This window comes from Anaerobacillus sp. QJM3NY_17 (assembly GCF_056173665.1).
On sequence record NZ_CM149685.1, the window covers coordinates 3,161,960 to 3,277,302 of the forward strand.

A 115,343-nucleotide genomic window follows, 5' to 3' on the forward strand; every position below is an offset into this window, starting at 1 on the left:
CAAGTCCTCTTCCATACAGCTACTGTCTTACTCAGTGGTAAAGTCTCCTCTCCTCCACTTAGCTCTGCCTGGGTTGCCTTTTTTGGAATGATCGTTATGGGAGGCGTTTATCTTTTTAACTACCGCCTCGCTAAAAAAACGAATAGCCTCGGACTAATGGCTGCAGCTAAAGACAATTTATCAGATGCTCTCGTTAGTCTAGGTGCTTTTATTGGAATTATTGGTGCTCACTTTAACATGCATTGGCTAGATCCTCTTACAGGCTTTATTGTAGGTCTTATCATATGCAAAACGGCTTATGATATCTTTAAAGATTCATCACTCATGTTAACGGATGGATTTGATAAAGAGAAATTGAATGATATAGAGGCGACGATCCAAAACATTGAAGGGGTAGAAACATTAGTGGATATTAAAGCACGGATGGCCGGAAATGATATTATTGTCGATGCCGTTGTAGAGGTAGCACCTCATTTAAATATTAAAGAAGGGCATACGATTACGGACAAAATAGAAGCCCAGTTAGAGAAGGATCATGACGTTCGAAATGCCACCATTCATGTTGAACCTGGCAGGGAAATTACTGAAAGAGGCTCTGCCAATGAATAGTGCATTCTCCATCTGTTATTTGTTTGAAGAAAATGACTTATTGGATTTTGTATAATTACGAGCAAAAAAGTCCAGTACAATGAACTGGACTTTTTTCTCATTACAAATAATTAAGATGTTTTAGACTATAAGTAAGTACTTGATCCTTCATCATAAAGCTATAACGCTCATTTAAGTGAATATCTTTCGGAAGTGTTGTTAGCTTCACCGGTCCCTTTGTTTCCATATAATCTTCTTTGTCTACGAGACGATCAATATCAGCATAATAGACATTCTTAATAATTGTCCCGCCTTTTCCTTCAACACGATACTGACCTACATATTGAAGATGCTTAACAACTCCACCTGTTTCTTCATATACCTCACGCACCGCGGCTTCTTCGGCATTCTCTCCTACTTCCACTTTCCCACCTGGAAATTCAATGCCTCTTCGAGAGTGCTCGGTTAACAGCCACTGTTTTTCGAGGCGACAAATAACCCAAACATGTTTTGGTGCGGGAGAGTAAGGATGATCCTCGAAAGAAAATGTTACCTGATTATGATAGTAATCTGTAAACATAAATTCGCTCATTTGATAACCTCGTCCTTTAGTTTCTTACTTTATTGTAAAAGAGTAGCCTGTGCTTGTCCAATCTACCTGTACAAAAAATAAAACGCACGGACCAAAAGTTCCGTGCGTTTGAATTATTTAATCTCAAAATCATTAATGATCCAATGGTTGTTTTCATAAAGAAAATGGATGTTTATTGTGTAAGAGCCATAAAGGTCAGACTCATTCGATTGTGTCAGTTCATATTCATATTCATTAAGTTTCTCCAGTTCATATGACTCATCAGTATTCACCCACGGGAATAGCTCTGTTGGTACTAAGTAAAGATCACCTTCACGCTCTGCAAAATAAACATCCGCAATTTCAGAAGCGAGTTCTTTTGAGGTTATCTTTTGTAAGTCCTGCTCAACCTCTGCTATTGTTTGAAACTGTTTAACTTTACCCTCTTCATCTGTATCCTGAATAATATGATTGATAAGTTCGTTAGATAAATTCTCAACTTCTGGTTTTTCAACTGAATCCGTCTTTGCTTCTGCTTTATTCTCAAGAGTAGAAACCACGATTTCTGAATGATCAGCAGCAACTTTTGATAGTTCTCCGCCACAACCCGAAGTGAAAGTTAGTGCACCTACAAACATTAATAAACCTATGTATTTTTTCATGTCACTCATCCTTTAAGTATAGTAGAATTTCTTTATATTGATTTCATACCTCATCCTATTAGGTGTCAAACAAACTAGAGATATATTAAGTCTTTTTTACCATAGCAATGAAAGGATTTTTGCTATTTTCTTTTGGATACACTACTTATACGAAAAGACATAGCAGAATGTTTCGATTTTTCTTAATTTATTTCGGGAGAGGGGTGATTTATTGGGAGAATTATGGAAGATTCGATTTAATAATTATCTGCGGCATCGACTTAAGTATTTGTCTTACATCATGCAAGGCGGATTTTTGATCGCTTTATTGCTAAGCGGAGCAATAGGAATTGTTTATTATCAACGTTTAATCGATGTTATACCTGAGCCATTTCCACTCCTATTTGCGATCGCCCTCATCATGAGCGTAGTACTAAGTATTCTTGAAGGAAAGTTCTTTCTCTTTCAAGCGGATCGCGTCTTTTTAATCGCATGTGAAGATCGTATGAGGCAATACATTAAATATACTTTCTTCTATTCTTTGATTCGTTCACTGCCGATAATTTTAATCGTTAGTTTAGTAAGTGCTCCTGCCCTCATTCATTTAGAAATTCCTTTGGAATTACTAACATGGATTTATGTCATGATACTCTTGCTCTTTATATTGTCTTTTTTTACGATCATACGATCTTACTTCACGAAGAAAAAATGGCTGCGTCTTTACCTTTTCATTAGCAATTTCACTATTCTTTCCTTCACCATGAAAGGATATGTTTTTATTGGTGCCTTATTCCTTATGTTTCCCATTACATACCTTTACTTACTATTTCGTCAAAACTCGATGCTTCAGTGGGAAAGATTGATTGAACTTGAATCATCACAAACTGCTCGGTTTGAGCAATTCGCAAACCAATTCGTCGATGTGCCTTCTTTACAGAATAAAGTGAAGGCAAGAAAGTATTTGAACTGGATTATTCAATTGATACCAGTGTCTAACGCACAGACCTTTCTATTGATTAGGATTTTCTTTCGTAAAGGAAACTACACATGGGTGTATATCAGATTAATTGGACTCGGAGCATTGATTCTCTATTATCTAAGAGGAGAGTACACATCGTACATAATGGTCCCAATCCTTTTATGGGTCACTCAAAACCAGCTTTTAGCAATCAAAAAAGAACAAATGAGAGACTCGTTTCTTGTTATTCTCCGTAACGATTATCCACTGAGAAACATGATTTTATCGTTATTAGTTATACAATCCATTTTATTTAGTATTGTTCAGCTTCCTTCTTTACAGCATAGTTTTTGTGTTTTAATAGAAGGACTTTTGATTTCATTTTTTTTAGAACATAAAAAACAGAGAAATACATAAAGAAAAGAGGCTGGGACATAAATAGCCTAAATTACTGAAAAAAAGGTCCCGTTCATCGGTTTTTGATGAACGGGACCTTTTTTGGCGTGTTTGTTCCTATTCTTTTTAGCTTTGTCGGTAATCATGGCGGTGTACTTTCTCAAGTTCACCGCCATGAGCGCAAAGCCTAATTCATTTTTGACTTTTTCTTTGCCCCTAACGGACATTCGAGTAAAACCCAAATTAGCCTTCAGAAATCCAAAAACTGGTTCTACGTCAATTTTCCGTTGACCGTAGATTTTTCCCGTTTTTTCTTCTGAAAGCAGTTCTCGAATGATTTTCTTTTGCTCTTCCCATTGGGCATTATAATAGATCTTGCGATTGTTCCCTTCCTGCGCTTTGGTACACTGCGAACGAAGAGGACAATCTGAACAGTCATCACATTCATAAACCCTGAATTCCCGTGTGAAACCTCCACGATCGGTTCGATGAGAGAGGTGACGGAACATCAACTGTTGTCCGTTCGGACATATGAACGAATCCCTTTCCTCGTTGTAGGCCCAGTTGGCTGTGTTGAATTCATTCTGCTTGAAACGCTTCTTTTTCTCGGTGCGATAGGTACTGTATGTTATCAGTGGCTTGCGCTCACGATTCTTCAAAACATCCTTATAATTTTCTTCGCTTCCATAACCGGCATCGGCGACGATATAGTCAGGGAGTGTAAAAAAGTCGTTCTCGATATGGTCGAGAAAGGGACGTAATGTACGTGTATCCGTCGGGTTTGGAAAGATATCGTAAGCGAGCGTATATTGTCCTTCTGTCGCAATTTGGAGATTGTAACCAGCTTTTAATTGACCGTTTTTCATGTGATCTTCTTTCATGCGCATGAAAGTGGCATCGTGATCAGTCTTCGAATAACTGTTGCGTTCTTCGAAAATGGCCATGTCGGTCTCGTATTTCTGTTTGCGCCCTACGATATCTTTCAACTGCTTGAGGGATTGCTTCGGCCCTTTTCGCTCGGACCGAAGTTTTTTTCGCTCGTTTACCTCTTCACTGGCGTCAATCTTCTCACTCAATTCCTCCACCTTATCTTCCAGCTTTTCTTCGATTTTTAAAAGCTCTTCAATGGAGAGTTGTTCCGGATTTTCTCGCTTGATCTCAGGAATAATTTCGTTTTCAACCAACTCATCATACATTTGGTTCGATTTTTCGATCAGACTGGCACTATACCTTTCAACAGACTTGCGCCAAACAAACGTAAATTTATTGGCGTTCGCCTCAATTTTGGTTCCATCAATAAAAATCGCTTCCTGATCAATCGCCTCTTCTTTAACCAAATGACATCGAAACTGAACGAAGCACTCGCGAAGAAGCTCCATAGCTTCGGGATGGACACGGAAGCGATTGATCGTACGGTAACTCGGTTCATAACCTTGAGACAACCACATCATGCGAACGCTATCGTAAAGAAGGGCTTCAATCTTTCTTCCTGAAAAAACCGATTGCGTGTACGCACATAGAATCACTTTCATCATCATACGTGGATGATAAGAGGGACATCCTGTATCGCGTAAAAAACGTGAGAAAGCTTCATCTGGAATCTGTTCGACCAGGTCGTGAACGGCATAGGCAATATCATTTTCTTGAAGTTTCATTCCTAAATCCATAGGTAAAATCACTTGATTCATGTTATACTCTTTAAACATAAGGGCACCTCCGATGGTTATTGTGTGGTAACTTTAATTTTATCAGATGGTGTCCTTATTTTCTTATTAAAATGAGATGAAAAACATAAAAAGAGTGGCCCGCGAACAACTACGTTGTTCGCGGGCCACTCTTTTTTTAATTTACCGGGTTTTGTCCCAGCCTCTTCTCTTTATGATTTAGCAACAATAAGGATTGTAGTTTGCTCCGCCTACATAACCTGGTCCAGGACCACAACCGCCGCCCATTGCGCCAGCTCCAACAATAATTAGTAAAATAAACAGAACAACAATTAACGCAAAACCTTTACCATATCCTCCGCTCATCTTTATCCCCCTCGTTAAAATTCATTCACTACACTATTACTTTATGTAGTTGATTCCATTTAGGAAGGGCATGAGCGGAGTTCATGGAGAAAAACTAGTTGTTCATCCTCAATTTCTTGTATTGTGGTTTAGAGCTGATAATACGCCCATTTGATCAATTTGTTGCTTTGTATGAGGTGTGCCTAGTCGATGGATCATCTTATATAATTCATAAATTGATTCATCCGTCCAATCTCGATGACGGTCTACTTCACTTTCATCATAATGATTCAGTGAAAAGAAATCATTTTGTTGCACATATTTCTGAGAGCGCAACTTCTCAATTACACGTTCCATTTCCATTTTCTCTTCTTGACTTGCTCTAATTTCAAAGGCATTCATTTGAGTGCCAACATTTGTCTCATGAAGCTCACCTTTAGGTGTTACAAAATACGTCTCACGTACCATTGCTTCTCACCTCCATGAAAATTTAAACAGGACTTTCTTCTAAATGACGATACCCTTTGTATTCATGTTGAGCAGCATCAATGGTTTTCTCAACAGTATCAAGCCTAGAGCGAAATGATCCAACGTCACGTCCCTGTTTCTTTGCTTCTTCAACTCGCGCATCATAGTTGGTTGCTTCGGTCGCTTCTGACTCCACATGAAATTGTTTTTTATCATGATCCACTACAACTTGAATAAATTTTTCCATTGATTTTTCCTCCTCTTTATCCTATCCTGCTTGTCACTTTACCCTTTTCGGATAAATATTAATCTTTTCCTTAAAAACGAAAACACCTAAATTTATGTTAAAATGAAGGGATGAATCCATAAGAATAGTTCAGGTGATGATCATGAATTTTACTACAACACCGCATCAAGCAGTGACTGAATTGGACCTATCTGCTCCTTTAACACCCCACTCGTCTCTCAGACCATTGGAAGATAAAGCAGAGCAGGCTTTTTTTCATGCTTTAGAGGAAAAAGGTATACGTCTGAATGAACCTCAAACAAAAGCAGTAAAGCATACTGAAGGCCCTCTTTTGACAATTGCCGGAGCCGGAAGTGGAAAAACATCTGTTTTAACAGCACGAACAGCTTTTCTAATGACAGTAAAGGAAAAAGATCCTTCTAGTATTCTACTCATTACTTTCACTCGAAAGGCATCTGAAGAAATGCGACAGCGTATCAGTCACTTACCAGGTGTCTCTTCTCAAGACTCCGGAAGATTAACAGCAGGAACATTTCATTCTATCTTCTTGAAATTATTAAGGAGTCTCGGTTATAACCAAAAAATATTGAATAGTGATCGTCACAAACAAATTATAATGAAGAATATTCTAAAAAAAATGAAGAGTCCTGAAGCATCTTTACCAGAGATTATGCTTTCATCAATATCTGCCTGCAAAGTTAAAATGATGGGGCCTGCAGATATCCCTGACAGTAAAGAAACAGAAGAATTAAAGAAAGCCTACTCTGAATATGAAGAGTGGAAAACGGCTAATGGCTATATTGACTTTGATGACATTCTTGTCTATATGTATCGAGAATTCAATCAAAATCCCGCTCTACTTCAAAAAATGCAAAATCGATTTCAATATATTTTAGTAGATGAATTCCAGGATACGAATCCAATTCAATATGAATTAATTAAACAAATTGCAGCTCCTCAAAACAACTTATTTGTAGTGGGTGACGATGATCAAGTTATCTATTCTTTTAATGGTGCAAATAGCTCAATCATTTTAGAGTTCGATCGTGCTTATCCCGAGGCATCCGTCGTAACGCTGGATACAAACTATAGATCAGCTCCACCCATTGTTGGACTCGGAAACCATGTAATTAAGCACAATACGTATCGAAGAACGAAAACGATGAACGCTACAGACAAAGACGGAAAGCAACCATACTATCTTCGCCCTGCTACAACAGAAGACGAAGCAGGTTATGTCCTCCGTCATATTCGAGAAAAGAAGCGAGAGTGGAAAGACATTGCCATTCTTACAAGAACTTATACGAATGCTCGAGCCATTTTCGAGCAGTTGATTGAACAGGACATCCCTTTCAACGCACAGGGAATGAAACAGGTCTTTTACGAGCAATCGATTATTAAAGGAATGATGGAGCACCTTCGCCTCGCATACGAGCACCAAAATCTTGATGCGACAGCCGCCATACTCCCATCCCTTTTTATTAATCAAGAATCAGGTATGCGCCACATTGAGATGGAAAATTTTGTTGATCCAGTTGAATTTCCTTTGTTACATTTAAAATCCTGGAAAACACTACGTGATTTTCAAAAAAAATCGATAGATCGACGTGTCCGCCTTGTTCAAGAAGCTAAACGTCATCGACCCCAGAAAGCCATTCAATTGTTACGAGATGACTATATGAAACATCTGGACAGCGCAAATGACGAAGCATTAACTGTGCATAAGACTACTCTTAAAGAAATGATGGACGAGCTTGAGTTCTCGAGCTCACGATTTGAAACCATCCCAGAGTTCCTTGCCTACGTCGATCGAATCATACAACGATTCAATGAGCATAAACAAAAAGCTAGCGCCTCTAACGCGCTTTCACTACTATCCATTCATCAGGCTAAAGGGCTTGAATTCCCTGTGGTTTACGTCATTGGTGCTTCAGAAACGATTCTACCGCACGTTTCTGCGCTCAATACGATGAAAGACAAAGAAGCCTCTCATAAGCAGCTCTATATGAAAAATCCGACTGCTGACCTTGAGGAAGAACGTCGCCTTTGTTACGTTGCCATTACACGTGCAAAGGAAGAGCTCTATATTTGCTCCCCTGAGAAACACCTTGGTAAACAAACACCCGTCTCTCGTTTCTTAACGGATGCCTTCAAGAAGAAAATTCAACAAGAAGGTAAAACGGTGAAAGCATGGGTTTGCAGTAGTGAATTTTGCAAAGGATGGATGAAAATAGAGGATAAGAAACAACCTGATCAAAAGCAATGCCCCTTATGTGATAAGCCAATGATCATTTCGCAAAAGCCTGTTCAAAAAGACTGAACTATGTCACTGTGTTAAGCTTTGTTGCGCTTTGATTACAAATTATTTAAGAGAAGTTTAACTTCAATAATTCGCTCTCCAAACGTGCTATAGTAGAAAAAAACGCGCAACAGGAGGGCTCCGATGAGCAGCATTCGTTACGAAACCATCTTTCAGAAGCAGCTTGGAAACGGTACGATTATCGGTATTATGGATTACCTTGAAGGCAAGCTGATCAGACTGAACTTAAATGATGAGGAGCCGGACTTACTTAACCCGGAGCTAAAAGAATTTTTCCAGCAAGAGCGGATGAAGGTACATCCTAAACAATAGTTACCCACTCAGAAACAAATGTTTAAATAAACGAAGAAGCCTCCAAATAAAGGAAGGCTTCTTTTTATTTTTCAAGCATAAAAACCCAGATAACTGGAACGCTATTCATAAATCGCTTTGTAACTTGAAGTATTTTCTTCTGAAAGTAGTCATTTATAACTATTTATTTCAAAAAAAGGTTTGATATAAAAAATGAATAGGGTATATCAATAGTAGCAAAGGACATTGCTATATTAGAGGAGGAAGTCATTATGTTAAAACAAGTTCTCGTTATTATCGGTATTGTTGTTGTAGTAGCATTTGTTGTCAGCGCATTATTCTAGAAGGCAGCAAAAATATAGTTATGTATGAACTAAATTGACTTTATCAAGGAGGAATAGCAATGGTACGTACAATCCTTATGATCATTGGCGCGGTTGCTGTGATTGCAGCTATCATTTCATTTATTTAATATTGTAAAATTGAGCAATTGAAATTTATTAATTCATCATAAATAAAACAGTCGAGCCATTACGGTTCGACTGTTTTTTATCGTCTATTAATCATTCTTCTTCATGTTTTTTTTGGCTTCATCAACTTTGGACTTTGGAATGTATATAAAGATTGCCTTTTTGTTATTATTCATACAAATCTCCTTCAGAGTTGATTTATTGTTACCCTCATTCATTCTACTCGATAAAGGCACGTATAAGCAATCATCACTTACAAAACATTTGAAAACAATGCCTTAGTACTAAATTTTCTGTGAATAAAAAATTGATTAGGAGTATTTGCATTCAAACTGTCAAGAAATCGATAAAACTTCAACTTCTATTGTAGGACTAGTATTGATATACTATTTGTAAACTGCCTGTAACTGTTTATGTGAAGCAGATCACATCAGATAATGATGAAGGAGTGAAATACATTGTTGAAACAACCATTGAAACTATTCCGAGGCGTCGGCTACGCAGAAGGAATATCATTTTTATTATTATTAGGAATCGCGATGCCCCTTAAATATATGATGGATATCCCTATGGCCGTAACGATTGTTGGAGCGTTACATGGCGGACTGTTTGTTCTCTATCTTGCCGTAATTCTATATGTCACAATCGTTAAGCGCTGGTCTTTCATTAAAGCCGCGCTCGCAGTTGTCTCCTCCGTTATCCCATTCGGACCGTTTATATTCGATGCGCGAATCGCAAAAAATTCTGAAGTATAAAAACAAGGCAGGACCTTTAGAAGGTTCTGCCTTTTGTTATCTTTTCCCTAGCTATGTTAATAAACTTCTTTAGAAACCGTCACTCTCTCAAGTTCTTTCCAGTTTATTTCGTATCCGATCCCATTCTCTTTAGAAACAGTAATCAAACCGTTCTCCACTTCCACTTCAGGTTCAATAATGTCTTTTTCCCAGTACCGTGCTGATGCAGAGACATCTCCTGGTATTGTGAAATTAGCCAAACTAGAAAGCGCGATATTATGCGCCCTTCCTATTCCGGACTCTAACATGCCACCACACCAAACAGGTATCCCCCTTTCACTACATAAATCATGGATCCTCTTACTAACGGATAACCCTCCAACACGTCCGGGTTTAATATTAATAATCTTACAGCTATTTAAATCGAGCGCTCGACGGGCATCATCATAAGAATGTATACTTTCATCCAAACAGACCGGTGTTTCAATCTCTTTTTGTAAAATCGCATGATCTACGATATCGTCAGCTGCTAGAGGTTGTTCAATCATCAGCAAATGAAATGGATCAAGTGCTTTTAAACGATCGATGTCTTGCAGAGAATATGCTGAGTTCGCATCTGCCATTAACGATAAGTTTGGATAAGAATGACGTATTGCTTCTAGAATCGAAATATCCTGCGAAGGTTTGATCTTCACTTTAATTCGTTCATATCCCTCATCAACTCTTCTATGGATTTCTTCTAGCATAACTGAAGGATCCGAAGCGCCTACGGCAACTCCTGCCTTAATCTTCTGTGAAGAACCACCTAATGCTCTTGAGAGGCTAATTCCTTCTCTTTTAGCATATAAGTCCCAGATCGCACCCTCAATCGCAGATTTAGCCATTGGATTTCTTCGAATGCCCGCTAATATTCCTTCCACATCGGACGGATGAGCAATCAGTTGGTTTTTGAGTTTAGGAATGATGAAGTCTCTTAGCATATGCCAGGAAGTTTGAAGCGTCTCTTCTGTATACCAGGGCGACGTAAAGGCAACTCCTTCTCCAAAACCTACTTCCCCTTCAGAATCTCTTACTTCGACGATAATTAAATCTCGAGCAGTGACTGTTTCCAAACTGTTACTAAAAGGGGATTTTAGGTTCATTCGAATATGACGTAGAGTAACACTCTCCAGTTGCATCATATCGTATCACTCATATCTACTAATAAATTTCGCTGTAGCTTATTTGCCCCATTCCTAGGAAGGCTATCCACATAAGTAATCGTTCTAGGTAGCTTGTAACGCGCAAGACGTTCTGAAAGATAATCGAGCAGCTGCTGTTCCGTCAAAGAGCGATTCTTACTAACAACAAATGCTGCAGGTACTTCTCCCCATTGCTCATCTTTAACCCCAGTTACGCCTGCATCCTCCACATCTACATGCTCAAGGATCGCCGCTTCAATTTCTGCGGGATACACATTTTCACCACCAGATATAATAAGGTCTTTCCTTCGATCCAATACAAAGAGAAAGCCATCTTCATCCAGATAACCAATATCGCCTGTATGAAGCCACCCGTCTTCAAATGCAGCTCTTGTTGCATCATCCCTTCGCCAATACCCCTTTGTAATCGTAGGTCCTTTCACGAGAATCTCTCCATGCTCTAAAGCAGAAAGGGATTTATGATCAAGACTAATCATAATCTCTGATGGGAAAAGCGCCTTTCCAGCTGACCCCTGTTTATCTAGCATATATTCAGGTGAAAGCGTCACAATTTGAGAGGCAGTTTCCGTCATACCAAATGTCTGGAAGACAGGAATATGCTTCTCCTCGCAAGTAGAAAGAAGCGGGTATGGAGCTGGACCACCTCCAAGAAGCATGCAGCGAAATGTTTCGGGGTAATGATCGGTTCCAAGGTCATCGAGCATTTTTTTCAGCATAGCGCTTACTACCGATACAATTGTAATTCGTTCTTTTTGAATCGATTGATTAACGACACGCGGTTCAAACCGTTGTTGAATAACCATTGTGATTCCGTAAATAACACTTCGCAATAGAATAGAAAGTCCACTCATATGGAACATTGGAACCGCACACAGCCAGCGATCATTCATATCTAAACCAAGATTAAGACTGGAACCGATCGCACTCCACCAATGGTTACCATATGAAAGCATAACACCCTTAGGTTTTCCAGTTGTGCCAGAAGTGTACATAATCGTATGAAGCTGATGTAACTCAATAGTTGTTTGTAACTCTTCTAACTGATAAGCACCTGGGTGAACATCTTCCCAGATGATTATATTTACCGGACTTTGTATTGCATCACTAGCTTTCTTCTCAAGTGAATTGTCAGTGATCACATAGGAAATCTCAGCATCGTTCATTTGGAAAGATAGCTCTGGTCCTGTTAATCGATGATTCAATGGAACAATGACAGCCCCAATGTACATCAGAGTATGTAAACAAACGGCAGCGTCTAATCCATTCTCCATATAAAAACCAACATGCTTTCCTTTTTCGATCCCTTTTGCTTTTAGAGCATTTGCCATCTTAACTGCCTTTACTTGTAACTGTTTATAAGTTAACTGTTTGCCATTATCGATAAGCGCCACTCGCTCAGGCGTCATAGAAGCACGTTTATGTAGCCAATTTGGCATCGTATCCATCTTTAACATCCTTTCTTTCATTACCATAGACTATTTGAAAAAAACAGCTTGATGGGAATCCATCAAGCTGTTTCAAGCAATCGATTTAAGGAAAACGTGGGAACTGTTTAAAGTCCGGTTTGCGTTTTTCTTTAAATGAATCGCGTCCTTCTTTTGCTTCGTCAGTTGTGTAATAAAGAAGCGTTGCGTCTCCACCCATTTGCTGGAGTCCTGCAAGACCGTCTGTATCGGCGTTAAGAGAAGCTTTAAGGAAGCGTAGGGCTGTTGGTGACTTATCAAGCATTTCCTGTGCCCACTGTACTGTTTCAGCTTCAAGCTGATCAAGTGGAACAACCGTATTAACAAGTCCCATATCAAGTGCTTCTTGTGCATTGTATTGACGACATAGGTACCAGATTTCACGAGCTTTCTTATGACCTACGATACGAGCAAGGTATCCTGCACCGTATCCAGCATCAAAGCTACCAACTTTAGGGCCAGTCTGACCAAAAATAGCATTATCTGCAGCAATTGTCAGGTCACATACCACGTGAAGGACGTGTCCTCCTCCAATCGCATAACCTGATACCATTGCAACAACCGGCTTAGGGATAACACGAATGAGGCGTTGAAGATCCAAGACATTTAGACGAGGAATCTCATCATCACCTACATAACCACCATGACCACGAACACTTTGGTCACCGCCAGAACAGAAAGCTTTGTCTCCAGCTCCTGCTAGAACAATAACACCAATATCTGAATTGTCTCTCGCAAATGAAAAAGCGGTAATTAATTCGTTAACCGTTCTTGGCGTAAATGCATTGCGCACCTCTGGACGGTTGATTGTAATCTTAGCAATACCATCATACGTTTCGTAAAGAATATCTTCAAATTCTCGTTCAGTCTTCCATTGAATCATTTAGAAATTCTCCTTCCTTATGTAACAAAATTTACAGATTAGAATCTGCATGCTTTTTTAGAAAAGCTACTACCATTTTATCAAAGATTTCAGGTTCTTCTACATGAATTGTATGCCCTGCGCCAATAATTTGCACAAAATCAGCCTGAGGAATCTTTTTTTTCATCTGTTTCCCAATTGAAATGAACTTCTGATCGTACTCCCCAACTATTAGAAGGACTGGAAAGGTTATCTTCTCTAACACACTCCAATAGGAAGCCTGTGCCCCCGTTCCCATTCCAATTAGACTATTTGTTAGTCCTATTTCAGTATTGCTCAAACGCTGCTTTCTTATTTCACTTTGAATACTTGGTGAAAGTTTCTTCTGCGAAGAAAATAACGGAAGAGATTCCCAGAAGGTTACGAAATCTTCAATACCTTCCTTCTGAATTCGCCTGGCAAGTGCATGGTCTTTCTGCACTCGTTCTCTTCTTTGATCTTCCGTAGAAAGCCCAGGTGAACTGCTTTCCAGAATAAGCGTTTTAATGAGCGAAGGGTACTGGACAGCAAATGACAAAGCAAAACGTCCACCCATGGAATAGCCAAGCAAATGGAGTTGATCGATCCCAAGTGAATTTAATAGTTGTTTCAAGTAACTCCCCATAGATTCCATAGTATATTGAGAAGCATCATTCGGTTTCGCACTTTCGCCGTGACCGATAAGATCGATTGCAATCACTTTATATAGCCTGGACCATCTTTTCATAAAAGAAGACCAGTTCTCACTCGATCCTGTGAATCCATGCAATAATAGAAGAGGTTCTCCTTCTCCTGCGATTTCGACATGAAAAGGTTGTCCACCAACGGTATAAATCATGATTTAAAACTCTCCTGCAGGACTATTGCTGTTCCCTTCGAAACCTTCGCGAACATCTCTCGATGAAGCCTAAGATTGGCATCACGATCAGTTGGAACTTCAATTATGCTTAGCCCATGGTGATTCTGACTTTTCTCATACGCATAACTAAACTCTTCCCAATTCCATACGCGTTCAAAACTTGCCTCATATAATGCGGCAGCATGTTCATAATTTAGTCCATGTGGTGTGCCAAAGAGTTTCTCAAAGTGCTTCTCCTGCTTGCGCTGAGGTAGAAATGAGAAAATCCCTCCGCCATCATTGTTAACCACAATAACCGTCATATTGATCTCATATAGCTTAGCTAGAAGCAGACCATTCATATCATGGTAGAAAGAAAGGTCACCAATCACCAGCACGCTAGAAGAATAGGCTGTACTTGCTCCAAGAGCTGTTGAAATAATACCGTCAATACCATTCGCTCCTCGATTCCCCATTACAGTAGGTCGAGAATTCTCTGGCAAGAAAAAGTTCTCCATATCGCGAATAGGCATGCTATTCCCTACAAACAGGAGATCATTCGCACTCATCAGTTTCCCTAATTCTCTAAACACATGGCCCTCAAATAGCTCGTCAGTTCCTAAATCTTCATGAAGTAAGGTGAGAGTCGTTTGGTTAATGGCCTTCCATTTGTGTAACCACCGCTTCTCAGTAGAGTTGTTGCTTTGCACAGCAGGAAGAAGACTGTTTACAAACGATACAGAGGAAACTGTAAGCATGTCAGAACTATAAAGAGTAGGGTCTCTCCATCCTCTCTCATCCACAACTATATGAATAGGGCTTGCTACACTCTTCATAAAGAGCATATAAGCTTTTGAAACTGGCATCGCCCCAAATCTAATCACTACTTCAGGGTATAGCTCTGAATCCACCTCGCCCCTAAGAAAGGCGTCATACCCTTCTACAAGATTAGGAGAATCAATATGCCGACATTTTGAAAGTGGATCTGCTAAAACCGGATAACCTAATTCCTCAGCAAGAGCAAATAGCGGTTCAGCTAATTCGTCGTTATCCTGAGGTCCGACCACAATAATACCTTTCTTGCCAGCTAATTTGTTTGCATAATCTGTGACTGCATCTTCGTTTAAAACACGTATGTGATCTGCCGCATTTACCCACGGCTCATAATTCTCCCTACCATCTGAAAAAAGACCTGAATAGGATAGATCTGGTATCAAGGGATCTCTAAATGGGAAATTAAGATGCACAGGTCCAGCAGGGAGACCGGAAGAAACGGCTGTCGCTCTAGAAGCCGCAGTTCTGATATACCGATTTAAATCTGAAGAGGAAGAAGGCATCGCCATTTCCATAAACCACTTCACATAGTCCCCATATAGCTTGATTTGATCAATCGCCTGTGGAGCTCCATTATCACGAAGCTCATGCGGGCGATCGCCAGTCAAAACAATCAACGGTATATTGGATTGTGCAGCCTCAATAACAGCAGGATAGTAATTAGCGCCAGCCGTACCTGAAGAACATAGAAGTGCGACAGGTTCCTTATGCGATTTGGCCATGCCAAGCGCAAAAAAACCAGCAGATCGCTCATCGATGTGCACCCAGACGTTTAGTAACGGGTGTTCAGCCATGACCATTGCGAGCGGGGTAGAACGCGATCCTGGACTAATAACAGCATGTTTAACACCTGAACGTACAAGCTCATCAACAAATGACCCTACGTAACTTGCTAGTATTTCCTGGTCAGTCATATTTCTTACCTCCAAGAGCTGTTAGCATTGGTTTAAACTTCATTTTGGTTTCTTCATATTCACTATCAGGGTCAGAATCTCCAACTATACCGCACCCAGCGTATAGCGTTGCTTCTTCTCCTTTAAGTAAACCAGAGCGTATAGCTACAGCAAATTCTCCATTTCCCTGATAATCAACCCAACCAACAGGTCCTGCATACCAACCTCGATCAAGCTTCTCTATTCGCTTAATTTCATTTACGGCTTCCTTTTGAGGATAACCGCCAAGCGCAGGGGTAGGATGAAGCCGTTCAACCATACGAAAAAGGCTTGTCTCTCTACCAGCCCTTGCTACAACAGGAGTAAATAAATGTTGAATATGAGGCGTTTTAAGAATTTCCGGCCTTGACGGTACCTGAACAAATTCACACTCCTCTTCCATAGCTGATCGAATCATTTGAACGACAAGATCATGCTCAATTCGATTCTTTTGATCATGAAGAAGTGCTTGTCCAAGTTCATCATCCATTTCCTTCGATTCACCTCGTTGAATAGAGCCCGCAAGACAAGTCGAATACACTTGTTGTCCATCTCTTTTGACTAACCGTTCAGGTGAAGCTCCAAGAAAGCATTTGTCTCCATATTCAAACGCGAAAACATAGCTATCACTTTGTTGTTTTTTTAAATTTGTCAGTGTTTGGGTTGATGAAAAGTTTTGAGTCGACTGGAGCTTAATTTCTCTCGCTAAAACGACTTTATCAAGATGGCCATTTCTAATATTAGCAGCAGCACTTCTGACCGTTTCTTTCCATTCCTGAGGTCGTATTTCTTCTATTGAAATAGCATCGACATCTGCATAGGCATGAGACGTAAGCTTCTCAAAAAGACGATCATGCTTATCTAAAAGCGCTTCAGATATAACTTCCACATTATCTCCTGCGCTAACAATTGCGTTGAGTGTGAGCCAAGCATGGTTTCCAGCTGAAGTTAACATTAATTCTGGAAGAACCATCCCGCCTTTAGGAAAGGAATCCCATTCACCGCTATCTGGGGCAGTTGGATCGAATGAAAACCCACCTAACAGAACCGGTCCAACACCTGGCCTTGAAGGAGCCCCCTCTATGATCGCTTGTTCTAAAAAAGTTTGCCAATCACTTTCAATTGAACGAAAACGATCGATTTGAGCCTCAAATTGCTTCACACAACCCTGGCCCACTATTGTCGTGTCATTCTCAGGGTCCGACCAGAATGTTCGATCATTCTCGTTAGTAAACGAACCTGCAGCATAAAAGGAGAGGGGATCGACAGCAGCTACTGATAGCACCTGACTAACAAGCACGGACGTTCCCCGCTTTTCTGCCTTACTTACACCTTGATGAAGCAGGCTAAATAATTCTTGATGTTGTATTGTAGACACCGTCTTCTCCCCCCAACTTTCTGTCCATGCAAAAGCAGACCGAGTTAGCCTCGGCCACAGTTAATTAAAGGATACACCTGTCTGGCTAAGACTGTCAACGAAGCTGTTTAACCGTATGAATGGTTCTTATGTATAGATTCCCCATCTCATAGAAAAAAACCATTTTAATGTTCCGCAAGTGCCCTTAGCAAAAAAAATAGTGAGCATACACTGATAAAAGTAGACGCTGCTTTGCAGTCGTTTATAAACTAATGCATAAGGGAGGGTCTATATTGTCCAGACACTATTACCATGGGGTTTGTCGTCAACACATAGGACAATGTGTTGAAATCAAGTGTCATGACGGTCAATTGCATAGAGGTCACGTTGAAGAAGTTGATAATGAATTTGTTTATATCCGCCCTTTAAATCGCAATTGTGACGGACCACAACATCCCGAAGGACCAGGCATGTTTTTCTTCGGAGCACTTGCAGGAGGTTTTCTTGGCGGTCTTTTAGGAGTAGGACTAGGAAGTATTGCGTTCTTCAGACCATACCCATATCCTTACCCATATTATTAATCATTCAAAAACGATCCTTCGAACGAAGGATCGTTTTTGAATGGAAGAATAACTACTTTTACCCACCTCAAACTTAGAATAACCTTCATTTCTCTTTCGTTTGAAGGGAAATTCGCTACTTTCCTCTATTGACAGAGACTTCTTGATATTGACAAAAGGATTGACACCCCTTATCCATTTTTTTAAACTATAATGGTCACAAGGGGAATTTATAAGAAGTTTATTACTAAAGGGAGAGACACAATTATATGGAAGAGCGTATGAATAACAGCAACGATAAGCTGAACAAAGTCACGCCTTCAAAACCAACATGGCAGGTATGGTGGCGTTTACTCAGGCCGCATACATTAACTGCTTCCTTCGTCCCGGTTTTTCTGGGCACAATGCTTGCCCTTCAAAGTCATACATTACATTTTGGATTGTTTATGGCGATGATGATCGCATCTATTCTTATTCAATCTGCAACAAACATGTTTAATGAATACTATGATTTCAAAAGGGGTCTCGATCACGCTGGGAGTGTAGGAATTGGGGGCGCTATCGTACGAGATGGTGTTAGTGCAAGAACAGTATTAAACCTTGCTTTTATTTTCTTCGGCATTGCGATTCTTTTAGGTGTTTATATCTGTGTCCTTACAACATGGTGGATTGCGGTTATTGGAACAATCTGCATGGCAGCAGGGTACTTTTACACTGGCGGTCCGTATCCAATCGCCTACACACCATTTGGTGAAATTGCTGCTGGTGTATTTATGGGACTAATACTTGTATTACTTTCTTTCTTTATTCAAACAGGTGTGATTACGTTTGAAAGCATTCTCGTTTCGATTCCTATATCCATTCTAGTTGGCGGTATCCTCATGGCGAATAATATTCGTGACTTAGAAGGCGACAAAGAAAAAGGACGTAAAACACTTGCGATTCTTCTCGGACATGATAAGGCTGTAACATTTTTAGAAGGTATGTTTATCGTATCCTACCTCTGGGTGGTTGGACTTATTATTACAATTGATTCATCTTTATGGCTTTTGTTGATAATATTAAGCATCCCTAAAGCATTTAAAGCCATCCGCTTATTTGAAGGAAAAACAAAAGCAGCTCACATGATGCCTGCTATGCAAGCAACTGCTCAAATGCATACACAATTCGGACTGTTAATGGCCATTGGTTTATTATTAGCCTATTTCATTTAACACGATGAGAAAGTCAGAGATCCATTTGGTCTCTGACTTTTTTATATTTATGAACCACTCCCTCACCTTTGCATAAATTCGTGAAAATAATCCTCTATTCTCTGAATGAAAGTAAAAAGGAGTTTATTTAGAAATGCTACAGCCTATCGATCGCTAACTTTTCTCTTTTTCTCACGTTAGCCTCGTGTATACTGTAAATAAGTACATAAAAATGGGGGTAATACGATGGAATTTGCAAATACAATGTTAGAGGCACTCGGCATTAAAGCCATTACATTAACACCTGAAAAAGTTGTTCTCGAAATGCCAGTTGGACCAAGCACTCATCAACCACTTGGCTTTCTTCACGGTGGCGCATCAGTAGCCCTAGCAGAATCAGCAGCCAGCATAGGCGGCACACTTAATCTAGATTCAGAAAACGAAGCAACTTTTGGGATGGAGATCAACGCTAATCACCTCCGAAGCAAAAAAGACGGCGTCGTCCGAGCCATCGCCGAACCAATCCACATCGGCAAAAGAACAATGGTGTGGGAAATCAACATCGTAGACGAACAAGAAGAACTAATCTGCATATCCCGCTGCACCCTAGCCGTTAAAAGGTATTAAGAAAAGCGAAGCGGGCCTGCCTAAATCCGCAGGATGTTGGAGCCCATGAGATTGAGACGCTTTTTGTCTCATTCGATTGGGCGAAACAGCCGAAGGATTTGGCCCGCGCAGCTAGACATGAAAAGCGAAGACGAGCGTTTAGAAACGGAGATATTGGAACGCTTGAACTAGAACACTCAAAGAAAAGCCCGTCATTAATGACGGGCTTTCTGTTCTATTTTTCTTTCACCAATTTCTCTATAATCTTCATGATAGGTGTCTGATATTGCATAATGACATTCATCGCAAACCAATCTTCGTCGTTCCCACGGGAAGAGCAATTCTTTCTCACAGTAAATACATCCGTGATTCAATTGGATCACCCCCCTTTTAGATTATGCCTAATATGGGCGTCTAAGACCTAAGTGGAACGGAAAGGAGAGTAACAAATGATACGAATAAGACTGCCTTTTCTTTTTATCATCGTATTTTTATCTGCATGCGCTACACTCACATCTGATACAGAAATAAAAGAAAACACAATTCCGGCAACAGTGGATCGAGTTGTTGATGGCGATACATTGAAAGTAACTCTTGAAGATCGAGAAGAAACAATTAGACTCCTTCTCGTTGACACTCCGGAAACAAAGCATCCCAGTAAACCTGTACAACCCTATGGACCTGAAGCCTCCCAGTTTGCTAAGAATCAACTAGAAGGAAAAGAAATTGGTGTCGAGATAGATGTTTCAGAACGCGACAAATACGGTCGACTGCTTGCTTACGTATGGATTGGCGATCAGATGTTTAATGAGATGCTCCTTGAAGAAGGACTAGCAAGAGTTGCTTATATTTATCAGCCAAACGTAAAGTACGTTGATACATTCCAAGAAATTCAGCGTAAGGCTCAAGAAGAAGGCAAAGGCATTTGGAGTATTGAAGATTACGTTCGCGAAGAAGGATTTAACGAATCCTTTGAAGCATCTGACTCCACATCTACTGACAAGGGATCTCAACAAGGTTGTGACATTAAAGGGAACATTAATTCTAAAGGAGATAAAATTTACCACGTTCCTGAAGGATCATATTACGAGATTACGAAAGCAGAAGAAATGTTTTGTAACACAGATGAAGCCGAACAAGCTGGATTCCGCCCCTCTCAACGATAGATGCAACTACTTATTACTCTCTTCAGACTGAAAGACGAGTGAGATAAAGAGTTCACTAAAATAAGCCAAAGATCGAGAATCAACAGTATACCTAACATATCTAATAGAAAAAGAATGGGGTTTGCACCCTCCAACATCAAAGCCGTAGCTTAAGCTACGGCTTTGATTCATTTCATCTACTGATATCTACTAAACAGCCTGCTCAACCTTTTTCCCTTGTTGAAGCTGATACATTTGGAAGTACCTTCCCTTTTGCTTCATCAATTGATCATGATCGCCTCGTTCAACGATTTCACCTTGGTGAAGAACAAGGATTTGGTCAGCCTCTCGAATTGTTGAGAGTCTGTGAGCAATGATAAATGTGGTACGACCCTTTTTTAAAATATCCAGCGCATTTTGAATAATCATTTCTGTTTCGGTATCAACATTCGAAGTCGCCTCATCAAGAATTAAGACAGCAGGGTCAAACGCTAGTGCCCTTGCAAAAGAGATCAGCTGTCTTTGCCCCGAAGAAAGCGTGCTTCCTTTTTCGATCACTGCCTCATCATACCCGTTAGGAAGAGATCGAAGCAGCTGCTCTGCTCCCACATCTTTTAAAGCCTTTTCAACTTTTTCTCTTGAGATCGAGGAATCATTAAGACTTACATTCGAAGCAATCGTTCCAGTGAACAAGAATGGATCCTGGAGCACGATCGCCATATGCTGTCTTAACTGCTGCTTTGGAATATCTTGAATATTTTGACCGTCGATAGAGATCGTTCCTTTTTGGTTATCGTAAAATCGGAATAATAAATTCATAATTGAACTTTTCCCTGAACCAGTATGCCCCACTAGGGCAACCGTCTGACCTTTTTTCGCTTCAAATGATAGTTCCTTTAACACATATTCTTCTGCTTTGTATGCAAACGAAACATGATCGAAAGTGACATTCCCATCATAACGAGGAAATTCACCATCTGATACATCTTCCCCCTTTTCATCAAGAAGCTCAAAAACTCTGTCCGCCGCTACTAAAGCCTGTTCTAAATTAGCTAGCTGGTTCACCATATTTGTAACGGGTTGAAATAAGCGATTCAAATAATCCACAAAAGCATAAAGAACACCGAGACTCACAATAGACCCAGCCGTTAATGAAGCTCCCCCAAAGTACCAAATCAATACTACAAATGAAATATTCCGTAGAATGTTCACAAGGTTATGTGACATTAAGGAATTCAAATTCAATAGCTTATTTTGATAAGTAAAATGGCTGTCATTCAGCTCTTCAAATTCCGCTTCAGTCTTCTCTTGACGTTTGAAAGCTCTTATTATCGACATGCCCTGAATGGATTCATTGATCATTCCGTTAATATCACTAATCCTTGTTCGAATGACCTTATTGAATTTCGACGCATATTTACGATAAACGAAGATCCAAATCAGAAGGAGTGGCACAATCGTTAATGTAATCAACGCAAGCTTTACATCAAGCAAGAATAAGGCGATAAATATCCCTGTCATATAAAAGATGCTTGTGAAGAACGTTGCGAGCACCGTCACATAAAGCTCTCTTATTGCCTCCGTATCATTCGTAATTCTTGCCACAACTTTACCGGCTGGTAAATTATCAAAATAGTTGATATGCAAACGCTGAATCTGGGAGTAAACATCCGTTCTCATTTTTTGAATAATACGGTTAGCAGAGGTTTGCAATAGAAGTCCCTGCCCATATTCAAAAAAGGATGCGAACAATAGAAGCCCAAAGTAGAGCGCTATTAACCAGACCATCGGTTCTATTTGCGGTTGATAAAAGGCAAGCAGTTCTTCATTGCTTATTTCTTTAGCTTGATAGGATTGTTGTTCCCCATCCTTTTGAATCGTGATAAGGTTGTCGTCAACCGACCGTTCTCCATCGTATGCGATCGCTTCATCAACGAAATAGTAGTCGCGACCTACCTGAAGAATCCTTACTTCCTCTCCTTTAAATTCATCGCTCCCAAAATGATCACTTCGTTTATACCAGTCCCCATCATATTTAACAGCTTCTTCTCCCTGATCTGTTTCATACCAGGGATACTCAATCCCCATAATATGGACATCAATCATACGTTTCGCAATGAAAGGCCCAGAGAGCTCTGCTGTAACAGCTACCATTAATAAGAGTAAAGCAATAAGAATATTTTTCTTAAAACCCAGTGCATACTTAACTAATCGCTTTCCTACCTGTCGATTCATTTACAGCACCTCCTTCAATGAATCCTCAAGCTGCTGTCTGTCAAATTGGTCACGATACCATCCCTTTTTAGAAAGAAGCTCTTTATGAGTTCCTTCCTCAATCACCTTGCCCTCATCAAGAACGATAATCCAATCAGCATGCTGAACACCCGACAAACGATGCGTGGCTATAAACGTCGTTTTCCCAGAACGTTCATTGCGAATATTGGATATAATTTGTGCTTCAGTTTTTCCATCAACGGCAGACATTGCATCGTCTAAAATTAATATTTCAGGATTAATCATTAGAGCTCGCGCAATGGATACCCTTTGTTTCTGTCCACCTGATAAAGCGACGCCTTTTTCTCCAACAAGCGTCTCAAGCCCTTCAGGGAGCACATGTATATCTTTTTTAAAGTCGGATAGCCGCAGCACTCGATCAATGTCTTGATCTGTTCCATTATTTTTACCAAACAGAAGATTTTCTCTCACCGACCTTGAGAAAAGCATCTGATCCTGAGGAACATAACCAATCCAGTTTTGCAGAGTTTCGAGAGAAATTTCTTCGATCGGCACATCAGAAATTTTGATTTTCCCTTTACCGACTGGATATTCTCTTAAAAGTTGCTTCAGTAATGTCGTTTTCCCACTACCTGTTCTCCCTACAACGCCTAATGTTTGGCCTTTCTTCAGAGTAAATGAAACATTTTGTAAATTCGTAACAGATGAAGAGGGATACGTAAAAGTAACATCTTCAAAAACGATCGTACCTGGTGTATCCAGATATTGAGGAAAATGGTGTTCTTTCACATCCTCTTCATGAGACAGCGTCTCTAAGACACGGTTCAACGATGCATTTCCTCGCTGCATGACGTTGATCAACTCTCCAACCGCAATCATCGGCCATATGAGCATCCCCAGGTACACATTGAATGACACCAGTTCTCCGAGTGTTAGGACTTTATGAAAAACGAGATACGCTCCATACCCTAACCCAATTAAATAACTAATCCCGACAAGAACTTTAATAGTTGGCTCAAATAAAACATCTACTTTTGCTACTTCAATATTTTTCTTATATACATCTTCCGTTAAGTTCTGAAACTTCTGCTGATCTGCCCTTTCTTGTACATAAGCACGCGTTACTCGAACTCCTGCAATCGATTCTAGTACTTGATCATTCATATCTCCGAACGAATCTTGGGCAGCTGTAAAGCGCTTATGAATGATTTTTCCGTAACGATTCATGGCAAGAGCCATAAGGGGTAGAGGAAGAATAGCCGCAAGCGTTAATTTCCAGCTAATAAGAACGCCCATTGTAATCAAAATAAGAAACATAAAGATCGTTGAATCTACTAATGTTAAAATACCAAATCCTGCGGTAAGGGAGACAGCTTTTAGATCATTTGTGGCCCTTGCCATCAGGTCTCCAGTTCGGTTTTTCTCATAAAAGGATGGCGTCATTTTAAGGAGGTGCTTCATCAATTTAGATCGGAGCGCCCTCTCAACTAGAAAGGCACCACCAAATAATTGGTACATCCAAATATATGTGACGATATAGACGACGAGCAATAACCCTCCATAAAAAAATAAATAATTTCGTAAGCTTTCCCAGGTTAAGCTTCCTACGTTTATTTCATCAATGGCCATTCCGATTAATTTTGGTGGAATGACCTCGAGAATACCCCCAAAAATCAATAAAGCAATAGCAATGCTATACCGTTTCCAATGCTGTTTAAAAAACCAGCTCAATTTCCGTAAAATAGAGAACAACTTAATCCCTCCTAACTTTTTCCTACAGTTATGCTTTCTGATTGACTATTTCACCATCCTCCTTACATGGATCACTTCATTTCCCCACTGTCACTTTTCTCAGAAACCAAAAAAGACATAACCGCATGCGGTTATGTCTAATGACTTCTTAAGACATAGAAAAGGGCACACGTCTATGACGCGCGCCGATTCCTTTACTGTGACAAAGGGGTTACATCCCTGGCAAAGTGCGTCTATGAGTACATGAAGTTAGTTGTTGGATATCTTTCAAAATATGTCTCATCACACACACTCTCCTTTACCGTTATTTTTCACTCTGTCATCTTAGCACTATTGTCACAATTTTGTCAATATTATTATTTAAGTTAGTGGATTCACACTTTCTTCGCCTGTTAAATCCGCTATCATTTCCACGAGCAAATCAATTTCTTCCTGCATATCTTTTAAACTTACTGTTTCTACCGGCGCATGCATATAGCGAAGCGGAAGGGACACAAGTGATACAGGAACACCGTATCCTGTTAAACGAAGCTTATCTGCATCCGTCCCTGTCATTCTTGGTGTTAACTCATACTGAAGTTTCAAATCAAGCTTTTTAGCAGCCTTTTCAAGGAGCTGATTGATTTTTATATTGATTGGAGCGCCTTTCGCAAGAACAGGTCCACCTCCAAGATCAACCTCTGTGTGCTTTCTTGCATCAATTCCAGGATAGTCTGAAGAAAATGTAACATCACAAGCAATGGCCATTGTTGGTTGAATTCCTGCACCAGCGAAATAAGCACCACCCATGTTTGTTTCTTCATTCACTGTACTAACAGCATAAACACCTACTTTAGGGTTACGCTTGGCTACTTCACGAAGAACTTCTGCTACGATAAATGAACCAGTCCGGTTGTCTAATCCTCTTCCACTAATTCGGTCATTTAAGAGGTGCTCAACTTCTCGTTTATAGACTGCGAGGTCCCCAATTTGGACGTACTTCTCGATTTCTTCTTTTGTAGCTGCACCACAGTCAATATAGAGGTCTTCGAAATGAAACTCTTTCGCCCCTCCGTGATGTTCTGCATTGACACCAAATACACCTGTTAACTTTCCATGTGTGCCTAGAATTGTTACTTTCATGCCAATAGCAGGCTTATGACTAATTCCACCTAATTTCTCTACGCGAATAAATCCATTTTGATCAATTTGCTTCACCATAAATCCAATTTCGTCACAGTGTCCTGCAAGAAGCACTTTAAATTCTGCTTCTGGATTAAGAATTCCGATCGCATTACCTGCGTTATCCGTTTTAATGTCATCTGCAAACTCTCTTACATAGTCCATCCATTTATGCTGGATTTCCATTTCAGCTCCTGATGGAGAAGCGGTTGATAACAATTCTAATAAAAAATCACGGTTCATACGATGCACCTCCGAATAGTTTATAAGTTCCTTTTTCATTGTATCTTACAGCAAGACTTCATTCTAGTTTTGTGCAATGGCGATCTTGTACACAAAAACACCCCGCACATTAGCGGGGGTGCTTCATTATTTCGACTCTTTTAATAATATTTCTTCCACTTCTGTTTTCGTTGGAAGAGCGGTCATTGCACCCTTCGTTGCAGCTGCTAAAGCACCAGACACGCTAGCAAATTGCGTCATACGTTCAAGCTCTTCACGCGATAGATCACTAAGAGAGCCTTCATATTCATTGAAGCCGTGTAAAATGCCAGAAACAAATGCATCTCCTGCGCCTGTTGTATCAACGGCTTTAACTTTCATAGCAGGTACTCTAAGTGAGTAGTCTGGTGTGAAAACGAGACTACCTTCACCACCCATAGTAATAAAGATCACTGGAATACGATAATGAGCGAGCTTCTTAATTCCATCTTCGATCGCTTCTTCACCTGTAATGAATGTGAGCTCTTCTTCAGAAAGTTTTAGTATATCTGCCTCTGATAACATTGAAACGATCGTTTCTTTAGCTCTTTCTTCACTTTCCCATAGGCCTAGTCGTAAGTTCGGATCATAAGAAATGATTAATCCATTTTCTTTTGCTTTTTCAACCGCTACCTTAGTTGCACTTCTAGAAGGTTCACTAATCATTGAAATTGATCCAAAATGAAGGATACGGTGACGCTCGAATAAATCGTCACTTATTTCTTCTGCATGCAAAAAGCGATCGGCACTTGGGTTTATGTAAAAGTCAAAACTACGCTCTCCGTTTTCTGCATTTGTAACAAAGACAACTCCGGTTCGGGCTGACTCAGTTAGGATCATCGTTGATACATCAACACCATAATTTTTTAGCGTTTCTTGGAGAAATCGTCCGAGGACATCATCCCCAACTTTCCCTAGAAACGTGGAGTTAACACCGAGACGTGCAAGTCCAACGGATACGTTTGCAGGAGCACCACCAGGACTTTTTTGATACGTGAGATTGTCCTTGTCCAGAGGAATAAAGTCAATTAATGCTTCACCAAGACTAATAACACCTTTACTCATATCTACTTCCCCCTAAGTTAATCGAGAATAGAGCAGTGCTCAGAATCATTCGAGTACTGCTTTTCGTAATCATATCACGACACGGTAGATCACTAAAGAAAAAACCTTGTTATCCCATGATCCTTTTTATCATTTTTAGCCCGTTTTTAGCAGAGGGATAACGAAATGCAAAATCGAATTTCGTTGTTTGTTTCACAATGCTTTTCTGATGAGAAAATGCTTCAAAGCTCGCTTGACCATGATAGCTTCCAGTACCGCTTGAACCAACACCACCAAATGGTAGATAAGGTGAGACGATATGCATTAACGTGTCGTTCATACATCCGCCTCCAAAAGAAATAGAAGAAGTGATCAAATCTTGCATTTTTTCAGATTCTGAGAAAAAATAAAGAGCAAGTGGCTTTGGGCGTCTGCGTACATCATCAATCACAGTATGAATATCTGTGAATTCAAGAACAGGAAGGATCGGACCAAAGATTTCTTCTTGCATGACAGGATCTTCCCAAGACACATTATCCATAATTGTTGGGGCAATGACACGTTCCTTTTCTTTATGTTGCCCACCTATTAATACGTCACCATCATTTAGGAATTCTTTTAATCTTTGGAAATGACGATCACTTACGATGTGACCGTATTTCTGATCAGACAATGGATCTTCTCCGTAGAATTCAACCAGGACTTGAGCCATTTGTTCTAACAATGCTTTCTTTACATCACGATGAACGTATAAATAGTCTGGAGCGATACACGTTTGTCCAGCATTTGTGAATTTACCCCACATGATTCGTTTAGCAGCTAAGTTTAAATTAGCATCTTTATTTACTATGGCCGGACTCTTTCCGCCAAGTTCAAGCGTTACCGGTATAAGTTGTTTAGCCGCAGCTTCCATCACAATTTTTCCGACAGGAACACTTCCTGTGAAGAAAATATGATCAAACGATTGCTTTAATAACTCCGTACTCGTATCTACGCCACCTTCAACGACAGCAATATACTTTCGCGGAAAGACTTCTCGAATCATTTTGGCAATCACAGCAGACACTGCGGGTGTTAGTTCCGATGGCTTTAAAACGGCACAGTTCCCCGCTGCAATGGCACCAACAAGAGGGGCAATCTGCAGCTGGAATGGATAATTCCAAGGAGCAATAATTAATGTAACGCCATATGGCTCTCGATGAACATAACTTTTAGAACCAAGATGAGTGACAGGCGACTTCGCTCTCTCAGGGCTCATCCACTCCTTTAAATGCTTTAGCGTAAACTTTATTTCTTCAAGCAGAAAACCAATTTCAGTTGTATAAGCTTCCCACTCTGATTTATGAAGATCTTCCTTAAGTGCTTTTAATACTTCAGGTTCATATTCTTTAATGACTTTTCTTAATGTCTCTAGCTTTTGTTTTCTGAAAGCATACGATTTCGTTTCTCCATTATAATAATACTCTCTTTGTGTTCTTACTATTTCTTCTATCACTTCCATCGTATCATCTCCTCAGGCAAGTCTCTTTATTGTTCTTAAGTTTAAACTTTTGAACATAAGGTGTCAAATCAAGACACTCCTAATGTTTAAATATCTCATTCATAGGGGAGAAAACTGTATAAAACGATTTACTAAAATCAAAACTATAGGATGCAACCAATAAGGAGGCTATTACCATCGAAACATTAGGTCACCATATTATCGCTGAAATGTGGAACTGTAACAAAGAGAAATTAAACGATTTAGTCTATATAGAAGAAACCTTTGCTAGTGCAGCACTTGAAGCTGGAGCCGAAATTAGAGACGTAGTCTTCCACCCGTTCGAGCCCCAGGGAATTAGTGGCGCCGTTATTATTGCTGAATCCCACCTTACCATTCATAGTTTTCCTGAACACGGATATGCTTCAGTAGATGTCTATACTTGCGGGGACAAAATTGACCCTTCAGACGCAACCAATGCTATTGCAAGAGCACTTGAAGCGAAGAAGATACACACAGTAAAAATTCCTCGTGGAACTGGAGAAATCACTGTGAATGAAGTTGAAAAAAGCGGCGTCGAAGCAAAGTAGAACGATCAAGAGCGGATGCATATCGTGCATCCGCTCTTTCTTTCACTCCTGATTCAACAATTGTCTGTAATGGGCAAGGGCAAGGAGCGGCCAGATCATTTTATAACTGTGATAGTGAACGTAAAAGCCACCTGGTAATCCTGCTCCTGTTGGATAAGTGAGTTCTTTATTTTCAAAAGCGCCTTTCGTAAGATACTCTACTCCTTTATGAAGTGCATCACATTTATCTCCACAAATTGTTAAAGCATCAACTGCCCAAGCGGTTTGGGAAGGTGTACTATAGCTAAGAGAAATATACTTTTTTTGTTCATCACTTTTACATGATTCTCCCCATCCACCATCTTCCTGCTGAATCTTTTTAAGAAATTCTAAACCCTTACTGATTGCAGGAAAAGACGCACTATACCCCGCTGCCTTCAGTCCAGTTACAGCTGCCCATGTACCGTAAACATAGCAAATCCCCCACCTTCCGCACCATGAACCATCACTCTCCTGGTTGCTAACAAGCCACTTTACTCCTCTTACTACTGATGGATGATTATGTTGTAACCCAGCGAAGTTACATAGAAATTCGACAGTTCTTCCGGTAAGATCGGCTGACGAATCATCAGGAAAAGAAGATTGCGCTCCATCGATCGGTAGATCTTTCAATAGAAGAGCTTTTCGGTCTGTTTCAAATGCGGGCCATCCCCCATCCTTATTTTGCATCGCAAGTATCCAGTTCACTCCTCGCTGCCAGCTGTTTGAGGAAGAAGCATGTTTCATTGCTCTCAGGGCAGCTGTCGTATCATCTACATCTGGATGAATACTGTTTCCTTCACTAAATCCCCATCCCCCAGGTATAATATTCTGTTTTGCCATCGCCCAGTCTCCAAACTTTGTTTGTTGATTTCTTCCTAAATATTTACTTGCCTTCATAATGATAGGATCAACACTTGAAAGTCCTGCTTCTTGGAGCGTATGCGTTATTAGAGCAGTATCCCAAATCGTAGAGGGAGAGTTTTGAATATGATTCTCTGACAAACACAACATCCCCTTCAAACCATCTATAGCACGTAGAATAACCGGAGACTGTTTTTCATAACCAAGGGCGAGCATGGCATAAATCATGAAAAATGTGGCAGTAGCATAATTTAATAACGTTCCATCACTTTCAATTCGCTGTAACATATATTGTTCAGCTCTCTTTCTTGCTTTGAACAACTGATTATCTGGAAATTGAACTATGGAATCCCATAATGATTTGATAGCGTCTGAAAAAACGCGTTCTTCATTTAATAAATGAGCGAGATCAGGTGTCCAGCTCGTCTTAATCGAATAGCGTAGATCCTGACATAAGATGATTGGCGCAAAATGGAGGCGGGCATATGAGCTTAAATCAAAGAAAGAAACCGGGAAGGAACCAGGAATAAGCATAAATAACATCGGAAAATGGAAAAGCTGTGGCCATTCCAGATGACCATTTAATGCTAGAAAAACTTTAGTCATTGAATCCGTTCTCTCTATCCCTCCCCACTTTCGGATATACAACTCAGCTTTCTTCATCTGAGGATGCTCCCGCTTTATTTTCCCCGAATAAAGGAGGCTATGATACGCCTGAACTGTAGCCGAAAGATTCCCTTCATCATCTTCAAATAGCTTCCAATACCCGCCCCTTGACTGATTCATCAGCAAACGATGGACAAGCTGATCCACTAATGTTTCTTCTTTCAACCCAAGTGTTCTTATGAGCACAATCATAACTGCATCAGTTAGAAGACTATTCTCAAAACAGTAATGAAATGAGCCATTCTTCTCCTGGTGACTTACTGCTTCTTTTACTAACTCATCTATTCTCTCATTCACCCTCTTCATATCCATAACGGTACCCCCTGAATTTAGCTACCGTATTGTATTCACGAAATCTTTTGGCGATTCAAACTAAAACCTATTGTAAATTTTTTGAAACTTGTGTAAAATTCAAACGTATGTAAGGAATAAGGAGTGATTGAATGAAAAAATTTGGGCTTCCCATACTAACTGGCCTCGTTATTTTGTTATTAATTTTTCTCCATCAGCTGTCAATTCTTCAAGAAAAACCCGACGAAGAATGGAGTAGAACAATTGCTTTAGACGTAGCAGCTGAGGATAGTGAAATGTTTGTGGAACATGAAGAAGAAGTAAGTACGCTATATTTCAGCGGCGATCCTGTGCGAAAAGTCGTCGTAAACGAACAGCTTGAAACATCCTCAGAAAATCTCGAGTATGTTATTCCTGAAGGGTACTCTTTCTATGTTGATGATAAACAAGCCATTTACAAAAAAAAGGATGAAATTATCTATGCTCGAAATGGAGAAGAGCAATCCATCCTGAATAAGATTGAAGGTATAAATGCATCAAATGATGGGGTTATAGCCTGGTCACGCCACACGGTTTACGCCATTTCTCCAGAAGGAACAATTGATTCAGAAACGAAGTTACCTCAATACATAAAAGGTGGAACCCTTGCAGAAAATGGACAGTTATTTCTTTATGTTCAATCAGAAGATACAAATCAATTTCTAACATTTGACCCGGGCAAAGAACCAGTTATTATTCACGAAACCCCTCTCTCGTCAGGAGAATTATACAGCAATCTCCAGATGATCCAGGTAGATGAAACCTTGACGTTTACATATACAGTTAGTGCAACAAGACAGGGAACAAGAGTGATTAACACTTACTTCGGCGAAAGTATTAGTGGAGAAGAGGCTAAAGTTAACCTCTTGAAAATCACTAATGTTGAAACAGGAGATAGCTTCCCAAGGCCTAACTATTTCTCTTTAACTAAAGTAGATGGAAAACCTCATCTGTTGTTTAGTGCAGACGGCGAAATATCTCCGAAACGTTCTGTTATAAGTATTTATGAAGCATCTCGCCAGGATGGAGAATGGGTGGCTTCTAGAAGAAGTACAAGTGAGGAACTTTCAATACGACCTGTTTCGATTACAGATCAATCGCTAGTTTGGATGGACCAAGAAGACAATGGCCTGGTTTTACATGGGGCATCTACTGATTCAACCGTAATTGAGAGCAGTAATGAAACGTCAAAAGATGATCTGAAATTCGCTCTTTATTATACATTCACAGCAATTGTAGGTATGTTCGCAATGCTAGCTTTTTCCTTTGGTTTTCTGATTCTACCGGCAGTTGCTTTAATGTACTTATATTTTGCAAATACAACTGCAGTTGAGCAGGATAAGAGCTGGGTAGAATGGACAATTGTCCTCCTTTGCGTTGGGTCCCAGATGATTTTCTTACCTTCGATTCTTGACGGCCCCTTTCAAAACCTTGCCCCTACCTATCTTACGTTTGAAGGAGCTCCATACGTCTGGCCAGTGATTATCTTCCTTGTCTCTTTCATCATCAGTCGAATAGGACAGGACCAAGAATGGACCATTCTTCAGCGTACTTCTTATCAGCTAGGATTAAATCTTGGAATACTCATTTTCTTGTTAGGACCTTATATTTTATAATAATCAAAAAGAGGATGCCCGCTTTAATGGGCATCCTCTTTTTATTTCGCCTGTTCAGCCGCTTTGTCGTTTACAGCGAGAATCGCCTCATGCAGAAGCTGACTGAAATCTCCTTTCCTCAGAACATCTAGTCCTGCAGCAGTAGCCCCACCTGGTGTTGTCACTTGATCACGCAATTCTCCTGCGTCTCGCCCATCTTTAAGCATTGAAGCAGATCCATAGATCATATGCACAACAAGCTTCCTCGCTACATCAGCAGTTAATCCATAAGACGCAGCCGTTTTTTCAAGTGACTCTGCTAAGTGATAAACAAATGCTGGAGCACTTCCCGTAATTGCAGTAAGATCATGAATTTGCTTCTCAGACAACTCTTCAGACTCTCCGATAGCATCCAGAATGACCTGAAGTGCTTCACGATGATCCTCTGTAACGTGATTTCCACACGTGAATAATGAAATTGACTCACCGATATCAGCCGCTGTATTCGGCATGATCCAGGCTGTTGGACGTCCTGGAAGTGATGCTTCTAAAATAGAAGGACCTATGCCTGCAGCAACTGTAATGATAAATTGATTTGTTACTCGATCAGCTAGCTCTTTAAGAACAGCTGGATGTGCTGCTGGGGGCATTGCTAGTATGACAATATCATGTTCGGTAATGACATCCTGCCATACTCCTGTTTCAACATCATACGTTTTTCTCAAATCATCCAATTTCTTCTGATCAGATTGATTCGTTACCGTAATTGTCCCCATATTTCCAGACTGTTTAAGTCCTGAGAAAATAGCCTCAGCCATGCGCCCAGCACCAATAAACAAGATATTAGACTTTTTCAATTATACCCCTCCTCTTTTCCAACTTAACTATACCAAACTGATGTACAATAGAAAAACGCCGGATTATAACCGGCGCTTTGATTACCAAAATTTAAACCCAGGAGACCCGGGTGGTGCATGTTCAATCATATGAACGACCGGTACTGTATAAGCCACAAGTATGAGTATTGTCGCAATACTAAGCCATAGTCGCCAGTTTTCCAAAATAGCAGGCGTTTTCTCTGCATCTTCTGCCACTTCTCCAATCGGAAAATCTTCTTTTCCTTTTGGTGCAAAAAACGTGAGGTTCACAATAATGTAAACTAACAGCAAAATGGCAAGAAACAGGATTGATCCACCAACGGCCATCGTCACTTCATATGGAATCCACCCTAATGCATCAGGGTTATCCCGATAAGTCGTATAAGCTGTTCTCCTCGGTGCACCAAGTAAACCCACTGTATGCATGGCTCCTGACATAAAAAACATGCCAATCGCCCACAAAATTGTTTGCAAATTCGCAATGCTGTGCATTTTCCCCGTCAATACTCTTCCAGTAAGATGAGGAATTAGCCAGTAAGCAATGCCAAAGAAAGTAAGAGCCACACTTGAGGCAACGGTAAGGTGGAAATGCCCAGTTACCCAAAGCGTGTTATGCACAATCTGGTTCATTTGGTTACTTGCATTAATGATCCCACCAGCACCAGCTGGAATGAAAATCAACATTCCGACCATGGGCGCAAAGAACCGCGCATCTCTCCATGGTAATACTCTGAACCATCCAAAGAGGCCCTTTGCCCCTTTGCGACGACCAGCGATTTCAAAAGAAGCGAATAGTGAGAAGGCCGTCATGAGTGAAGGAACAATAACCATAAACGTTAACACAACCTGTAGAAATTTCCAAAAAGGAGAAATGCCAGATTCGAGTAACTGATGATGAAATCCTACCGGTATCGAAAATAGCAAGAAAAGGACGAAAGACAAACGTGCTAAAGAATCACTGAAAATTTTACCACCTATAATTTCGGGTATAATAACGTACCAACAGACGTAGGCAGGTAATAACCAAAAATAAACGAGTGGATGACCAAAATACCAGAAAAGCGTACGACTTAGAAGAATATTAATTTCATCCACCCAACCGAATGACCAGGGAATAAACTGAAAGATAACTGAAACAGCAACACCAATCGTAGCGACAAACCACAGTACCATCGTCATCACAGCCATGAAGCTAAATAATGGAGATAGCTTCTCATGAGAAACTTTTTTCCAAATGTAGTACTGATGACACATCGCACCGCCCGCTAACCATGTTCCGATAATAAACAACGTTAATCCAATATAAAACCATGGAGACGCTTTTAACGGGGCATAGAAAGTATACAGAACCGTTCCCTCATTTAATAAAACCATAACAGTTGTAAGAACTGTTCCAATCGTCATTATGATATATCCCAGCCACGCCATACGGTATGGTTGGTCATAGAACTTCCCCATTGTTCTGCTCATGCCGGCATAAAAGAACCCAATAATAAAATAAGTTGTAAAAATAAGTGCGAGTAAGATCCCGTGTGCAGTTAAAAGCTGATAATATCCTATTCCTGCTGGTAACTGAATTGTTCCACTTCTTACTAACGTTTGTAGTAATCCTGCAATACCACCTAATAGAACAGCTAGAAAGGCAATTAACAAATGAGCCATACTGAGCTTTGCATCATTTCGATCTACTATAGAATGACTCATTTCGTCACCTCCAGAGGTACACCCATTGCCTGATGTCCTACCCCGCAATATTCATTACATAAAATCAGGAATTGTCCTGCCTCATCAAACGTATGTGTAATGGTATTCACGTGCCCAGGAGTAATCATCATATTGACATTCGTCTTTGGGATTTGAAATCCATGAACAACGTCTTTACTAGTAACTTTAAAATGAACGGTAGCCCCTTCAGGTATTTTCAGCTCATCATTTGATTGGAAGGTGAAGGCTTGAGCAACTAAAACCGCTTCATATTCATTCTCACCTATTTTCTTTAAACCAGGTTGATCAAAGGGCGCAGTTACATCTACTTTTGTTGGATCAAGAATTTCGTTATCACTCGGTGGCGTATGCCCCATTGCGAAAGCGTTCACACCAATGACTAAAAGAAAAAGAATAAGTGTCCCGCTTCCAATCATAAGCCAAAGTCTTTCTAATTTGTGCATGTGCATCTCTTTTCCCCCTTTCTAAAGACGAACCATATATAGCCAGTAAACCCCAAACCAGGATAATAGAATAAAGCCACCAAGTAACATTACTGCGACCATCGTCCCTTTCAGGTTTGGTCCTCCCTTATTTATTACAACTTTTCTCGCTGTTTCTTTCTTCTCCTCAAGAGCCCCCATCACTCATCCTCCTTTATACTTCACTATAGATTTATTGTATGAGAATACACATTCCTAATCTGTGACTAAACTCACTAAACAAGAGAACATTCACGAGTTAGCTAATATATCTGAATTTAGCCAATATTTATCGATTTTGGCGAGTATCCTCTTCCACAACCTCCGCACGCCATCACGATCAAGACAAAAAAAGAGTTCAGGATTAAAACTCCTGAACTCTCACGCCTTATAACCTGCATATGTTTTTTGGACAGCCTTCGCAATGACATATGGCTTTCAATTTATCGAGATCTTCAATCAGGATTTCTCCCCCATCATAGGCTATAATCTCATCTTTCTTAAGCTGGTTGAGCATTCGATTAACCGTTTCTCGAGTTGCTCCAATCAAGTCTGCAAGCTCCGCATTTGTAAACTTCGTAGTCATACGAATACTTGATCCTTCTTCAAACCCATAAGTATTGGCGATTCTAATCAAAGTTGAAGCGAGTGCTCCATGCTTTCCGAAGAACATCAAATCGCGTAATTTTGTTTGGGTAAAACGCTGCATATAGCCCATCCATTTCATAAACTCAATGGCAAGATCCCCATTTTGCCATAAAATTGTTTCAAGATCTTTCTGCTGGATGATACCTAGACTACAATCCGTCATGGCTTCTGCACTAAAGCTATTCTGCACATGACTATCATCATGGAATTCTCCGAACAGATCTCCTGCTTGAAAATGATAGAGTACAAGATCTTTACCCTCATCAGAACTCTTCGTAAGTTTTACTGCTCCGCTTTTCAAATAATATATATGATTCGATTCATTGCCTTCCCAATAAATCGTTTCTCCACGCTTAACCTGTTGTTCATACATTAATTCTGCTAATTTAATAAAATTACCCTTTGAAAATGACTGTGTATTGTATCCGCCTTTATTCATAGTGGAGATGGGACAAGTAACTTTCATGATTTTCGCCTCCTATAATGTTTCTCTTAGCATCATTATAAGAGTTCCACTCCATTCTAAGTGTGATATACATCACACCTCAATCATTTTTCTCTTGAAAATGTGACATTGTTTACAGCCTAGTTTTCCTCAACCATATTACATTTAAGGTAACAAAAAATTGGAAGGTGATGAGCATGCTAACAGGAATCATTTTAGCCGGAGGACGTAATGATTATGTAAACGGTCACCATAGATCCCTTCTACTACATCATAATGAGCCAATCATCTTATGTCAGATCAAAAAAATGAGTCAAATTGCAGATGAGGTCATTATCGTTACAAATACTCCTAGAGAGTTACTACCACACGTCCCAACAAATATTCGCATCATTACGGACTTTTATCCAAATAGGGGACCTATAGGAGGATTGCATGCCGGACTATCTCTCGCTAGAACAGAAATAGCATGGGTTATTGAAGTAGACACACTTTCCATTTCAACATCTATAACAAGTAAACTAATTAAAAACGTATTGCGTTATCATGCAGATGGCGCAATTCCATTGGTAGATGGGACACTTAAACCTCTACAGGGCGTCTATAGGACAAGTACAAAAGCAACCTTAACGAAGTTACTTCAACAAGAAAATACCACTCTGTCTACTTTTCTAGAAAACATTCACACCGTTTCAGTGAGCTCTAATTCAAACTATAAAATCCGACCACATCATACGCCCCAATAGACATGGTGAATTCACCATGTCTATCCTTTTGATAGGAACATGCTTTTCTCATCAAAAGGTGATAATATAACGGTGATGCAAACTAATTTCATATTAATAATATACATATGGATATGGGTGAACTTAATGAAAAAAACATCCGTTATTGTTGGAATACTTTTCTTTATTGTAGCTGGTCTCATAGTTGTGCTTTCTACACAAAATGAAACTGAACCTCAGCAGCCGTCTGAGCTGCTCACGACCTATCGGAACATCTCTCAACAAACTGAGGAGAATACAGCTATTCAGAATGCTTCCTTAACGCTTTCGGCGGTGGGAGATATACTCATTCACGACCGAGTTTATGAAAAGGCAGTAGTAGGCAATGGATTTAACTTTAATCCAATGCTTGAAGATGTTCAAAACCAATTAAAGAAAGCTGATATTACGATCGCCAATCAAGAAACCGTCATCGGCGGGACATCAATCGGCCTTTCATCTTATCCTTCTTTTAATAGTCCAACAGAAGTTGGGGACGCACTTAAAAATTCCGGAGTAGATATTGTATCGATGGCGAATAACCATACTTTAGACCGAGGAGAAAAAGCCATCCAAAATGCGATTAAACATTGGAACAAAATCGGCGTTCTTTATACAGGAAGTTATGTTTCAAAAAAAGATCGCACTATCATTAGAACGATTGAACATAATGGGATAACGCTGGCTTTTCTCTCCTATACTTACGGAACTAATGGCCTCCGCCCTCCTGGAAATAAACCTTATCTTGTGAACTACATTGATAAGCAACTCATAACTCAAGATATTCAAGAAGCCAAAAAGGTAGCGGATGGGGTAGTTGTAAGCTTACACTTTGGAAATGAATATGAACGCTATCCAAACAATAACCAGCTAGAACTCAGTTCTTATGTAGCTGAAGCGGGAGCAAACCTGATTTTAGGTCATCACCCCCACGTTCTCCAGCCGTTGGAATGGATTGAAACAAACGACAAGCGCAATGTATTGGTTGCCTATTCACTAGGTAATTTTTGGTCAGGTCAAAAAGGGGATTACAAAGATATCGGAGGCATTCTTGAGGTTGAATTCGTCAAAAAGAATTTCCGAGGAAACTCTATGCTCTCAATCACTTCCCCAGCATTTACACCGACTTATGTAGATAATGAGTATAAAGTCCACCCGCTAAGTGAAGTAAAACCTGATTTATTAAATGAAATGAATCTTCATATGAAGCAGTGGATGCCTGATTTACTGGTTCCAAAACCATAGAAAAAAGCCCGTTATCAACGATAACGGGCTTTTTTCTACGATAGGGTATACCCACCATCAACAACAAGATTATGACCATTAATATAACTTGCGTCCTCACTTGATAGAAAGTAAACCACTTTTACGATTTCAAGAGGCGTTCCAAATGACCCTCTAGGATGTTGTTTATAGGCTTTCTGAAACCCATCCTCTGTGCCATATAACTTCCAAGCAAGAGGGGTATCAATTGGTCCTGGCGAAATAACGTTCACACGTATTTTCAGCTTCGCATAACGACTTGCCAATGATTTCGATAGTGAGACGATACCTGCCTCTGTTGCATTGTAAGCTGGAAGAGCTGCGTTGGAGGTTCTCAATGCGCTACTTAAAAAAGCATATTCCATGTATCTGGACCAACAATCCCATCTACTGATAATCCCTTTCTTTTCTGATAAGCTCTTACAGCCTTTTCAGTTGCGGGTCCAAAGATACCATCGGGGTTCACATTAACCGCTCGTTGAACGGCCTCTACATCTTTGCCACGATCGCCATTCATCACATATCGACCAGGATAAGGTCTTACTGGAGCATTCATAGCGAATCCACCTTTTGGAGCTCGCTTCAAAGCAGCAAGTGTTTTCGGACCAACAATCCCATCTTCCACTAGACCTGTTAATCGCTGAAATTTCTCAACTGCTTCCTGCGTCTCTCTTCCAAAAATGCCGTCCGCCCCAAATTCACGCAGGTCCATTCCTACACGAATGAGAAGGTCTTGAATTCTCTCAACTTCTTTCCCACGATCACCTGCACTAACAATAAGTGTGCTAGTAGTAGATTTCACCTTCCCAGGGCTACTTATTTCTTTAAAGTTTTTCCAAACGCCTGTTACATCTTCAATAAAAGTTGACCATGTAATTCCATAGCGATTTAATGCATTCTCAGGGTCTGTTCTACGTGTTGGATCAAGTGTTGAGTGGGCAACTATATCTGATTCAGGATCGAGTTTATATTTATCACATAAATAAGCATGGTACCAAACATAGCGGTCATATGCCTCTATAAAGGATATACCTCCTCCCCAACAAAGTTCCACACCGATCGCTTTATCGTTCGCATCTCCGTTATAAAGGAGATTGTCCTTTTCCGTTACATAACGTACATGCCATGCTTTTTCAGTTAATGGAATGATTTCAAGAATAATCGAATCATCAATAAACGTATGAGCAGACGCTGAGATAATATTTTTAGCAAAATAGGCTCGATTTACGTATGCCGTTGAACCTGGATTACCTGTATCATGAGCGACAATAAAGCTAATTCCATCATTTTTTTCTTTTGGTCTGGACTTACCTTTATCAATATAATCTCTAGTAATTGTATATTTTGAATTACTTGCCATTATTTCACTCTCCCTTTCTTTGCTTCCCCCCTCCTCTCTAATATCCATCATATGTAAACAATTCTTATCTGGCTCGCTTCTTTGTGTCTTATCAAATAAAATTAGTCAGGTGCTGAGTAGCCCTGACTAATTAATTGATTCTTCGTTATCAACTAGACAATCATTCATAAACCCTTCCCAATCACTAAATTGATAAAGAGTCGGAGTGAGCACCAATTTTTCTAATATCCCTGCATATGTTTCTTTGTTGTTATCATCTATTAACGGTGATAGAGCTGTTCGAATCATTTCTGCTTCTCTACGCGTTATGTTCATATGAAGTCCTCCTTTCGCCTTTTTACATAATTTCTCCGATAGACGTCATAATCATGTGCTTTTTTTGCCAGAATAACGATGAGGTGAACACGAAATGAACCAGGGAATGAATACAGCTTTATCAGCGATCATGCTAGCACAAGGATTAAAAATAGTAACACATAAAGCGAAATCGGGAAATTGGGATTGGCGCCCTTTCTTTCAAACGGGAGGAATGCCAAGTTCTCATTCTGCAGGTGTATCTGCTTTAGCTACTTACACAGCATTAAAAACAGGAAAAAGCTCTGTCGAAACAGCACTGGCTGTCGTATTTGGAGTGATCGTCATGTATGATGCACAGGGCATTCGACGACATACGGGCGAGATCGCTCGATTGGTCAATGACCTAGATGAAGACATCGAACTATTATCGGGGCACTATCCTGATTTATTTCACGCGAGACGAGATGTTGAACTAAATGAACTTCTAGGTCATCAGCCTGCTGAAGTGGCCGGTGGTGCTTTGCTAGGGATTGCCCTTGGCTTAATAGTTTATTTCTCGAGGAAATAATTAACAAATAAAAAGTTGACAATCCTTCTCAAGCGTGTATAATGTGTAGTTGGGGTAACAAAAACCCGATATTAACAACTAGCTCCTTTAAAATAAGGAGAACTAAAATTCATAACTGGAAAGGTATGAACAGCATGATTCTAATTGGCTTGTATCAAGTTAATGGCCATACTACAATTGCTGTTGATCCTCCTCACTCACACTGGCGCGGCTTCGGAGCCGTAAGGATGGAAGAGAGGTAGGGCTTTCGTTGTTTGAGAGATCAACAGATCTCTATGGTATGTTTACCGCGGCAATGAAGGAGTTACTGTTAATAAATAACGATCGTTATATAAAACGTAGAAAGAGCGCATCTAAGCGATGCGCTCTTTATCAATTTATAGAGAGTTGCCTTCATCTTTTCTAACAATGATGTCGGCAATCACGCCTCCAGTATAGAGGATGGATGAAATAATTCCACTAACACCAAATGCACCTAATGCGATAATCCAGCGCATTGGATAAGGTTCTTCAATAGTTGAATAATTTGGTAAGTTTTCTCCAAGGGTAATACCAATGAATATAGCGGCCACAATACCTGCTAGTAATGTGTATACTGACATCTTTCTAAGTAAATATCCGTTCACGTTCATTACCTCCTTCTCTCCTAATCATTCCCTCTAAATAAGCAACAAAACATGAAAGGAACCTGATCAATAGTGAATTAGTGGACTAGTCATTATTTATTTCCTGGTGTTTATTGTGGTAAAACCAAAGAGCTAGGTAAAGAGAGAAAGTATTGAACAACGGCTACTATGTTAAAATAAGATGAAACACTACAAAAGCGCACCAATCATGAAAGTGTTAAAGACATAAAGTACTGATACGACATTTAACAGAAGCCCCCTGTGGCCAACTGTATACGAAAATAAAGGAGCAACGATATGACAATGTTTGATCAACACCCTTTTCTTTCTGAAAACTGGCAAGCTGCCGGCTTTAGTAATTTCTCAATGGTTCAAGAACAAGCCATTCCTCGGATCTTGAACGGAGAAGACTTACTAGTTGAAGCTCCAACCGGCACTGGAAAAACACTTGCTTACCTTTTACCGATTATGCAAATGCTTGATCCAAATAAAAAAAATACACAGGCCATTATTCTTGCTCCTACGCGAGAACTCGCCATGCAGGTTTTTGAAGTTTCTCAACAATTCCTAAAGGGCAGTAACATGACAGCTGCTTCAATGATTGGGGGAGCTGCTATTAAACGACAGTTAGACAAGCTTAAGAAGCACCCCCAGCTTATCGTTGGTACACCCAATAGAATTGCCGAGCTAATTGATATGAAGAAATTGAAAATGAACGAAGTAAGAACCCTTGTAGCTGATGAAGCCGATCAAGTGTTACATCCGTCTACCTTTGAAGATGTCTCCTATATTTGTCAATCTGCGCTTAGAGATTGTCAGCTCCTTTTCTTCTCTGCCACGCTCAGTGATAAAGTGCTTTTGCAGGCAAAGAAACTATCTGATAATCCATCCGTCTTAAGCATCAAAGCTACAGCAGAAGACAAAAAAGCGATTGACCACAGTTACTATGTGACAAATCGACGAGAGAAGCCAGAATTACTGCGGAAGCTAGCTCGTAAAGACGGTGTAAAAGCGCTAGCCTTTGTTAACAACAGTAACTACCTCTCTCGATTGAAAGACATTCTTGCAACTAAGAAAATTTCATTCGATGTATTAGATAGTTCGACAAATAAAACGGAAAGAAAGAATGTATTAAATCGTTTCCGTAATGACCAAATCCAATTGCTTTTAACAACTGACCTTGCTGCAAGAGGACTAGACATCGATAATATTACTCATGTTTTCCACTATGATTTATCTGAAGATGCAAGAACATACCTGCATCGCTCAGGACGGACAGGACGCATGGGGAAAGAGGGTTCAGTTGTCACGCTATTACTCCCTGGTGAAGAAAAGTATCTTGAGAAAATCACCCAAAAGCTAGATCTTGAACTCACTAGAAAGAACGTACCAAGACCATCTACTACTAAATCTCGTAAGCGTCATTAAGTAAAATACAAAAAGCTGCCTTTCATCGATAATCATTGATGAAAGGCAGCTTTTTGGTTCTATTAATCCCCATTAAACATATCGAAAAGACCTCTTGCCATACTTCCCTCGCCCTTACTTCCACCTGGCGTTTGAGGCATAGCTGCAAATACTCTGCTTGCAAGACGACTAAACGGAAGTGACTGCACCCATACAGTTCCAGGCCCTTTAAGCGTTACAAAAAACAGCCCTTCTCCACCAAATAAAGCTGTCTTTACTCCTTTAACAAACTCGATATTGTAATCCACCTCTCCAGTCATCGCCACTAAACAACCCGTATCTAGACGAAGCGTTTCCCCAATTTGAAGCTCCTTTTTGTGGATCGTTCCTCCAGCATGGACAAAAGCCATACCATCTCCCTCTAGCTTCTGCATGATGAACCCTTCTCCTCCGAAGAAACCAGTGCCTAATTTCTTCTGAAGCTCGATACCTACTGATACGCCTTTTGCTGCAGCTAGAAAAGCATCCTTTTGACAAATAATCTTCTTATCCCATTCACTTAAATCCATAGGGATAATTTTCCCAGGATAAGGTGAAGCAAAAGATACATGCTTTTTCTCTTTTCCTTCATTTGTAAAAGCCGTCATAAACAAACTCTCGCCAGTTAAAACACGCTTACCTGCACTAAATAATTTCCCCATTATCCCGCTTTGTTGACCACTTCCATCGCCAAAAATAGTCTCCATTTCAATATGATCTTCCATCATCATAAGGCTCCCTGCTTCAGCAATAACAGTTTCCCCTGGATCTAGTTCAACTTCTACAAACTGCATATCATCCCCATATAGTTTAAAATCTATTTCGTGGTTGTTCATTCACAGCTCTCCCTTTTATCATTGTGATAGCTATACGTTCTAACATAATGAAAGGTTTCGACTTCCTTACAGTAAAAAACCTGCTCCATATGGAGACAGGCTTTTCACTCTTTACTTCGTACGGGCCATTTCTTTTTCATCCAGCGGGGATACGCGTTTTACTGTTCGGCAAACTTCTTCTATATCAAATGGTTTAGCAAAATGAGTGATTGCTCCTAGTTTCATAAATTCTTGCACGAGCTGTAATTCACCGTATGCAGTCATAAAAATAACCTGAACTTTTTCATCAAACTTCTTTAACGATTTAAATACTTCTAATCCATCCATACCGGGCATTTTCAAATCGAGGATTACGAGATCAGGACATTCCTGCTTAAAAAGCTCAATTGCCGTCAAACCGTTCGCAGCTTGAAGTGTTTGATACCCTTCTTTCTTAAATAGCTCACCTAATAACACTCGAATGCCATACTGGTCGTCCACAATTAATATCTTCTTCATCGTATGCCCACCTTTTTTGCGATATAGTCTCAGATCATGTGACTTCCTATCATTATTGTGCACCATCTAAAGCCGATTGAAAATAACTTCGTCGAAACTAGTCACGAGATTACAAATCTCGCACATTTTCGCCCTATTGAACGTTCATTATTAAGAAATGTAAGCGCATTATAGAAGACGCACGTTCTTTTTTACCATTTTACAACTTTTTACTGAATTTTCGTTTTATTTTATGAGACAGGGGAAGAGTTTACTAGAACAAATTTAGGAGGGTATATTAAACCATGACTGGTCCTACAATCCAGACGATTAAAGAAATTGAGAACAAAGCTATGAAAGATCAGCGAGAGGCTTCAGAAGCAAGAAATGTGGTAAGAGAAGCAACGAAAGTGAATTCAATCCATCCCTCATAGACCATAAGTTAACTATAAAGCCAGAAAAGCAGATAGGCGCATAGGCGCCTATCTGCTTTTCTACATCAATGAAACAACCGCCGTTTGGCGGTTGTTCATTATTTATTTTATTTACGCTTGCGATAAGTTCTCTTCAGTTCCATTTCGGCTGCTTCGTCTAACGTTTCAGGGTTGTCTGGATCTCTTTCAAGAGTTCTTTCTACATCACGTTCAATCACATCATCAAACGTTTCAGCACCTTCTGTTTCGACGATTATCTTTTCGACATCGCGATTAACAACTGTAGACATTGGAACTTCCGACTCGTCTAACTCTGCTGCTCGCTTGATTGAATAACCGCTTACTAATGCTTCTTCCTCTGCAGCAGGTGTTTCTTTCTCACCTTTGCGATTCTTCACTTTGTCCACAATGTCATTTGATTTAGTTTTGACGGATTGAGCAAAAGCGCTCGATTTATTTTTCATGTTACCTGATACTTCTACACTTTTATCTTTTGCCTTTGTCACACTATCACTAATATCATTTCTAAGCTCTTTTCCAGCCTTTGGTGCAAGCAGAACACCAGCTGCTGCTCCTACCATACTACCTGCTATGGCCGCTATTGCCGGACCTTTAAACTGACTTTCTGACTTCACTGGATCTGTTCGATCAATACGAATCACTTCTCTAGTTGAGGATGAATATCCTTCTGGTGCTGGCTCACGTTCAACCTTCACCTCATGGTTTGGTTTTGAATCTTTCATCGTTATCCTTCCTCCTTAACAGATTGAATGTTTGATTTCTTAAATCGATACTTTTCCCACATTGTCAGAGCAGTACTTCCCCAATTCGCCGCCTCCGCAGCTTTTCCCTGCTTCGACTCAACACCTTTTTCAACAGAGTGGCTTAGCTTAGAAAAAGAACGTGATAAATTTTGAAGAGAAGCTCCTGTTTCTTTAACTGACTCAAACACTGGTGAGAATTGACCAACCTTTGATTGAACCTCATCAGCAAGTACATTTGTTTTATGCAACATCATTGTGGTTTCTTTCGACAATCCATTGATCTGCCCTTGTAAAGAATCGATCATTTCTGCTGTGTTAGAAAGAGTTTTTTCAGTAGATTTTAACACTTTAATTAAAAATACACTTAATACTGCGAACACGATTGCGATAATAGCTACTGCTACATAAAGAATAATTTCCATTACGATGCCTCCTACTTCTATTTGAATATAATTACCAATACCCTAGAGTAGGAAATATAATCATAAAATTAACGAGCCATAAAATAGCTCAATACTAAAACACTTCTTCAATCGTTATTTTTAGCCTACTAAACAAAGGAAAGTGAGCCTCTTGAGGTGAGAGGCCTTCTAGTAAACTATTGTAAATCGACTCATAATACCACTTTTGCTTTTCTCGACCACGGTTAAACCTCTGCCAAATTTGTTCTCCTACTTGATCATAATCTTGTTTGATTGTCGTTAAGTTGTGAAGTTTATCAGCACAAGTAATTTGTTTTACTGAAAATGGCGCCTGCTTCATCTTTTCAATCGTATGTTCTTTTCTTTTTTCCCATTCTAAATGCTTATCAGGTTCAGAACACGCTGCTACTAAATTCGCCACAACTTGACCAAACTCTTCGTTCAACATCTCATACGTCATTGATGTATCCTCTATCACATCGTGAAGAATTCCTGCTGCAATCGTTTCTTCAGAAGCTCCTGATTCCATTAAATAGAATCCAACTGTTATTGGGTGAGAAAGGTAAGGGAGCGTTGATTCTTTCCTATATTGGCCATCATGAGCCAACGCTGCTATTTCGACTGCTTTCTCAATGATTTTCATATACAATTCCTTCTTTCTGATCACGTTTTAACGGGAATCGCCTTTGATAAGTCACCATTCTCCAAATCCATTCGATTGGTCCATACTTAAATTTAGATAGCCAGACTCTACTGAATCCGATTTGTATAAGGAAAATACAAATTAATAAAAGAACCCCGGTGCTTACTTCTGTTTCTCCATAAAAACCCAATCCATAATTGTAGTAAATAAGCGTACTAACAATAGATTGCATTAAATAATTCGTAAGAGCCATTTTCCCTACCCATTCAAGCGCTTTAAGACTTCTTCCTGAATAATAAATTAACGAGATAGCCGCCATATAAAAGAGTGAAACAAGTGGTCCACCGAGACTATCCTGAAGATGGGAAAAGGCGTAAGATTCAAAAACAAAAGGCGTTAACTTCACCAAGAATCCTAGTGAGCCGATAACTAGTAACTTTTTCACTAATGATAGCTGATTGCGATGCCCATTGAGCCATCCTTCTTTCGCAAAAGCTGCCCCTATTAGAAAATAAGGAAAAATAGAAAATAAAAGAAAAACGCCACTTACTCCTCCATTTACATAATACCAATCGCTTACTCGTTCATTTAAAATCTCAATATAGCTTCCCGAACCATACACCAGAATCGAATTTCTTATCGCTTCTGGGTCATGCGATGTTAAGTCAGCCGTACTAAACGGTAGCAACAAGAGAAAGAATATGACGGCATAAAACAACCATAATCCCAGACCTATTTGCAATAGTCGTTTCCCTTCCATTCGGATAAAGAAAAGTAGCAATAATCCACATAGACTATACGTAAATAGAATATCTCCATGCCAAATGGCAACAAAATGAAAGATTCCAATGATAAATAGGAATAGCAAGCGTCTTAGCATTATAGGAAGAAATCTAGAGCCACGTGATGTTACTCGGTTTTGTAGAATAATAAAACCATACCCAAACAAGAAAGAAAACAACGGGTAGAAACTGGCTTGTGCAAAAAAATCAATGAGGTTCATGAAAAGCTGATTCCATTGATCACCCCAGTAGTTTATTTTATCAACGTACATCCATGGAGAATGAAAATCGACCATGTTAACAAAAAAAATACCAAGCAAAGCAAAACCACGCATGGCATCAATTGATTGAATTCGATCACTTGCACTTGTAGGAATTAGGGCTGCATTCTTCATTTCATTCATCCTTTACTTGAGTCTTTTTCCTCTCAGAAATCGTTCCACATCATCACAGCGTTCTCCTTCTTTTGACTCATCTTATCAGATATTAGAAGGATGACCAGCATGAATTCCTATTCTCAAATAAGACATTTTGAATATAATTCAAGGAAAATCTACCCAGTTTACATCAAACTATTCTATAATAAACACACACACAAATTATGGAAAACTTACTATATAAAACCCTTCGCGCATGCAGATCGTCTTTTGTTTGAAGGGCCGAAGGAGGAAGGCGCAACCTTGGGGAACAAAGAATCAACAGAATATCTTGACCTTACCAATAAGGAAGCGGTCCTTGAAATGATAATGGATGAATACGGTGAAAGTGTTGTTTGGCTTGCTTTCAGTTATTTAAAAGACAAAGAAAAAGCGGAAGATGTTGCACAAGAAGTCTTTATTGCCTGCTATACAAAATTAGATACCTTTAATATGGAAGCCTCACTCAAATCCTGGGTATTAACTATAACTGCGAATAAATGTAAAGACGTACTCAAAAGCTGGTCTTATCGAAATATTGTGTTCGCCCAATCCTTATTAAATACATTTAAACATAGCAACTCTGAACCTGACATGGCCTTAATTGGGTCAGAAGAAAATAAAGAACTTACTACAAATGTCCTTAAACTTCCAGCCAAATATCGAGAAGTCATTTTTCTTCATTACTTTGAGGATTTAAAGGTTCAAGAAATCAGTGATTTGTTATCAATTAAAGAAAATTCGGTTAAAACAAGATTACGTCGTGCCAGGATGCTACTTAAAGAAATGTACTAAGGAGGGTGACAATGGACAAACGATTGAAAGACCTTCGTTCGCGAATGATCGATACAAAAGCTGTCACCTTCGATCATACTCATAAAGATCATATTCGAAGAAGAATTAAGGAAACATCCATTTCTAGATTCAATCTGATAAAACCTCTACAAAACCTTTTTCCTATTGCGCTAACCTACCTTACTCTTCTTTTCCTAGTAGTTAGTACTGGACTATTTGCAGCATCTGAAGTTGGTCTTTTACCTAAGAATAGTTCTGTTAGTGTTAGTGAACATTCTCTTACAAAAGAAATGTTATATGAAAATGTCCTAGCCTCTACAGAAATGATTGATATACAGAAGGATCAGGAAAAAGTTCGCTCTATTGCCCATTCGTACTTAGAAAATCAGCGTAACTGGAAAATCACCAATCATAGCGCTACCTATGGAACTCATTCCACTGTTCTTGTTCAAGGTAAAATCACAGAAGGACATTTTGACAAGATGACTTTTAGTATCTGGATTGAACCAGAAACCGGTCTTCCATTAAACTTTGTGATTCGCAATCAAGAAAGTAGTGTTCTTGAACAATTTAAACTACCTGACGAAACACTCGCCCATGCTGAGCGGCAAAATTAAAGGCTCCCGTTTTAGAACGGGAGCCTTTATTAACTATTTGCATGTGTCATCTAATACTCGGGAAGTATTTAATAGAAATTCCCGATCAAGATCAGGAAGTTCATCGAGATCAATACTTGTTAGTAAGTAGTGATGGAATCGCTGAACATCTGCTTTAATTTCTTTCCGTTGACCATCCGCGGTTAAAATAAGTGCATCAAGTATACCATTTAACATGGATACATCGTCTTTACCGTAGTGTCTAATCTGATAAAAGGCCTTATAAAGATATTGAAAGAAAGGCTTAGGCGTAGTTAATACACGTAAATTTCTCTTATCATCAAAAAACGCTTCCTTAGGTTCATACGTATTGCCAATTTTGGCGAGAATGGTACCAATTCGATTCGTGCAGTTCACAGCCGTGTGAGGATCATTAACAGAGGGAGAAATAGCCCTAAGAGCAATATCAACTAGTTTTTGAATTGAAAATTCTAAGTCTTGGTCATTTATTCTCTCTGTTCCAATTGCAATGATATTTAATATATCACTGGATGAAACCGAAGAAGCATCTTTGGCCCAAATCGTGGCAATCCTAGATCCGTTTTGTACATAGTTTCCTACATCTGCATCTAGTCTTAGTACACTTTCATATTTAGTAGCCAAGTTAACTAGTTTAGCGTAAGGTATTCGCTGAATGTAGCCCATTTTCTCACTGTATATCGGTATTCCAGCCTCTTCTTTTAGCTCTTCTTCTTCCCATCTATCCCACTTTTCAAAAGTTTCACCTTCATGTAATTCACTTTTACTTTCTACAAGGTATAACGATCTGCGGGTGATTTTTTCAATCAGATTGTTGACCTGAACAAAAGTAGCCGAATGATGAATAAACAATACAAAGAACAATAAACACGCAATCGCAAGGATCACTGTTAAGAGAGGCGATAAGATAATCCGACCATCCTTACCAGTTAATAGAAGCATGTTCACAAGGGCAAAGATAAATCCTGCCACAAAAACACCTAGCACGTGCTGTGTAAAGCGGTCAGAAATAAAATCTTGTAACACCCTCGGTGAGAACTGTGAAGAATAAGTTGTCAGCACAACCATAATAGACGAGAATGAAATGGTTGTCATGGTTAATATAGCCGTAATTAACGGAGCATATAGTGCCTGAGCGATTTTCTCCGTAGCTAGAAATAGCTTTGGAATTGTTCCATCCAATTGCGCAATGTACATAATGTCAATCCAAGTACTTAGAGCGACAACTACGATAGATATGGTGCCATATACGACTGGAAGAAACCAGAAGCTGTTGCGTAAATTAATCGATGTCTTAGAATAATTCATGTGTTAAATCCTCTTTCACTATTGTGTCATCTCTTTCTTGTTCCCTCATTCACTTGAGCTAATCCCAATATTTGATGATGGATTAATATCCCAAGCGATAGCCGTGCTTTGTAATATGCCTCAAGCTCTTCTGATGACCCGAATGGTCGCAAAATGAACGCAAACCATGAAGATAACTTTTAATAAATGAACGGTAGAATCCTATATCTATCTTTTCCCCATTCGTGATAAGTTTCTCCAACTGACATATAGAGCATTCTTTCCTCAATCCGGATACGGTATAAGAGAGCCGGGACAATGAGTAGAATGGATAGTAAAATGCCGCCCCACGTGCCTATGTATAATGGAAATCCTATCATGATTAGTAGTAGTCCAGTATATAGAGGATGGCGTAATAAACGATAGGGACCAGAACTAACAAGATCTACTTTGCTTTCTACTACTACATTTCTAGAAAAAAAGCGTCCTAGTTCTTGAATACCCCAATATCTCAATACAATCCCACTTCCATAAAGAAAGAGCCCTAAAACTTGATTAAATATGTTGTTTTGAAATGTGAAAAGATCAACCCCACTAAAATAGAGCGTTCCTATAATCACACCAGAGATCGCTAACAAAATAAAAACAAAGGACCGCTTTTCAGAAGAAGAGGTTTCTGTGTTTTTCTTTCCTCGTTTCATGATAAATTCACTTACCCATAAAACCGAAAGCAGAATGAATAATACATCAATTACACTCATGGCGCTCCCCCTTTATTATACCTTAATCAGCAGTATACCAGACTTCAATCCTTATTGTCTGACATCGATAGTGGCTTTGTATAAAACAGTCACTTTATACAATTCCACAAATGAAAACCCTTACATTAAGCAAAAGTTCTTCACTAGACTTATACAGCTCCGCGAATAAAATGGATATTATTGTAAATAATTCATGTTTTTCACTTCTTATATGGAGTGGTGAGCAAGCCTCTCATCTTCTAAGCGTATGTTAAACGAGTTTAGAGCAAACATCGTCCATATTCTTAGTTATTCTCCACTTATTCGGACTATTTGGGCAAGTCTTGTTGTCAGCACATAAGCGTTTGTTATACTCATAGAGTCAATTGATTAAAGCAATCACACATTTAACGGCAAGTTATATAGGAGTGAAATAATGAATCTAAACGACGAAAAGAAACGAATCGTAATTAAAATCGGAAGCAGCTCTTTAACGAGCAGACTCGGAGACATTAGCCGAAGAAAACTTGAACGACTAGTAGATGACATTGTAATGCTTAAAGATGAAGGACATGAAGTACTTCTAGTATCTTCTGGCGCAGTAGCTGCTGGATATCGCAGACTAGGATGCTTAGAACGTCCAACATCACTTTCAGAAAAACAGGCCGCTGCATCAATCGGTCAGGGACTGTTAATGGAAGCTTACTCAGAACGTTTCATATCTCACGGCTACACTGCTTCACAAATTCTGATTACGCGCAGTGACTTTTCTGATCGCAAAAGATACAACAACGCAAGAAACACTATTAATGTACTTTTAGAACGAGGAATCGTTCCAATTGTTAATGAAAATGATACCGTAACAGTTGAACGTCTAAAATTCGGAGATAATGATACCCTTTCAGCGAAAGTCGCTGCACTTGTGAGTGCCGATCAGCTTATTATTCTTTCTGATATAGATGGACTATATAGTGAAGATCCGAGAAAGAACCCGGATGCTAAACTGTTAGAGCACGTAACTGAAATTACTCCAGAAATCGAAGAATCTGCCGGAGAACCTGGTAGTTCTGTCGGCACTGGTGGCATGAGATCGAAAATTGATGCAGTCAAGATTGCTATGGCATCAGGTACACCTTCTTTCCTTGGAAACGCAACAACTAAAGGAATTATTTATAATGCTGTTCATCAAACAGCAACTGGAACTTACTTTACCCCAGAAGGTCAAACCGAGCTTGATAACAAGAAACAATGGATAGCCTTCAATTCAGGTCCTGAAGGTGAAGTCATCGTGACTGATAAAGCAAGCTCTGAGATTTCTGAACATGAACGGAGTCTTCAACCTGTAGGCGTTCATTATGTACACGGGCACTTTAAGCCAGGGGCAGTTGTGAAACTGACAGATATGGATGGTGAAGAAATAGGTCTGGGTGTTACAAACTATTCTTCCAAGCATTTGAAAATGATTAAAGGACTTCCAACTGAAGAAATTTCTGAGCTTATTGATATTTCAGTGAAAGAAGCCGTTCATATCAATGATTTTGTTTATCACGATCAGCTAGCTATTCCACTCGGTTCATAATAAAAAGAACGATGATTGTGAGGGGTTTTCCCCTTCATCAATCGTTCATTACAGCATTAGGGACAGTTAATTCTAATCTTTTCATTTAGATGAACCTATATTTTAAGATTAGCCTTTTACTGCCCTATACGTCTGAGATAAAATAGAAGAAAAAAATATAGGAGGCGTTTGATGACTACTCTAGATCCGATTAAAGTAAATGTAAAAGAACAAGCAAAGCAAGCACAGGTGGCTTCCAAAGCCCTCTCCTTGCTTACAACTGAGGAAAAAAATCAGGCACTACTGATTATTGCCGATGAGCTCGAAAAAGAAACAGATTATATCCTAAATGAAAACAAGAAAGACCTTGAGCGCGGTAAAGAAAAAGGCTTTACAGAAGCGTTTATGGATCGTTTAAGCTTATCTAAAGAACGCGTAAAAGACTTTGCTAATGGTCTTCGCGAAGTGGCAGAGCTAGAAGATCCGGTTGGAGAAGTCATTTCTGATTGGTCACTTGATAACGGCATGCAAGTCGAACAAGTCCGCGTCCCGCTCGGCGTTATTGGTATGATTTATGAAGCACGTCCAAACGTAACCGTTGATGCGACGGGTCTTGCACTTAAATCAGGAAACGCTATCGTCCTCAAAGGTGGTTCTAACGCTCTTAATTCCAACAAAGGGATTGTTCGCGTAATTCATGAAGCACTTCCAAAAACCAAAATCCCTGTAGACGCGGTTCAACTAATCGCTACAACTGATCGCGAAGCAACGAGTCAACTCTTTACGATGAAAGAACACATTGATGTTCTAATTCCTCGTGGAGGCGGCGCTCTAATTAATACAGTCGTGAACAATGCAACTGTCCCAGTACTAGAGACAGGCGTAGGTAACTGTCATATTTATTTTGATCAGTCAGCTGAAGCTGAGAAGGCAATAAACATCTTGATTAATGCCAAAACAGATCGGCCAGCTGTATGTAATGCAGTTGAAACACTAATCGTTCACAAGAAATGGCTTGAAGAAAATCTGGACGTTCTTGAAAAATCACTAGCTGATCATAACATTAAAGTTCATGGTGATGAGCATATCGTAAACACGTTTAAAGATGCTGTACTTGCTGATGAAGATGACTGGAGTAACGAATACCTTGGTCTTGAAATTGCAATCAAAACAGTCGAAAACACTGAAGAGGCAATTGATCATATTGAAAAGTATGGCACGAAGCATTCTGAAGCGATTATTACAGAAGATGCTAAATCTGCATCCCTATTCCGCAGTCTTGTAGATGCGGCTGCAGTCTATCACAATGCATCCACTCGCTTTACAGACGGCTCTGCTCTAGGCTTTGGGGCGGAAATCGGTATTTCTACCCAAAAACTACATGCTAGAGGACCTATGGGTCTCCCTGCTTTAACAACGATTAAATATTGCATGACAGGTACTGGACAAATCAGATAAACGTACTCTAAACCACCCTTTAAAGAAAAGGGTGGTTTTTCTATGAAGTAGTAGCCATTGAGGATTCTACTATACTGAGCATAACTTTCGTGTAATCTAAGGCTCCCCCCTTATAATTACTCCATACACACGATAAAAGAGAGGATGATAATCATGACATATGAAAACTTATATACTTCAGAAGTGCTAGGAAAGATTTCATTAAAAAATCGCTTTATCGTCGCTCCAATGACTAGAATAACGGCAACAGATGACGGTAGCGCAACAACAACAATGCGCAATTATTATGAGCGTTTTGCGAAAGGAGGATTTGGTGCTATCATCACTGAAGGCATCTATACGGATGAAAGATATAGCCAGGGATATTTAAACCAGCCCGGGTTAACAAATAAAAACCACGTTGAGACGTGGAGAAATATCACGTCTTCCGTTCACGAGTTCGGAACTCCAATAATTGCCCAACTGATGCATGCAGGTGGACAAAGTCAAGGGAATGCATATTCAGATGTAACTGTAGCACCTTCTAATATTCCTCCCAAAGGAGAACAGCTTGGCTTTTATGGAGGATCAGGTCACTTTGATAAACCAACACCCCTTTCGATCGACGATATTAAGGAAGTGAGACACTCCTTTATCAGTGCTGCCCGGCATGCAAAAGAAGCTGGATTTGATGGTGTTGAAATTCATGGGGCCAACGGATATCTTCTTGACCAATTCTTAACAGACTATTTAAACCATCGAAACGATGAATATGGTGGATCACTTGAAAACAGGCTGAGACTTCTAGTTGAAGTGATTGAAGATGTTCGAAATGAAGTAGGAGAGGACTTTACAGTTGGCATTCGTATATCTCAAATCAAAGTTGCTGACCCGGCTTATAAATGGCCTGAAGGCGAAAAATCTGCTAAAACCATTTTCTCCATTCTAGAAAAAGAGCTTGATTACATCCACGTCACAGATCCTGATGCAACTCAACCTGCATTTGGAGAGGGAACGAAAACGTTAGCTGCGGCAGCGAAAGCCTTCAGTTCCATTCCAGTGATCGCAAATGGACAGCTAGGTGATCCAGATAAAGCAACTAACCTTATCGGAAGCAAAGAAGGTGATTTTGTTAGCCTTGGTACTAGCGCTCTCGCAAACCCTGACTATCCAAATCGTCTTTCAACCGGAAAAGAGTTAAAACCATTCGATTTCGAAAGTTCTCTTCTTCCGCTTGCTTATATTAAAGAACATGAATTGAAAGAAGAGATCATCAGAAATTAACTCTATAGCCCTCCCTCTCCAAATTGGTGGAAAAGAATAGTATCTACGAGAAAAATGAATAGAAAAAAGCCTACCCAGAATTATTGGTAGGCTTTTTTGTTATGATTATCGTTCTTTGATCTTTTTGAATCATTGATCAGCTTAATAAGAGGATTCATTAGATGACACAGGATGTTGATAATGCAATATCGCTGTTAGTAACGCTTTACACTGAGGTAGTGCAAATTGAATGATCTTACCTAGCATAAAAGCAATGATAATACTGCCAATACCAACTGGTCCTCCCAGCATCCAACCGAGGAGTAACACAGTAATTTCGATACCATTTCTAACCCAATCAATGCGCCAACCTGTTTTTTCAACAATGAGTAACATAATACCATCGCGAGGTCCAGCACCGAGACCAGACGTTACATATAAACCAATACCGTAACCTAGCACAACAACACCGACAATGAATATGACGGCTTGTGCCAACAATGTTTCAGGATCTGGTAAAACATATAAGAAGAAATCAATAAATAATCCCAGTAGCAGCATATTTAGAAAAGCCCCCACTTTCGGAAGTGACCTTGTATAAAGTGAAGTGAAGCTTAGTATAATAAACCCAGTTAGAATAGACCAGCTTCCGATCGTTAATCCAAACTGCTTAAATAAGCCATAGTGAAAAACATCCCAGGGACCAATTCCAAATATTTTCCCCTTAATGGTCATTGCAATCCCTAGACCAAGAACAGCGAGACCTACGAAAAAGAAACTCCACCGAATGATTTTATTTCGCATTGAAAAGCCCCTCTCAAACAATACAATTTCAAACCTTTGAAACTATATCATAAGAAAGAAAACATAAAAACCACCCGGGAAACTAGGTAATGGAGTTGGAAATCACCTTCTATATTATGTAGCTTTCATTAAGGATAAAAAAAACTGCCTGATTTCTTAATCAGGCAGTTATCTTTTATTTAATTAGTCCATTACCGTTACAGTAACTGTTTTACGACCAAAGTCTAGTGCATCTTGTTGGTCGGCCATGAATAGATCAACTCGATTACCTTGGATTGCGCCGCCAGTATCACCAGCAACGGCTTCTCCGTAACCTTCTACATATACTTTAGAACCTAGTGGGATTACATCAGGGTCAACAGCGATTACTTTTTGATTTGGATTAGCTCTCAAATCAATACCAGTTGCTGTTACACCAGAGCATCCTGTACAGAAAGCAGTGTAAGCTGTTGCTTCCATCTGAATTTCTTGTCCACTTGCCTGTGAAGACTTACTTTCAGTGTTTGATTCTTTTGCAGGCGTGGAATTAGAAGTAGTAGATGTTTGAACTGCTTCCTTATTAGCTGTTTCTTTCGGTGCTGGAGCACTACCACCGTTTAGTACAGACCACGTGTTCTTACCTGCAATACCATCTACCGATAGACCATTGTCAGCTTGGAACGCACGAACTGCTTGTTCAGTGATAGGACCATAAATTCCGTCTACTGTATAGTTATAATAACCGCCAAGCTCTTCTTGTAGTGCTTGTACTTGGTGACCGTGATCACCTTGAACGAGCGTACGCATAGCTTGTCCATTATTTACGCTTTGCATTGCTGAAAATGTATTTGGACCTGCGATACCATCAACTGAAAGACCGTGCTCTTTTTGGAATTGCTTTACAGCACCTTCAGTAATAGATCCGTAGTATCCTGTGGATTCATCATAGTTGAAATACCCCTTGGCAGACAGTACATCCTGTAACTCGACAACGTCGCCGTGTTTTTCACCATAAGAAAGTGTTTGATCTCCTAGTGCCGCCTCTGAAACTACTGGACTAGCAAACATCATTCCAGCTAGTGCTGTGGATGTAACCACGTTTCTTACAATGTTTTTACGAGCTACCATGTATACATTCCTCCTGAGAGTTTTTAATATTGGTGTTGGTTTGTTTATCTCTCAATCACCCATGTTCCACATGATAACAGGCAAATATAACACAGTGATTTTAGTCCAATAACAAGTCGGTTACATAAATATGACAGATTAATACGGTTTTTATAAACTTTGCACAATATAGTACCTAATACCTATTTACGTCATGTGTTTATTACAATTATGTCAACAAACTAGTAAAAACCCTTATTTTAGGTTCTTCAAAAAGAACAAAATTAAATGAATTCTTTTCAATCATGCTCTTGCATTCCCTTTACAAGGTCTTTTATCCTATCATTTTCATTTCATCATTAACTTTCTTTAATTGAAATGGCGTGTCTAATTCATAAAGCCTTCTGTAGCGGTCACTCGACACGAGCAGCTCATCATGCTTTCCTTCCATTACAATTTCACCTTCATCCATAAACAGAATTTGGTCCATTCTTTTCATTCCAACAAGGTGGTGTGTAACCCAAACAACGGTTTTACCATCAAGAACGTGAAAAATTGTAGAGAGTAATTCCTGTTCCGTTCGAGGATCAAGAGCAACAGTAGGTTCATCCAGAAGGACGATCGGTGCATCTTGCAACAAAATACGAGCTAGTGCAATTCGTTGACGCTCTCCTCCCGAGAATCTCATTCCCGCTTCTTCCATAGAAGTTTGATAGCCTTCAGGTAATGCAACAATAAAGTCATGAAGTTGGACGCTTTTCGCCGCTTCATATACCTCTTCATCTGTAGCAGATGGCTTCCCGAGTCGAAGGTTATTCAATACCGATGTATCAAAAAGATAAGGCTGTTGATTTAGTACACTTAACTGTTGTTTATTCCCATTAGTCAGAGCTGTCTCTAAACCGTTTATAGACACACTACCTTCAGAAGGAGAATAGATTCCTTTCATAAGATTAAGAAGACTCGTTTTACCAGAACCACTCGGACCAAGAATAGCAAGCTTTGTTCCCTGAGGTATTTCTAGATTGATATTTTTGAGTATCCATTGTCCTTTGTTCGTTTGATAACTAACCTTATCAAAGCGAAGATGACTGTTTTTCCAAACGCTTTTCTCATCATATTCTTCCTCAGAAGGTTTCTCCAATGACAATCCTTTCAATCGATTAATCGAATCTTCATATCCTGGAAGTTCACTCACAGCATCAGAGAGTGGAAGAAAGGCCTCTGTTAATGGAAAGAGAATAAGAACAAATGCGGCAATTAGCGTATGGGAAATCTGTCCATCCATACTCTGATTTCCTGTCCAAACAAGCATAGATAAAACAATGATTGCAACAACACACTGAGCAGCAAAATTTCGATAAGAAACAAAAGCAGACCGACGTCTCTCTTCCCTATAAATCTCCGCATCATCCTTTTCAACATTTTCAATAAACGTTTTCTGGTGACCGCTAAAGACCCAGTCTCCAATTCCAACCACACCATCTGTTAGCGTGCTGTATTGAGAGCTACGACGACTTTTTAGCATTGCTACATTTTTACGGGTAACTAATAAGGACACTAAAGGAAAGAGAAAGACGAGAATAAAGCCATAGGTGGCCATTAATCCCGCAAATACCCAGGAGAAAGTTCCAAGCATTCCTATCGCGACTGCATATAAAAAGAAACCGATCACAGAAGGGAAGATCGTCTTTACGTAAACATCTTGTAAATATTCAATGTCCTCGGCCATCACACCAAGGAGATCTCCTGTTTTTATACTGGCTCCTTCTTTTAAAACTCTCGGTTCAATGGTTTCATATAATCGAGAGCGCATATGTGAAAGAACCTTTAAAATAATATGGTGACCTAGCAACTTCTCACTATATCTTGAAACAGCACGTAATATGCCAAATGTCCTTACCGCAACAATTGGCACATAGATTAATAGAAGATTTTCCGGTCTAGTGGCAGCTTTAGAAATGAGAAATCCGGATGTAAACATAAGAAAGGCTGCTGAAAATGCTGTCACTAAACCAAGCAGGATGACAAGCGAGAAGAGCTTTGCATTCTCTTTTAAATAGGGAAGAATCCATCCTTTCTTCTCCATTATGAGACCCCCTCCATTTGCAAATACACCATTTGATAGTAGCTACCTCTTCTAGACATGAGATCTTCATGAGTACCAAACTCAACCACTTTACCCTTTTCAAGCATAAGAATCAGATCCATCTCTCTCATCCAATGCAGACGGTGCGTGGCCATGAAAACAAGTTTATCTTCTAATAAGGGAAGGATCTTTTTCTTTATCTCGTATTCTGTTTCAACATCAAGCTGGGCTGTTGGCTCATCTAGAAGTAGAATGGAGCGATCTTCAAGAAATGCGCGAGCTAACGCGATTCTCTGTACCTGACCACCACTTAATTCTCTTCCGCCCTCCCCGATCTTTTCGTTTAAACCATTAGGAAGATGATCAAGGACTTTCCTCAAACCAGCTGCCTCTGCTGCGCGTTCGACCGCTTCTAATGAAGCATCTTGATTATAGAAACGGATATTATTTGCTAAAGTATCATGAAAAAGATGAGGGTGCTGCGGGATATAAAATAACTGCTTCTGCCATTCCTCATGCTTTAGATGGTCCAATTCCTGACCATTTATCTCAATGGTCCCTTCACTTCCTTCAAGAAACCCTCCCAATATGTCAATCAAAGTCGATTTACCAGAACCACTTTCTCCAATGATCCCTATTTTCTGCTTTCCTTTTACTGAAAAAGAGACGTTTTGAAGAGCATTTCTTTCATTTCCATGATCTACGGAAAGATTTTGAATCGTTAAAAGGTCTTTATCAGACCAATGAGGAATCGCTCCATTTTCTTCTTTAAAATCTTGTGTTTGAATCATATCCAATAACCTTCTTCCTGCATCTTGTCCATCCAACGTTGCATGATAATCATTTCCTAGCTCACGAACTGGAAGAAAAAATTCAGGAGAAAGAATTAAAATCGTAAGAGCTGGCATTAAAGATATCTCTCCTTCTACAAGTCGCAATCCAAGAAATACAGCGACTGTAGCGATTCCTAACATTGTAAAAAAGTCGAGAGCAAATGAAGAAAGAAAAGCTACTCGAAGCGTACTCATCGTCGATTTCCGATACTTCTCACTCACTTCTTGAATGCTTCTGGCGTGTTTTCCACTTAATCCAAGATACTTCAGAGTTTCAAGTCCACGAAGGGAATCAACATAATGATTAGATAAAATGCGATGTGTGCTCCACTGCTTATCCGCCTTCTTCTTCGCAGCTAATCCAAGTAAGATCAGAAAGCCAATCAATATTGGTAGAGTGAGACTTAAAATAATAGCTGACGTCACATCAAGAGTCCAAACATAGATAAGGACAAGCGGAGCAACAATAAGCATGGCCGTTAATTTAGGAATAAATAACTCTAAATAAAGTCGGAATTGTTTTGCCCCGTCAATTAATAACGTAATAAGATTGCCTGTTCCCCATTTCGCTGCATAGCGTGGACCTAACGCAAACAATTTTGCAATGGCATCTTTCTTTATAGAAGCAGCCGTTTGAGCAGCATAACGATCGGTTACTTTGGTCATGATCAACTTAACAAGATGCCTGATAATAAAAGCTATGAGGAAAAGCGAAACAACGAATAAAATCCGTTGCAGTGCTTCTCCATCAAAGAGTCTTGTTACTGCTTCTGCAAGCCATTTCGCCTGCAGGATAATCACGGTCCCTTGAATAACGGTTAATACCGTTAGGATAAACAGCACCTTTTTGACATCTTTTAATTGAAATAGAATTTTACCCATTAGTAAACCATATCCTTACCATCTACACGCTTTCTGAAAACATAATAGCTCCAGATTTGATAACCAAGTACAAAAGGAAGAAGCGTGAGCGCCACGATGGTCATCACCTTTAATGAATAGTTTCCAGAAGAAGAATTATAAACGGTTAAATTATAAGCGGCATCGATTGAGCTAATCATTACGCGTGGGAATAATGCTACAAATATGGTTGAAACCGTTAATGCGATCCCTGCGCCAGTCATTCCAAATGCCCACCCATCACGATGCTTTTTCAAAAATACGATCGCCAAAGAATAACTGAGTACAATCAGAGCAATAAGCGTTACACTTATAACACCGCGGTTGCTGAATAAATCCGTTTCAAAATATGAAAGTCCAACAAAAGCGACTAATGAAGCCAGAACACCATAAATCACTTTGCTCGCTAATTTTCTCGCACGCTTCTGAAGATCTCCAACAGTTTTCAGAGTGAGAAATACAAGTCCATGTAAGAAACAAAGCATGGCCACCGTTACCCCACCTAATACCGTGTATACATTGACATAATCACTAAAACCCGCATGGATATTCATTTGTTCATCAATTGGCATTCCTCTTAAAATACTTGTAAAAAGAACCCCAAATAGAAATGGCGGCATAATACTTCCAACGAAAACAACCCAGTCCCACGACTTGATCCACTTAGGGGTATCCACCTTTCCACGAAATTCAAAGGCAACTCCACGAGCGATAAGCGCAAGAAGGACAAACACAAACGGTATATAATAACCGCTGAACATCGTTGCATACCAGTGTGGAAACGCCGCAAATATTGCGCCTCCTCCTGTTAATAACCACACTTCATTCGCATCCCAGAATGGTCCAATCGTGTTAACCATTATTCGCCGCTCTAGCTCATTTCTTCCGAGGAAACGACTGGCCATACCCACACCGAAATCAAACCCTTCGAGAAAGAAAAACCCAACAAACAAAACAGCAACGAGTATAAACCACAGTTCATTAAGTGCGATCATAAATAGGCCCCCTGATCAAACGGATCAACTGCCACTTCTTTGTCCTCATGAGCAGTATGTTCTGATCCCTTTTTAATTTCACGAACGAATAAGTAAACGAGTAAGATAGCGAGAATCGTATAAATCGCAGTAAACGATAGGAATGAGAAAAGCAAGGACGCCTTTGATACGTTTGGAGAGACAGACGCAGAAGTTGTCATCAATCCAAATACCGTCCACGGTTGACGTCCGATTTCCGTCATAATCCATCCAGCTGAGTTCGCAATAAATGGAAACGAAATGAGCCACACCATTCCTTTTAAGTAAAATTGGCTACCCTCAAGCTTTTTGTAGAAATTTAGTAACAACCCGAGGAATGAAGTGAAAATCATTAGCATTCCAGCACCCACCATAATGCGAAAGCTCCAGAAAGTCGTTTTAACTGGAGGAATATAATTCCCCTCTCCGTATTTTTCTTCATACTCTTTTTGCAAGGTCTTCATACCCGGTACTTCACCACTAAACTCTTCATAAGCAAGGTAACTGAGTGCATAAGGTATGTTGATTTCAAATGAATTTTCTTGATTTTTGGAGTCAACCAACGCGAAAGCCGTCCAGGCTGCTGGATCTCCACTGTCTTCCCATAGCGCTTCACTAGCCGCCATCTTCATTGGCTGTGATTCCATTAAATGCTTCGCCTGTGCATGGCCACTAAACGAAACACCCATACCTGAAACAAATGCGACAATCATGGCAATGTTAAATGACTTTCTAAAAAATTCGACTTCCTGTTTACGGAGAATTTTATACGCACTCACGCCTCCAATAAAAAAAGCACCGGTTGCAAGTGCACCAAAGATTACGTGTGGAAATTCGACGAATAGCTGCGGGTTCGTAAGGAGTGCGAAGAAATCATTCATCTCTGCTCTTCCGTTTCGAATCACAAAACCTACTGGTTCCTGCATAAATGAATTCGCTGCTAAAATCCATAACGCTGACATCAACGTTCCGAGTGAGACGAGCCAAATACACATTAAATGAAGTTTCTTCGATAACCGCTCCCATCCAAAAATCCATAAACCAATAAACGTTGATTCCATAAAGAAGGCAAGCAACGCTTCAATCGCAAGCGGAGCTCCAAACACATCTCCAACAAATCGAGAATACTCAGACCAGTTCATCCCAAACTGAAATTCCTGGATAATCCCCGTCACTACCCCAACAGCAAAGTTAATGAGAAACAAGTGCCCCCAGAATTTCGCCATTCGTTTATACACTTCTTCTCCTTTCACAACATAAAGCGTCTCCATGACCGCTACTAGAAAGACAAGCCCAATCGACAATGGAACAAACAAAAAGTGAAAAATCGTTGTTGATCCGAATTGTAGTCTTGCTAGAAATAGTTCACTCATACTAAATCCCCCTCCATCATCTCTAATGACTATTCACATACGCGCAAAGTAACTAATACGTAAATAATCACCATTTAGATACATTCTCCTATGACAAAAGTCTCTTTTCGCTTCTTCCTTAGGTTACCTTAGACGCTAAAATGAGTGAGCAGATGAATTTGAACGGTTTTTGTCTGTCTTGTGTGCGAATTTCGACAGTTGAATCAGAAAGAAGAAGAAAAGTGAGGGATGTCACAGACTGAAAGGAAACGTGTGGTCGTGGTTGATTTAAAAAGCTCTCATAGATATAGACATGGCAAAAAGCGCTTCACAATAGTGAAAAGCGCTTTTATAATCTACCAGTTTGTAATCTATTTATTTTAATAAACGAGGATAACAATTATTGTTTTTTCAACATCAACATCTAATATTCTAGTCATTTTGTTAACCACTTTACATCTTTTTCTGAATCTTCTAATTATAATACAACTATAAAAGCATCATTTGTTCATTAGCAAGCTCTGCTAAATCTTCAATATTATTGATGATGTAGGATTTACCGTTTTTTACAATATAATTTTCACTTTCGAGCCATTTAATATTTTTCGCAATCGTTACTCGAGTTGTTCCTAATAAATTTGCCATTTCTTGATGCGTAAAGCTAATAGATACTTTCACTTTATTCTCTCCTACCTTTTCTCCATATTGAATTGAAAGTTGAATAAAGGCGGCGCATACTCTTGGTAGTGCTTTCATGTAACTTAGATGAAGCGTTTGAGAACAAAGTAAACGGTATTTTCTTGTAATTAAATCTAAAGTCTGGAGGATGTATTCAGGTTTTGCAGAAAGAAACTGGATAAATTGCTTTTTAGGTACTCTTCGAAGAATAACATCTGAAGCAGTGATCGCATTTGACGCATGACGTGAATCTTGATTCAAAGAGCATTCACCAATAATGCCATTCTGCCCAACGATCGAAAGCGCTTTTTCTTCTCCATTTGGAGAGATTAAGAAAAGCCGCACTCGTCCACTTTCAATCAAATAAATGTAGGAACCAACTTCATTTTGAATAAAAATAGTTTCATGCTTTCTAAATGATACCTTATCTGTATTTTCAAACAAATCTGTCCAGGTGTAAGGCAAATGATCAAACCAGGGATTAAGTAAGCTAAACTCTTGTAAGATATCATTCATGTTCTTCACCTCATATGAAAGGAATAAGTGCTAATGAAAACTCTGGTAACGACTAGAATTCGCGCAGAATTTCCAATTTTACAAAAGAAGGTCATGCTTTCAAGCTGTTCACAAAGTGCATTGTCATATGACGTGATTACAGCGATTGAGAACTACAAAGATAGTTTGATTGAAGATGGCATGTCGTGGGAGTTATGGATGGACAAAGTAAATGCAGCGAAACAAAAATTTGCTAAGCTTATCAATTGCTCTCCACATGAAGTTGCTGTCCTCTCATCCGTTTCAGATTCGATTTCAAGTGTTCTACATGCGCTGGACCTAAAGGAGAAGAATGTTTGCGTCACCGAAATGGACTTTCCTTGCATTGGTCAAGCACTCCTGGCTCAGCAGCAAGCTCAAAGCTTCCGTATAACTTATATACCTGAAGAGAACCATACAATCCCACTTGAGCATTACGAGAAATTTATCACAAAAGATACTGCTTTAACCTGTATTCCTCACGTTTCTTATTACAATGGATTTAAGCACGATGTAAAACAAATTGGTGAAATTGCCCATCGAAATGGCTCTCTTCTCATGGTAGATGCATATCAATCAGCTGGGAACGTAAAAATAGATGTTCAGGAAATGGGAATCGACATCCTTATGACCGGGATGCAAAAGTACCTACTAGGTGTACCAGGAATTTCATTTCTATACGTGAAGAAAGAAGTAGCAGAACATTTGCAACCGACAACTACAGGATGGTTTGGACAGCGAAATCCCTTTGACTTCAAATTAAAAGAGCTAGAATATGCTCCATCAGCCCAACGTTTCAATACAGGGACCCCTCCTGTTATAAACGCTTATATTGCTGAAGCAGCTCTTTCATTCATTGAGAAAATCGGAATGGAACAGATTGAACAGCACTTGCAAAAGCTATCAGCTTATACAATTGTTAAAGCAGATGAGTTAGGATTTCGTCTAGCAAGTCCTGATCGCGCCATTCAAAAAGGGTCGAATACAGCCATTTACGTGGACGCTGCTCATCAAATTGAGGAGCAAATGAAGAAAGCCAAGTTCATCGTTTCAGCAAGACAGAATGTTATACGGATCGCACCCCATATTTACAATACAACTGAGGATATTGACGCGTGTCTCACTACATTACGATCTTTAACATAATTCATAAATATGCAACCAGCTAATCTAATGGGATTGGCTGGTTTATTTGAAACTTAAAAAAACCGATAACCTAAATTCAACAAATAAGAGGTTTTATTACTATAATGATATTTTTTTACAAATTCTAACGAAAATGGAAATTAGTATTAATTGTATATTAAATCATTATTATAGTATATTAATAATACATTTGAATTAGATTGACTGTCAATAACACTTCTTGGGAAAAAGAGTGTCGTTTTAGAGAAAGTTCTATTGTGAAGACCATTTTATAATAGAAATACTCCGCGCATTTATATAGCAAATGCGCGGAGTATTAGCCCAATCACCTATTGCTTTTTAAGCAGCTACTCAAGTGATAGAATCACTTTTTGCCTCCCTTTTATGTGAATCATCCTCCCCATTTCTTCGAGCTCTTCTAAATCTTCCTTTACAACTCTAGCGAATAAATTCCCAGGCAACCAACCGGCTGGAAAGAAGGTTCTCGCTTCCTTTCCATAGAAAAGACCAAAGTCATAGATTGGCGATGGATTTCCACCCCAGGCATATGCTGGCATAAACGTAAAAAGTATATCACCAGGCGTAGGGAAGCACGTTAAATTTTCCTTCGCAGGATCATGAAGCTTGCTGTCTTGACACGTATCAACAGGTAATTGAATTGAAATTTCTCTGCCAGTATACATCGCATGTGTGCCTGCAGTTTCAATCGGCTCAGATAGTGCTTGAACAAAAGCCTCCGTTGTAGAAGGAGCTTGCTCAGAAAGCACCTCTGCTTTTAATGATACATCTGAGTCTACAAAATGAATATAAAATGTTGTCATGCATATACCTCCTATACTACGCTAGGTTCAAAGACTAGTTGATTTGTTTGGAAGCGATTAAAATGTAGACTCGATACATCCACTTGAGGAATATTTCCTGTGACCATCGCTGCAAGAGATTCACCAATAGATGGGGACATCATGAACCCGTGTCCACTCATTCCAACCGCCTGATAATACCCTAGTACTCCATCTACATCACCAAGAATTGCCTGGTGATCGGATGTGCTGTCATATCGACCATCAACATGTGTATGGAAAACTAAACTCTCTAGAGGAGGGAAAATTTCCGTTCCTACTTCCGCAGCCCTCACTTGATAATCGAAGGAGTTAAACGGTGGTTTAAGATCTTTACCTAAATAACTTAGATACAATGTACCATCCGTTAATTGTTTTGCAGCAAATCCCTTCTCAAACGAAATTAAGAGGGGCTCTAAAATTCGCTTGGGGACTCGATTCGTATATAAAATTCGCCTGATTTCAAATTCAATCGGTAGAGCAACACCAGCAGTTTCAGCCATTTTCTTAGAACCTAACCCCGCTGCATTAACAACTCGATCAGCCCCAATAAGTCCTCTTTTCTCACAATCTACCCCTTTCACGACGCCATTTTCGACAACGATACGATTCACCGTATCATTTACAAATTCAACACCCTTACGTTTTGCTGCATCCGCAAAACTTTGTGTCACATGATAGGCATCATCTACGAATCCGTCCGTTTCACAAAAAGCTGCTGTCAGAAAACTTGATTCGTTAATACCAGGAATTAATTCCTTCGCTTCCTGGGGAGATATAAACTTAGTCGGAATCCCCAAAGAGTTTTGTAACGCTACGTTTTCAGCATACTTGGCTTTCGCTTCTTCTGAATGAAACGTATTCATATAACCTACACTGCGAAATTTAATTTCATGTTCTGGTTCTAATCTGTCATTAATTTCATTAAAAAACTCGGTGGACGCTTTAGACATTAAACAATTAATTTCCGTACCCCATTGCTGACGAACTCCTCCCGGGCATAGACCCGTAACATCTGAAGCGATGCCTCCTTTATCAATGACTAGAACATTCGCAAAACCCTTCTCTGTTAAAAAATAAGCAATGGAACAACCAATAATTCCTGCACCTACAATCACTGCATCATACATTTTCATTAATTAATCTCCTCTACTGTTTGTTCAAGATGACATGCTACAAAGTGATTTTTATTTGTAACCTTCAAATCAGGGGTCTTTGTCCGACAAGTATCCATCACGTATGGGCACCTCGTATGAAATCTACATCCATCGGGTGGATCTACTGGACTAGGAATATCTCCTTTTAAAATAATTCTTTCTTTCCTTTGCTTAGGATCGGGTTCTGGAATCGCTGATAATAGAGCTTTTGAATAAGGATGTTTTGGAGAATGAAAGAATTCATCTCGGTCAGCGATTTCAACAATTTTACCTAAATACATCACAGCGATTCGATTCGATATATGCTTCACAACGCTTAAGTTATGCGTTATAAACAAATATGTTAAGTCATACTTCTCTTGTAAATCTTGAATCAAATTGAGAACCTGCGCTTGAACCGAAACATCGAGTGCGGATACAGGCTCATCCATAACGATGAGCTTCGGATTCGCTGCAAGTGCCCTCGCAATGCCGATCCGTTGCCTTTGTCCCCCAGAGAACTCGTGGGGATACCGATCAAGATAGCTCTGATTTAAGCCCACATCATTCATAATCTGCTTTACGCGCTCTTTTCTTTCCTTTTTCGAAAGACTCAAGTGAATGCTCATTGGCTCTTCAAGAATTTGTCCAACTTTTAACCTGGGATTTAATGAGGCGTATGGATCTTGAAAAACAATTTGCATGTTCTTTCTTCTCTTTTTTAATTCCCTCGAACTCAGAGCACGAATGTCTTCATTTTCAATAACTATTCTTCCTTCAGATGCCTCTAGAAGACGAAGGATTACTCTGCCTGCTGTGGATTTTCCACATCCTGATTCACCAACTAATCCTAACGTTTCACCCTTCTCAATATAAAAACTAATATCATCAACAGCTTTCACATAACTTTTTTCCTTCGAGAAGAAACCTGCGGTATCTACCGGAAACCATTTCTTAAGATTTTCTATTTCCAACAGTCTCTCGTTCATCATTAATCCCCCCTTCGCCTGTCCAGTCTTCACTATTCATCCAACATCTTGTTTTATTCCGACCTACTTCAATAAGCGGTGGTTCCTCACTTAAGCACATGGACTCAACATACTCGCATCGACTAGCAAAACGACATCCTGACTTAACGTCAGATGGATGGGGTACCTGACCTTTGATAGGGCTTAAACGAGCCACGCGATCTTTCAAGCCTGGCATGGATTGAATCAATCCGCGTGAGTATGGATGCTTAGGAGATTCAAAGAATGTCTCAACGTCTGCGTATTCGACAATTCTTCCAAGGTACATGACCGCCACTTTATCAGCAGTTTCAGCCACAACACCAAGATCGTGTGTGATAAGAAGAATGGACGTATCCAGTTTGGTTTTCAAATCATTCATCAAGTCGAGGATTTGCGCCTGAGTTGTCACATCAAGAGCAGTTGTGGGTTCATCTGCAATAAGGAGATCCGGATTGCAGGCAAGGGCCATCGCAATCATGACCCGTTGCCGCATCCCGCCTGATAATTGATGGGGGTATTGATTCACTCTTTGATCTGCCGAAGGAATTCCGACTAAAGTGAGCATATCAATCGCTTTCTTTTTAGCTTCTTTTTTTGAGAGTTTTTGATGTAAGACTAGGACTTCTACAATTTGATTTCCTACAGTATAAACAGGGTTAAGTGATGTCATTGGTTCCTGAAAAATCATTGATATATCATTGCCTCGAATTTTTCTAATCTCTCCATCACTTTTCGTGACAAGGTTTTCTCCTTTAAATAGAACTTCTCCACCGATAATCTTTCCATGAGGTTTGGGGAGCAGCTGAAGTATTGAGAGCGATGTAACGCTCTTACCACTACCTGACTCTCCAACAATACTCAAAGTTTCTCCTTTATTAATTTCAAATGAGACGCCATCAACAGCAGGGGTTTCTTTCTGGTCACTATAAAAATATGTTTTTAGATTTTGGACTTTCAATAAAGGATCCATCTCATCCCCCCTAATTTAAATATGGATATGCCGTGGAGTTTTTGTCAGTATGTCACAGCCACGGTCCGTCACATGAATGATATCTTCTACTCTTACGCCTATTTTATTCGGTACGTATAAACCTGGTTCAACCGTAAAAACCATTCCAGCTTCTACTACTTCCTCCCCATTCAGTACGATTCTTGGATGCTCATGAATAGCTAATCCAACACCATGCCCAAGTCCACGGAGACAATAGGATTCAATTCCTTCATTTTGAAAGACCCTTCTCGTGACAGCATCAATTTCATGACCTGTCCTCCCTGGCTTTATCACGGCAATCGCCTGTTCAAGGGCTTTATGAACAATTCGATCATATTGCTGTAGTTCTTGATTGGGAGAGCCAATCCAAATCGTTCTTGTCATGTCAGACATATAACCCTTGTACTTTACACCAAAATCAATCAAAAGAAAGTGATCATTTTTCACCACATTTGATGAAGGCGTAGCATGAGGTAAAGCTGCGCGAATGTCAGAAGCTACGATCGTGCCAAAAGCTGGTCCATCATGCCCATTTTTCCCGATTAAATACTCAAGCTCCACAGCCACCTCTTTTTCCGTCATTCCCGGTTGAATCCGAGGGAGAAGCTCATGAAAAGACTGATCTGCAATCTCTACAGCTTGCTTGATTAGCTTCAATTCCTTCTCATCTTTTAAACGCCTCATCGAATGGAATTCTGAAGAAAGCGGAACCCATTCCATATGAGGTAGTAAGTTTTGAAGGTTATGGAAGAACTGCACAGTTAATGAATTAGCTTCATAGCCAATCGTCTTGATTGTTTTTGTAGAGAAGATGTCCTTCATCATTTCATATGGATCAATTCCATAAATATAGATCTCAAATCCTTCTGTCTGCTCATTTGCCCGCACTGCGTATCGCTGATCAGTGATTAAACTATGGTCATTTGATGTAATGAAAACGTATCCGTTGCTCCCAGTAAAGCCGGACAAGTACCTTCGATTTTCATAGGAATTGACAAACACAGCATCAAGGTGATTTTTCTGCATTATTTTCTTCAGCTTTTCAATTCTTTCTAGCATCTCACTCTCCTGTAAGTGAGAAGATTCGGGGGACACCCGAACCCTCGTTGTGTCTTATTTGAAATCATCACTCTGATACTGACCAGCTTTCAGCACTAAATGTTACCCCACGAAAATCTGGTTCGAACCCATTAACACGATTGTTTACAACGAACGGTGATTCTTGTTCGTATAACGGAATCCAAATTTCATCTTCCGCTAACTTTTGGCTAACATCCCAAATCAACTGCTGACGCTTATCAAAATCAATTTCCGTTGTTTGAGCTTCTAAAAGCTCATCTACCTTTTGATCAGAGTACCCGACAAAGTTATAACCATTAGGAGGCATATATTCACTGCCGAAATAACTACGGTATTCATCTGGATCTACTTCAATACCAAATCCGAGAATGTATGCATCGTAGTCATCCTTCGTTACTTCACGCTGTTTTCCGTCATCAGTCTTAGGGAGAAGCTTCGTTACAAGCGTTGGAAAATCAAGCGATCTCAGTTCGACTTTCACACCAATTTTTTCCCACATTTGCTTTAATAGGACTGCGGACTTTTCTCTTTCTTTCGTTCCGGTTGGTACTTCCATCATGAAACTCAACTCATTACCATCCTTCTCATAAATCCCCTCACTATTTTTTTCATAACCTGCTTCTTCTAGCAGTTGTTCTGACTTGGCCGTATCAAAATCATAGATCGGTAGATCTGGACTATGGGACCAGTGCTTAGAAGGGAAAATATCATCCGCTATATTCCCATATTCACCAAGAATGGAAGTGACAATCGACTCCTTGTCTACAGCATGAGCCAATGCCTGTCGTACTTTAGGGTCATCGAAATGAGCACTTTTCGTGTTAAAGCCTACATAATAAACACTTAGTGAATTTTGTGTCACAAGACTCGCATAATCCAGTGATTCAACTGAAGGTGTTTCAGAAACAGGAACCGGGGAGATATCGACATCCTTACTAAGCACTGAGGCTAGCATAGTATTCGCATCGCCAAAACGAGCAATCAGTCGGTCAAGTTTAGGCGTTTCTCCAAAGTAGTCTTTGTTCGCTTCTAATTCAATGTATTGACCTGTTTCCCATTTCACGAATTTGAATGGTCCTGTACCAATTGGAGAGCGATTAGATTCATGTTTGGCCCACTCACCTGGGGAAACATCCTTTAGCACATGCTCCGGTAAGATTCCAATAAATAACCCAGATACGAAAGGTGCAAAAGGTTCTTTCGTTGTAAATTTAATTGTTGTATCATCTACTACTTCAATACCTTCAATACTTTTAGCTTTACCTTCTTTGTATTCAGCAGCTCCCACAAGTGGATCTACCCTCCAATAGGCACCAGAGTCATAGGCTCCATCTGCAAGCGAAGTGAACGTAAAGGCAACATCGTCCGCAGTAAATGCTTCACCGTCGTGCCATGTAACCCCATCTTTTAGCTTAAATGTATATATTTTACCATCTTCAGATACTTCCCAACTCTCAGCCAAACGCCCTTCCATCTTTAATTCTTGATCGGGAACAACTAGAGAATCGAATACCATGTGTGTGATGTCGGTATCAGATGTAGTTGCCCAGATCGCTGGATTCAAGTTTCCTGGCTCACTGTTAAAAGCAATCGTAACTGTTCCGCCAACAACCTCCTCTGTTTCGGCAGTAGATGCCTTTTCTGCATTATTAGTAGAAGAACAAGCTGTTAATAAAAGAGTGAATATTAAGAAAATAATCCCTACAAAACCCTTTTTCCCCATTTAGACCGCCCCTTTTAATTTTTCATTTTTGGATCTAAAGCATCTCGAAGACCGTCACCAACAAAGTTAATACATAAAATTGTAATCAATATCGCAAATCCAGCCGGCATCCATACCCACGGCTTGAATTGTAATACCATAATAGAAGTGGCTTCATTCAGCATATTACCCCAGCTTGGAACAGGTTGTTGAACACCAACGCCTAGAAAGCTTAAGGCTGATTCTGTTAAGATCGCTTCTGCAGTTTGCAACGTCCCCTGCACAACGATCGGTGCCATGATATTCGGCAATATATGCTTCATAATGATAATGAAGTCTCGCTGTCCCATTGCTCGCGTTGCTTCGATGTAGTCCATCTCTCTTAGTCTTAAAACTTCACCTCGTACTAGCCTGGTCATGGTTGTCCAGCTAACGAGGCCGATAATAAGCATGACATTAAATAGGTTAGGTTTTAAAATTGTTGCAACCGTAATAGCTAGAAACAAAACAGGGAAACAAATCACAACATCGGTAATACGCATAATAATCGTATCTATCCATCTACCGTAATAACCTGCAATGACTCCGAGAAGAACACCAGTGACAGTTGCAATCATCACGGCTACAAATGCAACGCTTAATGAGACTCTACCACCGTATATAATGCGTGAAAGCATATCTCTTCCAAGACTATCGGTTCCTAAAATATGTTCGCTTCCTGGAGGTGCAAGAACATCTAATGTACCTGCTTCACTTTTGATAGAGTCATAGGGACTATAAGGTGCAAGAACAGGTGCCATGATCGATGCCAGTAACAACACCATGAGAATAACAGCACCGATTAAGGCAAGTCGGTTCTTCTTAAATCGCTTCCAAGCTGCATTATCTCGCCAACTTTTACTTTCCTCTGTCTGAACAATGATCTTCTCTTCAGAAACTTCTAAGCTGCCATTCATCTCACTCCCCCTTTCCATTAACTACTTTCAGTATCTAATTCTCGGGTCTGCCCATGCATACATCACATCTGCTAGTAGGTTTCCTGACATAACTAGGATCGAAGTAAAGAGATTCAATGCCATAATAACTGGATATTCTCGAGCTACAATCGATTGGATACCGAGACTCCCCATCCCTGGCCAGTTAAAAATATGTTCAGTAATGTAAGCTCCTCCAAATAGAAATGGGATGGAAAGACCAAATATCGTAATGACAGGAATTAAAGCGTTTCTCAGTCCGTGTTTTAAATAAACAACCTTTTTACTTAATCCTTTCGAATCAGCTGTGCGAATGAAATCTTGATTGAGAACTTCAAGCATACTGGACCTTGTAAACCTCATCACAACCGCTATTGTTGGAAGTGCTAGAACGATGGCAGGTAGCGTAACATGCTTGAGGTAATCTACAAACAATTGAAATCCACTATAATCTGCTCCAACCGTGATCATTCCTGAAGTTGGAAGCCAACCTAACTTTAATGCAAAAATAAAGATTAATGCTAATCCAAAAAAGAAGGATGGTATGGAAATACCTACGAATGAAATAACGGTTAGCACATAATCTGGTAGCTTGTAGCGATGTGTTGCAGAATAAACGCCGAGTGGCACACCGATTGCAAATGCCATGATGAAAGCTGTTCCCGTTAATAGTAGTGTAGCTGGTAGCCTTTCAACAATAAGCCCTCCGACAGATTGACCCGTCTTCACTGTATAACCGAAGTTCCCCTGCGCAATTTCCTTTAGCCACGTGACATATTGCACAGGTAGCGAATCGTTCATACCGAGATTTTCTTGAGCGCGCTGCATTTCTTCAGCGGATATTTTAGGGTCAATCATTGTTTGCATGGGATTACCCGGGGCAAGTTGCATGATGGCGAAGGTCATAATTGTAATACCAATTAAAATTGGAATAGATTGGAGTAGCCTTTTAATCAGATACTTTTTCAACTTCCTTCTCCTCCCGTTCTTTGCTGAATGGAATGAGAATGAGTTCATTCTGCCTAGTCGTCAAGTAACGAATCCCTTCAGATGTGACAACAACATTCTCTTCAACGATAAAATGGATGCCATTATCTAAGAAAAGAGTAGGTTCTATCGTAAAAACCATTCCTTCTTTCACTTCTCCAAGTGGTGCTGCCCCATACCGTTCCCATTTCGGTCCAAGAAGTATGCCACCGTCGTGCACATCTCTTCCTATTTGATGTCCTGTAGCATGGGAGATTTCTGGAAATCCCTGCGACAAGTAAAACCTTCTCGCTGCATCATCAACTTCATAACCTTTTGCACCTGGTTTAATCGCTGCCCCAGCCATCGAAATTGCTTCATGGACAGATTGAAATGCTTGATGAATATGATCTGGTGGTTCACTTTCTCCTTCTTTCAGAAAATAAACGGTTCGGGCAATATCAGAGACGTATCCTTCCACATCCACACTAAAATCGAAAATAACAAGATCACCGCCCTTTACCACTGCCTCTCCAGGCTCTCTGTGTGCAACGTTCTCTTTTAAAACGATTGGCATAGAAAGCTTACGATCAATACCGTTTACAACATGACGCTTTTCCATTTCTTCCACAAAAAGCTTCCCAAGCGCTCTCTCTGACATTCCAATTTTCATTCTTTGGAAGACGGTACTGTAAATTTCCTCGGTTATGTTAATCGCCTGTTCAATTCTATTGATTTCGGTCTTTGTTTTAATACTTCGAATGGAGGATAAGAATGTTTCAGATGATACAATCTCTCCTTTAAAAACTTCACATAGGGTTCTAGTGAGCCAGCGGTATCTCCCAGCGGTTAACCCATCGGCAAGGTGTTCCTCAACTGAGAAATTCAAGGCAATCTTATTAGGTTTCATTTCTGATATCACACCTGTTAAAAGGCCAGCTAAATTACCATCATGCTTGTACACCTTATCGAAAAGTCTGGATTCCTCAATATCTTGAGCATCAATACTACTACATAGTGCAAATTTCTGACGATCTTTCGTAACCATAAAGACCCCTGGACCAACAGTTCCTACTCCAGTTACAAGGGGAATGCATGGATCACTGCCTTCTGATGTATAGATAAGCCATGCGTCTATATCCAATTGCTGAAGATGGTCAATCACTTGATTCATTTTCTCTTGTTGAACTTGATACAACTTCGCCCCCTCCTTTCATCATGCAGTATTCTTGAACAACATTTCTCATCATCTCTACGCCATATTGAAATGAATCGATCTCAATTCGTTCATCTACCTGATGAACCCTTTTGAGTACCTCCGTAAAAGGCGTGAGCGTTGGGGATAAGCCATAGATATTTCTAGCATTCTGACCTATAAATCGACCATCAGTTTTACCAAGCGCCGTAAATGGGACCCACTCCATACTTCGACTCTCACGAAACGAAAACTTTTTGAACAATTGAACCATTTCACTAAGCGCATCACTTTCATAACCTTGTTCAAAAGAAAGAATCTCGACTCCTACTTCCTTACGAGCAAGGAGCGGAATGATCTGCTCCACAAATTGCTTTTCAGTTTGATATGGAAGAAGTCTAAATTCAATGATAGCCTCTGCTTTATAAGGAACAACATTTAGCTGTTCCCCTATGCTAATATGTTCAACTGTATAAGTGAGTTGCGACATGTACTCACGTAATTGACGAACAAAACTAAGCTGATCATTTATAAGCTTCTGTTCTTTTATGCGTAGCTTAAAAAACTTTTCAACGTTATAGGTCGAGGAGGCAAATCCCGTTTCTTGAAGAAGACTTAACACATGTGTTAGATGATCGATCGCTTGATTTACTGGTGGACTACCCGCATGCCCACCTTCACCAGTGGCAGTTAATTTCACTCTAGCTGTACCTTTTTCACCACAGGCATACAGCATGTAGCATTGATCAACTCCTTCAACAGTAAAACCTCCGCCCTCACTTAGAACCGTTGCTCCATTAAAAATTTCCGGATGAGTTTTCGCTAAATAGGACATACCCTCCGCACTTCCATTTTCTTCATCCGCTGTCGAAACGAAATAGATATCTCGATTTAGTAGGAACCCCTTCCTTTTTAATGATATAAAGGCGATCAAATGCATAACGGTTAACTGTTTCGTATCAAGAGTCCCTCTCCCCCAAATAGCTTCACCTGCAACGGCAGCGCTAAAAGGAGGATAAGACCATTCCTGTTCATTGGCGGCTACAACGTCAAGATGAGAAAGGAGGACAAGGGGCTCTTCTTTCTTTCCACACCCATGTAACTTAGCCACAATAGAGGCGCGATTAGCTGTACTGAACAAGATAGTAGAATCAATGTTTTCTTTTGCTAATTCTTCTTTGAGATAAGTAGCCGCTAGGATTTCACTTTGCTTTTCATTTGTTGTATCGATTTTAATTAAATTTCTTAGCCACAGTTCTGCTTTTCCCATAAGATTCAAAGCGTTCACCTGCCTGACTCGATTATGACAAGTTCAGTTTGCCTTTCACTTAGAATAAGTGGCCCTTGCTCCGTTACCAGAACATTCTCTTCTACAAGGATACAAGGAAGACCGTTGTCCTGAATAACGGTTGGTTCAATAGCGTAAATTTCGCCAGCAGCAATAACTCCTTCAACCTCTGGTCTAATCGGTATACGTTTTGGCCCGAGAATCGTCCCTCCATCATGTGTTTCTCTTCCTACCTGATGACCGACCGAATGACGAATCGTTGGATATCCGGCTTCTTCTATCACTTTTCTGCCAGCTGCATCTACCTCGAATCCCGCCTTGTTAGGTAACAACGATTCGATAGAAGCATCAATAGCCGCAATAGCCGTATTGAATGCATGCTGAACTTCAACAGGCGGATACGTTTCTTGTTCCGGTAGGAAATAGCAAGTTCTCGCAATATCTGATACATAGTCATTTAATTTCAGACTAAAATCAATAATAAGTAGATCGCCAGGCTTCGTTACATGACTCGCTGGTTTGCGATGGGCTAATCCTTTTCGAACGATACAAACGAGAGGAGGATCATGCGGATGGCCGAGACCATTCGAAGCGCCCCTCCTCTTCATTTCTTGAACAAAAAGATCCCCTATTTCAATTTCCGTCATCCCGCAAACTATCTGACCAAAGACTACCTGATAGATTTCTGTCGTCATCGTAATCGCTTGTTGTATCTGCTCAATTTCAGAATGAGTTTTGATACTACGTAGCTTCTTCAAGAGCCTTTCACTGCTCGTCTCAATCTGTTGTAATCGATTCCTGCCAAGAACTTTTTCTAACCAAAGGTACATCCCTTGAGTTAATCCATCACATAAATGATCGGATTCAGATATATTTAAAGCTACTTTCTGAGGATTTAGCTGGTTAAAAATATTTAGAAACGATTCTTCCATACTAGCTTCATAAGTAAGAATTCTATGAAATAAGCCGATCGCTTCATAGCTTCCTCGATCGCTAACAGAGGTTAATGCCAAATGTTCTCCATTACTTCTTAGGAAAATAGCTGCCATATGAACAGAGCGGATGCCTACTAATAAAGGGAGAGCTGGATCTGAGCCTTCTCTCGTCAGAATGAGCCACGAATCAATTCCATTCTGCTTCATTAGTTGAACAGCCTGATCTGCTTTTTCAAATGTGATATCAGGTACCATTGCTTTCATCTTCCTCACCCCCTATTCCAACTAACAATCTGTACAAGTTCTTGATCCCCAAAATAAAAGAATTCAATGGGATCCGTTCATCCACCCCATGTACCATTTTAATTACTCGATCAAATGTCATATCAGGTAACATCGGACAGTAACCGTAAATATGAGAAGCATAGGATACAACATGCTTTGAGTCACTACCTCCTATAGATAGAAACGGTACTACTTTTGCATGAGGAACCTCTTTTTTTAATTCTTTTTCAAATAATGCAAGATGTGACTGGTTTAAGGTCGTTTCAAATCCTTCGGTATACGATTCAATGCTGCATTCAACAGGTAATCCGTCTAGAATCGTGTTGAGCCAATTCTCAAATTCACTTCTAGAGATTGAAGGAACAGGTCGACAATCTAAATGAAGTTCATACTCTCCTCGAAGGATAGGATGCTTTCTTCCCCCATTCCATTTTGTTACAGTAACAGTAGTTGAAGCCATTGCCCGAAGTAGTGATTGATATTCTGGCACCAATTCGAGAAAATCATCAAGTTGTAACTCAGAGAAAGAATGTCCATATTCTGAAGCGATTGTTTCAAACAACGTTTTTGTAGAAGAAGGAATGGTATCATTTAGTTTGATATGCTTTAATTTTTGTATCACTTGCAATATGGTTTGTAGACTTGACTGATCGGGTAAATAGGAATTGCTTGGGGTTTGACCTTTTGCGTTTATTTTAACGATGGCACGACCTTTTTGCCCTGTCTCACATAAGTAATATGCTCTGTCACCTATGAGGATTGGGAATCCTCCCCCTTCATTAAAGACTGTTGTTTGATTAAAAAAGCCTGGATTCTCTTGTATAAATGGGAGAAGACCATAACGACTTCCACTCTCCTCGTCCGAAGTAGCTACCATCACAATATCTCGCTTAAGATCAATACCATTTCGTTTTAATAGAATAAGTACCATTAAATGTGTTATCGTAAGTTGCTTCGTATCGATGGTTCCTCTTCCCCATATCTCTTCATTTACAACTTCTCCATTAAACGGAGGAACCTTCCAATCTTCTGCATTCGCTGGAACGACATCTACATGAGACAATAAAACCACAGGCGACTCATATTCTTTTTTTAGAGATATAATGATATTTCCTCTATTTGCTGCCGTCTTCTGAATTGAAGTTTGAAGACCATTTTCTTCGGCGATTTTTGCTAAATAGAGAATAGCATCCATTTCATTTTGAAGCTTCGTTGTTGTTTCGATTTGAATCAATTTACTTAAATAAAAAGTAGCTTCTTCTTTGACGACATTCCAATCCCCCAGGCTCATCCCCACCTTTTGAGTACCACTTACTTTTTATTTATTATATAATTTGATTTTTTACTTTAATGTAAAGTAGTTTACAAAATCTAAATTTTCTAACAATTAATCCCGAACGAACATATCCTTTGATTGGGAAAGTCTCTGAGATCAGTTGTGCGCTAGTTTATTAACATAGAATAGCTACATAAATAACTGCTACAAAGCAGAAAACTTCTTTAGAGGTTGGAACTCACATAGTCCAACTTTTTTCATTTATGATTTATTAAAAATCATCAAAATATTTTTCGCTTTAAACTGTTTCATTTGATAAAAGTATTAAGTTACCTCTTTCGATTAGACAAAAAAGAGCATTATTCGGGTGGTGACAGGCACTTTTCCTCAATTAACCATTGCTTTATTCATCCTATCTAAGCTATATTTGAATTTGTGTTTTTCAAATCAAAAGCGCTTTCATCGAGATACTATAAAGCTAGAGCTTAACTGGAGGCAATTGTTCAATGAAAATGTATTTATATCCGTTGCTCGTCATTATCGGGGCTAGCAGTTACGGTGTTGTTTCAACCATCATTAAATTAGCAATAGGTAGTGGCTTTACAGCATCTGAAGCTGTTACGAGTCAATTCTTTATCGGCTTTTTGATTGCCGTGCTAATCTTTCTCATCACTAATCGACAAAAGCTAAGTTTCTCTGGAATTAAAATCCTTATTTTCGCGGGGATTTTTACAGGCTTAACGAATATTCTCTATGGACAATCATTAAATTATTTACCAGCATCCCTAGCTGTCGTCTTGCTCTTTCAATTCACATGGATTGGCATGCTAATCTCAAGTATTTCAAAACGCCAGCTTCCAACACGAATGGAAATACTTTCACTTATTATCTTAATTGGCGGAACGATTCCTGCTGCAGGACTCATTGATGCTGACTTATCAAACATCCCTTTGCAAGGCTGGTTATGGGGGCTTGGAGCAGCACTTTGTTATTCACTCTTCCTCTATTTCAATGGGAAAGCAAACGCCAAAATGAATACATCAAACCGATTAGTCATCGTGTCCTTTTTTGCGTTCTTGATGTCAGCGGTTTTTCAATCTCCTGAAATTATTTGGAATGGTACATTGCTCACAGAAGGACTATGGGTCTACGGAATTGCACTTGGCTTATTTGGAATGATCATTCCTGTTTTCCTATTTTCCATCGCGATTCCAAAGGTCGGCCTTGGGAAATCCTCCATTCTTAGTGCGATTGAACTTCCGATCGCTGTCATGGTTTCCGTCATCTTATTAAGTGAAACAGTATCGGTTCTGCAAGTTGCAGGTATTGTGATTATTATCATTGGCATGACGCTGCCTACTCTTTTCAGTGAACATATAAGCATTAGTCGAAGAAAAATAGTGGAGCAACAATAATGAAAACACCTCATCCAAATTAAATTTGATGAGGTGTTTTTGCTTTACTCTTATATTTGAATTCAATCGGTCCAACATTCATATCAAACGAACCATCATGATACAAAAGTGGAGACCGCTCCGTTCCACGTTTCGAATATTTTCTCAACGTGACTAACGCTCATATCTTGTGGATCGGTAAAAACAATTTTTGCAACCGTAACCCAATAAGCAATGTGATTCTTTACAAAAAGAGGAGAAGGTTTTTCCTTCATAGACTTAAAGCTTCCAACTTCATTTGGTACTGCACGCTGAAAAAAGCACGTATCTTAATTCAGAAGGTTTATGAAAAATAACCATTTCTTTGCGCCTTGAGCAAAAAGAAAAAGCATTCACCAAGTAACACATGGGAGTACTTGTTATTAAACACGACTATTCGTTCATCTAATTTATTTATCTAAAACCTTAAGACTCTTTTCCTTCATTTATCATTTCCACAATTGGCCGAATGGCAATAAACAGTCCTGCGATAATGAGCCACCCTAGTGATACATACGTCCATCCTTTAAAGAAACTTAAACTGTATTCATAGCCAGTGATGAACATAATTCCTGGGAAGATGATGATGAAAACAGCGGTTAACCCTATGGCCCACCTTACGCAAAGTTTCGCATCTTTATCGAGCTGCTCGTTCAAGTCGAATCTCCTCCTCTTCTTCAAATTCTTCGTCATCAAAGCTTTTGAATTTATCTTTCAATGTATCAAAATCAAATTCTTGATTAGCCATTAGTCCGTGACCAACAGAAATAACACCACTTACGATAAACACGGTAATATTCCCGAAGAACATCGATTCAAGCTGTCCGAGCGAACCACCACTCACTTCTCCAAACATTACATATGCGGACGTAATCCAAGCTGTTACTCCAAGAATAAATCCAGACAATGCCCCATAAAATGTTCCTTCATTCGTCGCTTTTCTCCACAATAATCCTAACGTTACTGGAATAACGGCTCCACTTACGAAGATGCCCATTGCCATATACACAAACCCTAAACTTATCCCTACATAGAAAAGGAGAATAGACAGAAGCCCCATCATTAGTCCAAAGCTTAACGTTACTTTTCGGGATACTTTGAGTAATTTTTGGCTGCTTGCTTTTGGATTGATCGAATGACGATAAATGTCTGTTACGACAATATTCGTAATAGCTGTTAATTCTGCTGCTCCAGTCGACATTACGGCCATAAATAGCATTGCGAGAAAAAGGATTGACCCTACACTACCAAGAAGATAGGAAGCCATTTCAGGCGCAACAGAATCTGGAGTACTAATCGGCACGCCAAGACCAGCTGCACTTACACCTAGGAAAGTGGCAATCGCAAAAGGAATAGAAAACCAGGCAATTCCTCCATATATGTATGCTCGTGAAGTTGCACTATCTTTACTAGCAATTGCTCGCTGCCAGTAGGCCTGATCAACGAAAACGGCACCGAAGTTACCAATAATATTAATCATACCGAAAAAGAGTCCTGGAATAGAAGCCATCGTAAGCATTGATGTAGAAGATGGAAGATCTTGAAGTCCTTCATAGATGGGGGTTGTTCCAAATTTCATGTAGATCGCTACCGCGAAAATGGTAAGAATTAAAAAGATCATAATCGTATTGAAGTAATCAGCGACAAAGGAAGCTTTTAATCCGCCAATCATGGTGTAGATCGTGAAGGTAAGGGGGATGAGAAAGGCTGCTACAAACAAATTCATACCTGTTAGGGAATTTAGAGCAATGGCTCCGCCGAGAATAACCATTGCTGTGACTAAAATGTTGGTCATAAGAGCAAAGACCATAATCAGTCGGTGATTTTTCTTATCAAAACGCTGACCGATAAATTCAAGAAACGTATGCGCATTTGGTGCCCTACGCTTCAATTGTATGGCTACAATCGCAAACAGCAACACTTGAATACAAGCACCAGCAGCATACCAATATGGTCCGCTTATCCCGTACTGATACCCAGTCGAAGAGGACATCATTAAGGTAGCCGCCCACGTCCATGCTGCAATAATTGACGCGCTCGTTAACCCTACACCTACGCTACGACCAGCGGTACTATACTGCTCCGCCGTCATCGCCTGTTTTCGTCTTCGCTGCATGAAAAACGTAAGACCTGTAAAAAACACTCCAAAGACTAAAAGCAACAGATAACCAACACTGGATGATAACATATGATTCCTCCAAATCGTTGAATTACGCAATACGTTAAAGCATTACATTCACCGCTTCAACTGATTTGTTAAATTATGTAACAAAGTTTCATCAATCAAAATTACCTATGTCATTTTTCCTAACATCGTTAACCTGTTAGATATTCCTTCAAGATCAGTTTGACTAATCAACCAATTTTGAACAAGTGCTAGACTGATAACGGTCAAATTATACTGGAAAGCTATTTCATACTTAGGAATAACACTCAAAAATTCCATTTATTTTATTACAATTCCATATTTTTCATTTTTTATGTTTATTAACTGGAAATTAAGGGGTATTATGTCATAGTATATAAGTTACATTTTTTGCCGATGTGTGTATTAAACCTATCAAGTTATTACAAATTATGCTAATTATATATAAGAAAGACTGATGCAGTTCTGTAGGAATAATGCACACATTACTAATTTAAGAGGAGTGATTTTGAATGGCAGGTCAAATTCGCGTAACACCGGAAGAACTTATTACGATGTCTCAACGCTATCAAACAGAAGAAAGTAAAGTAGAGGAACAAATTGGTAATTTAGACAAAATGATTGCTGAGTTAGAAGGTATGTGGGAAGGTGCTGCAAGCCAAGCTTTTAGTGATCAATATCAGTCTCTTCGTCCATCTTTCGTAGACATGCAACGTCTCCTCGCTGATATCTCAACACAACTAGCAAGCACTGCGAAATCTCTTGAAGATGCTGACGCACAAATTGCTAATCAAATTCGCGGATAAGCGATAAAGAATTGATCGGGAGCGCTTAGGCGCTCCTTCCTTATGAGGTGAACTATATGTACATTGAAGTAACGGTCGATCTCCATCATTACAAAAAAGGTCGCTTTATTGACCTCAGACTATCAAACTATCATTCAGTCAAGAAACTCATTGAAATAGTGTGCCAAACGGAACAAATCCAAACTCCTCCAGATCAAACGGGGTGGGTTAGGCTAGTGAATAAGCATAAGGTAGTAGCCGCTAATGAGAGATTAATTGATGCTGGGATTATGACAGGAGATCGAATTGAAATACTTTGAAGGAGATCACAACCATGTCGAATCAAGTGAAACCCTATCTTGAAACACAAATAGATGCAAAAATTATTAGCGAAAAAGATGTCATTACCTTTCTGTTTCAGAAAGAGAAAATCAAATTCGATGAATTGTCAGAAGTTCATTTCCTAAGCGAGATCCATACCGGGATCCCGAAAACAATTGAAATGAATGAGGATGAGGTAAGCATCCAGCACAAACTTTCACCTTCCATTATCGCTCTTCCAGCGAAGCTTAAGGAAATGACTGAAAGCGATCGTCTCACAAGTGCCTATCAACTGGTGCAAAAAGTAAAGGACCACCGCTACAAGCGTCTTAACTTAATTATTTGTCCAGATAATCTTGTGCTGGATCAGGGATTGACGCCACATTTTTTACATTTCGGCGTAAAGGAAAGTCTTCCCCCTTATGAGGAAGATCCTGAACGTATTCTTGATGAAACACGAGCAACAGTTGCAGCTATGATGAATCCAGAGCAATCATTTGAACAATACCTACATTATTCTGACACGCTCACACTGTCATCTGAACTAAAACAAGTGCTTCAAGCCAAAACACTTCATGAGCTTCAGCCAATCATTCATTCACAAATTGAACACTTACATACGAAAGAATCTGAATTCATTAAAGTGAATAAAAAGAAGTGGAAAACAAGTCGTTATTTCCTTCTTGGCGTATCTATTTGCTTACTACCAGCTTTACTCTACTCTCTTTACTCTTTGTTTCTTCTCCAACCAAAGCAGAAGAATATCGTCCAGGCACAGGAGAACTTTTTAACGAATGAGTATAGTGAGGTTGTGAACTCGCTTCAATCTTATGACATTGACGACATTCCAAAAGTGACGCAATATCAGCTAGCCCTCTCCTATATCATCAATGAATCTCTAACAGATGAACAAAAAGAAAGTGTGCGTAATACGATCTCCCTTCAATCTGACCCAAGGTATTATAAGTATTGGATTCATATTGGACGCGGAGAAGCGGAACAAGCACTTGAAATCGCACGTTATTTAGAAGATCGCGACTTATTAATGTATGGCATTTTGAAGCGCAAGGAACAGGTTAAAGCTGATTCAGATCTGGAAAGCGAGAAAAAGCAGCAGATGATCAATGAGTTAGAGCAAGAATTTGAAGAATACGAAAGAGAAATAGAAGAGCAGCAGCAAGAAGAGGAAGAAGCCCAGCAGGAAACAACAAATGAAGAGAAGCAACAAGGTGACCAGAAAAAAGAAGAAAAATAGATCGGAGGTGAAATAATGGAGCAATTATGGGTGTTCTTTCGTGGTACGTATCAAATGATTGAACTTGATAAGCAGTCAAACCACCCTATCACAATTGGCACTAGTATCAATCACACTTTTACTATACCCTCGTCCAATTCAGACGAGCATGTCTACTCGGTACAGCTTCATAACGAGAACTTTCATTTGCAAAAAGATGATGAAGAGAGTATTCCATTGTCTCTCAATAAGCGCTCTACTTTTGAATTAGGTTCTGAAGAAGTTGCCATCATGATAACTCCTAAAGCGAAGAAGCACATTTACTACATTGATGATCAGCAGGAAGTAACCATTTCGAGGTCCTCATCAGAGATTCAAATGAGGGCTCTTCCTGAAAAAGTTAGCCTTGTTTTAACCCGTGAGAAGAAACATTGGACAATTACAGCTACTAGTCAAACAACCGTTTATCATAATGGTTCGCTCTTACATAGTAAATCACCACTTCAAATCGGTGACATGATTTTCCTGCCGATGATGACATTGACACTAATAGCTGAGGATATGCTTGAGGTAACAAGTCCAGAGACGTTTGAAACCTCTCTCCCAGAGGCCACGATTCCGTCATCTGAAATGAAGAAAAAATACCCAAACTATCGTCGTACGCCGAGGATGATGTATGAATTACCTGAGAATAAGATTGATCTATCCTTCCCTACTCAAGAATCTGATCGGAATAATCGAAGCCTTTGGATTATTATCCTTCCTCCATTAATGATGCTTATCGTTATGGGGTTAGTAGCGATTCTTATTCCAAGAGGCATTTTCATTCTTATTTCTGTTGTTATGTTTACGACAACACTCGTTACATCGACAGTGCAATATTTTAAAGATAAAAGTCATCAAAAGAAATCAAAAGCACGTAAGAAACGGATATATAAAAGATACCTTGAGGATAAGCGACACGAACTTCATGAATTGGCTCAAAAGCAGAGAAAAGTTCTTACGTTCCACTACCCTAGCTTTGAGCGAATGAAATACTTAACCGAGCAGGTTTCTGACCGTTTATGGGAACGTAGCCTAGAGAGTCCTGACTTCCTTCAATTTCGCTTAGGAACGGGAACGGTACCAGCAAGCTATAAAATATCCGTTAATTCAGCTGACATGTCGACACGAGAAATGGATGAACTATTAGAAGAATCCCAGAACCTGAAGCGAGTATACAATGAACTGCACTCCCTTCCTATTACCGCAGACTTATTCCAGGGAGCAATTGGCCTTATCGGAAAAGAAGCAGTTGTTAAAAATGAACTGCATCAAATCATTGGACAGCTGGCCTTCTTCCATAGCTATCATGACATCCGATTTGTCTTCATCTTTAATGAAGAGGAATACGCCGAATGGGAATGGATGAAATGGTTACCGCACTTGCAAATGCCGGGATCATTTGCAAAAGGGTTTATTTATAATGAGCAAACGCGAGATCAGCTCCTCTCTTCGATCTATGAAATGATTCGAGAACGGGATCTAGAAGAAGATAAAGAAAAGCTACGATTCGCACCACATTATGTGTTTATTATTTCGAATCACAACTTAATCTCGGACCATGTCATTTTGGAGTACTTAGAAAGTGAACATACACATCTTGGTCTTTCAACTATTTTCGTTGCAGAGGCTAAAGAGAGCCTATCAGACAATATCCATACGCTGATTCGCTATATTAACAAGAGCGAAGGCGATATTCTCATTCAAGAGAAAAAAGCAGCCGAAATTTCATTCGAACTTGATCAGCACAAGCAAAGTGGTAATGAACAGTTTTCCCGAATGCTCCGCACGCTGAATCACCAGCGCGGCATAACGAATTCCATTCCTGAGAAAGTATCCTTCCTGCAAATGTTGAATATGGAAGATATTGATGAATTACCGGTTTCACATAATTGGGTGACGAATCAATCATCGAAATCACTTGCAGCACCAGTGGGACTTAAAGGGCGCCAGGATGTTGTGGAATTAAATCTTCATGAGAAAGCTCATGGTCCCCACGGATTACTTGCTGGTACAACTGGATCCGGGAAGAGTGAATTTTTACAAACATATATTCTTTCGCTAGCCGTCCACTACCATCCACATGAAGTGGCATTTCTGTTAATTGACTATAAAGGTGGAGGTATGGCACAGCCATTTAAACAAATCCCTCACTTGTTAGGGACAATTACAAATATAGAAGGTAGCGAAAATTTCAGTACGCGAGCACTCGCTTCCATAAAAAGTGAGTTAAAGAAACGACAAACCATCTTTGATCAGTATGAAGTGAGTCATATTAATGACTATACGGTTCTTTATAAAAATGGCGTAGCGGCTGTACCTATGCCTCATCTCTTTTTAATTTCTGATGAATTTGCTGAGTTAAAAACAGAAGAGCCAGAATTTATTAAAGAGCTTGTCAGTGCTGCACGAATTGGTCGAAGTCTAGGTGTGCATCTCATTCTTGCCACGCAAAAACCTGGTGGCGTAATTGATAATCAGATCTGGAGTAACGCTCGTTTCCGCGTCGCTCTAAAAGTACAAAACGTAGAGGATAGTCGTGAAATTTTAAAGAACGGTGATGCTGCATCACTAACCGTGACAGGTCGGGCATACTTACAGGTTGGGAATAATGAGGTGTACGATTTATTTCAATCGGCCTATAGCCGAGCGACATATATGGAAGACACCTCCGATATGGAAGATGAGGTTGCCTTAGTTACTGATCTTGGTCTCGTTCCTCTGTCAGAGCTATCATCATCAAAAGAAAGTAAGAAAAAGAAGCAAAGTGAAATCGAAGTAATTGTAGATAAAATCGTAGATGTCCAGCAGGAACTTGGACTCAGTAGATTGCCGAGTCCATGGCTTCCACCACTCGAAAAGCGATTGTATCGTCATGATTTTGAATCAGATAAGAAGAAAATCGCCTTTGCCCTGCTGGATGAACCTGAAAAACAAGCACAATCTCCATACGATTATGAATTAATTAAGGATGGCAATGTTGGCATATTTGGCTCATCAGGTTTTGGGAAGACGCAAACCATCTTAACGTTACTTATGAGCATCGCATCAACAAACACGCCGGAAGAAGCGCAATTTTATATACTTGATTTCGGTAACGGTGGTTTATTATCCATTAAGAACTTGCCTCATACGGGAGATTATTTCTTAATAGATGAGGAACGCAAACTAAACAAATTGTTGAAGTTCATTCAGGAAGAATTTACGAAGCGTAAACGACTCTTTCAGCGTGAAGAAGTGAGCTCCATTACGATGTACAATCGTCTAAATGACAAACCTCTTCCTCTTCTCTTTATTACGATCGATAACTATGATCTCGTAAAAGAAGAACTGATGGACCTTGATCCGATCTTCACTCAGTTTGCGCGAGACGGACAGTCGCTCGGTATTTATATGATCTTGAGCGCTACGCGTTTGAACTCGGTTCGTCAGGCACTGATGAATAACCTTAAAACAAAAATTGTCCATTATTTATTAGATAACTCAGAAGCTTACACCGTTCTTGGAAGAATCCCCTTTGCTCCAGAAGCAGTACCGGGTAGAGCCATAATGAAGAAGGAGAAAACACACTTCGGTCAAATAGTGCTACCAACTAGAGGGGAAGATGACTATGAACAGCTAGCTTCATTGAAAGAAGAAGTCCAAATGCTACAAGACAAATACCGTGATGTGAGCAAGCCTGAAGCTATTCCAATGCTACCGACTGATCTTACGTTAAAGACGTTCCATACGTACATTCCAGCTTCGGAATCAAAGAAAACTTATCCGATTGGATTGCATGAAGAAACAGTTAAGCCTGTTTTCCTTTCCTTTGCGCAGACTTCCCATTGTCTTGTACTTGGACAGGCCCAGAAAGGTAAAACCAATATCATGCGTCTTCTTACGCAGCAAGCGTTACAGCAAGAAGGTGATCATATTGCTATATTTGATTCAATCGATCGCGGACTTTTTCATCTAAAAGACGAAGTAAACACGACTTATTTAGAAACAAAAGAACAAATCGAAGAATGGATTGAACAAGTGACAACTGAATTCAAGTCACGTGCAATCACCTATCATGAGAGTATGAATAATGGCCAAACACTTGCTGAATTCTCAAGAGTTTTCCTCTTTATTGATGGATATGGACGATTTTCCCAAACTCTCGGAAACCTCCTTCAGGATCGAATGACCGCATTAATGAAAAACTATAGCCACCTCGGCTTAAGTATTATCGCATCTGGCAGTAGCAATGAACTAACGAAAGGATACGATCCGCTTACGGTCGAATTAAAGCAAATTCGTCAAATTATACTATTAATGAAGAAATCCGATCAAACGCTCATTAATCTACCTTTTGACCGGAAAGAACCCGATATTAAAGCCGGATTTGCTTATTACGTTCAAAGCGAACAAGCGCAAAAAATCCAGGTTCCACTTGTCCAAATAGAAAGGAAGGTACATGCGTGAAAGAGAAGAAAAGCATCCTTAAACTCATTCTCGTAACAGCGATCATTTTAGTTCTTCCACTCATATACTTTACTTCCATTGGAGAAAATCCAATGAAGAAGAAAGAGAGCGCAACGAAAACCATCGCTGTTATTAATGAAGATACGGGAACAGAAGAAGACGAGGAAGTAGTGAAGTTCGGAAATGACGTCCCTCCCATTCTTAAATCTGAATCAAAATACAATTGGGAAGTCGTTGGACGTAGTGCCGGAGAAAATGGACTAAACAATCAAAAGTATGATGCCATAGTGTACATCCCGTCAACATTCTCTGAGAAGATTCTAACTTATGATGAAAACCAACCTGAACAAACAAAACTAGAATACACGGTTCAGAATCAACTAAATGCCATCAATAAAGAGAAAGTTTTGCTTGAACTTGAGCAAGCAACAAATCGCGTTAATACGAAGATGTCTTCTCTTTATTGGAACTATGTATCAAACGATCTCGTCAACATCCAACAAGAGTTTGATCAAATTGTAGAGAAAGAGAAAGCATTCCAGCAAACAATGCTCTCCTTCTATACACCAAGCTCCAAAGACCTTGCTGAGCAAATGGAGCAGCAAGTGTCGATGCTTGCCAATCTTCAATCAACGTCAGAAAATGCTGAGGAACGAGCAGCAGATCAAACAAATACGATGGAAGATTTTCAAGAAAATCTAGCAAACTTTGTTACTTATACGAATGACTATCGTGAGTATCAGCAGAAACAACAAGAAGTTCTTGAACAAATTCAAGCTGATTCAGTCGATTCGATTTCACAGGCAACTGAAATGCCTCAACCGATGTTTATGAACAACAAAGAATTGTTCGAAGGTAAATCTGAGAGCGTTCTTGAAAACATGTCTCAGGTAGAAAATCAGATGATGCAGCAGCAAGAAATGTTTGCTGGTTTAAAAGAACTTCGGTATGACCAGGTTGAGCGCCAGGTTAACGATTTCTATACGCTACAAGAGCGAATTCTTAATTACTATCAGCAGCTAAAAGACTCCATGGTTTTAAATGAACTAGAAGGAGAAATCGCCACGCTTAGTAATAAGCTCGGTGATGGAGATGAGATTGTCATTCCCGATGACCCTGAACTACCTGAGGTCCCTGAAGATCCAGAAGAACCCGTTGATCCGGAAGAGCCAGGTGAAGAAGAAGATCCAATGGAAGACCTTACGAAACTTCTAAAGAGCTTACAGGATGAAGAGCCTCCTGTGATCGATGAAGATGGAGAAACAAATGGTCCAACTCCAGTTGATTTAAGTGCAGAACGCAATGAGTTGTTAGCCATCGCACAGGAAATTGTGACGCTACAGGAAACGTTGATTGCGCTCGAGGAACCAAAAGTAGAAGATCTTCAAACCGCATCGACAACGTTATTAACGCTCAACGATCGGATAAAGCAAACCGAGCAGCAACTTTTAGCCAAAGAAGGCGGCGACAAACCACTTGACGGCGAATTGGAAGAGCTAAAGAAGCTTATCGATACGCTAACTGAAGAGAATAAAAGTTTACTTGTACAAATTGAAGAGTTAACAAAGGAAGTTGAAAAGCTAACAAAAGAAAACGAAACGCTCTCTTCTCAAAAAGAAACGTTAATGGAACAGGTTGATGTATTAAAAGAGTCAAATACCGAGTTAAAAGACTTGCTAGTAATGGTATCTGATAAGATTTATCGTATTTCATCCGGCATTAATGAAAAAGAAAATGCGATTCTAGCATCACCTGCTCTATCACAAGCTAGAAAAGATACGCTATCCGTCTTTTTCCAACGTCCGATCAAAGGTACGAATTTGACGGATGTTCTTCAGTACTATGCATACCTGGATCGATATGAAGCAACGCTAAATAGTATGCTTTCTAAAAACAACGTGAAAGAAACCGTTCTACAGGACAATGACCTTCGTGAAGAAGTGAATAGCATGTTAGAACTAACCAACAAAGAAGAAGGCCAATGGGACGCGGTTGGAACTCAAGTACCAAAAACGAGCGACGCCCTGACGACGTTACAAGATGATTTCACTGTCTTTTTAGCGGACTACAAAAACGTTCTCGACACACAGCAAGCGAAGTTACTCGAAAGCTTGAATGGAATTGAAGAAGAAGCAGATAACGTTCTAAACCAGATGCAACAAGCTCAGCAACAAACCCCTGATGAAACTACGCAGGGTACGCAAGTTATGAGCAATCATGATCAAGTTAAAAGTCAGATGGGTTCTTTGTATGATTGGGTGGATTCAATTGAAGATAGCCAATCCGAAATTCTTACCTACACTGATGAACTCCAGTCTCGAGTGGCTGAAGTGCAAACAGACGCTAACACACTTAATAATAAGTGGGACACGAATGTTGCTTCAACCCTTATGATTCGTGATGATGTCTTTAACGTCATGGGGAATGCGTTTGTAGATGGTCGATCAAATGATTACGTCTATGATTTCCTAGCTACTCCAATTGACGTCACCGGTAGCGTCTTTACAGATAAGAAAGATACGAATCTTCCACCTGTTGTGATTTTATTCATTATTCTCTTAAGCAGCTTATTGATTGGTTATGCAAGCTACTACTTCCAACATGGTCCGTGGTGGTTGCAAAGTATCTTATTCTTAATGCTGACAAGTATCGTTGGTCTCGTTATAAGTCTCTACAGCTTATCGATTTACCCTTTAGGAAACGATCGTTCAATGGAATGGACAATCTTTACGATCTTACTTTTATTAAGCTGTGCAGCGTTAATTCGCGTTGCCTTTATGGGACATCATTTATTAGGATGGCTAGTCACAGTTGGCCTCGTTGCCCTGTTTGTGACACCTTTACTTGCACTTTCGACACCGAACTTTAGCTTTACTGATCCAATGTCTCGCGTGTATATGTCTATACAGAACAGTACACAAACGCTCTTTACTGAAGGTGCGATGATTTTAACCGCTATTTTAATTGTCCTGATCATTATTCAATATGCTTTAAACAAACGGTCATGGACACAAACTAAAGAGGATGAGGCTCATGAAGCCTAAAATTATCTGTCTTATTACAACGATCTTTCTCTGCTGTCACCTTGTTCCAGTGGCAGTAGAAGCAAATACGGACATAAACGAGTTATTACCGAATGAATATCAAAAAAACAAGTTCAAGAAAAACACTGACTTGATCCATGATTCTTCAAACTCGAAGGAAATGGAAGAGATTTCTGAAGATCAGAAGACGATTTCATTTAACGAGAAAAAAGTTTTTAACCCTGAGAATACCCTAAGTGAATTATTTCTTTCCATGAGTAAAGAAAATAGCACAATTAAAGATAAAGCGGAGAATTTAAACCTTTTCTCTGAGACGGAGACAGCAGCTTTTAAATCGATTAACGAAGAAGATACAGAAACAACGTCATCCTCTTTTCAACTACTGATTGGTATTTTAATTGGTGTGTGCCTCATCGTTCTAATCATGGTGTTAGTGATTTATAATCGATTGTCGTCTTCGAAAAGCTAATCGCTCATCAAAAAAGCTACGGTCCATTTCCTGGACCGTAGCTTTTTAATTTCAAGTATCTAATAGATGGAATCGCCATAGAACCAGAAAAATCATTTTCACTTTTTAGTGGTAAATAACATTTTCTTGAGAAAACAACATCCACTCACATCCTTTCTACTTTTTACCTATTTTTAACCTTCTACTTAAACTTCTCCATTCCCGTTTCACTTTAAAAATTGAGATTAATGAAGTTGCTAAACGTTTATTAATAGTTCTATATAACCATTATTTCTAACTATTCTATATTTTAAGATAATTACAAGGCCTCATGAGAGAAGTTCAATTCCACCTTATAATTGTAAATAGATTACATATTAGGAGGAATTTATTTGAGAAAAAAGTTTATTGCCCCCCTTGTTATGACGACTGCCTTAATAACTGCATCGCTCCCTTATAATAATGTTCTAGCCGTCCAGCCTGATCATCAAGTGGAGAACCAGATAGTTAAGCAATGGAACGAAAAAGCGAACGTTCCGCTATTCGTGAAAGAGAAGCAAGCAGTTAAACGTTCTTCTACTTCTGCTGAAGATGCTCTAAACTACTTGCAACAAAATAAAGAAAAAGTTAATATCAAAAATCCAAAAGCAGACCTAAAAAAGAACAATTCCGCCAAGGATGAACTTGGAATGACTCACGTCAGGTTTAATCAAACAAAGAACGGCGTCCCCGTCGAAGGGGCTGAGATTATTGTTCACTACAATATGGATAATGAAATCACTGTCGTAAACGGAGCTTATAATGAAGATATCGAAGCAAGTAAGCTCGATACTAAACCTACCCTTTCTTCAGAAGAAGCATTGCAAGTCGCAAAATCTTCTACTCATGCTCCTTCTACATTAGATCAAGTTCCAACATCCGAGTTAGTTGTATATCCATTTGAAGGAAAAAATCACCTCACCTACAAAGTGAATGTGAACTTCTTAGGTGATGAGCCTGGTAACTGGTATGTTTTTGTTGATGCTACGTCTGGTAAAGTTGTGGATCAATATAACGCCATCATGGACGCAGGTCATTTTAAAACCCAAACCGGGACTGGTACCGGGGTACTCGGCGATCATCGTCTTCTCCACGTGACAAAAAGCAAAGGTGAAAAAGAAGGCACCGTTTTTCAACTAGCTGATTACAGTCACGAAGGATTAGATGGGATCATCACCTATGATTACTCAAAAAATTATCTTGAATTGTTTTCAAACAAAAGCGCGGCGTTTAAATCTGAATTTGCAGAACCTGCTGTTGATGCTCACTATAATTCGGAACAAGTGTATGACTATTACTTAAGTGAGCATGGACGGAACTCTCTCGATGATAACGGCATGCAGATCCAATCAGTCGTTCATTACGGAGATAATTACAACAATGCTTTCTGGAATGGGACTTACATGGTATATGGAGATGGCGATGGTGAATTCTTCATCCCTCTTGCTGCTAGCCTGGATGTAGCAGCACATGAAATGACTCACGGGGTCACATCTAATTCAGCTAACCTCATCTATCGTTTTCAATCCGGCGCTTTGAATGAATCCTTCTCGGATATTTTCGGCGCATTAATTGATGACTCAGACTGGGAGATCGGGGAAGACATTATGGCACCTGCTGCCGTTGCAGATGGACGCACTTCTCTTAGAAGCTTAAGTAATCCTAGTAAATACCCTGTTGGTGCTGCTTATGTTGCTTATGGAAACGGCGAAGGAATGTATCCATCCCATATGGATGAATTTTACGACCTTCCAGCTAACTTAGATAACGGCGGTGTTCACATCAACTCTTCGATTATTAATCACGCTGCTTACCTAACCGCTCAAGACATTGGCCGTGAGAAGCTTGGACAAATCTATTATCGTGCTTTGACTCAATACCTCACACCTAACTCCGACTTCAGTGATGCTCGACAAGCTATCGTGCAATCTGCTATTGACCTTTACGGTGAAGGTAGCGCTGAAGTGGTGGCTGCTGCAGGTGGATTTGATTCGGTGGGGATTATGGAGTAAAACAGATCAATAGAAATAAGCATGAAGCGAACTGGCTTCATGCTTATTTCTATTTCTTTCATCTTATTTAGAGACTATTAATGAATTATCCAATAAAAAATAGTTTCATAAGCTTCCTTACTATAAGCTGCTTTCTTCATAATGGAGACGAAACTACACTCACCGACAGAAATTATTTCACACTTGTAAGTTAACTAGTATTTATGGAATAATTTTATAGATAAGAAAACAAAAAGGAATAATTAAACCTCGTTAGTTGCTAGCTTATGTCTTGAAAACAATCTTTGGGAGAGTTCTACTTATGACCTTTATCTTTAGGACTTTATCATCCTTTCTTTCAGCCTTTACTGTGTCACTTATCATACACACTTTAATGTATCTATTTGACAATACTATTGAGAGTGCATTCCATCTCTCAGATGCGATGCTTAATGCCTATCTAATGCTTCCATTTTTCATTTTGATTGGTGTACCGATCTCTATCTTTATTGATTGGTATTTAACTAGAAAGGAAAGGAGCCTTTATCGGTATCATTTTCTCGCTTATACACTCGCAGGAATAATACTTTCTTCTATTTTGCCTATTATTTTCGATAGTGGCAGAGTAGTTGAGTGGCTTGCTACCTTTAGTATTCTCATTGGATGTTCGCTGATTTATTTTCATTACCTGTTACTGCTAAAGAAATGGCTTAAGTTCTATAAGAGTATACCGCTCAAATCCTAACTCAATTTCTGAAGTCAGAACTTGAGTTTTTTATTTTAATTTAATTTGGTATTTCAACTTTGTTTTATTGAATCTAACCATATTGCTAGCTTTAAACAAAACACACTAGCCTTTCAACGCATTAAAATGCTATAATGACAATATTTTAAATATTAAAACAAAGGAAGGCGTTTTGGTCATGAGGTACGGATTTGCTAAGAGAGTGCAGCATCTTCAATCATCTGCAGTGCGCGATATTTTAAAAATCACGAATAAAGGAGATGTCATTTCGTTTGCGGGAGGTTTACCAGACGACGAACTTTTTCCTGTAGAGGCAGTACAAGATGCATTTTCGAAAACATTTCAGTCAGGAGGAAAGGCTTTTCAATACGATGCCACAGAGGGATATGCTCCACTTCGAGAGGTACTTGTTGATCGCATGGACAAGAAGGGCATCGCTTCACGCGTGGATGATATTATGCTTACCACTGGTTCACAACAAGCAATCGACTTATTTGCGCGGGTAATGTTTAACCCCGGAGATATTGTTCTAACAGAAAACCCAACTTATCTTGCAGCAGTACAGGTTTTTCAATCGTATGAAGTGAAAATTATCCCTGTTGATTCGGATGAGCATGGAATGGTACCAGAGGATCTTGATTATAAAATGAAAAAGTATATGCCGAAGTGTGTGTACGTTGTCCCAACCTTCTCAAATCCGATGGGAAAAGTTTGGTCACTTGAACGACGACAACACCTACTTGATACAGCAATAAAAAAGAAAGTGATTATTTTTGAAGATGATCCGTATGGAGAAATCAAGTTCGATGGAACAAAAACATATACTCCTATATCTGCGTTAGACGATGGATCGCACACAGTCTATACGAGTACCTTTTCTAAAACCGTTGTTCCTGCGTTACGAACAGGTTGGATCAAAGGACCTCATCAAATCATCCGCATTATGGCACAAGCAAAGCAAGCGGCTGATTTGCATTCAAACTCTCTTGCTCACCAAGCACTCTATCACCTTTGCTCCGACTTTGATTTGAACGGTCACATTCAAAACCTCAGGAGTACATATTTTGAACGAATGAAGGTCATGCAACGATTGCTTGATCAAGCTGATCTACCTGGACTTTCTTATACGGTTCCTAAAGGCGGCATGTTCTTTTGGGTAGAACTACCAGAAGGAATTGATACGACGCTTTTATTAAATACGGCTGTAAAAAAAGGTGCGGCTTATGTACCAGGAGCTCCTTTCTATGTTTCAGATCCGAAGAAAAATACAATGCGTCTCAATTTCACTCATTCCACTCAGGATAAAATAGAGAAAGGAATGGAAATTCTAGTAGACGTCTTTCAAGGGGCAGCTGAATTGGATTTAAAAAAGATCCATCAGTAGGTATTCTATCTTTTTTTAGCTTTGTTTAAACGGAAGTGACCTCCTAATCATAAGAGGTCACTTGTATTTTACACCCATTTCACCTTTTTACCAGCTAGATTTTTTCACGCCAGGAATTTGTCCTTTATGAGCATACTCACGAAAAGCAATTCGGGACATCTTGAACTTTCTTAAATATGCTCTCGGTCTCCCTGTTACTTCACAACGATTTGTAAGACGAGTTGGTGAAGAATCACGAGGCAGCTTACGCAATGCTTCATAATCTCCTTTTTCTTTTAACTCTTTTCGAATCTGAGCGTATTGCTGAACGAGCTTCTGACGTTTCTTTTCTTTAGCTACTTTAGATTTTTTAGCCATCTAACTCTTCCTCTCTTCGTGGTATTTTGGTAAATCGTCAGAGAATGTCGACCAATCTTCCTCCATCTCATGATCAGTCAATAGACAACAATCAAGCGACTGTTCGATTTGCTCCTGGTCCAAATGAAGACCAATCATCACAAGTTCCGTAATGCGATCGCCGTGAAGATCATCCCAGTGTTCTAGTAGTTCAGGAGCTTCATCAATCGTCTGTCTTTGCTCTTCAATCGAATAGGTTGCAACCCAGTTTCCAGCCGCTTCAATACTAAGGGATGGACCTGCTTGAGACAATAATCCCGTTACGTTATTTCGAGAAGCAAGCCAGAAGAATCCCTTTGCGCGCACAATTTCGTCTGGCCATTGTTCAAGCCAAGATAGCCACCTTCCAGGATGAAATGGGCGCTTCCTCCGATAGACAAAAGAAGATATACCGTATTCTTCAGTTTCGGGAATATGTTCATTATTAAGTTCTTTGATCCATCCAGCACTCTGACTTGCAGCTTCAAAGTTGAATAACTTTGTGTTGAGCACTTGATCAAGAGAAAGATTGGCATGAGTTGTTGGTATAATAATGGCATCAGGATTAAGTGTACTTAAGACGGATACTAATTTTCCTATCGCTGTTTTATTCATTAAATCTGTTTTATTAAGCAATAGAACATTCGCAAATTCAATTTGATCAATTAATAGATCCACCACTTCACGCTGGTCATCCTCTGACGATTCTTCCTCACGATCTATTAAGGTTTCTCCTGATTTATAGTCATGCCAGAATCGATTACCATCAACGACGGTAACCATTGTATCTAACCTGCACAAGCGACTAAGGTCAATGCCTAACGCTTCGTCCATGTATGTAAAGGTTTGAGCTACGGGAACCGGTTCCGAAATGCCTGTTGATTCAATAACCAGATAATCAATCTCTCCTCCTTCCACCAATTCTTTTACTTCAATCATCAAATCTTCCCTTAACGTACAACAGATACATCCATTATGAAGTTCCACCAACTTTTCATCAGTTCTAGCAAAACCACTTTTAATTAGTTCAGCATCAATATTAATTTCACTCATATCGTTGACGATCACAGCAATCCGGCGCTTCTCTCTATTTGCAAGAATATGATTTAACAACGTCGTTTTACCAGATCCCAAATATCCACTTAACACTGTCACTGGGACTTTATTGGTCATACTTTCCATTCTCCAAATCAAAATTATTACGATTTAAACCGTGAACTTTTCATAATCCGTTCTGTTGCTTTTCTCGCTCCAATAATATTGCGCGAAGCTGGACCAATCTCAAGCTCCGCAAGAGGCCCCATGACAAATAGGTGTGGGCACCATTCCAGGCTTTCTTCCACAATTGGATAACCGCAATTAGCACACGTAAGGTCTTCTTTAGCGATTAATTGAAGAAGCCAACGTTGATTTGTTATCGCTCGTTCAAACCCTGTAGCAAAGAGAACAGTGGCTGGTCGATAAACGATTGATTCTTTTGTCATTAAAATATTGGATTCACATGAAACAGTTTGAATTTCACTTTGGACAATCGATAATTTTCCTTGCTTTTTTAAGTGATGCAAACGACTGTAAAGTTCGGAAGGAATGGAGCCAATATGTCTTGCTTGGTGAATCATCTTTCTTCTAATATCATAGTTCTTAACCTGTGAATAAGCGTCCAAATATTTAGGTCCAAGCCACCCAGGATCGCTGTCAAAGTTATGTACACGAAATGGATGACGAGACATTAATGTAACTTCCCCAGGAAACCGATGAGATAGACCAATAGCTGTATGGACTGCCGTAATTCCTCCTCCAATAATCAAAAAAGGTGGCTTTATGTTGTCCATGTTTAGTTCAGCATCAAAAATGTGATATCCATTATTCCATTCAGTTGCCCATGGCGGATAGTTCAGTTCATTATTACCAATCGCGATAACACTATTTCTTGTATAATAAATGCAGTGATCTTCCGTTTCAATTTCCCAAAATGGTCCTTGTTTCTTCATTTGCTTCACCTTCGTTTGACACCAACTATCTTGTACGCAAGCTTCTTCAAAAACGGAGGCTGCATGTTGATTAAAGAGATCTAATGAGGGGCGATCATAATAACCGTAAAAAGGGTTTTCATAGTTAATCTTTTTCGCATATTTGTCTAAACTGAAAGGAGCCACATCAATGTGGTGAACAGAAGGCGACCGAAGAAACGGCATCTGAATGCGCTCGGTTCTCTCCTTCCACCTTTCAAGCGGTCCGGAATGAGGATCAATAATTAAGATCTCTTCTTTTTTAACTTTACCGCTATTCAAAAGGGAGGTTGCGATCATACAACCATGAATACCTCCACCTATAATTATCCATTCATACATAAGAGCACCTCTTAAATCGTAACTATTACGATTTGTATTGTATACTAGATGAATTTATATTGCAATCTCTCATTCCAAATTGATTTTATATATGAAAGAAAAGAAAGGGATATGCTCCCTTTCTAAAATGGATAAACATATGGGTCTTTAGGGGCCTCAATTTGCTTCATTTCATCTGGTAGTAAAAGCATCATTTCTTGACCGTTATAAGATGTGTTCGAAATTGTTCCAGTTACCTCGACCCATGTATCTTCTTCAATGGAATGAACTTGATCACTTTCAATTAAAGTTCCATAGACACTTGCATCTGCCACGCAACAGTTCATACCAAATCTAGCGACAACGATTTGCTTTTCGTTAAAATCGGGTTCACGGTACACAAAACCTTTAATCGTCAATTTTTTCCCAATGAATTGCTCCAAATTCAAATCGATTGTTGTAATCACATCGAGGTAATTTTTATTCGTTATTTGAATGTGGTCCATTTTTGAATATTTTGCTGCAAGCTCATCGTATTTATTATAATCAGCAGAATAGCCCGAAGAGGTGTTTGAAGCAGGAGATTTAGCTGCTTCATTCTTCACTCGCTCATCCATTTCCTCCATGTAAGCTTCTGGATCTTCCAGAAATTTATCCACGTCTTGTGTATTTGTATCTGACGGATCTTCTGACAAAGCTGCCGAGCTATCTGGTGGTTTTGTATACAACCCTCCCCCATATTGAATGCCTCTATTTGCCGCTACTGTACTATCGATTACTTTTTGAGGAAGCCCTAATCCTCCTAGAACAGGAAGGATAAATAACAGATAAATAATCGTTTTACGCACAAATGACCCTTTCATATGATGATCTGCACCACAGTTACATTCAATCTCCTCCGCCAGGTTTGAGGACATACTTTTAAAAAATTGAATAATTCCTATTAAAAAGAAGCAGCCACCTGCAAAATAAACAAACGGAAGCATTTTCGGAGCAACATAAAGAAGGATCGTTTCACTCAGAACTAGCTTGATGATTAATAAGAAAAAACCCATTAAGATAATACTTCTTAAAAACATATGAAACTGCAGTGAAGCTGTCGACTTACTCTCGTCCAAACCCATTCCTCCTCTCTTAATTTAAAAAACCGCTTACCACTAATACAGAACAAAATGTAACTACCGTTATGGTTAACATAAGAACTAAGACAAACTTTGTCTTAAAGTATGCGAAATACAACAGCATATTTTTCAAATCAAGCATCGGTCCGTAGACTAGGAAAGCAAGTAAAGACGTACTAGAAAACTGATTCGAAAAGGAAGCTGCTACAAAAGCATCTGCTTCTGAACAGAGAGATAAAATAAACGCTAGCCCCATCATAACGCCCGTTGATTCTGCTTCATTTGTAATAAATGAAGCAAGGAGGTTGCGGTCAAGAAACCCATTGACCACACTGGCTAAAAACGCACCAATGATGAGGTATTTCCCCATATCGAAGAATTCATCGCTAGCATGATAGAACGTTTGCTTCCACTTATTTCTTTTCATCGTAGTTATGGTTCTTGTCTCTCCAATAAGTTCTTCCTTTGTCCATCTTAATTGATTTGTAGTACCGAAAATCCGGAACATCACAAAACCAATAATGATGGATAAGACAAAGCCCAATCCCATTCTGAAATAAAGTACAGTAAGATCCTGTTGAAAGGCATAGTATGTAGATGCGGCTACGATTGGATTTAGAATAGGTGCAGCCATTAATAGGACAACACCGAATTGAAGCGGCATCCCTTTTTTAATTAACCTTCTTACCACTGGAATAATGGCGCATTCACAAACAGGAAAAACAGCACCAAGTAGCGCTGCAGAAATCAAGCCTAGATACGCGTGTTTCGGTAACACTTTCTGAAGAGTTTCTTCAGAAACAAACGATTGAATCAGCGCAGATACAAACACACCTATAAGAACAAACGGGATCGCTTCTAATAAAATACTAATAAAAATAGCATTTACATTTAACCATTCACTAGGGAAATCAAACTGAAAATACTGAAGAACTTGTGTATTAAATAAAAATAAGATAACAAAGATTAAAAACAATAGGATTCCTATAAAATCCTTTATACTATTGCTTACAGTATGAATCATACATCCACCTCCATACCACCTTATATTTGTCTTATAAGACTTTTCCTCTCACTTTGCAAATCATAATTGATTCGATTTAGAATCTATTAGTGCTTCTATTATTCTATGTCCATCCAGATCACTCATGACCATTTAATGAAATGAACTTCATTCAGACATGCTTGAATGAAAATTCCGGTTTAACTTTTCTTCGTTTAAAGAATCTCCTATGAGTATCATAATCGGGTTCATTTCTTCTCCAACAGTTTGTAAGAGTCTTAGCTCTCCAGAGGCAAATTGAAAATGATAGTTCATATGCTCACCTTTAAATCGAACAATACCTTTCCCTCTCAAAACTTCCAATGGTAACTCAGTAATCCATTTTTCGAAAAGTAGTCGATCTACTTCCGCAAACCCATCAATCTGAATACTTCGAAGTGAAGAGTGGTTGTGACGATGTCCAACATCTCTGTGATTCTCATTCGTTATAGGAGTACGAAGACCATATCTTTTTTTAAATAATTCGGTTTCTGTAATGTTTCCAAAAGCTGTTCTAAAAACAGGAATATCTTCTTTCAACATACCACTCACTTTCTTATATATTTTCATTATAGAAGATTCTGTTATTAAATCCTCTTTATTAAGAATCACCAAATTCGCACAGGAAATCTGTTGTTTTAATAACTTACGAATTTCTTTACTACTTGTAAAGAAGTGTTGGTGTTCAAGAAAATGACTTCCATCTACAACCGTTATCATCGAGTTCAACTCATAAATCCGGGTAAATTCTGGAGTCGTTAATGCCGCTTCTATATCGATTGGATTGGCAACCCCCGTTCCTTCTATTAACAATACATCAATATCTTCTTCGCTAAATGACCGTAGTGTTTCGTTTAAATCATCCTGAATCGAGCAACAAATGCATCCATTTAATAATGTCTTTACGTTCTGTTCCTTAAAGTACGTTTCCTCCACATTCTTTGTACCTAACTCATTAAGAATAATGCCTGTTTTCATCCCTTCCTTTCTACATTTTTCTATCATACTTAGAAGTACAGTTGTCTTCCCGCTTCCAAGAAAGCCACTAATCAAATAAACTGGTACTTTCATGTTTCATTTTCCTCCCTATCCATTCGACTCTAAAATATCTTAACACAAAACGTAATGATTTTGATTTACAAATCGAAATCATTACGATAATATTAAAAATAGAATTTTACGAGGGAGGGAATATTTTGAATTTAAAATACGGGAAAATTTTATTATGTTTGATGACTGTCTTGGTCTTAGCTGCGTGTGTTGGAAAAGAAACAAGTACAACTGCTACTAATGAAAGTAGTGAAAAAACAAAACTAAGTATTTATACAACGCTATTTCCTATTGAGGATTTCACAAGGAAAATAGGTGGGGAATATGTTGAAGTTGTCTCGATTTTACCACCTGGATCTGATGCCCATACTTACGAACCAACGACACAAACGATGATTAAGATTGCTGAAGCAGATGCATTTATCTATAACGGGTTAGGAATGGAAAGCTATGCTGAAGCTATTGCTAATTCGGTAGGTGATGTAGAGATTGTTGAAGCTTCATCTGGAATTGAAACCTTAGAACATAGTGATGAACATGACGAGCATTCGGAAGAAGAACACAAAGAGCACTCTAAAGAGGAACATTCGGATGAGCATGACCATGGAGATCAAGATCCTCACGTATGGCTTGACCCTAATAAGGCGATAGGAATGGCGGAAAACATTAAAGAGACATTAATTGAACTTAAGCCAGATGCAAAAGAGGATTTCGAAGCCAACTTTCAAAAAGTTAAAAACGATTTAACTGAACTGGATAAAGAGTTTGCTCGTTTAGTAGATTCCAAAGATCATCCTGAAATGATTGTTTCTCATGCTGCTTATGGGTATTGGGAAAACCGTTATAGCATTCATCAAATTGCGATTTCCGGGCTTTCTCCGTCAAATGAGCCATCTCAAAAAGCGCTTGAAGAAATTATTCATACGGCTAAGGAGAAAAATCTGGATTATGTATTGTTCGAACAAAACGTTACCCCTAAGGTGGCACAAAGCCTCCAGTCCGAAATTGGAGCAAAAGCACTTCGTCTTCACAATTTATCTGTTCTTACTGAGGATGATATTAATAACAAAGAAGATTATTTTAGCTTAATGCGTAGAAATCTTGGAACGCTGGATCAAGCATTAAAGTAAAATCACGAAAGAAACCCTTCTCCTTAAATAAACTTATTGATTTCAATTCATTCCTCTATTTTTCTCTTCTTTTGACTACGTAGGTATTTAACATATGAAAAAAGAACCAAGAGAATAAGTCTCTTGGTTCTTCTTCATTCTAATTAATAAGCACCCTCCGAATAAGTCAGTTCATAGCTATGAGAATAGATCTCGAAAATATTGCCGAACGGATCTTCCACATACACCATTCTAAATGGCTTTTCATTTGGATAGTATTCGCGGATCGGCATACGCTGTTTCCCGCCGTGCTGCTTAATTTTCTCAACGATTCCTTCAATATCAGGGTCCTGGATACAGAAGTGGAAAATACCTGTTTTCCAGTATTCGAAGTTATTTTCTGGCGTTTCATTTTCCGGGAACTCAAACATTTCGACGCCAATTTTATCTCCGGTTGATAAGTGAGCAATTCGGAACGTATCCCAATCGTCTCCAAAGACATCACGGCACATTTGTCCAATCGGGGAATCATCATTGTGCACATCAGATGGCTCCATCAAAATATACCAGCCGAATACTTCCTTATAAAATTTAATAGCTTCTTCGAGGTTTGGAACCGATAGTCCGATATGAGAAAAACTTCTTGGATATGGTAACATAGTTTTAAACTCCTCCTTAGTGATTATGTTCTGTCAACATACGTTTATTATACTGAGAACAAAATGATCATGTAAGAACGCACTTTTTTGTGCGATACTAACCAAAAGGTAAGAAAGGAGTCGATCCAACATGAATTCTCCAGTGGATCAAAACGGAAAACTAAAATGCTCGATTGAATATACATTAAAGAAAATCGGCGGTAAATGGAAAACGGTGATTTTGTGGCACCTCTGTGTGGATGGGAGTTTTCGCTACAATGAATTACGCCAGTTACTACCAGGCGTCACACATAAAGTGATGAGTCATCAGTTAAAAGAACTAGAAGAAGAAGGTTTCATCGATCGAAAACAACAAAATACCGTCCCACCAAAAGTGGAATATTCGATTACGGAAAAAGGCAAAACGTTGATGCCGATTTTAGAGCAGATGCACTTGTGGGGGACTGAGAATCAAAAATAAAGAGTGCCTGTCACTACCTTACTAACTTGTAAGAAGTGACAGGCACTAGCAATAGATCATCTTATTTTGAAATCTCGTAAATACCCTCTTCACTTGCCACTAATGCTTTTGTAACAACACTCGCAAAAAGGGAGACGTCAATTACACCAGGTATTTCTTTCAGGCGTTTTTCAAGTTGAACACTCTCCTGCCCTTTCTCAAACCAAACATCAATTAAAAAGTTTCCATAATCGGTAACTGTATATCCATCCTTCGCAGAACTTGAACGCACTTCTGCCTTTCCTTCCATCTCTCCTACTTTCTTTAGTACAAATGCAAGTGAATCTTGCAAAATCTCCAGTACGACTGGATGCTGATAACTTAATTCCGGAACAACTTTAGAATCATCAACGAGCAAGATATAGTCCTTTGCCATTTGAGCAATGAGCTTTTCTTGCGTGTGAATACCACCGCCGCTCTTTAGTGCATGTAACTTTTTATCAACCTCATCACAACCATCAAATGCAACATCTACTTCCTCAACGGTACTTGTTGGTAGCACTTCCAGGCCCTGATTTACGCATAGATGCTTTGTTTTTAGAGATGGGGTTACGACTTTTACATTTAACTTTTCTTCCTTAATAAAGTCAATTAAATATCCAATTGTACTTCCGCCCCCAAGACCGATGATGGTTTCATCTGTTATGTATTCTAGAGCTGCTTTGGCACATTTCTGTTTCATGTTCATTTTGACACCTTACCTTTTTCAGAGTTTATCTTCTTGTAAGAAAGCTAGCTTTGGTTGGTTTTATTGTAACAAAATGAGAAGTGAAAAAGTTTAGAAAGACAAGGATATTCACAAATAATTGACGGATAAGGTCTTCGCTCTTGGAACAAACAGTTATATTCGGCATAATCCTCCTTCTAGCGATATATACTTAAACGGGCTATCTAACATGTATGGGAGGGGTAATGAGAATGGGGATATGGTTTCTTAAATTGGCAGCTCTTTATTTCCTAATTGGAGTTAGTATGGGGTTAGTGATGGAGATGATGGGGGATCACAGTTTGGCAGGCGCTCATGCTCATATTAATCTATTAGGTTGGGCTTCCATGGGCTTATTCGGTTTTATCTATATTCTATTCCCTAACGCTAGTGAAACGCTCTTAGCAAAACTGCATTTCTGGCTTTATAACGTGTCATTCCCTTTATTTATGCTTGGACTATCTTTTTTCCTTGCAGGCAATACTTCCCTAACCGTTCTTCTCATGATCTTTCCTAATCTTCTTGTCTTAAGTGTCATCCTGTTCGTTATTAACATGTTTATAAATTTGAAAGCAGAAGACGTTGCTCACTTGCTTAAGAAAAGCGAAACGACGTCACTCTAATTCTATTAAGTCGTTTAATAGTAAAACATAGTTAAAAGGTCGAGTTTCCAATTGGAAACTCGACCTTTTAACTTTATCAGTAGGTACATGTCTTTCTCCTATTTCCCAAATACAAGTTATGAATTAGTCCACACTGATTTCAATCGATTTATCTCCATCGAATGAATAAAAATTTCATCGCTACTGTATAACTCCAGACCATTACTATCCTCTTTAGGAAACACCAAATTTGTAACGACCGTTTCCCCACTATTCCCAAAAATCTCAATGGAGGATCGATCAATTAATACGGTCAATTGCAAACGCTCATGAAGTGAGTCCATCTTTACTGTCTGCTTACAGGCAAAAGAGGAATGAAAAGAAGAATCTCCTGATCGAGTTCGATCAAAAGTTAGCCTATCTGTTTTTGCATTATATTCGATGACTGTCTCTTCATTATCAGACTTTAAGACCTTTAAACCTACTATTTCTGATGAACGGGGATTAAGATCAATGGTTATTTCAAGTGTGTTTTCATGAATACCGCTTAGCACATTTTCACCTGATGTTACCTTTTGTTCTTTCAACAGTACAAGAGGCTCTTTAATATTCTTAAGTTCTGTAACTGGCAGTTGGGTAAGTAGGACACCAGCTACTGTGGATTTCAAAACTAGCTCTCTAGGGATTGTCATCGCGCTTCTCCAACCTTCTGTAGGTGTTTCATTCGCGTAGCGCCAGTTACTCATCCATCCAATCAAAATCCTTCTCCCATCATGATCTGGTAAATCTGACCACGTTACGCCTGCGTAGTTATCTCTCCCGTGATCAAGCCAGCACACATGATCTGGATGATGATCGTTTCGAAACGTTTTACCATCAAATTCACCAATGAAATATTGTGTTTTTGAACCACTATCGACATCTGGATGGTCGCCAAGGCTAACGAGTAATACCCACTTTTGTTTGGATGGATCGTGGTCTACTGGTAGTTTAAATAAATCAGGGCATTCCCATACCCCCTGGTGCGATCCTTCTTTCTCTCCAAACGTGCTGGCAAACTCCCAGTCAATTAAATTTAATGACGTATAGATACTAATGGATTGCCCTGAAGCGATGACCATCACCCAACGATTCGTTTCTTTGTGCCAAAAAACTTTAGGATCTCGAAAATCTAGAATCCGAGGTTCTGATAGGACCGGATTCCCTTTATATAATGTCCAGCTCCTCCCATTATCGCTGCTGTAAGCTAGGCTCTGCCGTTGGCGTGGTCTGTCGGATCCAGGATATGTATCCGCATGAGTAAAGATTGCTACGAGACCACTTTGCCCATTAAAGAACCCAGTTGTATCATCCCAGTCGACAACTGCACTGCCCGAGAAAATAGCCCCGTTTTGATCGGGTTTTAACGCAATAGGGAGATGCTCCCAGTGAATCAAATCTTTACTCACTGCGTGTCCCCAATGCATCGGTCCCCAAACACTACTATAAGGATGATATTGATAGAATAAATGATATTCTCCGTTAAAATAAACCATCCCATTTGGGTCGTTCATCCAATTTGATTCTGGAGTGAAATGAAACTGAGGTCTATGCTTCTCTGAATAGTTGCTTCGAGGAACGACTTGTTCAACACCCAATATTCAGCACCCTTTCCTTCAACAAAGTTTTTAACTAAACCATTAATTAATTTGTAGTTTACTAATTGCTTTAAGAAACCAATAACTAATAAAGTAAGCTAACGTACTTGTGATAAAAAATAGTCCTGCTGGGTTATCTAACAAGAAATAGACTGTCCCAAGGGTAACAACCCCAATTATGATTGTTGAATATGGACTTGCTACAACAAGAAAAAACGAATTTCGCACCAGTTCGTGCCACTTTGCTTTCACGTGAACCATCATCGGAAATAAGTATATAGTCATAAGGACAAAAATGATGCTTAGAAAGACACTTACGATAAAAATCACAACTTCAAGCACTGATCCAGATAAAGATACGATTTGGAAATTTAGGTATAAAGAAAGTCCAACTAAGCTCCAAATAAGGGATAAACCAAAGCTTTGTTTGAAATTCTCCTTAAACAACTTAAAGAAAGTAATGAAAACACCTGCATCTCCTTTTTTAAGTTGCCATGTTCGTACCACACCGAACAAAGCTGCTGTTGAAGGAAAAATCGTGATAATCGGAACACACATGATCGCCCAGATGAAACTGAGAAAGAGGAAATCTACTGCTTTTTCTAAAAAAGAAAATACCCTATATTTATGATTTCCCAACTCACTCTCCTCCCGTCGTTTACATACTCACTTGCTACTTTTAACATGAATTTCGTATTTCTAGGCTTGATGGCAAGCTCACACAGGAAGATTCTTTCTGTGGATTATCTAAACGAGCGAGCAACAATTCTGCTGCCCTTTCCCCTATTTCATGAATAGGCTGTTTAATAATGGTTAACGGGGGATTCGTTGCTTCTGTCCATTCATAATTATCATAACCAATAACCGCCATCTGTTCAGGCACTTGAATCTTGCTTTTATTTAACGTAACAACGGAACCTAATGTGAGAATATTGTTCCCAATCATGACTGCCGTGCATTTGGATTGCTCCAGTAAAAACGCCATAGCATTTTTCCCAGCTTCCAATGAGGCTTCATCGATCACGATCATTGATTCGTCAACCTGGAGATTGTTTTCTCGTAAAGCATGTTTATATCCTCTAAGTCGTTCATCACTAGTCGTTAGTCCAAGTGGTCCGGATATATATCCTATTCTCTGGTGCCCCTTTAGAATTAAATGATTCATCGCCTCATACGTGCCTTTGAAGTTATCGACAAGCACACAGTCACAATCAATCCCCTCTGGCTTTCGATCAATGAATACAATGGGTAACTGATCTTCAAATTCTTTTAAATAGCTATGATCTCCGTAGGTTGGAGCCATAATTAACCCATCAATCATTTGGTTTTTGAACATATTGATTTGTTGAATCTCATTCTCGATTTCTTCGTTTGAATTACTTAAAATTAACTGATAGCCAATTTCTTTAAGCTTTTTCTCAATGCTGTGCGCAATTGACATAAAGAAAAAGCCCGAGGTATCCATTTCTTTAGCAGGAATAATCAAACCGATCGTTTTTGAACTGCTGCTTCTAAGACTTCTAGCTACGAAGTTCGGACTGTAGTTAAGATCCCGCATAGCCTGATAGACCTTTTTCTTCGTATTTTCAGAAACATACCTCGTTCCGTTAATCACGTGAGAAACGGTGGCCGTTGAGACACCTGCTTTTTGAGCGACATCTTTCATTTTTGAACGCATATTGCTTCCATCTTTAACGGTGCCCATATCCTATTCACCTACTTATCAGATTATTCGCCCTTTTAAACTGCGAATCACGTGACGCGTAATCGATTACGTTACTTTTTATAAAAGAAGCTCTTACAAAGAGCTTAAGTAAACGATTACGTATATTATAACTTTAATTATAGTTATTAAAGTAAGCGCTGTCAATTAACTTTCTACGTTAAATAAAGAGGATATATTACTTTAAGAACGAGTTTAATTCGTATTGATAATACTGGCTCCATTTAACTGATAGATAGCTAAAGAGTTTAAAGTTACTTCACCATCGATCGCATATAGTTCTACCTGATCACTCGTTAATTCAGGAAAGATTTGATTAGATAACACAACCTCACCATCATTTCCAAACACTTCGATAGAAGAACGATCAACAAATAAGTGAAGTGTAACTGACTCATTCGAAGGCAACATGACTACTTCGTGCTTAGCAGCAAAAGAACTACTAAAACTCGTATCACCAGACATAGAACGATCTAAAGATAACGTAGCATTTGCTATGTTGTAACTAACTTCTGTGAATTCGTCATGACCTACCCGAACTTTAAAACCAAATTCTTTCGCTGTTGATTGATCTGTTTGAAATTCAGCAACAATTTCTAACGTATCTCCTTTCATATCAGATAATAGATTCTCACCAGGTACCACTACTTCATTCGTCCAATAATTTTCTTCCCCTCTTAAACTCTGAAGCTCACTGACAGGAGTTTGAACGAGGCGAGCACCTAAATTCGAAATGCTTTTCAAATTTAATTCCTTTGGGATTGTCATTTTGCTTCGCCAAATAGAAGTTGGAATCGCTTGACCATACTCCCAATTGTTCATCCATCCCATCGCAACTCGACGTCCATCAGGTACATGATTAAAAGTTAGCGGCGCATAATAGTCAGCCCCATGATCGGCATATAGTACGGTACTTGCTAGATTGTCATTATGAAAGGTCGCTCCATCAAAATCACCAATAAAATATTGCACACCTGATCCACCAGCAGGAGCACCTTTACTAAGACTTACCTGCATCACCCATTTGGTGTTGTTTAGATCATCATCCACTGGCAATGGGAAAAGATCTGGCACTTCCCAAACTCCTTCATGTGATCCTTGATTTTCACCAAAGTCGCTCGCAAACGTCCAATCTTTCATGTTTTCCGAATGATAGATGCGAACAAATTGCTTTTGAAATTGATCTTCCACTGCAAGCAGCATCACCCATTGATTGGATGCTTCATGCCAGAATACTTTCGGATCTCTGAAAACGGAGAATTGGTCGAGGTTTGTGAGGACGGGATTTCCAGCATACTTCTGCCACGACCGACCGTTATCATTGCTGTAAGCGAGACTTTGACTTTGATTTCCGCCTTTTTCATGCGTAAACATGGCCACCATGGCGTCTTTCCCAAACCCGGCCGTATTGTCTTCATCTACGACAACGCTACCTGACCATATAAATCCGTTCTCATCTTCTTCTAGCGCAGTCGGCAGTCTTTCCCAATTTACTAAATCCGTACTAACCGCATGCCCCCAATTCATTGGCCCCCATGTTACGCCAGTCGGATTATACTGATAAAACACATGATATTCTCCATTATGATAAACAAGCCCATTAGGGTCATTCATCCAATTTTTTTCGGGAGTATAGTGAAACTGTGAACGGTATTTTTCATACCGCTCACTCGTTAGAATGTCTTCTTCTGAATTGAACACATGAAAATCATCAACATTGATATGACCCCATCCGCCGGTAGCATTGTCCACCACTTTGATGAATACTTCTTCCCCTATATAGGAAGAAGCGTCCCAGTAGATTCTCTTATACTTTTCACTTTCTGTACCGGTCGATTTAAAGAGCTCCTTCCCATCAGCCTCGCGTACGAGAGAAACATATAAGTGATCACTATCCTTCCCCCCACCAATCAAAAAGTCAATCCACCCACTTCCATAGAGGGTAAAGGTCCCTGATTGTATTTCACCTATGTCGGCGTCTCCGCCATCCTTGAAATTCCACAGGTGATAGGCGTCTTGATGATTGAAGCAACAGTCCCATTCCCACTCATCCTCCTGTGTTACATCCTGGTCACTAAAGGCCTCCCCGGTAACCGTCCACCCGCTCAAGTCTCCCGTTTCAAAACCGGGGTTCGTTATCGTTACATTATTCGGAGGCTCTACCGGAGCATTCACATCATCAATACTAATGTGCCCCCATGAACCTTTGGAACGATCAACAACCTTTAGATAAACATCCTCTCCAATGTAATGAGAAGCATCCCACTTAACTCGGGTATAGCCTTCCTGGTTCCCCCCACTTACTTTCATTAACTCTTTCCCATTTGAACTTCTTACTAGTGCAACGTAAAGGTTATAAATATCGTTCCCACCTGATACGAGGAAATCAATTTGTCCATTTCCTCCAAGCGTGAATTTCTGTGAACGTATCGTTCCAATTTCGGCATCATCACCGTTATAAACACTGTATAGATGAAAAGCTCCGTTTTGATTAAATGGACCTCCCCACCCCCAATCATCAGCAGACGTGACATCAAGATCGCTAAAGGCATCGCCTTCCATGACAGTCCACCCCGTTAAGTTACCAGCTTCAAAATCATGATTCACTAACTCATCATGAGGGGGTTCTTCAACGACGGCAATCGCACTCGTTGCCGTATGACCTCCATCCCTTGTTTCCGCTTTAATCGTAGCAGTACCTTCTGAATGAGCCGTAACTTTTCCATTCACAACAGTCGCAACGCTTGGATTACTTGAAGTCCAGATCACCTCTTTATTCGTTGCTTGAGCCGGCTTCACTTCAGGTGTTAATCGTTCTGTATTTCCAGCAATTAACTCTAGCGACTCTGGATGGAGTGATACCCCAGTAGCATTCACCTTTTCGTACGCAGAGTTCATCTCCCAAACCTGTAATGATTTTACGGTGACGGATTCACTTTGCTCATTTGCCCAGAGCTGAACACCTTTCGCATCGTCTCTTGTCGGATAGGCTCTTGTGGTTAACCCTTTTTGTTCATTTAAATAGGCATTGATTTCAGAACGATCCACATATACATGGAGATTGATCGTCTCTGAATCAGTATCTACCTCTCCACCTTGGTACCATTTTTCCACATCTGGATCGAGACTTGATTTCGTTCGGTTCACCCAAAACTCCTTACTACTTTCTTTGTAATACACAATTGTTTCCTCTTCGCCATTCGGTGAACGTCTTAAGCTAATTCCCGCTTCATTAGCAGATCCATTGTCTAGTTCTAACTGGATCTCAAGCATATCTCCTTCTATGTCGGAAAGAAGTTGATTTGCTTCTTCCATAGAGGTGTCAGAAGTAAGATTAATAAGCTGCTCGCCACGTAATTCGTTCAACTCTTGGATCGGCTTCATCCCTAACTTACCATCATCTCGATAAAAAACCTCTGTTGGCAAACCATAATTGTGGGCATAGCCAGCATCATAATCGTCGTTTGCTGGACGCCTTCCCTGCGTAATACTATGAATAACGGTTCTTCCATCAGGCGTTACCATTCCAGCTGGTCCAGTAAAATGGTCTCCAACATCGAGTAATTGCGGGGTTTCATTATCTGGGGTGAACTTAGCGGAACCCGGATTCCACGTTCCAATCCAATAGTACGTATACCTCGACTGATACTCTTCCCTTTCCATTTTGGCAGGGTTGATCAAGAAGATATGTTTTCCGCTATCGCCTAATGGCAGCAAAATCGGCAGCTCCCAAACCCGTCCAGTTTCTGGATAGGTTCCATAATCTCCAACGAATAAGTCTCCTTCGAAGGTCCAATCTTCAAAACTGGCATCCTTTGTAGAATACACAAGTGCGGTACCTCCAACGGCTTTATCATCAGTTCCTTCTTTACCAGAAGTCACTAACATGTACCAGGTATCACCATCTTTAAAAACGTAAGGATCTCGAAATTCACCCATGATCCCCTGTCCTTCTTCTTGATCTAGAATCACTTCTGAATTCTTTTCCCAACGGTTAAGATCGTTATCCCCATCCTGCAAATACGTGCTTCTTGCTAAATTAATGCGCTGATTAGGCTGATCACGATCATCACCCGCTGTGTAAAAGATGACAGGCACACCATTATCATCGACAACAGCACCACCTGCCCACGCCCCCTCTGGATCAACATCATAGCGCCCAGGTATAACGGCATCGTCAACATCTCTCCAATGAACCATATCATCACTTACAAGATGCCCCCAGCGAATATGATTCCAGTATGGACCTCTAGGATTACTCTGATAGAACACATGATATTGACCATTAAAGTAAATAGGACCACCTGGTTCATTTCCCCAATGGTTCGGAGGAGACATATGAAACTGTGGCCGATGTTGGTCGTCCGCTAAAAGACTGCGATCGGTTTTTACATCAGCGGTTGGTAGATTACCATTTAAAGCGCTTACATAAGATTCGTAGGAATCTTTCACATTCCCAGAACTCAAGGCTTGATTGTAGATTTTCACTTCATCCATAAGGCCACTAAACATATTTAAATCAAAGCCATACAACCACATACCATCATTGTTTTTTCCGATCAATAAATCTCTTACACTCGGTTCAATCGCAGATCCTGCATCAAATTTTCGTGATGATACCTTTTCA

103 protein-coding genes and 2 pseudogenes (2 of these 105 running past the window's edge) are annotated in these 115,343 nt (G+C 39.6%); 35 read left to right on the forward strand and 70 right to left on the reverse strand.

Annotated features, from left to right (window positions below; genetic code table 11):
• Positions 1-609, forward strand: the 3' portion of a protein-coding gene (locus tag AC0VYV_RS16535; protein WP_475372768.1) for a cation diffusion facilitator family transporter. Its footprint begins 267 nt before the window's first position; the window shows 609 of its 876 coding nt (coding positions 268-876); its start codon lies off the left edge, out of view; its stop codon occupies positions 607-609.
• 100 nt (positions 610-709) lie between these two features.
• Here AC0VYV_RS16535 and ytkD read toward each other — a convergent pair whose 3' ends face one another.
• Positions 710-1,180: an RNA deprotection pyrophosphohydrolase gene (gene ytkD / locus AC0VYV_RS16540; RefSeq protein ID WP_430245984.1), complete on the reverse strand. Its 471-nt coding sequence runs from the start codon at positions 1,178-1,180 to the stop codon at positions 710-712.
• Positions 1,181-1,293: 113 nt separating this feature from the next.
• Complete coding sequence (locus tag AC0VYV_RS16545) at positions 1,294-1,821, reverse strand: hypothetical protein (RefSeq protein WP_475365647.1); 528 nt, start codon at positions 1,819-1,821, stop codon at positions 1,294-1,296.
• 211 nt (positions 1,822-2,032) lie between these two features.
• Here AC0VYV_RS16545 and AC0VYV_RS16550 point away from each other — a divergent pair, with 211 nt between their 5' ends.
• Positions 2,033-3,175 (forward strand): ABC transporter permease, encoded by a 1,143-nt coding sequence (locus tag AC0VYV_RS16550; protein ID WP_475367824.1) that lies wholly within the window; start codon positions 2,033-2,035, stop codon positions 3,173-3,175.
• 26 nt (positions 3,176-3,201) lie between these two features.
• Here the strand turns inward: AC0VYV_RS16550 and AC0VYV_RS16555 are convergent, their stop codons facing one another.
• From AC0VYV_RS16555 to AC0VYV_RS16570, 4 genes and pseudogenes are all read right to left on the reverse strand, one after another.
• Positions 3,202-4,860: an IS1182 family transposase gene (locus AC0VYV_RS16555; protein WP_475373223.1), complete on the reverse strand. Its 1,659-nt coding sequence runs from the start codon at positions 4,858-4,860 to the stop codon at positions 3,202-3,204.
• Positions 4,861-5,112: 252 nt separating this feature from the next.
• Positions 5,113-5,184: pseudogene (locus AC0VYV_RS16560) on the reverse strand (YjcZ family sporulation protein); the annotation flags it as partial.
• A 108-nt stretch (positions 5,185-5,292) separates the two neighbouring features.
• Positions 5,293-5,631 (reverse strand): hypothetical protein, encoded by a 339-nt coding sequence (locus tag AC0VYV_RS16565; protein WP_475373990.1) that lies wholly within the window; start codon positions 5,629-5,631, stop codon positions 5,293-5,295.
• Positions 5,632-5,653: 22 nt separating this feature from the next.
• Positions 5,654-5,878: a hypothetical protein gene (locus tag AC0VYV_RS16570; protein WP_430245990.1), complete on the reverse strand. Its 225-nt coding sequence runs from the start codon at positions 5,876-5,878 to the stop codon at positions 5,654-5,656.
• 142 nt (positions 5,879-6,020) lie between these two features.
• On the opposite strand from AC0VYV_RS16570, the gene AC0VYV_RS16575 reads away from it, so the two are divergent.
• From AC0VYV_RS16575 to AC0VYV_RS16585, 3 genes are all read left to right on the forward strand, one after another.
• Positions 6,021-8,198, forward strand: a complete 2,178-nt coding sequence (locus AC0VYV_RS16575; RefSeq protein ID WP_475373991.1) for a UvrD-helicase domain-containing protein — start codon at positions 6,021-6,023, stop codon at positions 8,196-8,198.
• Positions 8,199-8,321: 123 nt separating this feature from the next.
• Positions 8,322-8,510 (forward strand): hypothetical protein, encoded by a 189-nt coding sequence (locus AC0VYV_RS16580; RefSeq protein ID WP_194219190.1) that lies wholly within the window; start codon positions 8,322-8,324, stop codon positions 8,508-8,510.
• A 907-nt stretch (positions 8,511-9,417) separates the two neighbouring features.
• On the forward strand, positions 9,418-9,714 hold the full coding sequence (locus AC0VYV_RS16585; RefSeq protein ID WP_430245994.1) for a DUF3817 domain-containing protein: 297 nt from the start codon (positions 9,418-9,420) through the stop codon (positions 9,712-9,714).
• A gap of 56 nt (positions 9,715-9,770) precedes the next feature.
• Here the strand turns inward: AC0VYV_RS16585 and menC are convergent, their stop codons facing one another.
• From menC to AC0VYV_RS16615, 6 genes are all read right to left on the reverse strand, one after another.
• On the reverse strand, positions 9,771-10,871 hold the full coding sequence (menC, locus tag AC0VYV_RS16590; RefSeq protein ID WP_475367506.1) for an o-succinylbenzoate synthase: 1,101 nt from the start codon (positions 10,869-10,871) through the stop codon (positions 9,771-9,773).
• On the reverse strand, positions 10,871-12,340 hold the full coding sequence (locus AC0VYV_RS16595; protein WP_475373992.1) for an o-succinylbenzoate--CoA ligase: 1,470 nt from the start codon (positions 12,338-12,340) through the stop codon (positions 10,871-10,873). The genes menC and AC0VYV_RS16595 overlap by 1 nt, the downstream gene beginning before the upstream one ends.
• Positions 12,341-12,425: 85 nt before the next feature.
• Entirely contained in the window at positions 12,426-13,241 is an 816-nt protein-coding gene (gene menB, locus AC0VYV_RS16600; RefSeq protein ID WP_194219187.1) for a 1,4-dihydroxy-2-naphthoyl-CoA synthase, read from the reverse strand.
• A 31-nt stretch (positions 13,242-13,272) separates the two neighbouring features.
• On the reverse strand, positions 13,273-14,097 hold the full coding sequence (gene menH, locus AC0VYV_RS16605) for a 2-succinyl-6-hydroxy-2,4-cyclohexadiene-1-carboxylate synthase (protein ID WP_475373993.1): 825 nt from the start codon (positions 14,095-14,097) through the stop codon (positions 13,273-13,275).
• The gene (menD, locus tag AC0VYV_RS16610) at positions 14,094-15,845 is read right to left on the reverse strand and encodes a 2-succinyl-5-enolpyruvyl-6-hydroxy-3-cyclohexene-1-carboxylic-acid synthase (RefSeq protein ID WP_475372772.1); all 1,752 of its coding nucleotides are present in this window, start codon (positions 15,843-15,845) and stop codon (positions 14,094-14,096) included. The genes menH and menD overlap by 4 nt, the downstream gene beginning before the upstream one ends.
• A complete protein-coding gene (locus AC0VYV_RS16615) occupies positions 15,838-17,241 on the reverse strand; it encodes an isochorismate synthase (protein ID WP_430241893.1) in 1,404 nt (467 codons plus the stop codon). The genes menD and AC0VYV_RS16615 overlap by 8 nt, the downstream gene beginning before the upstream one ends.
• A 272-nt stretch (positions 17,242-17,513) precedes the next feature.
• Between AC0VYV_RS16615 and AC0VYV_RS16620 the strand changes: the two genes are divergently transcribed.
• The 4 genes from AC0VYV_RS16620 (at position 17,514) to AC0VYV_RS16635 (ending at position 20,745) form a co-directional block, all read left to right on the forward strand.
• Complete coding sequence (locus AC0VYV_RS16620; protein WP_194219658.1) at positions 17,514-17,801, forward strand: hypothetical protein; 288 nt, start codon at positions 17,514-17,516, stop codon at positions 17,799-17,801.
• A gap of 260 nt (positions 17,802-18,061) precedes the next feature.
• On the forward strand, positions 18,062-18,994 hold the full coding sequence (locus tag AC0VYV_RS16625) for a 1,4-dihydroxy-2-naphthoate polyprenyltransferase (protein WP_430241904.1): 933 nt from the start codon (positions 18,062-18,064) through the stop codon (positions 18,992-18,994).
• 225 nt (positions 18,995-19,219) lie between these two features.
• The gene (locus tag AC0VYV_RS16630; RefSeq protein ID WP_226614868.1) at positions 19,220-19,600 is read left to right on the forward strand and encodes a hotdog fold thioesterase; all 381 of its coding nucleotides are present in this window, start codon (positions 19,220-19,222) and stop codon (positions 19,598-19,600) included.
• A gap of 428 nt (positions 19,601-20,028) precedes the next feature.
• Positions 20,029-20,745 carry a thermonuclease family protein gene (locus AC0VYV_RS16635; RefSeq protein WP_430241890.1) on the forward strand — a complete coding sequence of 239 codons (717 nt, stop codon included), beginning with the start codon at positions 20,029-20,031 and terminating at the stop codon, positions 20,743-20,745.
• A gap of 189 nt (positions 20,746-20,934) precedes the next feature.
• Here AC0VYV_RS16635 and AC0VYV_RS16640 read toward each other — a convergent pair whose 3' ends face one another.
• The 5 genes from AC0VYV_RS16640 to AC0VYV_RS16660 all read right to left on the reverse strand — a co-directional run bounded on the left by AC0VYV_RS16640 (position 20,935) and on the right by AC0VYV_RS16660 (position 28,678).
• Entirely contained in the window at positions 20,935-22,959 is a 2,025-nt protein-coding gene (locus tag AC0VYV_RS16640; RefSeq protein WP_475373994.1) for an ABC transporter ATP-binding protein, read from the reverse strand.
• Complete coding sequence (locus AC0VYV_RS16645) at positions 22,960-24,711, reverse strand: ABC transporter ATP-binding protein (protein WP_430241886.1); 1,752 nt, start codon at positions 24,709-24,711, stop codon at positions 22,960-22,962.
• Positions 24,712-25,071: 360 nt separating this feature from the next.
• A complete protein-coding gene (locus AC0VYV_RS16650) occupies positions 25,072-26,124 on the reverse strand; it encodes a M20/M25/M40 family metallo-hydrolase (protein ID WP_475367507.1) in 1,053 nt (350 codons plus the stop codon).
• A gap of 117 nt (positions 26,125-26,241) precedes the next feature.
• Positions 26,242-27,198: an aminoimidazole riboside kinase gene (locus AC0VYV_RS16655; protein WP_430241883.1), complete on the reverse strand. Its 957-nt coding sequence runs from the start codon at positions 27,196-27,198 to the stop codon at positions 26,242-26,244.
• 109 nt (positions 27,199-27,307) lie between these two features.
• The gene (locus tag AC0VYV_RS16660; RefSeq protein ID WP_430241882.1) at positions 27,308-28,678 is read right to left on the reverse strand and encodes an aldehyde dehydrogenase; all 1,371 of its coding nucleotides are present in this window, start codon (positions 28,676-28,678) and stop codon (positions 27,308-27,310) included.
• A gap of 176 nt (positions 28,679-28,854) precedes the next feature.
• Between AC0VYV_RS16660 and speD the strand changes: the two genes are divergently transcribed.
• On the forward strand, positions 28,855-29,247 hold the full coding sequence (speD, locus tag AC0VYV_RS16665) for an adenosylmethionine decarboxylase (RefSeq protein WP_194219625.1): 393 nt from the start codon (positions 28,855-28,857) through the stop codon (positions 29,245-29,247).
• Positions 29,248-29,289: 42 nt separating this feature from the next.
• On the opposite strand, the gene AC0VYV_RS16670 is transcribed toward speD, so the two are convergent.
• Positions 29,290-31,107, reverse strand: coding sequence for a terpene cyclase/mutase family protein (locus AC0VYV_RS16670; protein ID WP_475367826.1), 1,818 nt, complete (start codon positions 31,105-31,107; stop codon positions 29,290-29,292).
• 131 nt (positions 31,108-31,238) lie between these two features.
• Here AC0VYV_RS16670 and AC0VYV_RS16675 point away from each other — a divergent pair, with 131 nt between their 5' ends.
• Positions 31,239-32,741, forward strand: a complete 1,503-nt coding sequence (locus tag AC0VYV_RS16675; RefSeq protein ID WP_475373995.1) for a hypothetical protein — start codon at positions 31,239-31,241, stop codon at positions 32,739-32,741.
• A 41-nt stretch (positions 32,742-32,782) separates the two neighbouring features.
• Here AC0VYV_RS16675 and proC read toward each other — a convergent pair whose 3' ends face one another.
• The 5 genes from proC to AC0VYV_RS16700 form a co-directional block, all read right to left on the reverse strand.
• Complete coding sequence (proC, locus tag AC0VYV_RS16680) at positions 32,783-33,577, reverse strand: pyrroline-5-carboxylate reductase (RefSeq protein ID WP_475365658.1); 795 nt, start codon at positions 33,575-33,577, stop codon at positions 32,783-32,785.
• Between the two features lie 81 nt (positions 33,578-33,658).
• Positions 33,659-35,302 carry a b(o/a)3-type cytochrome-c oxidase subunit 1 gene (locus tag AC0VYV_RS16685; protein ID WP_475365659.1) on the reverse strand — a complete coding sequence of 548 codons (1,644 nt, stop codon included), beginning with the start codon at positions 35,300-35,302 and terminating at the stop codon, positions 33,659-33,661.
• Positions 35,299-35,772, reverse strand: coding sequence for a cytochrome c oxidase subunit II (locus tag AC0VYV_RS16690; RefSeq protein ID WP_430241875.1), 474 nt, complete (start codon positions 35,770-35,772; stop codon positions 35,299-35,301). The genes AC0VYV_RS16685 and AC0VYV_RS16690 overlap by 4 nt, the downstream gene beginning before the upstream one ends.
• 15 nt (positions 35,773-35,787) lie before the next feature.
• A complete protein-coding gene (locus tag AC0VYV_RS16695; RefSeq protein ID WP_194219170.1) occupies positions 35,788-35,946 on the reverse strand; it encodes a cytochrome c oxidase subunit 2A in 159 nt (52 codons plus the stop codon).
• Positions 35,947-36,172: 226 nt separating this feature from the next.
• Positions 36,173-36,898, reverse strand: a complete 726-nt coding sequence (locus AC0VYV_RS16700) for a Crp/Fnr family transcriptional regulator (RefSeq protein ID WP_475372778.1) — start codon at positions 36,896-36,898, stop codon at positions 36,173-36,175.
• Between the two features lie 176 nt (positions 36,899-37,074).
• On the opposite strand from AC0VYV_RS16700, the gene AC0VYV_RS16705 reads away from it, so the two are divergent.
• The gene (locus tag AC0VYV_RS16705; protein ID WP_430241871.1) at positions 37,075-37,623 is read left to right on the forward strand and encodes a molybdenum cofactor guanylyltransferase; all 549 of its coding nucleotides are present in this window, start codon (positions 37,075-37,077) and stop codon (positions 37,621-37,623) included.
• Between the two features lie 126 nt (positions 37,624-37,749).
• A complete protein-coding gene (locus tag AC0VYV_RS16710) occupies positions 37,750-38,886 on the forward strand; it encodes a CapA family protein (protein ID WP_475372779.1) in 1,137 nt (378 codons plus the stop codon).
• Positions 38,887-38,921: 35 nt separating this feature from the next.
• Here AC0VYV_RS16710 and AC0VYV_RS16715 read toward each other — a convergent pair whose 3' ends face one another.
• From AC0VYV_RS16715 to AC0VYV_RS16730, 4 genes and pseudogenes are all read right to left on the reverse strand, one after another.
• Positions 38,922-39,269 (reverse strand): SDR family NAD(P)-dependent oxidoreductase, encoded by a 348-nt coding sequence (locus AC0VYV_RS16715; RefSeq protein ID WP_475372780.1) that lies wholly within the window; start codon positions 39,267-39,269, stop codon positions 38,922-38,924.
• Positions 39,251-39,706: a peptidoglycan-binding domain-containing protein gene (locus tag AC0VYV_RS16720; RefSeq protein WP_430241901.1), complete on the reverse strand. Its 456-nt coding sequence runs from the start codon at positions 39,704-39,706 to the stop codon at positions 39,251-39,253. Before AC0VYV_RS16720 ends, AC0VYV_RS16715 begins: the two co-directional genes overlap by 19 nt.
• A 21-nt stretch (positions 39,707-39,727) precedes the next feature.
• Positions 39,728-40,264, reverse strand: a pseudogene (locus AC0VYV_RS16725) (peptidoglycan recognition protein family protein); the annotation flags it as partial.
• A gap of 126 nt (positions 40,265-40,390) precedes the next feature.
• Positions 40,391-40,579 carry a hypothetical protein gene (locus AC0VYV_RS16730; protein WP_430241866.1) on the reverse strand — a complete coding sequence of 63 codons (189 nt, stop codon included), beginning with the start codon at positions 40,577-40,579 and terminating at the stop codon, positions 40,391-40,393.
• 94 nt (positions 40,580-40,673) lie between these two features.
• On the opposite strand from AC0VYV_RS16730, the gene AC0VYV_RS16735 reads away from it, so the two are divergent.
• A complete protein-coding gene (locus tag AC0VYV_RS16735; RefSeq protein ID WP_475373996.1) occupies positions 40,674-41,129 on the forward strand; it encodes a divergent PAP2 family protein in 456 nt (151 codons plus the stop codon).
• A 377-nt stretch (positions 41,130-41,506) separates the two neighbouring features.
• On the opposite strand, the gene AC0VYV_RS16740 is transcribed toward AC0VYV_RS16735, so the two are convergent.
• Entirely contained in the window at positions 41,507-41,755 is a 249-nt protein-coding gene (locus tag AC0VYV_RS16740; RefSeq protein ID WP_226614886.1) for a hypothetical protein, read from the reverse strand.
• Between the two features lie 297 nt (positions 41,756-42,052).
• Between AC0VYV_RS16740 and AC0VYV_RS16745 the strand changes: the two genes are divergently transcribed.
• A complete protein-coding gene (locus AC0VYV_RS16745; RefSeq protein ID WP_430241863.1) occupies positions 42,053-43,183 on the forward strand; it encodes a DEAD/DEAH box helicase in 1,131 nt (376 codons plus the stop codon).
• Between the two features lie 62 nt (positions 43,184-43,245).
• Here the strand turns inward: AC0VYV_RS16745 and AC0VYV_RS16750 are convergent, their stop codons facing one another.
• Together AC0VYV_RS16750 and AC0VYV_RS16755 are read right to left on the reverse strand one after the other, a co-directional pair.
• Positions 43,246-44,037, reverse strand: coding sequence for a TIGR00266 family protein (locus AC0VYV_RS16750; RefSeq protein ID WP_430241861.1), 792 nt, complete (start codon positions 44,035-44,037; stop codon positions 43,246-43,248).
• 111 nt (positions 44,038-44,148) lie between these two features.
• Positions 44,149-44,535 (reverse strand): response regulator, encoded by a 387-nt coding sequence (locus AC0VYV_RS16755; protein WP_430241859.1) that lies wholly within the window; start codon positions 44,533-44,535, stop codon positions 44,149-44,151.
• 284 nt (positions 44,536-44,819) lie between these two features.
• Between AC0VYV_RS16755 and AC0VYV_RS16760 the strand changes: the two genes are divergently transcribed.
• A complete protein-coding gene (locus AC0VYV_RS16760; RefSeq protein ID WP_430241858.1) occupies positions 44,820-44,948 on the forward strand; it encodes a hypothetical protein in 129 nt (42 codons plus the stop codon).
• A 107-nt stretch (positions 44,949-45,055) separates the two neighbouring features.
• Here AC0VYV_RS16760 and AC0VYV_RS16765 read toward each other — a convergent pair whose 3' ends face one another.
• The 4 genes from AC0VYV_RS16765 to AC0VYV_RS16780 form a co-directional block, all read right to left on the reverse strand.
• Positions 45,056-45,691, reverse strand: coding sequence for a YtxH domain-containing protein (locus AC0VYV_RS16765; RefSeq protein WP_430241857.1), 636 nt, complete (start codon positions 45,689-45,691; stop codon positions 45,056-45,058).
• A gap of 2 nt (positions 45,692-45,693) precedes the next feature.
• Positions 45,694-46,134 (reverse strand): DUF948 domain-containing protein, encoded by a 441-nt coding sequence (locus AC0VYV_RS16770; RefSeq protein ID WP_475367829.1) that lies wholly within the window; start codon positions 46,132-46,134, stop codon positions 45,694-45,696.
• A gap of 94 nt (positions 46,135-46,228) precedes the next feature.
• Complete coding sequence (locus AC0VYV_RS16775; protein WP_430241853.1) at positions 46,229-46,777, reverse strand: HD domain-containing protein; 549 nt, start codon at positions 46,775-46,777, stop codon at positions 46,229-46,231.
• The gene (locus AC0VYV_RS16780) at positions 46,764-47,954 is read right to left on the reverse strand and encodes a DUF418 domain-containing protein (protein WP_430241851.1); all 1,191 of its coding nucleotides are present in this window, start codon (positions 47,952-47,954) and stop codon (positions 46,764-46,766) included. The genes AC0VYV_RS16775 and AC0VYV_RS16780 overlap by 14 nt, the downstream gene beginning before the upstream one ends.
• 285 nt (positions 47,955-48,239) lie before the next feature.
• On the opposite strand from AC0VYV_RS16780, the gene AC0VYV_RS16785 reads away from it, so the two are divergent.
• Positions 48,240-48,770 (forward strand): sigma-70 family RNA polymerase sigma factor, encoded by a 531-nt coding sequence (locus tag AC0VYV_RS16785; protein ID WP_475365667.1) that lies wholly within the window; start codon positions 48,240-48,242, stop codon positions 48,768-48,770.
• Positions 48,771-48,781: 11 nt separating this feature from the next.
• Positions 48,782-49,387, forward strand: a complete 606-nt coding sequence (locus tag AC0VYV_RS16790) for a hypothetical protein (protein ID WP_475373997.1) — start codon at positions 48,782-48,784, stop codon at positions 49,385-49,387.
• Between the two features lie 33 nt (positions 49,388-49,420).
• Here the strand turns inward: AC0VYV_RS16790 and AC0VYV_RS16795 are convergent, their stop codons facing one another.
• Both AC0VYV_RS16795 and AC0VYV_RS16800 read right to left on the reverse strand, forming a co-directional pair.
• On the reverse strand, positions 49,421-50,713 hold the full coding sequence (locus AC0VYV_RS16795; protein WP_475365669.1) for a DUF2254 domain-containing protein: 1,293 nt from the start codon (positions 50,711-50,713) through the stop codon (positions 49,421-49,423).
• A 179-nt stretch (positions 50,714-50,892) separates the two neighbouring features.
• Complete coding sequence (locus AC0VYV_RS16800; protein ID WP_475365670.1) at positions 50,893-51,453, reverse strand: methyltransferase family protein; 561 nt, start codon at positions 51,451-51,453, stop codon at positions 50,893-50,895.
• A gap of 415 nt (positions 51,454-51,868) precedes the next feature.
• Between AC0VYV_RS16800 and proB the strand changes: the two genes are divergently transcribed.
• The 3 genes from proB (at position 51,869) to AC0VYV_RS16815 (ending at position 55,711) form a co-directional block, all read left to right on the forward strand.
• Positions 51,869-53,011: a glutamate 5-kinase gene (gene proB, locus AC0VYV_RS16805; RefSeq protein ID WP_194219151.1), complete on the forward strand. Its 1,143-nt coding sequence runs from the start codon at positions 51,869-51,871 to the stop codon at positions 53,009-53,011.
• 171 nt (positions 53,012-53,182) lie between these two features.
• Positions 53,183-54,448: a glutamate-5-semialdehyde dehydrogenase gene (locus AC0VYV_RS16810; RefSeq protein ID WP_430241839.1), complete on the forward strand. Its 1,266-nt coding sequence runs from the start codon at positions 53,183-53,185 to the stop codon at positions 54,446-54,448.
• Positions 54,449-54,601: 153 nt separating this feature from the next.
• Positions 54,602-55,711 carry an oxidoreductase gene (locus tag AC0VYV_RS16815; RefSeq protein ID WP_475365671.1) on the forward strand — a complete coding sequence of 370 codons (1,110 nt, stop codon included), beginning with the start codon at positions 54,602-54,604 and terminating at the stop codon, positions 55,709-55,711.
• A gap of 141 nt (positions 55,712-55,852) precedes the next feature.
• Here the strand turns inward: AC0VYV_RS16815 and AC0VYV_RS16820 are convergent, their stop codons facing one another.
• From AC0VYV_RS16820 to AC0VYV_RS16850, 7 genes are all read right to left on the reverse strand, one after another.
• A complete protein-coding gene (locus AC0VYV_RS16820) occupies positions 55,853-56,494 on the reverse strand; it encodes a YczE/YyaS/YitT family protein (protein WP_475373998.1) in 642 nt (213 codons plus the stop codon).
• Positions 56,495-56,677: 183 nt separating this feature from the next.
• Positions 56,678-57,601 (reverse strand): peptidoglycan-binding protein, encoded by a 924-nt coding sequence (locus tag AC0VYV_RS16825; RefSeq protein WP_303535378.1) that lies wholly within the window; start codon positions 57,599-57,601, stop codon positions 56,678-56,680.
• 313 nt (positions 57,602-57,914) lie between these two features.
• Positions 57,915-59,669 (reverse strand): thiol reductant ABC exporter subunit CydC, encoded by a 1,755-nt coding sequence (gene cydC / locus AC0VYV_RS16830; RefSeq protein WP_430241836.1) that lies wholly within the window; start codon positions 59,667-59,669, stop codon positions 57,915-57,917.
• Positions 59,669-61,384 (reverse strand): thiol reductant ABC exporter subunit CydD, encoded by a 1,716-nt coding sequence (cydD, locus tag AC0VYV_RS16835; RefSeq protein ID WP_475373999.1) that lies wholly within the window; start codon positions 61,382-61,384, stop codon positions 59,669-59,671. The genes cydC and cydD overlap by 1 nt, the downstream gene beginning before the upstream one ends.
• Positions 61,384-62,397: a cytochrome d ubiquinol oxidase subunit II gene (gene cydB, locus AC0VYV_RS16840; RefSeq protein WP_475374000.1), complete on the reverse strand. Its 1,014-nt coding sequence runs from the start codon at positions 62,395-62,397 to the stop codon at positions 61,384-61,386. The genes cydD and cydB overlap by 1 nt, the downstream gene beginning before the upstream one ends.
• Entirely contained in the window at positions 62,394-63,788 is a 1,395-nt protein-coding gene (locus AC0VYV_RS16845) for a cytochrome ubiquinol oxidase subunit I (protein WP_475372786.1), read from the reverse strand. The genes cydB and AC0VYV_RS16845 overlap by 4 nt, the downstream gene beginning before the upstream one ends.
• A gap of 468 nt (positions 63,789-64,256) precedes the next feature.
• Positions 64,257-64,961: a Crp/Fnr family transcriptional regulator gene (locus AC0VYV_RS16850; protein WP_475372787.1), complete on the reverse strand. Its 705-nt coding sequence runs from the start codon at positions 64,959-64,961 to the stop codon at positions 64,257-64,259.
• Positions 64,962-64,994: 33 nt separating this feature from the next.
• Here AC0VYV_RS16850 and AC0VYV_RS16855 point away from each other — a divergent pair, with 33 nt between their 5' ends.
• Positions 64,995-66,125: an aminotransferase class V-fold PLP-dependent enzyme gene (locus AC0VYV_RS16855; RefSeq protein WP_475372788.1), complete on the forward strand. Its 1,131-nt coding sequence runs from the start codon at positions 64,995-64,997 to the stop codon at positions 66,123-66,125.
• A gap of 347 nt (positions 66,126-66,472) precedes the next feature.
• Here the strand turns inward: AC0VYV_RS16855 and AC0VYV_RS16860 are convergent, their stop codons facing one another.
• The 12 genes from AC0VYV_RS16860 to AC0VYV_RS16915 form a co-directional block, all read right to left on the reverse strand.
• Complete coding sequence (locus AC0VYV_RS16860; RefSeq protein ID WP_224882634.1) at positions 66,473-66,946, reverse strand: DUF3830 family protein; 474 nt, start codon at positions 66,944-66,946, stop codon at positions 66,473-66,475.
• A gap of 11 nt (positions 66,947-66,957) precedes the next feature.
• Positions 66,958-68,100 carry an NAD(P)/FAD-dependent oxidoreductase gene (locus tag AC0VYV_RS16865; protein ID WP_224882632.1) on the reverse strand — a complete coding sequence of 381 codons (1,143 nt, stop codon included), beginning with the start codon at positions 68,098-68,100 and terminating at the stop codon, positions 66,958-66,960.
• A complete protein-coding gene (locus AC0VYV_RS16870; protein ID WP_475372789.1) occupies positions 68,100-69,089 on the reverse strand; it encodes an ABC transporter ATP-binding protein in 990 nt (329 codons plus the stop codon). Before AC0VYV_RS16870 ends, AC0VYV_RS16865 begins: the two co-directional genes overlap by 1 nt.
• The gene (locus tag AC0VYV_RS16875) at positions 69,055-70,080 is read right to left on the reverse strand and encodes an ABC transporter ATP-binding protein (RefSeq protein ID WP_224882626.1); all 1,026 of its coding nucleotides are present in this window, start codon (positions 70,078-70,080) and stop codon (positions 69,055-69,057) included. The genes AC0VYV_RS16870 and AC0VYV_RS16875 overlap by 35 nt, the downstream gene beginning before the upstream one ends.
• 15 nt (positions 70,081-70,095) lie before the next feature.
• Positions 70,096-71,160: a M24 family metallopeptidase gene (locus tag AC0VYV_RS16880; RefSeq protein ID WP_475372790.1), complete on the reverse strand. Its 1,065-nt coding sequence runs from the start codon at positions 71,158-71,160 to the stop codon at positions 70,096-70,098.
• A 67-nt stretch (positions 71,161-71,227) separates the two neighbouring features.
• Entirely contained in the window at positions 71,228-72,904 is a 1,677-nt protein-coding gene (locus AC0VYV_RS16885) for an ABC transporter substrate-binding protein (protein WP_475372791.1), read from the reverse strand.
• 14 nt (positions 72,905-72,918) lie between these two features.
• Positions 72,919-73,839, reverse strand: coding sequence for an oligopeptide ABC transporter permease (gene opp4C, locus AC0VYV_RS16890; RefSeq protein ID WP_224882622.1), 921 nt, complete (start codon positions 73,837-73,839; stop codon positions 72,919-72,921).
• 27 nt (positions 73,840-73,866) lie between these two features.
• Entirely contained in the window at positions 73,867-74,826 is a 960-nt protein-coding gene (locus tag AC0VYV_RS16895; protein WP_224882619.1) for an ABC transporter permease, read from the reverse strand.
• Positions 74,807-76,021: a M24 family metallopeptidase gene (locus AC0VYV_RS16900; RefSeq protein WP_224882618.1), complete on the reverse strand. Its 1,215-nt coding sequence runs from the start codon at positions 76,019-76,021 to the stop codon at positions 74,807-74,809. The genes AC0VYV_RS16895 and AC0VYV_RS16900 overlap by 20 nt, the downstream gene beginning before the upstream one ends.
• Entirely contained in the window at positions 75,981-77,288 is a 1,308-nt protein-coding gene (locus tag AC0VYV_RS16905) for a M20/M25/M40 family metallo-hydrolase (protein ID WP_224882758.1), read from the reverse strand. The genes AC0VYV_RS16900 and AC0VYV_RS16905 overlap by 41 nt, the downstream gene beginning before the upstream one ends.
• Before the next feature lie 14 nt (positions 77,289-77,302).
• Positions 77,303-78,505 carry a M24 family metallopeptidase gene (locus AC0VYV_RS16910; protein WP_475372792.1) on the reverse strand — a complete coding sequence of 401 codons (1,203 nt, stop codon included), beginning with the start codon at positions 78,503-78,505 and terminating at the stop codon, positions 77,303-77,305.
• Positions 78,486-79,817 (reverse strand): M20/M25/M40 family metallo-hydrolase, encoded by a 1,332-nt coding sequence (locus AC0VYV_RS16915; RefSeq protein ID WP_475373799.1) that lies wholly within the window; start codon positions 79,815-79,817, stop codon positions 78,486-78,488. Before AC0VYV_RS16915 ends, AC0VYV_RS16910 begins: the two co-directional genes overlap by 20 nt.
• A gap of 497 nt (positions 79,818-80,314) precedes the next feature.
• On the opposite strand from AC0VYV_RS16915, the gene AC0VYV_RS16920 reads away from it, so the two are divergent.
• Positions 80,315-81,217: an EamA family transporter gene (locus AC0VYV_RS16920; protein WP_475373800.1), complete on the forward strand. Its 903-nt coding sequence runs from the start codon at positions 80,315-80,317 to the stop codon at positions 81,215-81,217.
• A 95-nt stretch (positions 81,218-81,312) separates the two neighbouring features.
• Here the strand turns inward: AC0VYV_RS16920 and AC0VYV_RS16925 are convergent, their stop codons facing one another.
• The 3 genes from AC0VYV_RS16925 to AC0VYV_RS16935 all read right to left on the reverse strand — a co-directional run bounded on the left by AC0VYV_RS16925 (position 81,313) and on the right by AC0VYV_RS16935 (position 83,423).
• On the reverse strand, positions 81,313-81,471 hold the full coding sequence (locus tag AC0VYV_RS16925) for a hypothetical protein (protein ID WP_475372793.1): 159 nt from the start codon (positions 81,469-81,471) through the stop codon (positions 81,313-81,315).
• 190 nt (positions 81,472-81,661) lie between these two features.
• Entirely contained in the window at positions 81,662-81,892 is a 231-nt protein-coding gene (locus tag AC0VYV_RS16930; protein ID WP_224882615.1) for a hypothetical protein, read from the reverse strand.
• Positions 81,873-83,423 (reverse strand): sodium:solute symporter family protein, encoded by a 1,551-nt coding sequence (locus tag AC0VYV_RS16935; RefSeq protein WP_475372794.1) that lies wholly within the window; start codon positions 83,421-83,423, stop codon positions 81,873-81,875. The genes AC0VYV_RS16930 and AC0VYV_RS16935 overlap by 20 nt, the downstream gene beginning before the upstream one ends.
• Before the next feature lie 470 nt (positions 83,424-83,893).
• Between AC0VYV_RS16935 and AC0VYV_RS16940 the strand changes: the two genes are divergently transcribed.
• The 9 genes from AC0VYV_RS16940 (at position 83,894) to AC0VYV_RS16980 (ending at position 97,863) form a co-directional block, all read left to right on the forward strand.
• Positions 83,894-84,187: a WXG100 family type VII secretion target gene (locus tag AC0VYV_RS16940; protein WP_194219140.1), complete on the forward strand. Its 294-nt coding sequence runs from the start codon at positions 83,894-83,896 to the stop codon at positions 84,185-84,187.
• A 56-nt stretch (positions 84,188-84,243) separates the two neighbouring features.
• The gene (gene yukD, locus AC0VYV_RS16945; RefSeq protein ID WP_194219139.1) at positions 84,244-84,486 is read left to right on the forward strand and encodes an ESX secretion system protein YukD; all 243 of its coding nucleotides are present in this window, start codon (positions 84,244-84,246) and stop codon (positions 84,484-84,486) included.
• A gap of 14 nt (positions 84,487-84,500) precedes the next feature.
• A complete protein-coding gene (essB, locus tag AC0VYV_RS16950; protein ID WP_475374001.1) occupies positions 84,501-85,742 on the forward strand; it encodes a type VII secretion protein EssB in 1,242 nt (413 codons plus the stop codon).
• Between the two features lie 15 nt (positions 85,743-85,757).
• The gene (gene essC / locus AC0VYV_RS16955) at positions 85,758-90,212 is read left to right on the forward strand and encodes a type VII secretion protein EssC (RefSeq protein WP_475372795.1); all 4,455 of its coding nucleotides are present in this window, start codon (positions 85,758-85,760) and stop codon (positions 90,210-90,212) included.
• The gene (gene esaA, locus AC0VYV_RS16960) at positions 90,209-93,256 is read left to right on the forward strand and encodes a type VII secretion protein EsaA (RefSeq protein WP_475372796.1); all 3,048 of its coding nucleotides are present in this window, start codon (positions 90,209-90,211) and stop codon (positions 93,254-93,256) included. The genes essC and esaA overlap by 4 nt, the downstream gene beginning before the upstream one ends.
• The gene (gene essA, locus AC0VYV_RS16965) at positions 93,246-93,725 is read left to right on the forward strand and encodes a type VII secretion protein EssA (protein ID WP_475365680.1); all 480 of its coding nucleotides are present in this window, start codon (positions 93,246-93,248) and stop codon (positions 93,723-93,725) included. The genes esaA and essA overlap by 11 nt, the downstream gene beginning before the upstream one ends.
• Before the next feature lie 371 nt (positions 93,726-94,096).
• Positions 94,097-95,755, forward strand: a complete 1,659-nt coding sequence (locus tag AC0VYV_RS16970; protein WP_475365681.1) for a M4 family metallopeptidase — start codon at positions 94,097-94,099, stop codon at positions 95,753-95,755.
• Between the two features lie 301 nt (positions 95,756-96,056).
• Positions 96,057-96,479, forward strand: a complete 423-nt coding sequence (locus AC0VYV_RS16975) for a hypothetical protein (RefSeq protein ID WP_430241816.1) — start codon at positions 96,057-96,059, stop codon at positions 96,477-96,479.
• Positions 96,480-96,657: 178 nt separating this feature from the next.
• A complete protein-coding gene (locus AC0VYV_RS16980; RefSeq protein ID WP_430241814.1) occupies positions 96,658-97,863 on the forward strand; it encodes an aminotransferase-like domain-containing protein in 1,206 nt (401 codons plus the stop codon).
• An 87-nt stretch (positions 97,864-97,950) separates the two neighbouring features.
• On the opposite strand, the gene rpsN is transcribed toward AC0VYV_RS16980, so the two are convergent.
• From rpsN to AC0VYV_RS17010, 6 genes are all read right to left on the reverse strand, one after another.
• Positions 97,951-98,220 (reverse strand): 30S ribosomal protein S14, encoded by a 270-nt coding sequence (gene rpsN, locus AC0VYV_RS16985; RefSeq protein WP_165997464.1) that lies wholly within the window; start codon positions 98,218-98,220, stop codon positions 97,951-97,953.
• Entirely contained in the window at positions 98,221-99,411 is a 1,191-nt protein-coding gene (locus AC0VYV_RS16990; protein ID WP_475374002.1) for a GTP-binding protein, read from the reverse strand.
• A gap of 26 nt (positions 99,412-99,437) precedes the next feature.
• Complete coding sequence (locus AC0VYV_RS16995; RefSeq protein ID WP_475374003.1) at positions 99,438-100,589, reverse strand: FAD/NAD(P)-binding protein; 1,152 nt, start codon at positions 100,587-100,589, stop codon at positions 99,438-99,440.
• Between the two features lie 122 nt (positions 100,590-100,711).
• A complete protein-coding gene (locus AC0VYV_RS17000) occupies positions 100,712-101,686 on the reverse strand; it encodes a TIGR03943 family putative permease subunit (protein WP_430241809.1) in 975 nt (324 codons plus the stop codon).
• A gap of 16 nt (positions 101,687-101,702) precedes the next feature.
• Positions 101,703-102,710, reverse strand: a complete 1,008-nt coding sequence (locus tag AC0VYV_RS17005; RefSeq protein ID WP_475367509.1) for a permease — start codon at positions 102,708-102,710, stop codon at positions 101,703-101,705.
• Between the two features lie 150 nt (positions 102,711-102,860).
• Positions 102,861-103,802: a CobW family GTP-binding protein gene (locus tag AC0VYV_RS17010; protein ID WP_475374004.1), complete on the reverse strand. Its 942-nt coding sequence runs from the start codon at positions 103,800-103,802 to the stop codon at positions 102,861-102,863.
• A 125-nt stretch (positions 103,803-103,927) separates the two neighbouring features.
• On the opposite strand from AC0VYV_RS17010, the gene AC0VYV_RS17015 reads away from it, so the two are divergent.
• Entirely contained in the window at positions 103,928-104,911 is a 984-nt protein-coding gene (locus AC0VYV_RS17015) for a metal ABC transporter solute-binding protein, Zn/Mn family (RefSeq protein ID WP_475372799.1), read from the forward strand.
• A gap of 143 nt (positions 104,912-105,054) precedes the next feature.
• Here AC0VYV_RS17015 and AC0VYV_RS17020 read toward each other — a convergent pair whose 3' ends face one another.
• On the reverse strand, positions 105,055-105,549 hold the full coding sequence (locus tag AC0VYV_RS17020; protein WP_194219131.1) for a lactoylglutathione lyase family protein: 495 nt from the start codon (positions 105,547-105,549) through the stop codon (positions 105,055-105,057).
• A gap of 130 nt (positions 105,550-105,679) precedes the next feature.
• Between AC0VYV_RS17020 and AC0VYV_RS17025 the strand changes: the two genes are divergently transcribed.
• Positions 105,680-106,009, forward strand: coding sequence for a winged helix-turn-helix transcriptional regulator (locus AC0VYV_RS17025; protein WP_430241802.1), 330 nt, complete (start codon positions 105,680-105,682; stop codon positions 106,007-106,009).
• A 61-nt stretch (positions 106,010-106,070) separates the two neighbouring features.
• Here AC0VYV_RS17025 and rpiA read toward each other — a convergent pair whose 3' ends face one another.
• Positions 106,071-106,730, reverse strand: a complete 660-nt coding sequence (gene rpiA / locus AC0VYV_RS17030; protein WP_475374005.1) for a ribose 5-phosphate isomerase A — start codon at positions 106,728-106,730, stop codon at positions 106,071-106,073.
• A 236-nt stretch (positions 106,731-106,966) separates the two neighbouring features.
• On the opposite strand from rpiA, the gene AC0VYV_RS17035 reads away from it, so the two are divergent.
• Entirely contained in the window at positions 106,967-107,377 is a 411-nt protein-coding gene (locus AC0VYV_RS17035; RefSeq protein ID WP_475372801.1) for a cytochrome-c oxidase, read from the forward strand.
• A gap of 116 nt (positions 107,378-107,493) precedes the next feature.
• Here AC0VYV_RS17035 and AC0VYV_RS17040 read toward each other — a convergent pair whose 3' ends face one another.
• The 4 genes from AC0VYV_RS17040 to AC0VYV_RS17055 form a co-directional block, all read right to left on the reverse strand.
• On the reverse strand, positions 107,494-108,993 hold the full coding sequence (locus tag AC0VYV_RS17040; RefSeq protein WP_475372802.1) for a glycoside hydrolase family 32 protein: 1,500 nt from the start codon (positions 108,991-108,993) through the stop codon (positions 107,494-107,496).
• A gap of 42 nt (positions 108,994-109,035) precedes the next feature.
• Complete coding sequence (locus tag AC0VYV_RS17045; RefSeq protein ID WP_430241640.1) at positions 109,036-109,632, reverse strand: YesL family protein; 597 nt, start codon at positions 109,630-109,632, stop codon at positions 109,036-109,038.
• Between the two features lie 40 nt (positions 109,633-109,672).
• Positions 109,673-110,698: a LacI family DNA-binding transcriptional regulator gene (locus AC0VYV_RS17050; protein ID WP_475372804.1), complete on the reverse strand. Its 1,026-nt coding sequence runs from the start codon at positions 110,696-110,698 to the stop codon at positions 109,673-109,675.
• Between the two features lie 213 nt (positions 110,699-110,911).
• Positions 110,912-115,343: the 3' portion of a GH32 C-terminal domain-containing protein gene (locus AC0VYV_RS17055; protein WP_475374006.1), read on the reverse strand. It continues 1,550 nt past the right edge of the window; only the last 4,432 of its 5,982 coding nucleotides appear in the window; its start codon lies off the right edge, out of view; the stop codon is at positions 110,912-110,914.

Bases quoted from the DNA above. Each gene is read 5' to 3' on its own strand.
- AC0VYV_RS17050 (WP_475372804.1), bottom strand. From the start codon at position 110,698: ATGGGCACCGTTAAAGATGGAAGCAATATGCGTTCAAAAATGAAAGAT.
- AC0VYV_RS16940 (WP_194219140.1), top strand. From the start codon at position 83,894: ATGGCAGGTCAAATTCGCGTAACACCGGAAGAACTTATTACGATGTCT.
- AC0VYV_RS16825 (WP_303535378.1), bottom strand. From the start codon at position 57,601: ATGGTAGCTCGTAAAAACATTGTAAGAAACGTGGTTACATCCACAGCA.
- AC0VYV_RS16925 (WP_475372793.1), bottom strand. From the start codon at position 81,471: ATGAAGGAAAAACCTTCTCCTCTTTTTGTAAAGAATCACATTGCTTAT.
- AC0VYV_RS16885 (WP_475372791.1), bottom strand. From the start codon at position 72,904: ATGGGGAAAAAGGGTTTTGTAGGGATTATTTTCTTAATATTCACTCTT.
- AC0VYV_RS16780 (WP_430241851.1), bottom strand. From the start codon at position 47,954: ATGAAGAATGCAGCCCTAATTCCTACAAGTGCAAGTGATCGAATTCAA.
- AC0VYV_RS16910 (WP_475372792.1), bottom strand. From the start codon at position 78,505: ATGAAAGCAATGGTACCTGATATCACATTTGAAAAAGCAGATCAGGCT.
- AC0VYV_RS17025 (WP_430241802.1), top strand. From the start codon at position 105,680: ATGAATTCTCCAGTGGATCAAAACGGAAAACTAAAATGCTCGATTGAA.
- AC0VYV_RS16570 (WP_430245990.1), bottom strand. From the start codon at position 5,878: ATGGAAAAATTTATTCAAGTTGTAGTGGATCATGATAAAAAACAATTT.
- menH (WP_475373993.1), bottom strand. From the start codon at position 14,097: ATGATTTATACCGTTGGTGGACAACCTTTTCATGTCGAAATCGCAGGA.
- AC0VYV_RS16545 (WP_475365647.1), bottom strand. From the start codon at position 1,821: ATGAAAAAATACATAGGTTTATTAATGTTTGTAGGTGCACTAACTTTC.
- AC0VYV_RS16700 (WP_475372778.1), bottom strand. From the start codon at position 36,898: ATGAAAGTTACTTGTCCCATCTCCACTATGAATAAAGGCGGATACAAT.
- AC0VYV_RS16935 (WP_475372794.1), bottom strand. From the start codon at position 83,423: ATGTTATCATCCAGTGTTGGTTATCTGTTGCTTTTAGTCTTTGGAGTG.
- AC0VYV_RS16660 (WP_430241882.1), bottom strand. From the start codon at position 28,678: ATGGAAGTGATAGAAGAAATAGTAAGAACACAAAGAGAGTATTATTAT.
- AC0VYV_RS16630 (WP_226614868.1), top strand. From the start codon at position 19,220: ATGGAATTTGCAAATACAATGTTAGAGGCACTCGGCATTAAAGCCATT.
- AC0VYV_RS16880 (WP_475372790.1), bottom strand. From the start codon at position 71,160: ATGCTAGAAAGAATTGAAAAGCTGAAGAAAATAATGCAGAAAAATCAC.
- rpiA (WP_475374005.1), bottom strand. From the start codon at position 106,730: ATGAAACAGAAATGTGCCAAAGCAGCTCTAGAATACATAACAGATGAA.
- opp4C (WP_224882622.1), bottom strand. From the start codon at position 73,839: ATGAATGGCAGCTTAGAAGTTTCTGAAGAGAAGATCATTGTTCAGACA.
- menB (WP_194219187.1), bottom strand. From the start codon at position 13,241: ATGATTCAATGGAAGACTGAACGAGAATTTGAAGATATTCTTTACGAA.
- AC0VYV_RS16695 (WP_194219170.1), bottom strand. From the start codon at position 35,946: ATGGGGGCTCTTGAGGAGAAGAAAGAAACAGCGAGAAAAGTTGTAATA.
- AC0VYV_RS16875 (WP_224882626.1), bottom strand. From the start codon at position 70,080: ATGGATCCTTTATTGAAAGTCCAAAATCTAAAAACATATTTTTATAGT.
- AC0VYV_RS16555 (WP_475373223.1), bottom strand. From the start codon at position 4,860: ATGTTTAAAGAGTATAACATGAATCAAGTGATTTTACCTATGGATTTA.
- AC0VYV_RS16575 (WP_475373991.1), top strand. From the start codon at position 6,021: ATGAATTTTACTACAACACCGCATCAAGCAGTGACTGAATTGGACCTA.
- AC0VYV_RS16595 (WP_475373992.1), bottom strand. From the start codon at position 12,340: ATGGATACGATGCCAAATTGGCTACATAAACGTGCTTCTATGACGCCT.
- cydD (WP_475373999.1), bottom strand. From the start codon at position 61,384: ATGGGTAAAATTCTATTTCAATTAAAAGATGTCAAAAAGGTGCTGTTT.
- AC0VYV_RS16705 (WP_430241871.1), top strand. From the start codon at position 37,075: ATGCTAACAGGAATCATTTTAGCCGGAGGACGTAATGATTATGTAAAC.
- AC0VYV_RS16905 (WP_224882758.1), bottom strand. From the start codon at position 77,288: ATGGGAAAAGCAGAACTGTGGCTAAGAAATTTAATTAAAATCGATACA.
- AC0VYV_RS16580 (WP_194219190.1), top strand. From the start codon at position 8,322: ATGAGCAGCATTCGTTACGAAACCATCTTTCAGAAGCAGCTTGGAAAC.
- AC0VYV_RS16640 (WP_475373994.1), bottom strand. From the start codon at position 22,959: ATGAATCGACAGGTAGGAAAGCGATTAGTTAAGTATGCACTGGGTTTT.
- AC0VYV_RS16790 (WP_475373997.1), top strand. From the start codon at position 48,782: ATGGACAAACGATTGAAAGACCTTCGTTCGCGAATGATCGATACAAAA.
- AC0VYV_RS16625 (WP_430241904.1), top strand. From the start codon at position 18,062: ATGAATAACAGCAACGATAAGCTGAACAAAGTCACGCCTTCAAAACCA.
- cydB (WP_475374000.1), bottom strand. From the start codon at position 62,397: ATGATCGCACTTAATGAACTGTGGTTTATACTCGTTGCTGTTTTGTTT.
- essC (WP_475372795.1), top strand. From the start codon at position 85,758: ATGGAGCAATTATGGGTGTTCTTTCGTGGTACGTATCAAATGATTGAA.
- proB (WP_194219151.1), top strand. From the start codon at position 51,869: ATGAATCTAAACGACGAAAAGAAACGAATCGTAATTAAAATCGGAAGC.
- cydC (WP_430241836.1), bottom strand. From the start codon at position 59,669: ATGGAGAAGAAAGGATGGATTCTTCCCTATTTAAAAGAGAATGCAAAG.
- rpsN (WP_165997464.1), bottom strand. From the start codon at position 98,220: ATGGCTAAAAAATCTAAAGTAGCTAAAGAAAAGAAACGTCAGAAGCTC.
- essA (WP_475365680.1), top strand. From the start codon at position 93,246: ATGAAGCCTAAAATTATCTGTCTTATTACAACGATCTTTCTCTGCTGT.
- AC0VYV_RS16795 (WP_475365669.1), bottom strand. From the start codon at position 50,713: ATGAATTATTCTAAGACATCGATTAATTTACGCAACAGCTTCTGGTTT.
- AC0VYV_RS16870 (WP_475372789.1), bottom strand. From the start codon at position 69,089: ATGAACGAGAGACTGTTGGAAATAGAAAATCTTAAGAAATGGTTTCCG.
- AC0VYV_RS16750 (WP_430241861.1), bottom strand. From the start codon at position 44,037: ATGAACAACCACGAAATAGATTTTAAACTATATGGGGATGATATGCAG.
- AC0VYV_RS16765 (WP_430241857.1), bottom strand. From the start codon at position 45,691: ATGAAAGATTCAAAACCAAACCATGAGGTGAAGGTTGAACGTGAGCCA.
- AC0VYV_RS16770 (WP_475367829.1), bottom strand. From the start codon at position 46,134: ATGGAAATTATTCTTTATGTAGCAGTAGCTATTATCGCAATCGTGTTC.
- AC0VYV_RS16745 (WP_430241863.1), top strand. From the start codon at position 42,053: ATGACAATGTTTGATCAACACCCTTTTCTTTCTGAAAACTGGCAAGCT.
- menD (WP_475372772.1), bottom strand. From the start codon at position 15,845: ATGACTGACCAGGAAATACTAGCAAGTTACGTAGGGTCATTTGTTGAT.
- AC0VYV_RS16710 (WP_475372779.1), top strand. From the start codon at position 37,750: ATGAAAAAAACATCCGTTATTGTTGGAATACTTTTCTTTATTGTAGCT.
- AC0VYV_RS16670 (WP_475367826.1), bottom strand. From the start codon at position 31,107: ATGGATATGAAGAGGGTGAATGAGAGAATAGATGAGTTAGTAAAAGAA.
- AC0VYV_RS16855 (WP_475372788.1), top strand. From the start codon at position 64,995: ATGAAAACTCTGGTAACGACTAGAATTCGCGCAGAATTTCCAATTTTA.
- essB (WP_475374001.1), top strand. From the start codon at position 84,501: ATGTCGAATCAAGTGAAACCCTATCTTGAAACACAAATAGATGCAAAA.
- AC0VYV_RS16655 (WP_430241883.1), bottom strand. From the start codon at position 27,198: ATGAGTAAAGGTGTTATTAGTCTTGGTGAAGCATTAATTGACTTTATT.
- AC0VYV_RS16810 (WP_430241839.1), top strand. From the start codon at position 53,183: ATGACTACTCTAGATCCGATTAAAGTAAATGTAAAAGAACAAGCAAAG.
- AC0VYV_RS16675 (WP_475373995.1), top strand. From the start codon at position 31,239: ATGAAAAAATTTGGGCTTCCCATACTAACTGGCCTCGTTATTTTGTTA.
- ytkD (WP_430245984.1), bottom strand. From the start codon at position 1,180: ATGAGCGAATTTATGTTTACAGATTACTATCATAATCAGGTAACATTT.
- AC0VYV_RS16775 (WP_430241853.1), bottom strand. From the start codon at position 46,777: ATGAAAATCATTGAGAAAGCAGTCGAAATAGCAGCGTTGGCTCATGAT.
- AC0VYV_RS17020 (WP_194219131.1), bottom strand. From the start codon at position 105,549: ATGTTACCATATCCAAGAAGTTTTTCTCATATCGGACTATCGGTTCCA.
- AC0VYV_RS17035 (WP_475372801.1), top strand. From the start codon at position 106,967: ATGGGGATATGGTTTCTTAAATTGGCAGCTCTTTATTTCCTAATTGGA.
- AC0VYV_RS16690 (WP_430241875.1), bottom strand. From the start codon at position 35,772: ATGCACATGCACAAATTAGAAAGACTTTGGCTTATGATTGGAAGCGGG.
- AC0VYV_RS17010 (WP_475374004.1), bottom strand. From the start codon at position 103,802: ATGAAAGTACCAGTTTATTTGATTAGTGGCTTTCTTGGAAGCGGGAAG.
- AC0VYV_RS16850 (WP_475372787.1), bottom strand. From the start codon at position 64,961: ATGAATGATATCTTACAAGAGTTTAGCTTACTTAATCCCTGGTTTGAT.
- AC0VYV_RS16975 (WP_430241816.1), top strand. From the start codon at position 96,057: ATGACCTTTATCTTTAGGACTTTATCATCCTTTCTTTCAGCCTTTACT.
- AC0VYV_RS16845 (WP_475372786.1), bottom strand. From the start codon at position 63,788: ATGAGTGAACTATTTCTAGCAAGACTACAATTCGGATCAACAACGATT.
- AC0VYV_RS16685 (WP_475365659.1), bottom strand. From the start codon at position 35,302: ATGAGTCATTCTATAGTAGATCGAAATGATGCAAAGCTCAGTATGGCT.
- AC0VYV_RS16920 (WP_475373800.1), top strand. From the start codon at position 80,315: ATGTATTTATATCCGTTGCTCGTCATTATCGGGGCTAGCAGTTACGGT.
- AC0VYV_RS16820 (WP_475373998.1), bottom strand. From the start codon at position 56,494: ATGCGAAATAAAATCATTCGGTGGAGTTTCTTTTTCGTAGGTCTCGCT.
- AC0VYV_RS16565 (WP_475373990.1), bottom strand. From the start codon at position 5,631: ATGGTACGTGAGACGTATTTTGTAACACCTAAAGGTGAGCTTCATGAG.
- AC0VYV_RS16865 (WP_224882632.1), bottom strand. From the start codon at position 68,100: ATGAAAATGTATGATGCAGTGATTGTAGGTGCAGGAATTATTGGTTGT.
- AC0VYV_RS16915 (WP_475373799.1), bottom strand. From the start codon at position 79,817: ATGAGCCTGGGGGATTGGAATGTCGTCAAAGAAGAAGCTACTTTTTAT.
- AC0VYV_RS16800 (WP_475365670.1), bottom strand. From the start codon at position 51,453: ATGAGTGTAATTGATGTATTATTCATTCTGCTTTCGGTTTTATGGGTA.
- menC (WP_475367506.1), bottom strand. From the start codon at position 10,871: ATGCAACTGGAGAGTGTTACTCTACGTCATATTCGAATGAACCTAAAA.
- AC0VYV_RS16755 (WP_430241859.1), bottom strand. From the start codon at position 44,535: ATGAAGAAGATATTAATTGTGGACGACCAGTATGGCATTCGAGTGTTA.
- AC0VYV_RS16860 (WP_224882634.1), bottom strand. From the start codon at position 66,946: ATGACAACATTTTATATTCATTTTGTAGACTCAGATGTATCATTAAAA.
- AC0VYV_RS16715 (WP_475372780.1), bottom strand. From the start codon at position 39,269: ATGGAATATGCTTTTTTAAGTAGCGCATTGAGAACCTCCAACGCAGCT.
- AC0VYV_RS16995 (WP_475374003.1), bottom strand. From the start codon at position 100,589: ATGTATGAATGGATAATTATAGGTGGAGGTATTCATGGTTGTATGATC.
- AC0VYV_RS16730 (WP_430241866.1), bottom strand. From the start codon at position 40,579: ATGAACATAACGCGTAGAGAAGCAGAAATGATTCGAACAGCTCTATCA.
- yukD (WP_194219139.1), top strand. From the start codon at position 84,244: ATGTACATTGAAGTAACGGTCGATCTCCATCATTACAAAAAAGGTCGC.
- AC0VYV_RS16735 (WP_475373996.1), top strand. From the start codon at position 40,674: ATGAACCAGGGAATGAATACAGCTTTATCAGCGATCATGCTAGCACAA.
- AC0VYV_RS16815 (WP_475365671.1), top strand. From the start codon at position 54,602: ATGACATATGAAAACTTATATACTTCAGAAGTGCTAGGAAAGATTTCA.
- AC0VYV_RS16760 (WP_430241858.1), top strand. From the start codon at position 44,820: ATGACTGGTCCTACAATCCAGACGATTAAAGAAATTGAGAACAAAGCT.
- AC0VYV_RS16990 (WP_475374002.1), bottom strand. From the start codon at position 99,411: ATGACCAATAAAGTCCCAGTGACAGTGTTAAGTGGATATTTGGGATCT.
- AC0VYV_RS16980 (WP_430241814.1), top strand. From the start codon at position 96,658: ATGAGGTACGGATTTGCTAAGAGAGTGCAGCATCTTCAATCATCTGCA.
- AC0VYV_RS16635 (WP_430241890.1), top strand. From the start codon at position 20,029: ATGATACGAATAAGACTGCCTTTTCTTTTTATCATCGTATTTTTATCT.